This window comes from Paenibacillus sp. W2I17 (assembly GCF_030815985.1).
Lineage (GTDB): Bacteria > Bacillota > Bacilli > Paenibacillales > Paenibacillaceae > Paenibacillus.
Window position 1 is genome coordinate 4,150,182 of the sequence record NZ_JAUSXM010000001.1, and the last position, 115,343, is coordinate 4,265,524.

At 47.5% G+C, this 115,343-nt stretch carries 98 protein-coding genes, 17 tRNA genes, 3 rRNA genes and 1 pseudogene (2 of these 119 cut by a window edge); 37 read left to right on the forward strand and 82 right to left on the reverse strand.

Annotation, left to right across the window (positions count from 1 at the left end; translation table 11 throughout):
* The 4 genes from QF041_RS18510 to QF041_RS18525 all read right to left on the reverse strand — a co-directional run.
* Positions 1–9, reverse strand: partial view of a hypothetical protein gene (locus QF041_RS18510; RefSeq protein ID WP_307415264.1) — the 5' portion only. Its footprint begins 264 nt before the window's first position; only the first 9 of its 273 coding nucleotides appear in the window; its start codon is at positions 7–9; its stop codon lies off the left edge, out of view.
* A gap of 51 nt (positions 10–60) precedes the next feature.
* Positions 61–1,401, reverse strand: coding sequence for a Tle-like phospholipase domain-containing protein (locus tag QF041_RS18515; RefSeq protein ID WP_307415265.1), 1,341 nt, complete (start codon positions 1,399–1,401; stop codon positions 61–63).
* Positions 1,402–1,416: 15 nt separating this feature from the next.
* Entirely contained in the window at positions 1,417–1,698 is a 282-nt protein-coding gene (locus QF041_RS18520) for a hypothetical protein (protein ID WP_100527832.1), read from the reverse strand.
* Between the two features lie 353 nt (positions 1,699–2,051).
* Positions 2,052–3,308, reverse strand: a complete 1,257-nt coding sequence (locus QF041_RS18525; RefSeq protein WP_307415266.1) for a DUF445 domain-containing protein — start codon at positions 3,306–3,308, stop codon at positions 2,052–2,054.
* Between the two features lie 333 nt (positions 3,309–3,641).
* On the opposite strand from QF041_RS18525, the gene QF041_RS18530 reads away from it, so the two are divergent.
* The 3 genes from QF041_RS18530 (at position 3,642) to QF041_RS18540 (ending at position 6,111) form a co-directional block, all read left to right on the forward strand.
* Positions 3,642–4,469, forward strand: coding sequence for an aldo/keto reductase (locus QF041_RS18530; protein WP_307415267.1), 828 nt, complete (start codon positions 3,642–3,644; stop codon positions 4,467–4,469).
* A 275-nt stretch (positions 4,470–4,744) separates the two neighbouring features.
* The gene (locus QF041_RS18535) at positions 4,745–5,263 is read left to right on the forward strand and encodes a sigma-70 family RNA polymerase sigma factor (RefSeq protein WP_307415268.1); all 519 of its coding nucleotides are present in this window, start codon (positions 4,745–4,747) and stop codon (positions 5,261–5,263) included.
* The gene (locus QF041_RS18540) at positions 5,260–6,111 is read left to right on the forward strand and encodes a hypothetical protein (protein ID WP_307415269.1); all 852 of its coding nucleotides are present in this window, start codon (positions 5,260–5,262) and stop codon (positions 6,109–6,111) included. The genes QF041_RS18535 and QF041_RS18540 overlap by 4 nt, the downstream gene beginning before the upstream one ends.
* A gap of 151 nt (positions 6,112–6,262) precedes the next feature.
* Here the strand turns inward: QF041_RS18540 and QF041_RS18545 are convergent, their stop codons facing one another.
* Positions 6,263–6,724 (reverse strand): cupin domain-containing protein, encoded by a 462-nt coding sequence (locus QF041_RS18545; RefSeq protein ID WP_062837177.1) that lies wholly within the window; start codon positions 6,722–6,724, stop codon positions 6,263–6,265.
* A 257-nt stretch (positions 6,725–6,981) separates the two neighbouring features.
* On the opposite strand from QF041_RS18545, the gene QF041_RS18550 reads away from it, so the two are divergent.
* Entirely contained in the window at positions 6,982–7,833 is an 852-nt protein-coding gene (locus tag QF041_RS18550) for a helix-turn-helix transcriptional regulator (protein WP_253505188.1), read from the forward strand.
* A gap of 152 nt (positions 7,834–7,985) precedes the next feature.
* Here QF041_RS18550 and QF041_RS18555 read toward each other — a convergent pair whose 3' ends face one another.
* Together QF041_RS18555 and QF041_RS18560 are read right to left on the reverse strand one after the other, a co-directional pair.
* Positions 7,986–8,792, reverse strand: coding sequence for a glycoside hydrolase family 28 protein (locus QF041_RS18555; protein WP_307415270.1), 807 nt, complete (start codon positions 8,790–8,792; stop codon positions 7,986–7,988).
* Positions 8,740–9,600, reverse strand: coding sequence for a glycoside hydrolase family 28 protein (locus QF041_RS18560; RefSeq protein ID WP_307415271.1), 861 nt, complete (start codon positions 9,598–9,600; stop codon positions 8,740–8,742). Before QF041_RS18560 ends, QF041_RS18555 begins: the two co-directional genes overlap by 53 nt.
* 480 nt (positions 9,601–10,080) lie before the next feature.
* On the opposite strand from QF041_RS18560, the gene QF041_RS18565 reads away from it, so the two are divergent.
* From QF041_RS18565 to QF041_RS18580, 4 genes are all read left to right on the forward strand, one after another.
* Positions 10,081–10,809 (forward strand): amino acid ABC transporter ATP-binding protein, encoded by a 729-nt coding sequence (locus QF041_RS18565; RefSeq protein ID WP_307415273.1) that lies wholly within the window; start codon positions 10,081–10,083, stop codon positions 10,807–10,809.
* Between the two features lie 39 nt (positions 10,810–10,848).
* A complete protein-coding gene (locus tag QF041_RS18570) occupies positions 10,849–11,682 on the forward strand; it encodes a transporter substrate-binding domain-containing protein (RefSeq protein WP_307415275.1) in 834 nt (277 codons plus the stop codon).
* Positions 11,683–11,783: 101 nt separating this feature from the next.
* A complete protein-coding gene (locus tag QF041_RS18575) occupies positions 11,784–12,506 on the forward strand; it encodes an amino acid ABC transporter permease (protein ID WP_307415276.1) in 723 nt (240 codons plus the stop codon).
* 94 nt (positions 12,507–12,600) lie between these two features.
* Complete coding sequence (locus tag QF041_RS18580; protein WP_307415277.1) at positions 12,601–13,251, forward strand: amino acid ABC transporter permease; 651 nt, start codon at positions 12,601–12,603, stop codon at positions 13,249–13,251.
* A 469-nt stretch (positions 13,252–13,720) separates the two neighbouring features.
* Here QF041_RS18580 and QF041_RS18585 read toward each other — a convergent pair whose 3' ends face one another.
* The 10 genes from QF041_RS18585 to QF041_RS18630 form a co-directional block, all read right to left on the reverse strand.
* Positions 13,721–15,058, reverse strand: coding sequence for an FAD-dependent oxidoreductase (locus QF041_RS18585; protein WP_307417003.1), 1,338 nt, complete (start codon positions 15,056–15,058; stop codon positions 13,721–13,723).
* Between the two features lie 58 nt (positions 15,059–15,116).
* Positions 15,117–15,971 (reverse strand): carbohydrate ABC transporter permease, encoded by an 855-nt coding sequence (locus tag QF041_RS18590; protein ID WP_307415278.1) that lies wholly within the window; start codon positions 15,969–15,971, stop codon positions 15,117–15,119.
* Positions 15,955–16,869 carry a carbohydrate ABC transporter permease gene (locus QF041_RS18595; RefSeq protein WP_307415279.1) on the reverse strand — a complete coding sequence of 305 codons (915 nt, stop codon included), beginning with the start codon at positions 16,867–16,869 and terminating at the stop codon, positions 15,955–15,957. Before QF041_RS18595 ends, QF041_RS18590 begins: the two co-directional genes overlap by 17 nt.
* A 277-nt stretch (positions 16,870–17,146) precedes the next feature.
* On the reverse strand, positions 17,147–17,857 hold the full coding sequence (locus QF041_RS18600) for a beta/alpha barrel domain-containing protein (RefSeq protein WP_307415280.1): 711 nt from the start codon (positions 17,855–17,857) through the stop codon (positions 17,147–17,149).
* A gap of 30 nt (positions 17,858–17,887) precedes the next feature.
* Entirely contained in the window at positions 17,888–19,183 is a 1,296-nt protein-coding gene (locus QF041_RS18605) for an ABC transporter substrate-binding protein (protein ID WP_307415281.1), read from the reverse strand.
* A 103-nt stretch (positions 19,184–19,286) separates the two neighbouring features.
* Complete coding sequence (locus QF041_RS18610; protein WP_307415282.1) at positions 19,287–20,054, reverse strand: response regulator transcription factor; 768 nt, start codon at positions 20,052–20,054, stop codon at positions 19,287–19,289.
* A gap of 5 nt (positions 20,055–20,059) precedes the next feature.
* Positions 20,060–21,883 carry a sensor histidine kinase gene (locus QF041_RS18615; protein ID WP_307415283.1) on the reverse strand — a complete coding sequence of 608 codons (1,824 nt, stop codon included), beginning with the start codon at positions 21,881–21,883 and terminating at the stop codon, positions 20,060–20,062.
* 242 nt (positions 21,884–22,125) lie between these two features.
* Positions 22,126–22,314, reverse strand: coding sequence for an aspartyl-phosphate phosphatase Spo0E family protein (locus QF041_RS18620; RefSeq protein ID WP_223868875.1), 189 nt, complete (start codon positions 22,312–22,314; stop codon positions 22,126–22,128).
* Positions 22,315–22,623: 309 nt separating this feature from the next.
* The gene (locus QF041_RS18625) at positions 22,624–23,148 is read right to left on the reverse strand and encodes a pyruvate kinase (RefSeq protein WP_307415284.1); all 525 of its coding nucleotides are present in this window, start codon (positions 23,146–23,148) and stop codon (positions 22,624–22,626) included.
* A 209-nt stretch (positions 23,149–23,357) separates the two neighbouring features.
* Positions 23,358–24,743, reverse strand: a complete 1,386-nt coding sequence (locus tag QF041_RS18630) for a transcriptional regulator (protein ID WP_307415285.1) — start codon at positions 24,741–24,743, stop codon at positions 23,358–23,360.
* 264 nt (positions 24,744–25,007) lie between these two features.
* Between QF041_RS18630 and QF041_RS18635 the strand changes: the two genes are divergently transcribed.
* Positions 25,008–26,132: an LLM class flavin-dependent oxidoreductase gene (locus QF041_RS18635; protein WP_307415286.1), complete on the forward strand. Its 1,125-nt coding sequence runs from the start codon at positions 25,008–25,010 to the stop codon at positions 26,130–26,132.
* Positions 26,133–26,230: 98 nt separating this feature from the next.
* Here the strand turns inward: QF041_RS18635 and QF041_RS18640 are convergent, their stop codons facing one another.
* A complete protein-coding gene (locus QF041_RS18640; protein WP_221823956.1) occupies positions 26,231–26,806 on the reverse strand; it encodes a TetR/AcrR family transcriptional regulator in 576 nt (191 codons plus the stop codon).
* A gap of 306 nt (positions 26,807–27,112) precedes the next feature.
* On the opposite strand from QF041_RS18640, the gene QF041_RS18645 reads away from it, so the two are divergent.
* Positions 27,113–28,321, forward strand: coding sequence for an MFS transporter (locus QF041_RS18645; RefSeq protein WP_221823821.1), 1,209 nt, complete (start codon positions 27,113–27,115; stop codon positions 28,319–28,321).
* A 111-nt stretch (positions 28,322–28,432) separates the two neighbouring features.
* On the opposite strand, the gene QF041_RS18650 is transcribed toward QF041_RS18645, so the two are convergent.
* Together QF041_RS18650 and QF041_RS18655 are read right to left on the reverse strand one after the other, a co-directional pair.
* A complete protein-coding gene (locus QF041_RS18650; RefSeq protein WP_047840412.1) occupies positions 28,433–28,843 on the reverse strand; it encodes a DUF2000 family protein in 411 nt (136 codons plus the stop codon).
* Positions 28,840–29,403 carry a type 2 periplasmic-binding domain-containing protein gene (locus QF041_RS18655; RefSeq protein WP_307415287.1) on the reverse strand — a complete coding sequence of 188 codons (564 nt, stop codon included), beginning with the start codon at positions 29,401–29,403 and terminating at the stop codon, positions 28,840–28,842. The genes QF041_RS18650 and QF041_RS18655 overlap by 4 nt, the downstream gene beginning before the upstream one ends.
* A 217-nt stretch (positions 29,404–29,620) precedes the next feature.
* On the opposite strand from QF041_RS18655, the gene QF041_RS18660 reads away from it, so the two are divergent.
* Positions 29,621–30,862 (forward strand): ATP-grasp domain-containing protein, encoded by a 1,242-nt coding sequence (locus QF041_RS18660; RefSeq protein WP_307415288.1) that lies wholly within the window; start codon positions 29,621–29,623, stop codon positions 30,860–30,862.
* 66 nt (positions 30,863–30,928) lie between these two features.
* On the forward strand, positions 30,929–32,212 hold the full coding sequence (locus QF041_RS18665; RefSeq protein WP_307415290.1) for an MFS transporter: 1,284 nt from the start codon (positions 30,929–30,931) through the stop codon (positions 32,210–32,212).
* Between the two features lie 45 nt (positions 32,213–32,257).
* Here the strand turns inward: QF041_RS18665 and QF041_RS18670 are convergent, their stop codons facing one another.
* Positions 32,258–33,319, reverse strand: coding sequence for an oxidoreductase (locus QF041_RS18670; protein ID WP_307415291.1), 1,062 nt, complete (start codon positions 33,317–33,319; stop codon positions 32,258–32,260).
* A 156-nt stretch (positions 33,320–33,475) separates the two neighbouring features.
* On the opposite strand from QF041_RS18670, the gene QF041_RS18675 reads away from it, so the two are divergent.
* Positions 33,476–34,339: a LysR family transcriptional regulator gene (locus QF041_RS18675; protein WP_307415292.1), complete on the forward strand. Its 864-nt coding sequence runs from the start codon at positions 33,476–33,478 to the stop codon at positions 34,337–34,339.
* 154 nt (positions 34,340–34,493) lie between these two features.
* On the opposite strand, the gene QF041_RS18680 is transcribed toward QF041_RS18675, so the two are convergent.
* From QF041_RS18680 to QF041_RS18695, 4 genes are all read right to left on the reverse strand, one after another.
* Positions 34,494–36,560 carry a methyl-accepting chemotaxis protein gene (locus QF041_RS18680; RefSeq protein WP_307415293.1) on the reverse strand — a complete coding sequence of 689 codons (2,067 nt, stop codon included), beginning with the start codon at positions 36,558–36,560 and terminating at the stop codon, positions 34,494–34,496.
* Positions 36,561–36,789: 229 nt separating this feature from the next.
* On the reverse strand, positions 36,790–37,896 hold the full coding sequence (locus QF041_RS18685; protein WP_074093168.1) for a Glu/Leu/Phe/Val family dehydrogenase: 1,107 nt from the start codon (positions 37,894–37,896) through the stop codon (positions 36,790–36,792).
* Between the two features lie 287 nt (positions 37,897–38,183).
* Positions 38,184–38,813 carry a sporulation-specific diadenylate cyclase CdaS gene (cdaS, locus tag QF041_RS18690; RefSeq protein WP_083657381.1) on the reverse strand — a complete coding sequence of 210 codons (630 nt, stop codon included), beginning with the start codon at positions 38,811–38,813 and terminating at the stop codon, positions 38,184–38,186.
* Positions 38,814–39,020: 207 nt separating this feature from the next.
* The gene (locus QF041_RS18695) at positions 39,021–40,535 is read right to left on the reverse strand and encodes a DUF6359 domain-containing protein (RefSeq protein WP_307417004.1); all 1,515 of its coding nucleotides are present in this window, start codon (positions 40,533–40,535) and stop codon (positions 39,021–39,023) included.
* A 224-nt stretch (positions 40,536–40,759) separates the two neighbouring features.
* Between QF041_RS18695 and QF041_RS18700 the strand changes: the two genes are divergently transcribed.
* The 3 genes from QF041_RS18700 to QF041_RS18710 all read left to right on the forward strand — a co-directional run bounded on the left by QF041_RS18700 (position 40,760) and on the right by QF041_RS18710 (position 42,198).
* A complete protein-coding gene (locus QF041_RS18700) occupies positions 40,760–41,053 on the forward strand; it encodes a hypothetical protein (protein ID WP_307415295.1) in 294 nt (97 codons plus the stop codon).
* Positions 41,054–41,205: 152 nt separating this feature from the next.
* Positions 41,206–41,361: a hypothetical protein gene (locus tag QF041_RS18705; protein WP_017691064.1), complete on the forward strand. Its 156-nt coding sequence runs from the start codon at positions 41,206–41,208 to the stop codon at positions 41,359–41,361.
* Between the two features lie 279 nt (positions 41,362–41,640).
* A complete protein-coding gene (locus QF041_RS18710) occupies positions 41,641–42,198 on the forward strand; it encodes a GNAT family N-acetyltransferase (protein ID WP_307415296.1) in 558 nt (185 codons plus the stop codon).
* Between the two features lie 181 nt (positions 42,199–42,379).
* Here the strand turns inward: QF041_RS18710 and QF041_RS18715 are convergent, their stop codons facing one another.
* Positions 42,380–43,156: a Crp/Fnr family transcriptional regulator gene (locus tag QF041_RS18715; protein WP_307415297.1), complete on the reverse strand. Its 777-nt coding sequence runs from the start codon at positions 43,154–43,156 to the stop codon at positions 42,380–42,382.
* Positions 43,157–43,529: 373 nt separating this feature from the next.
* Here QF041_RS18715 and QF041_RS18720 point away from each other — a divergent pair, with 373 nt between their 5' ends.
* From QF041_RS18720 to chrA, 6 genes are all read left to right on the forward strand, one after another.
* Complete coding sequence (locus QF041_RS18720; RefSeq protein ID WP_307415298.1) at positions 43,530–43,961, forward strand: GAF domain-containing protein; 432 nt, start codon at positions 43,530–43,532, stop codon at positions 43,959–43,961.
* 109 nt (positions 43,962–44,070) lie between these two features.
* Complete coding sequence (locus QF041_RS18725; RefSeq protein WP_017691068.1) at positions 44,071–44,721, forward strand: response regulator; 651 nt, start codon at positions 44,071–44,073, stop codon at positions 44,719–44,721.
* Complete coding sequence (locus QF041_RS18730; RefSeq protein WP_307415299.1) at positions 44,714–45,829, forward strand: PAS domain-containing sensor histidine kinase; 1,116 nt, start codon at positions 44,714–44,716, stop codon at positions 45,827–45,829. Before QF041_RS18725 ends, QF041_RS18730 begins: the two co-directional genes overlap by 8 nt.
* A gap of 270 nt (positions 45,830–46,099) precedes the next feature.
* The gene (chrS, locus tag QF041_RS18735) at positions 46,100–46,594 is read left to right on the forward strand and encodes a chromate efflux transcriptional regulator ChrS (protein WP_036616550.1); all 495 of its coding nucleotides are present in this window, start codon (positions 46,100–46,102) and stop codon (positions 46,592–46,594) included.
* Between the two features lie 12 nt (positions 46,595–46,606).
* Positions 46,607–47,194 (forward strand): chromate efflux transporter ChrB, encoded by a 588-nt coding sequence (chrB, locus tag QF041_RS18740; RefSeq protein WP_017691071.1) that lies wholly within the window; start codon positions 46,607–46,609, stop codon positions 47,192–47,194.
* A 2-nt stretch (positions 47,195–47,196) separates the two neighbouring features.
* Positions 47,197–47,742 (forward strand): chromate efflux transporter ChrA, encoded by a 546-nt coding sequence (gene chrA, locus QF041_RS18745; RefSeq protein ID WP_076329890.1) that lies wholly within the window; start codon positions 47,197–47,199, stop codon positions 47,740–47,742.
* Positions 47,743–48,163: 421 nt separating this feature from the next.
* On the opposite strand, the gene QF041_RS18750 is transcribed toward chrA, so the two are convergent.
* A complete protein-coding gene (locus QF041_RS18750; protein WP_307415300.1) occupies positions 48,164–48,754 on the reverse strand; it encodes a hypothetical protein in 591 nt (196 codons plus the stop codon).
* Complete coding sequence (locus QF041_RS18755) at positions 48,741–50,540, reverse strand: Ig-like domain-containing protein (RefSeq protein WP_307415301.1); 1,800 nt, start codon at positions 50,538–50,540, stop codon at positions 48,741–48,743. Before QF041_RS18755 ends, QF041_RS18750 begins: the two co-directional genes overlap by 14 nt.
* A gap of 208 nt (positions 50,541–50,748) precedes the next feature.
* On the opposite strand from QF041_RS18755, the gene QF041_RS18760 reads away from it, so the two are divergent.
* Complete coding sequence (locus QF041_RS18760; RefSeq protein WP_091019980.1) at positions 50,749–51,354, forward strand: methyltransferase domain-containing protein; 606 nt, start codon at positions 50,749–50,751, stop codon at positions 51,352–51,354.
* A 323-nt stretch (positions 51,355–51,677) separates the two neighbouring features.
* Here the strand turns inward: QF041_RS18760 and QF041_RS18765 are convergent.
* From QF041_RS18765 to QF041_RS18795, 7 genes and pseudogenes are all read right to left on the reverse strand, one after another.
* Positions 51,678–52,815, reverse strand: a pseudogene (locus tag QF041_RS18765) (glycoside hydrolase family 88 protein).
* Between the two features lie 86 nt (positions 52,816–52,901).
* Positions 52,902–54,866 carry a glycosyl hydrolase gene (locus tag QF041_RS18770; RefSeq protein ID WP_307415302.1) on the reverse strand — a complete coding sequence of 655 codons (1,965 nt, stop codon included), beginning with the start codon at positions 54,864–54,866 and terminating at the stop codon, positions 52,902–52,904.
* Entirely contained in the window at positions 54,859–56,850 is a 1,992-nt protein-coding gene (locus QF041_RS18775; protein WP_307415303.1) for a heparinase II/III domain-containing protein, read from the reverse strand. Before QF041_RS18775 ends, QF041_RS18770 begins: the two co-directional genes overlap by 8 nt.
* 298 nt (positions 56,851–57,148) lie before the next feature.
* Positions 57,149–57,805 carry an SGNH/GDSL hydrolase family protein gene (locus QF041_RS18780; RefSeq protein WP_017691078.1) on the reverse strand — a complete coding sequence of 219 codons (657 nt, stop codon included), beginning with the start codon at positions 57,803–57,805 and terminating at the stop codon, positions 57,149–57,151.
* Positions 57,806–57,920: 115 nt separating this feature from the next.
* Positions 57,921–58,718, reverse strand: a complete 798-nt coding sequence (locus QF041_RS18785; protein ID WP_307417005.1) for an NAD-dependent epimerase/dehydratase family protein — start codon at positions 58,716–58,718, stop codon at positions 57,921–57,923.
* 328 nt (positions 58,719–59,046) lie between these two features.
* Positions 59,047–59,376 carry an AzlD domain-containing protein gene (locus QF041_RS18790; RefSeq protein WP_047840428.1) on the reverse strand — a complete coding sequence of 110 codons (330 nt, stop codon included), beginning with the start codon at positions 59,374–59,376 and terminating at the stop codon, positions 59,047–59,049.
* Complete coding sequence (locus tag QF041_RS18795) at positions 59,367–60,071, reverse strand: AzlC family ABC transporter permease (RefSeq protein WP_307417006.1); 705 nt, start codon at positions 60,069–60,071, stop codon at positions 59,367–59,369. The genes QF041_RS18790 and QF041_RS18795 overlap by 10 nt, the downstream gene beginning before the upstream one ends.
* 446 nt (positions 60,072–60,517) lie before the next feature.
* Here QF041_RS18795 and QF041_RS18800 point away from each other — a divergent pair, with 446 nt between their 5' ends.
* On the forward strand, positions 60,518–62,518 hold the full coding sequence (locus QF041_RS18800) for a methyl-accepting chemotaxis protein (RefSeq protein WP_307415304.1): 2,001 nt from the start codon (positions 60,518–60,520) through the stop codon (positions 62,516–62,518).
* Positions 62,519–62,710: 192 nt separating this feature from the next.
* Here the strand turns inward: QF041_RS18800 and QF041_RS18805 are convergent, their stop codons facing one another.
* Both QF041_RS18805 and QF041_RS18810 read right to left on the reverse strand, forming a co-directional pair.
* Entirely contained in the window at positions 62,711–63,907 is a 1,197-nt protein-coding gene (locus QF041_RS18805) for a DUF2087 domain-containing protein (RefSeq protein ID WP_307415305.1), read from the reverse strand.
* A gap of 218 nt (positions 63,908–64,125) precedes the next feature.
* The gene (locus tag QF041_RS18810) at positions 64,126–66,099 is read right to left on the reverse strand and encodes a methyl-accepting chemotaxis protein (RefSeq protein WP_307415306.1); all 1,974 of its coding nucleotides are present in this window, start codon (positions 66,097–66,099) and stop codon (positions 64,126–64,128) included.
* 267 nt (positions 66,100–66,366) lie between these two features.
* Here QF041_RS18810 and QF041_RS18815 point away from each other — a divergent pair, with 267 nt between their 5' ends.
* Positions 66,367–67,767: a serine hydrolase domain-containing protein gene (locus QF041_RS18815; protein WP_307415307.1), complete on the forward strand. Its 1,401-nt coding sequence runs from the start codon at positions 66,367–66,369 to the stop codon at positions 67,765–67,767.
* Positions 67,768–67,935: 168 nt separating this feature from the next.
* Here QF041_RS18815 and nagZ read toward each other — a convergent pair whose 3' ends face one another.
* The 7 genes from nagZ to QF041_RS18850 all read right to left on the reverse strand — a co-directional run bounded on the left by nagZ (position 67,936) and on the right by QF041_RS18850 (position 75,993).
* A complete protein-coding gene (gene nagZ / locus QF041_RS18820) occupies positions 67,936–69,624 on the reverse strand; it encodes a beta-N-acetylhexosaminidase (protein ID WP_307415308.1) in 1,689 nt (562 codons plus the stop codon).
* A gap of 31 nt (positions 69,625–69,655) precedes the next feature.
* Positions 69,656–70,852, reverse strand: a complete 1,197-nt coding sequence (locus QF041_RS18825; protein ID WP_307415309.1) for an exo-beta-N-acetylmuramidase NamZ family protein — start codon at positions 70,850–70,852, stop codon at positions 69,656–69,658.
* Positions 70,852–71,562 carry a hypothetical protein gene (locus QF041_RS18830; RefSeq protein ID WP_307415310.1) on the reverse strand — a complete coding sequence of 237 codons (711 nt, stop codon included), beginning with the start codon at positions 71,560–71,562 and terminating at the stop codon, positions 70,852–70,854. The genes QF041_RS18825 and QF041_RS18830 overlap by 1 nt, the downstream gene beginning before the upstream one ends.
* A gap of 48 nt (positions 71,563–71,610) precedes the next feature.
* A complete protein-coding gene (locus QF041_RS18835; protein WP_307415312.1) occupies positions 71,611–72,720 on the reverse strand; it encodes an ABC transporter ATP-binding protein in 1,110 nt (369 codons plus the stop codon).
* Positions 72,721–72,763: 43 nt separating this feature from the next.
* Positions 72,764–73,597: a carbohydrate ABC transporter permease gene (locus QF041_RS18840; protein ID WP_017691096.1), complete on the reverse strand. Its 834-nt coding sequence runs from the start codon at positions 73,595–73,597 to the stop codon at positions 72,764–72,766.
* Positions 73,598–73,661: 64 nt separating this feature from the next.
* Positions 73,662–74,585 (reverse strand): carbohydrate ABC transporter permease, encoded by a 924-nt coding sequence (locus QF041_RS18845; protein WP_017691097.1) that lies wholly within the window; start codon positions 74,583–74,585, stop codon positions 73,662–73,664.
* A gap of 55 nt (positions 74,586–74,640) precedes the next feature.
* Positions 74,641–75,993, reverse strand: a complete 1,353-nt coding sequence (locus QF041_RS18850; RefSeq protein WP_307415313.1) for an ABC transporter substrate-binding protein — start codon at positions 75,991–75,993, stop codon at positions 74,641–74,643.
* 362 nt (positions 75,994–76,355) lie between these two features.
* Here QF041_RS18850 and QF041_RS18855 point away from each other — a divergent pair, with 362 nt between their 5' ends.
* Complete coding sequence (locus QF041_RS18855) at positions 76,356–77,312, forward strand: N-acetylglucosamine kinase (protein ID WP_307417007.1); 957 nt, start codon at positions 76,356–76,358, stop codon at positions 77,310–77,312.
* A gap of 22 nt (positions 77,313–77,334) precedes the next feature.
* The gene (gene murQ, locus QF041_RS18860; RefSeq protein ID WP_307415314.1) at positions 77,335–78,240 is read left to right on the forward strand and encodes an N-acetylmuramic acid 6-phosphate etherase; all 906 of its coding nucleotides are present in this window, start codon (positions 77,335–77,337) and stop codon (positions 78,238–78,240) included.
* A gap of 147 nt (positions 78,241–78,387) precedes the next feature.
* Here the strand turns inward: murQ and QF041_RS18865 are convergent, their stop codons facing one another.
* Positions 78,388–79,227 carry a MurR/RpiR family transcriptional regulator gene (locus QF041_RS18865; RefSeq protein ID WP_307417009.1) on the reverse strand — a complete coding sequence of 280 codons (840 nt, stop codon included), beginning with the start codon at positions 79,225–79,227 and terminating at the stop codon, positions 78,388–78,390.
* A 125-nt stretch (positions 79,228–79,352) separates the two neighbouring features.
* Complete coding sequence (locus QF041_RS18870) at positions 79,353–80,582, reverse strand: anhydro-N-acetylmuramic acid kinase (RefSeq protein WP_307415315.1); 1,230 nt, start codon at positions 80,580–80,582, stop codon at positions 79,353–79,355.
* Positions 80,583–80,864: 282 nt separating this feature from the next.
* Between QF041_RS18870 and QF041_RS18875 the strand changes: the two genes are divergently transcribed.
* Positions 80,865–82,277 carry an N-acetylmuramoyl-L-alanine amidase family protein gene (locus QF041_RS18875; protein ID WP_307415316.1) on the forward strand — a complete coding sequence of 471 codons (1,413 nt, stop codon included), beginning with the start codon at positions 80,865–80,867 and terminating at the stop codon, positions 82,275–82,277.
* Positions 82,278–82,311: 34 nt separating this feature from the next.
* On the forward strand, positions 82,312–82,872 hold the full coding sequence (locus QF041_RS18880; RefSeq protein ID WP_307415317.1) for a GerMN domain-containing protein: 561 nt from the start codon (positions 82,312–82,314) through the stop codon (positions 82,870–82,872).
* A 75-nt stretch (positions 82,873–82,947) separates the two neighbouring features.
* Here QF041_RS18880 and QF041_RS18885 read toward each other — a convergent pair whose 3' ends face one another.
* From QF041_RS18885 to QF041_RS18900, 4 genes are all read right to left on the reverse strand, one after another.
* On the reverse strand, positions 82,948–84,537 hold the full coding sequence (locus QF041_RS18885) for an MBL fold metallo-hydrolase (protein ID WP_307415318.1): 1,590 nt from the start codon (positions 84,535–84,537) through the stop codon (positions 82,948–82,950).
* Positions 84,534–86,204: an ABC transporter permease gene (locus tag QF041_RS18890; protein WP_076319625.1), complete on the reverse strand. Its 1,671-nt coding sequence runs from the start codon at positions 86,202–86,204 to the stop codon at positions 84,534–84,536. The genes QF041_RS18885 and QF041_RS18890 overlap by 4 nt, the downstream gene beginning before the upstream one ends.
* An 88-nt stretch (positions 86,205–86,292) precedes the next feature.
* Positions 86,293–87,366 (reverse strand): ABC transporter substrate-binding protein, encoded by a 1,074-nt coding sequence (locus tag QF041_RS18895; RefSeq protein ID WP_145325754.1) that lies wholly within the window; start codon positions 87,364–87,366, stop codon positions 86,293–86,295.
* A gap of 41 nt (positions 87,367–87,407) precedes the next feature.
* Entirely contained in the window at positions 87,408–88,424 is a 1,017-nt protein-coding gene (locus tag QF041_RS18900; RefSeq protein WP_307415319.1) for an ABC transporter ATP-binding protein, read from the reverse strand.
* Positions 88,425–88,792: 368 nt separating this feature from the next.
* On the opposite strand from QF041_RS18900, the gene QF041_RS18905 reads away from it, so the two are divergent.
* The 4 genes from QF041_RS18905 to QF041_RS18920 all read left to right on the forward strand — a co-directional run bounded on the left by QF041_RS18905 (position 88,793) and on the right by QF041_RS18920 (position 94,358).
* Positions 88,793–89,701: a LysR family transcriptional regulator gene (locus tag QF041_RS18905; protein ID WP_307415320.1), complete on the forward strand. Its 909-nt coding sequence runs from the start codon at positions 88,793–88,795 to the stop codon at positions 89,699–89,701.
* A 146-nt stretch (positions 89,702–89,847) separates the two neighbouring features.
* Positions 89,848–90,708, forward strand: coding sequence for a CYTH domain-containing protein (locus tag QF041_RS18910; RefSeq protein WP_307415321.1), 861 nt, complete (start codon positions 89,848–89,850; stop codon positions 90,706–90,708).
* 1,162 nt (positions 90,709–91,870) lie between these two features.
* Positions 91,871–93,214 (forward strand): helix-turn-helix domain-containing protein, encoded by a 1,344-nt coding sequence (locus QF041_RS18915; RefSeq protein ID WP_307415322.1) that lies wholly within the window; start codon positions 91,871–91,873, stop codon positions 93,212–93,214.
* 94 nt (positions 93,215–93,308) lie between these two features.
* Positions 93,309–94,358, forward strand: coding sequence for an ABC transporter substrate-binding protein (locus QF041_RS18920; protein WP_307415323.1), 1,050 nt, complete (start codon positions 93,309–93,311; stop codon positions 94,356–94,358).
* Between the two features lie 142 nt (positions 94,359–94,500).
* On the opposite strand, the gene QF041_RS18925 is transcribed toward QF041_RS18920, so the two are convergent.
* The 25 genes from QF041_RS18925 to QF041_RS19045 all read right to left on the reverse strand — a co-directional run bounded on the left by QF041_RS18925 (position 94,501) and on the right by QF041_RS19045 (position 106,362).
* Positions 94,501–95,106, reverse strand: a complete 606-nt coding sequence (locus QF041_RS18925) for a short chain dehydrogenase (protein WP_307415324.1) — start codon at positions 95,104–95,106, stop codon at positions 94,501–94,503.
* Between the two features lie 185 nt (positions 95,107–95,291).
* Positions 95,292–95,362: transfer RNA gene (locus QF041_RS18930), tRNA-Gly, on the reverse strand.
* Between the two features lie 11 nt (positions 95,363–95,373).
* Positions 95,374–95,447: transfer RNA gene (locus tag QF041_RS18935), tRNA-Pro, on the reverse strand.
* Between the two features lie 16 nt (positions 95,448–95,463).
* Positions 95,464–95,540: transfer RNA gene (locus QF041_RS18940), tRNA-Arg, on the reverse strand.
* A 6-nt stretch (positions 95,541–95,546) separates the two neighbouring features.
* Positions 95,547–95,621: transfer RNA gene (locus QF041_RS18945), tRNA-Gly, on the reverse strand.
* Positions 95,622–95,629: 8 nt separating this feature from the next.
* Positions 95,630–95,717: transfer RNA gene (locus tag QF041_RS18950), tRNA-Leu, on the reverse strand.
* Positions 95,718–95,726: 9 nt separating this feature from the next.
* Positions 95,727–95,802: transfer RNA gene (locus tag QF041_RS18955), tRNA-Lys, on the reverse strand.
* 9 nt (positions 95,803–95,811) lie between these two features.
* Positions 95,812–95,886, reverse strand: a tRNA-Gln gene (locus tag QF041_RS18960).
* An 11-nt stretch (positions 95,887–95,897) separates the two neighbouring features.
* Positions 95,898–95,973: transfer RNA gene (locus QF041_RS18965), tRNA-His, on the reverse strand.
* A gap of 97 nt (positions 95,974–96,070) precedes the next feature.
* Positions 96,071–96,146: transfer RNA gene (locus QF041_RS18970), tRNA-Thr, on the reverse strand.
* A gap of 23 nt (positions 96,147–96,169) precedes the next feature.
* A tRNA-Asp gene (locus tag QF041_RS18975) sits at positions 96,170–96,247 on the reverse strand.
* Positions 96,248–96,274: 27 nt separating this feature from the next.
* Positions 96,275–96,348: transfer RNA gene (locus QF041_RS18980), tRNA-Met, on the reverse strand.
* A gap of 17 nt (positions 96,349–96,365) precedes the next feature.
* Positions 96,366–96,441: transfer RNA gene (locus tag QF041_RS18985), tRNA-Val, on the reverse strand.
* A 6-nt stretch (positions 96,442–96,447) separates the two neighbouring features.
* Positions 96,448–96,519, reverse strand: a tRNA-Glu gene (locus QF041_RS18990).
* A gap of 16 nt (positions 96,520–96,535) precedes the next feature.
* A tRNA-Ser gene (locus tag QF041_RS18995) sits at positions 96,536–96,627 on the reverse strand.
* Between the two features lie 3 nt (positions 96,628–96,630).
* A tRNA-Asn gene (locus QF041_RS19000) sits at positions 96,631–96,706 on the reverse strand.
* Position 96,707: 1 nt separating this feature from the next.
* Positions 96,708–96,783 (reverse strand) — tRNA-Ala (locus tag QF041_RS19005).
* A gap of 33 nt (positions 96,784–96,816) precedes the next feature.
* Positions 96,817–96,890 (reverse strand) — tRNA-Ile (locus tag QF041_RS19010).
* 59 nt (positions 96,891–96,949) lie between these two features.
* Positions 96,950–97,066, reverse strand: a 5S ribosomal RNA gene (gene rrf / locus QF041_RS19015).
* 74 nt (positions 97,067–97,140) lie between these two features.
* Positions 97,141–100,069, reverse strand: a 23S ribosomal RNA gene (locus tag QF041_RS19020).
* A 306-nt stretch (positions 100,070–100,375) separates the two neighbouring features.
* Positions 100,376–101,928, reverse strand: a 16S ribosomal RNA gene (locus QF041_RS19025).
* The 16S, 23S and 5S rRNA genes sit together here with 17 tRNA genes alongside, the layout of an rRNA operon.
* A 615-nt stretch (positions 101,929–102,543) precedes the next feature.
* A complete protein-coding gene (gene rocF / locus QF041_RS19030) occupies positions 102,544–103,509 on the reverse strand; it encodes an arginase (RefSeq protein ID WP_307415325.1) in 966 nt (321 codons plus the stop codon).
* On the reverse strand, positions 103,499–104,719 hold the full coding sequence (locus tag QF041_RS19035; RefSeq protein ID WP_307415326.1) for an ornithine--oxo-acid transaminase: 1,221 nt from the start codon (positions 104,717–104,719) through the stop codon (positions 103,499–103,501). Before QF041_RS19035 ends, rocF begins: the two co-directional genes overlap by 11 nt.
* Before the next feature lie 141 nt (positions 104,720–104,860).
* The gene (locus tag QF041_RS19040; RefSeq protein WP_307415327.1) at positions 104,861–105,517 is read right to left on the reverse strand and encodes an amino acid ABC transporter permease; all 657 of its coding nucleotides are present in this window, start codon (positions 105,515–105,517) and stop codon (positions 104,861–104,863) included.
* Between the two features lie 23 nt (positions 105,518–105,540).
* Positions 105,541–106,362 carry a transporter substrate-binding domain-containing protein gene (locus QF041_RS19045; RefSeq protein WP_307415328.1) on the reverse strand — a complete coding sequence of 274 codons (822 nt, stop codon included), beginning with the start codon at positions 106,360–106,362 and terminating at the stop codon, positions 105,541–105,543.
* A 322-nt stretch (positions 106,363–106,684) separates the two neighbouring features.
* Between QF041_RS19045 and QF041_RS19050 the strand changes: the two genes are divergently transcribed.
* Positions 106,685–107,329: a GntR family transcriptional regulator gene (locus QF041_RS19050; protein WP_307415329.1), complete on the forward strand. Its 645-nt coding sequence runs from the start codon at positions 106,685–106,687 to the stop codon at positions 107,327–107,329.
* Positions 107,330–107,387: 58 nt separating this feature from the next.
* Here the strand turns inward: QF041_RS19050 and QF041_RS19055 are convergent, their stop codons facing one another.
* Positions 107,388–108,122 carry a class I SAM-dependent methyltransferase gene (locus tag QF041_RS19055; protein WP_307415330.1) on the reverse strand — a complete coding sequence of 245 codons (735 nt, stop codon included), beginning with the start codon at positions 108,120–108,122 and terminating at the stop codon, positions 107,388–107,390.
* Between the two features lie 165 nt (positions 108,123–108,287).
* On the opposite strand from QF041_RS19055, the gene QF041_RS19060 reads away from it, so the two are divergent.
* Entirely contained in the window at positions 108,288–108,635 is a 348-nt protein-coding gene (locus QF041_RS19060) for a hypothetical protein (RefSeq protein ID WP_307415331.1), read from the forward strand.
* A gap of 246 nt (positions 108,636–108,881) precedes the next feature.
* Here the strand turns inward: QF041_RS19060 and QF041_RS19065 are convergent, their stop codons facing one another.
* The 4 genes from QF041_RS19065 to QF041_RS19080 all read right to left on the reverse strand — a co-directional run bounded on the left by QF041_RS19065 (position 108,882) and on the right by QF041_RS19080 (position 111,059).
* A complete protein-coding gene (locus tag QF041_RS19065; protein ID WP_017691121.1) occupies positions 108,882–109,109 on the reverse strand; it encodes a cold-shock protein in 228 nt (75 codons plus the stop codon).
* A 188-nt stretch (positions 109,110–109,297) separates the two neighbouring features.
* Positions 109,298–109,498 (reverse strand): cold-shock protein, encoded by a 201-nt coding sequence (locus QF041_RS19070; RefSeq protein WP_024633772.1) that lies wholly within the window; start codon positions 109,496–109,498, stop codon positions 109,298–109,300.
* 395 nt (positions 109,499–109,893) lie between these two features.
* The gene (locus QF041_RS19075) at positions 109,894–110,130 is read right to left on the reverse strand and encodes a DUF6953 family protein (RefSeq protein WP_036607962.1); all 237 of its coding nucleotides are present in this window, start codon (positions 110,128–110,130) and stop codon (positions 109,894–109,896) included.
* Between the two features lie 140 nt (positions 110,131–110,270).
* Entirely contained in the window at positions 110,271–111,059 is a 789-nt protein-coding gene (locus QF041_RS19080) for a CPBP family intramembrane glutamic endopeptidase (RefSeq protein WP_307415332.1), read from the reverse strand.
* A 305-nt stretch (positions 111,060–111,364) separates the two neighbouring features.
* Here QF041_RS19080 and QF041_RS19085 point away from each other — a divergent pair, with 305 nt between their 5' ends.
* On the forward strand, positions 111,365–112,036 hold the full coding sequence (locus tag QF041_RS19085) for a phosphatase PAP2 family protein (protein ID WP_076329982.1): 672 nt from the start codon (positions 111,365–111,367) through the stop codon (positions 112,034–112,036).
* 136 nt (positions 112,037–112,172) lie between these two features.
* Here the strand turns inward: QF041_RS19085 and QF041_RS19090 are convergent, their stop codons facing one another.
* A complete protein-coding gene (locus tag QF041_RS19090; protein ID WP_307415333.1) occupies positions 112,173–112,952 on the reverse strand; it encodes a helix-turn-helix transcriptional regulator in 780 nt (259 codons plus the stop codon).
* 112 nt (positions 112,953–113,064) lie between these two features.
* On the opposite strand from QF041_RS19090, the gene pyk reads away from it, so the two are divergent.
* Positions 113,065–114,480, forward strand: a complete 1,416-nt coding sequence (pyk, locus tag QF041_RS19095; RefSeq protein WP_036607968.1) for a pyruvate kinase — start codon at positions 113,065–113,067, stop codon at positions 114,478–114,480.
* Positions 114,481–114,622: 142 nt separating this feature from the next.
* Here the strand turns inward: pyk and QF041_RS19100 are convergent, their stop codons facing one another.
* A protein-coding gene (locus QF041_RS19100; protein WP_307415334.1) for a methyl-accepting chemotaxis protein crosses the window boundary here: on the reverse strand, positions 114,623–115,343 show its end. It continues 809 nt past the right edge of the window; the window shows 721 of its 1,530 coding nt (coding positions 810–1,530); its start codon lies off the right edge, out of view — the gene reads right to left on this strand; its stop codon occupies positions 114,623–114,625.

The window sequence follows — 115,343 nt, forward strand, 5'->3', positions numbered from 1 at the left end:
TCCACCCACTTGCGTTCCCCTCCCCCATGTACGTGATATCGACATTAACCAACCTGGTTCCTAATTAAAATGAACCGGACTCTCGTCCGCCTGCCGGAAGGCATCTGCTTTCTCATCAATAAAGTTCAGGAACTGGCTGGTATGTTTCATATGCCATGTGCTAAGTTCTTGAATCGACGCGTCCAGTTGGGTGACAATCGGCTCCAGCCTGCGACTGCGGCTTGTATGCAGGTATTGAGCCATGCGGCTTCGTACCTGGTTTAGCTCAGCATTGCATTGTTGTGCATTTTGCTTCCACCGCGAAGCGACACTTTTCAGTTCTTCCGGCGTTACCTGAATCAGACCTGAAGCCGCAGCAGCCGAAGCCATACCTCCACCGCCGCCAGACTTGGAACGTAACGGACCGAAGTTCTTGCTGAACGGTCCCATGTGATCCATAAGGCGTGGTGAATAGCGGATTCTCTCTCCAGTAATCGGATCGTACAGGTCATTGGATATGTAACCATTTTTGAAATCATATTGATCCAGACTGTGATAGTTTTCCCCGCCAAATGAGTTCTTGGCTTTATCGATAATACTCACGCCGTCATTCGCCGAGTCATAATCGGAGTTGATGTAATAGGTCGATCCCACATGCCGGTCATATCCTCCCAACGTTCCGCTGGCTACCAGATCACTGGGATTGGCATAGTTCACAACCTGTCCGTCAAATGCACCCGCTTCAGCCCGGCGCCGCATTTCTGGCGTCAAATTACCCATTACAGATGGTGCACTAAACGTCACGGCTGGAATTCCTGTATAAGCAGACGCATATTGTGCATTTCCCCCGCCCAAGGAATGTCCGGTCATCGAGAAGTTCAGATCCTTATGCTTGTTCTGCATGTGATTTGCGTAGTCTTCGGATTGATACATCTGATTGGCCCAGCCTGTAGGGGAAACGGTTTTTTCAATATCCTTTACGCGATCACCCGTCCAGTTCTCCACGTCTCTTACCCTGTCACCAGCCCAATCCTCCACTTTGGATATTCCCGTGAAGTCCTTGACACCTTCGACACCTTTGTCGAGCCAATCCGGCGTAAGATTATTGACAAAATTCCCGGCCTCCTGCTGGCCCTTACGAATCAATTCTCCGCCCCCAATGCGGCCATCCATGACAAAGTCAGGTACAGAGCGATCCAAGGACGCACTTCCTTCTGTACCACGATAAGCAATGACAGCTTCCTTGGTCTCGGGATTATAAAATGTTACAGCATCAAAACCGGAAAATTTATTGCTTTCCGTCCCCTCAAGGACCTCCCATCCCGGAAGTTCCGTTAATTTGTCTCCAGCCTTTTGATCCTGGTAGGCTAGATCAGACATCGTTTTATATGTTTCATCATCAATATTGGACCCGTTACTCAATAACTACACCTCCCTTTATTTGTCGTATGGATTATGTCCCTTGGCCATCATCACTTCCTCAATCTCAGGGCTAATGACCAAGTTCTTGGTTACCTTCTTTTTGTAGTCGTACGAAATGCCAAAGCTCTGATCTTCATGATCTTTCACATGCCCTTTCAGCCCAATCTGGGACACTGCCATTTCCGGCAACAACTCTTTGCTTGTAATCACAACATCCAGTTCAAACTTCTGCTTGAAGTGCTGAATTACGGTTGCTTCAGCTTCTTGGTATAGAGCTTCCTTCTCACTTGCGTTCATGTTCTGACAACCTCCCAAAAATATAGTAAACACCATCATTAGTGTGAATAAACCCTTCAACCATCCTGCACGTTTAATACGGATCCCCCCTCATGGTAGAATCGAGGCATTCACTATATGTGAAGTACACCCTATTCATCTGTTACCTGCATCATAGTACAAAATCAACATGAGCCATATCGGCTAACAGGATCGTTTTCATGTAACTTTCTTCCTATATGATTCAAATAGGACACTTTGGTGTACATTACCCACTTTCCTAATTCTTGCATCAAGTACATGATAATTTTCCCATCCACGACAAAAAGAGCCTGCTCCTCGTAGGAGCGGCCCTCCTTTTACATACATTACTCTTATGCCAATGCCATCTGCAGCGCAGTCAGCGCAATCCCGATAACAAATCCGGTAACGGCTCCGTTGATCCGAATCCATTGCAGATCCTGTCCAACCTTATCCTCAATCATCGAAACCAAAGTGGCATTGTCCATTTTGTCCACATTTTCGCGTACCAGTTTACCGATTTTGGAATGGTTTTTCTCCAGCAGTGTTGTGACACCATTTATGATCTTGGCATTCATGCCTGTCATCAACTCGTCATCTGCCCGCAGATCAACCAATACCCGCTCAATGGCAGGCAGTGCATACGTATCTACATACTGTCCATCTTCCATCGCAGCGAGCGCCTTGTCTCTCAGTTCGGTGAGTTTGTTCAGCACCGTTTCCTCTGCGTTCCAGCCCTCCAGCATATTGTTCTTCCAACTGTTGATTCCATCTTGCATAGCCTCGCTCATTGCCAGACGCACCGTCTGGGTACGTACCATATCAAGCACCTTGTACCTTAGAGCGCTGCCTTCACGTTTCATATCCTCTACCCGATCGAAGAGATATCCTTGTAAAATGCCACCCAGACGCTCCTCGTTCATATAACCAAGGAACGCATTCATCGCAAACTGCATCAATCCGTTCATCTGAATGCCGCTGATGGCTTTCATGCCGCTTTCACCCAAAAACATGATCGTCTCGGGTTTAACCAGCCACTCCTCGGCTTGCTTTAATCCGTAGTCCAGCGCTTTGGCGTCGTAACCCCGCTCTGTCATCTGGTGGGCAGCCCGTTCCAGAATCGGACCCAGATCAAAGGCGCCCGCTTGTGACTTGATCTCACGTGCCACGAGCGGAGCAATCTGCTCTAACGGCAGACCCGCCAGAATTCGCTTGCAGAGCGTATCAATCATGATCTTGATCCCGTCACTGTGAAGCTCACGGGTCAACGTATCGAGCACCGTCTCTGCTGCTTTGAAATCTGCAATTTTCTCGGTAATGCTGTCTTTGTTGAGCAAGTTATTCTCTACTGCCGAGACCAGACCTTCCGTCATTTTATCGCGATTTTTCGGCAGCAATGCCGTGTGTGGAATGGGAATGCCGAGCGGGTGACGGAATAATGCGGTAACGGCGAACCAGTCCGCAAGTCCACCCACGAGTCCCGCTTCAAATGATCCTACCAGCAACTTGCCCACAGGAGCGCCCTGGAACGGCAAGGATGCAGCAAATCCCGCTCCCATTACTACGAGAGACCAGGCAGCTGCTTTTTTGGTTTGTTTAGGTTTAGCCATTGTATTCTTGCTCCTTTATCGTTAATCGTACGGTCCGGTCTGTACCCGATTCCGTACTTCGTCTGTTCTTATGTAAACTCTCCAATTACAAAGTCTTGACTTCCATGTTTCGTATACTTCATCTTATCACCCACAAGCGTCAAAACCAAACCTCTGGTTGAAGAAAAAGGATAATAGCGGCGTTTACTTCGTAAAATGGATCGCTCCCTTTTCCAAGACCAGGCAGATTTTAGTATAATCAATCAAGACGGCCCTTCGATATCGATTGGCTGCTGAACAGCAGGGTAATTACATAGTGGAACAATGAATCAATAAGAGGAGGAATTTCGGACCATGAAACACGTGCAGGACACAACCACGCTCTATAACGGAGTCAAAATGCCATGGCTGGGTTTTGGGGTATTCAAAGTTAAAGACGGAGACGAAGTCGTTCATGCTGTCAAAACAGCCATTCAAGCTGGTTATCGCAGCATCGACACTGCCAAAGCGTATAACAACGAAACAGGTGTCGCTCAGGGTATTCGTGAATCTGGAGTAGCTCGTGAGGATCTGTTCATTACCACGAAAGTATGGAATAGTGATCAGGGATATGAATCCACGCTGGCTGCCTTCGAAGCAAGCATGGAACGACTCGAACTGGAGTACCTGGATCTCTATCTTATCCACTGGCCGGTTAAGGGCAAGTACAAAGACACATGGCGAGCGCTGGAGAAACTCCATAAAGAAGGACGCATCCGCGCGATCGGTGTGAGCAACTTCCAGATTCACCATCTGGAAGACTTGATGATCGATGCCACGATCAAACCAGCGGTTAATCAGGTGGAGCTTCACCCACTATTGATTCAGTCAGAGCTTCGTGAGTACTGCAACAAACATCAGATTCAGATCGAAGCCTGGTCTCCGCTCGGACAAGGTCATCTGATGGATCATCCGTTGCTGAAGGATATCGCCGCCAAATACAGCAAGTCCCCCGCACAAGTAATTCTGCGCTGGGATCTGCAGAACGGCATCGTGACGATACCGAAATCCGTCACCCCTGAGCGTATTCGCGCGAACGCCGACCTCTACGATTTTGAGTTAACTTCGGAAGAAATAGAGCAGATTAACAGCCTGAACGAGAATAAACGCTTTGGTTCTGATCCAGACAACTTTAACTTCTAATATAAGCAGATGAATTCGATTACACCCGCCTTCGATCTTGGAAGAGCGGGTGTTTTGGTATGTGATGTTATAGGCAAACTATTCGTTGTTAAGAATGGAGGCGAGGCTCATTATCCTATTCAGGGCCGAAAGAAAAAAGTTTTTTTGACCGTTTAGAACTATTTTGCCTCCTCATCAGTCTAACGAGTGTCAAAGCGAACTCAAGCACTTATATAGAATCCAGGCCTGGAACGAGCGGTGACTTGAATATATAGGTTGATCAGGGGGGATCAGGAGTGATTAGACTGAACCATAGAAAGACAAAAGAAGAACAGTTCAGCGAGAAAATAACAGAGATTCAAAATAAATTATATCGACTGGCATACTGCTATGTTAAAAATGAACAAGAAGCGCTGGATATCGTATCCGAAGCGGTCTACAAAGGGTTCATCGCTTATGGAAAGATAGAGTCCATGACTTATTTTGATTCCTGGATGTCACGAATTGTGATTAACACAGCGATAGATCATATTCGACGTAACCAGCGAGTGACCTATATGGAGGATCATGCGCAGGAGTTTGTGGCTCCAGAGCGAGGGGCGTCGCTGGAAGAAAAAATGGATCTATATGATGCACTGGACCGGCTTATCCCCGAGGAAAAAGCCTATATTATATTAAAATTCTTTGTGAATCTGCCTTTTCGAGAGATGGCTGAAGTGCTCTCCATACCGGAAAATACAGTTAAGTCCAAATTCTATCGTATTATCAAAAAATTAAAAATTTATTTGATTGAAGGAGAGGTTGAGAACGTATGACAGGAAAAGATCGTTACGAAAATATTGAAATCCCTGCTCAACTTACTGACGTTATTCATCATGCACAGAAAAGAGCCGCTGCTCGCAAGAGTTCATCTCGAATGATTCGTTATGCCTCAGTTATAGCGGCATGTGCTGCTTTTCTCTTCATAGTCAACATTCCTACTGTCGCAAACGCCATGGTCAAAATACCTGTGGTCGGAACGATTGTTCAGGTGTTGCAATTTGGCGATGGCGGCAAGATTACCGATGGAGTAACTGTGGGATCGGAAGCAACCGAAAATACGCTTAAAATCAATTTTAGCACCGACGAGCAAGATCAGACTAATGATGCACCCCATTATAATGTGGTACACAAAGAAGCACCGAATCGTATCCTCTTCACTTTTAGCGGTGCACGTTACATGGATATAGAGAAAGTCAAAGCCGACTTCATGACCCAGCCTTTAGTGAAAGATGTTTATGGTTCCATGATTTTAGACGACTCTTCCGTCGGATTCGTAGTTGTACTAAAAGAAGGGGTACAGTATGCCGTAACGGAATTCAAGAACCCTGGATACCTGGAAGTGAAACTGACTTCCGACGGCAAACCGGTCACACCTCGGAAGGTATACTCTCTCCGTACAGAATCAATGCCTTTTGGAGAATCGATGGGTATAATTAAAGAATCCTATCCGGATGAGGACATCTCTTTCCTCAAAACGTCCACTGGTGAGTTTACAGCAGTTATTGGAGAATATCTTACCGCTGAAGAAGCTGAACAGAAGCTCAAAGAACTCGCCCAGCAACCGGATTATCATGAGGAGTTTTATGTGGACAGCTGGATGAGTAACGAGAATCCAAAGTGATCAGTTATTGCCAAAAGTGATGCTTATTCAAAAGGGAATGATCTATCCCTGAATTGGGTATAGACCTTAGCATACTTAATACGCTCAATCCAAAAAAATCCCGATTCGGATGCCCTGAGCATCTCCGATCGGGATTTTCACATATCAAAACCTATTCGCCTTTGGATACCAGCTTGAAATCATCAAAGTGGAAACCTGGCGCTACTACGCAAGTTACCAGTACAGGTTCATCGCCCAGCGGGCGCGCTGTCTGCCATACGCCGGCAGGAACGAGCACCTGTGGTGATTGCCCCGCAGCAATATCCATCCCCAGAACAAGAACTTCCTCGTTCTCCGGGTTCTCCCCGTTGCCGCCCAGCTTCAGTTCAACCGGACTGCCGCTGTGCCACAGCCAAAGTTCATCGGACAGAACCGTATGCCACTCGGAGATTTCATGTGCGTGCAGCAGGAAATACGTGGAACTTGCCGAGAATCTTGGGCCGGAGTATGTATCCGGCAGAACGGACTGTGGAATCTGATAAGATGCCTTCCATTCTTCCTTATACCAACCGCCTTCAACGTGAGGCTGCATATTGAGCGCAGCAACCAATGGCGATAATTCATGTGTCGTCATAACCTGTTTCCTTCCTTCCAAATCATATTGGAGACACTCCTTAACCAGAGTTTCGCCTCTCTCCCCCTACTCTAAAACATCATTCAAGTTTTGTCACCTTGACAGCACATATGGGTCATGCCAGATTCGTTCTCTCGGTATTTAACGATAGGATTAAAGAAATATTTCATTTCCAATGATAGCGTTTACAAAAAGATGGATGTTCCGTTATGATATGGATATCGTTGTTAATCCGTGAAGCAGAGGGGAGCTGTACCATGAGTCTCATAGAGGATCGGATTGGACCCAAATATCGAATCGGTGAACATTCATTTACCATTGAACATATGCGAAGACATGATGGGAACGGTATGCCACAACCTCACGCTCATCCATTCTACGAACTGTATTACTTACTTGAAGGCGAACGAGTGTATTCCATGAATGGTCAGATTCTGTCCGCCCGCAAGGGTGATTTCATTCTGATTAATCCACACGATGTACATACCACCTCCAAAGGAAGTATCCCTGGCTTCGAACGAATTCTAATCGGTTTTTCGCCTGCTTTTGCAACAGGGATGGAACTTGGCATATGTGGTCTGCTGCCTTTTAATTGTTCAAGACTCCTTCGCCTGCCTGAAGCGGAACAGCCCGAGATGGAACGTATATTGTGGCAGATGCTGCAAGAATGCAAAGAGCGACGCCCTCACTATGAGATCGCCGTAAGAAGTCTCCTTGCCCAACTTTTGATCCGTATTCATCGGGTAGAGGAGGACATCCGGCAGTCATGCCCCAGTCCCTTGCATCCGATGCAGGACAAAATCAGTGAAATTGTCACTTATGTGAATAAAAACTATACCGAACCACTTACGCTGGAGGGTGCAGCCAATCGTTTTTATATCAGTCCATCCTATCTGAGCCGAATGTTCAGCCGGTTTACCGGGTTTCGGTTTAGCGAATATCTGCGTGTTGTTCGTGTCCGAGAGGCACAACGAAGATTGCTGTCCACACAAGAGCGTGTCCAGATGATCGCAGAGAAGGTAGGATTTGAGCATACGGCTCATTTTAACAAAACATTCAAACAGGTTACCGGTACAACACCGCTGCGCTATCGCAAGGAACACCGGTAGATCATCAGATAACTTCATATAAAAGCCGAGTGGGTAGCCTCGCTCCAGAGATTACGTACTCCTTATATCAAAAGGCATCGCGATTACTGGATCTATGGCTACGCCACTACGGCTGAATTGGACCAACTTGTATAAACCCTACTACATACTTTTTATCTGCGAATGATCACGCCACTTCGCACCTCGGGACCCACAGAGATCTGACGACCGTCTGTGTCAGCATCGACTTCACGACATACAATGCCTGCCGACTCGTGTCCGGTCACCATCAGAAGTCGGCCATCTGCGCCTTTGCCCTGAATGCTCTCTAACTCTGCCCCTTTGCACTGGTGCAAATGAACCAGCGGACCTTCGGTGATCTGCGCCTGCAATTCAGCGATATGCAGATGTTTTGCATGAGCACATTGGATACCACTGCGAGCTTGCACGCTGTAACGCTGGATGATCACCCCATCCAAAGGCAGTTCCGGCAATCCACTCACAAGCAACGCAGTGTCGGCACCGGCACAGACTACATCCGATATTCGAATATCCCGGAACACTGGCGTCTCTTCGCTAATCTCCTGAGATAGATCACTGCCTCGGGCAGACCCTTCCTGATTTGCATAGAAAAAGGAAAACGAGATGGCTTCCATAATGATATCTTTCATATATATGCGCTCAATCTGAATGTCCTCAACCACTCCGCCGCGCCCACGTGCGCTTTTGAAGCGAAGTCCAATGTCTGTGCCGATAAACGTACAATCCGACACACGCACATGCCGCACACCACCGGACATTTCACTGCCAATGACAAACCCGCCATGACCGTGATACACCGTGCAATCCCGAATGGTGATGTACTCCGATGGCAGACCCAGTTCACGACCTTCGGCATCCTTGCCTGATTTCAGACAGATCGCATCATCACCGACATCGAATACACTCTTCTCCACCACCCACATGACGACAGGATTCAATGTCCAGCCCATCTCCATTCTGAGAAAACCACGGATTCCGCACACTCACGTTACGAATGGTGACATGCTCAGATGCCCAGGGATGAAGATTCCATGCAGGTGAGTTCTGGAACGTTGGACCGTCCATCAATACCCGTTTGCATCTGCGCAAGCTGACCATGTTGGGGCGTAAAAAGTCTCTGACTTCTTCATAGGCAGCGGTATCACTTACCTGCTCCTGATGCAATCGATTCGCAATAGTGCCGCCTTCAAGTGCAGCTGTGGTAGGCCACCAGATTTCTTCATCTCCACCGGATTGCTCTACAACACCACCAGAAGCGACCAATCGGTTCCATTGTGAAGTGGTCATTTTGGAGCGTTTCACCGGACGCCATGCCTCCCCGCCCCCATCCCATATCCCCTCACCAGTAATCGCAATATCCTCCAGTTGATCACCATCGATCGGGGATTGGCAACGTACCACCTGCCAGCCTTCGAAGCTTGATGCAATTAATGGGTATTGATCAAAATCTCGGCTAAATGTAACCAGTGCCCCTGCTTCCACATGTAGCTCGATCCGGCTGCGCATTACAATCGGACCTGTGAGCCATACCCCGGCAGGAATAACGATTCTCCCACCTCCTGCTTCAGCACATGAAGCGATGGCAAGTCGGAACATCTCCGTATTATCTGTTACGCCGTCTCCAACAGCTCCATAGTCTGTAAGCTGAAAATCCTGAGCAGGAATGACAGGCAAATTGGCTTCATAAGCTCGAACATCGGACTGGGCACTTGCTCCAGTCGACATTGGGGAGTGATATGTATTCATCGTGCAGAATCATCCTCTCTACATGTAATGGAATCGTTATGGGATCAATACATCGCTTTTACTTTCCTTACTTACGTTCAAACGGGTGTTCTCTCACTCCATCATATCAACGGCATGACGTATAGGGTTGAGCTTTCTTGCCATGTACACGTGGAACTTGATGCTATTTGTTTTGTTAATCAGAGTCATAAATCAAACATCACTTCCAGTATACTCTATACAACTATTACAAAGGTTGGAAAACAACTAGGAGAATAGATTCATTTTTCTGTCAGGATTCGTCACAAGGGATTTAATAACATGACAGATATATAACACATTTTCTGGCTATAGCCCTAGGAAACCCATTACTTATGTCATGTTTTATCACAAACCAATTGCCATAAGCAGGATGACTATGTATGATTAAATAACTAGTTTCAATTTATTCCTTATTATCCCTTTTACACACAGACGTTGCAGAAAGGATGGGGTGTACTCTTGATTGAATTTAGGGGTGTCCAGAAGCATTTCGGTCATTTTCATGTCCTCAAGGATATCCATCTTCACATTGAAGAAGGAGAGGTCGTCGTCATTATCGGACCTTCCGGCTCCGGCAAAAGCACATTACTCCGCTGTATTAACCGCCTGGAGACCATTACCGAAGGTGAACTTGTCGTCAGTGGGATTCCTCTACATCAGAAAAAGGTGGACATTAACCTCTTCCGCCGTGACATCGGCATGGTATTTCAACACTTCAATCTTTATCCTCACAAAAAAGTCATCGATAACATTACCCTTGCACCCATGAAAGTGCGCAAACAACCCAAAGAACAGGCAGCCGCAACAGCAATGAAGTATCTGACCCGGGTGGGCATTGCCGACAAAGCAGACAGTTATCCCTCCCAGTTGTCAGGTGGACAACAACAACGGGTAGCCATCGCCAGAGGACTCGCCATGGAGCCCAAAATCATGCTTTTTGACGAACCTACCTCTGCTCTCGATCCCGAGATGATCGGGGAAGTCCTCGATGTTATGCGTTCCCTTGCCCATAATGGCATGACCATGGTCGTTGTTACCCATGAGATGGGATTCGCCCGCGAAGTTGCGGACCGGGTCATCTTCATGGACGAAGGCCGAATTGTAGAAGAGGCCAACGCTGCCAAATTTTTTGACAACCCCAGAGAAGAACGAGCACAGCAATTCCTGAGCCGTCTGATTCATCATTGAGAATAATCCAATATTCCATTTTGAAAGGGGTCTTTATTCATGAAGAAATTATTGAAATGGCCATCATTTATGCTTGTCCTCATTCTCTCCCTTGTATTGTCAGGTTGTAGTACAGGTACAGATACACCTTCGACGAGCGGTGGTGGTGGTGACGCCGAGGCGAAAGGCACAATTGAGCGGATTAAGGAACGCGGCAAGCTCATCGCCGGTGTGAAATACGATACGAAGCTGTTTGGCTTGAAAGATCCCGCAAGTGGCAACGTTGAAGGATTCGATATTGATATCGCCAAGGCACTCGCCAAACAGATCCTTGGAGATGAGACAAAGGTCGAACTGAAAGAGGTCACTTCCAAGACACGTGTTCCCATGCTGCAAAATGGAGACATCGACATCATCATCGCCACGATGACAATTACGGATGAGCGTAAGGAACAGGTCGATTTCAGTGATGTTTATTTCGAGGCAGGCCAATCCCTGCTGGTGAAAAACGACAGTGCGATTACCGGCCTGGAAAGCCTCAGCGGGGTGAAAGTACTCGCGGTGAAAGGCTCCACATCCGCTCAGAACATTCGCGAGAAAGCCCCGGATGCTGAGGTGCTTGAATTCGATAACTATCAGGATGCATTCACTGCTCTCAAAGCAGGTAAAGGCGAAGCGCTGACCACAGATAACATCATCCTCATCGGTATGCAACAGACGGATAACAGCTTCCAATTGGTTGGTGGCAATTTCACAAGCGAACCTTATGGTATGGCCATTCGCAAAGGCGACACTGCCTTCGTGGAGGAAGTCAACACGCTGCTCAAAAGCATGAAAGACAGCGGGGAATATGACACATTACATGAGAAATGGCTGGGCTCCAAGCCCGAGTAACCCGAATTAAGATAGGTAAGCGGCGAATTCGTCTGTTGGATGCGAAGCATGAGCAGACGTAATCGCCGTTTCTACATCTGGAGAACGGAGGCTTCGCCTATATGGGCACATTGGATTTCAGCGTACTAACGCGACACTCGGATCGTTTTCTGGAAGGGTTCCTGAATACGATTCAAGTGAGCATTATGGCTCTCATTGGCAGCTTTATCCTTGGCGCGATCCTGGCTATCTTTCGGATATCCCCTGTGAAACCGCTGAACTGGATTGGCACGGCTTTTGTGGAATTTATTCGAAATATCCCATTGCTGTTGGTTGTGTTTTTCTTCTATCTTGGACTGCCTGCACTAGGCATCTCGCTGGATGGATTTGTCTCCGGCACTCTGGGTCTGACCATCTACACCGCCGCTTTCATTGCCGAAGCGATCCGAGCGGGCATTCAGACCGTGCCGCGTGGACAACTGGAAGCAGCAAGGTCTTCAGGCTTGTCCTATGTACAGGCCATGAACCTGATCATTCTGCCCCAGGCCATCAAGATTGTACTGCCGTCCATTGGCAACCAGTTCATCAATTTGGTCAAAAACTCATCCATTCTTGCCGTTGTCGCCGGTATGGATCTTATGTATTTTGCCGACCTGGTTAACTCAGATACGTTCCAACCGCTAAGTGTGTACACCATTGTTGCGCTGTTCTATCTGGTAATGACACTACCACTTAGCTTCTTGGTGCATTATATGGAGCGCAGGTTTGGACAGAGCGATGCAGAGGCGCGCAGCACCAAGGGCAAACCGAAAAAGAACAAACCGGCAGGTCAGGTCACCATGTAATGCTGCGGTGCTTGAATTGCTCTATACACAGTCCATGCCCCATCTATTGATCTTCAATATTCCATTCCTGCATACAGAAGGAGGCTAATAAAATATGGACTTTAGCGGGGCCTATGCGTGGCCCAACCTTCGTTTCCTGCTTCAAGGATTCCTGATTACCCTGCAGGTAGCAGGGCTATCCATTATATTCAGCTTTGTGCTTGGCACTGTGCTGGGTACGATCCGGTATACCCGTATCCCTGTTCTGTCACAGATCGTGGCAGTGATCGTGGATACGATCCGGAATCTGCCGCTGCTGCTCATCATTTTCTTCATTCACATGGTACTTCCACAGCTCGGGATTAAAATGTCCGTCTTCTGGTCCACAGTTGTTGGACTGAGTCTGTTTGAAGGCGCGATGATCGCCGAGATCGTCCGTAGCGGTCTGAAGTCCGTTGAGCGCGGTCAGGTGGAAGCTGCCCGCTCCTCGGGCTTGAGCTACATGCAGACCCTCGGTGGCATCATCATGCCACAGGCGCTACGCCGCATGTCCCCGCCGATGGTCAGCCAGTTCATCTCACTCCTGAAGGATACTTCACTGGCGATCATCATCTCTCTGCCGGAACTGATGCACAACGTGCAGATCCTTGGCGGTCAAAGTTTCGATTATATTATCCCGGCCCTGCTGCTCGCAGCCGTATTGTATTTTGTGATCAACTACGCGCTGTCCATTGTCGCAAGGCGACTTGAGGCACGGATGAATTGATAATCGGAGGGAATAAGGCAACCGAAACCCCGTGATTGATCAGATATGATTAGGCATGAAGGAAAGAACCTAATAGATGAAAAGAATGAAAGCGCCCCAAAGACTCTAAACCCACCTATGTAGTAGATTTGGAGTCTTTGGGGCTACAGTTATGCTCATCAATTCACAAGCTTCCCACCAATTTCTAACGAACTGAGGGAAGCTTATTTAGCTATTTTGGGGATAGTTTCTAATCTAACGAATCGTAGACGCTCTATTCTTCCGATTCATCCCGCTTTTACCCCCTATTTAAGCGTTTGGAGTAAAATAGCTTCACTGAGATTCGTTACATTTTTCATTTCAGCTTATATCCCGGAATTAGACGTCTCAGGTTCGTTAAAACTTACGCCACCGCGAATTAAATAAACACCCAATCCCACTATTAATGATTCACCCGATTCGCCCAATTCGTCCACAATCAGCTCATCCGCTAGATCGCTGCTCCGTTGCGACGTAATTCCGCCTGTAACAGCTCGATCGGCAGTTCCACCGGGTCCAGCTTCATCTTCACTGTTAGTGCAGCCGCTGTTCCCGCGGCCTCCCCGGTAGCCATACAGCTTGGAGTCAACCTTGTCGTTGCATGCGCCTCATGTGTGGTGGAGATGCAGCGTCCTGCCGCCAGCAGATTGCGGATATTGCGAGAGATCAGACAGCGATACGGAATATCGTACGCCCCATCTCCCTCTATAAAGGCAGCCACAACGCCTTGACCCGAAGGGTCATGAATATCAATCGGGTAACCGCTTCTAGCGATCACATCGTCAAACTTTTGTCCTACAACTACATCCGCCTGGGTCAATTCATACTGCCCAATAATCCGTCTCGATTCACGAATACCAATCTGCGGCGCTACTGCCGAGATCGAAGCCCGTTCGAATCCAGGCACATCACGCTGCAAAAACTCAGCGATCATCAGCACCTGCTTCCGCCCTTCCTGTTCCGCAGAGGTCAGATCCTCGGCATCCGTCGCATCAAGTCCCTGCACCCGCGTACAATTAATCAGCACTTCATCCTCTGCCGGTCCGGTAAAAAATAATACCTGGTCGCGATTAATCGGCACACCTGCTTTTTTCCACTGGGAGTAGAAGCCGCTCACCCCGGTTAACGGAATGCTGTCCAGCTCCGAGAAGGGGGTCTTGGCATAGAAATCCTCCGGGTGCTCCAGCATGTATTGTTTCACTTGTCCAAGATCCACACCACGCATACGGAATTTCATGGTCATTGGCTGTGACTGATGGTCGCCGTCTCGTCCCTTTGCCACTGAAGCACCCGCAAGATAAGCCAGATCCGCATCACCGCTTGCATCCACGAATACGTTCGCATGGAACTCCGTTCTTCCAGACTTGTTGGTCACTCGCACCGCTTCCACCCGATCCTCTACAACGACCACCTCGTCCACAAAGCTGTGCAATAACAGCCGGACACCAGCCTCCTGCAACATCTCTGCTGCAACCACCTGAAAGATGGCTGGATGGTACGGCGTGACGGTATGCACAAATCCAACCGTATCGCGCAAATGCCCCGGGGAGCCGCCACATGCCTGCAAACGATCCACAATCTCCTGCGCAATGCCTTTAATGACCTGCTCACCGCGCTCTGTGTGGAAAGTCATCCAAGGATAAACCATAGCAGCGGTTGACATCCCGCCCACGAATCCATATCGCTCCACCAGCACTGTTCGTATACCCTGCCGTCCAGCCGCAATGGCTGCCGCTATACCCGCAGGGCCCCCTCCCACAATAACGACATCTGCTTCTTCTTTTTTCATGCTCATCCGTTCACGCAAATGTTGTCCCTCCTTCCGTTCTATACACGTATTACACGGCTTACTCTTTCAGTCCCGTCATGGCAACCCCCTCAATGAAGCGCCGCTGTGCCAGAAAAAAAACAATTAACAGTGGCAAGGTCGCCATGACGGTGGCGCTCATCAGATATTGCCAGGCTGTACCCACTTCATCTGTAAACAGGGATAATCCAAGCGGCAGCGTCATTAGATCACGCGAGTTAATGAAGATCAACGGATCAAAAAACTCATTCCAGATCGTCAAAAACGTAAAGATCGTCAGCGTAGCCATACCCGGCTTGGCAATGGGCAGCATAATTCGCGCATATATCCGGAATCGGTTGCAGCCGTCCATCATCGCCGCTTCCTCCAGCTCAGTTGGCACCGTAATGAAGAACTGCCGCATCACAAAGATGCCAAATACACCACCCGCGCCAAAGATCGGCAGCAAAATTAAAGGAAGATGGGTATCAATCCACCCCAGCTGCCGCATGAACAGAAACATCGGTATCGCCGTCACCTCATGGGGAATCATCATCGCACTCAGCAGGATGAGAAATACCACATTACGTCCTTTAAACGGAATTTTGGCAAATGCGTAACCAGCGAGGGAAGCAAAAAATACTGTTCCTAGCACAACCAACGCAGAAATGTAGATACTGTTCCAATAAAAACGGTGAAACGGAATCAATCGAAAGACATCGATGTAGTTCTGAAATCGGAATGGTTCCGGTATCCACTGCGGTGGATAGGTGAATATGCTCTGGGGTTCCTTGAATGATGTCGATATCATCCAGATAAATGGCACAATCATAATGAGGGAAATCAGGGTCAGCAACAAATACGTCCCCAGAGTACTTCCTATCTTCCGCCCCGAAGGACTAGGCATCGCCTTCATTGAATACCCACCTCTTTCGGAGCTGCCATTGCAGCAGCGTCAGAATTAGCACGATAAAGAACAGTACATATGCGAGAGCAGAAGCATAGCCAAACTGAAATAATTTGAATGCTTTTTCCCAGATATAATAAACCAATACCTTTGTGCTGTTGCTCGGCCCGCCCTGTGTCATCACATAGATCTGCCCGAATACTTTGAGTGAACCAATCACGGTCATAACTACGGTCAAAAATACGGTTGGCGTGATCATGGGCAGCGTGACGTGAAAGAAGGTTCCCCTTTTGCCCGCCCCATCTAATGTTGCTGCTTCGTACAGTGAACGCGGTACCTGCTGAATCGCTGCAATGAACAGCACCATATTCAGACCGACATTTTTCAGCACACTTGTCACGATAACCGCTGGCATTGCCAAATCCGGATTGTAAAGCCAGGCCGGACCCTTGATGCCCAGCATCAACAGAAGCTGATTAATCAATCCAGACTCTGTCGCATACATCAGCTTCCACACGATGGCCCATACGATCAGCGAGGTCATGACCGGAACAAAGATCGCTGTTCGGAAAATTCCGATGCCCCGCAGATTTCTGGATAGCAGCAACGCTAGCAGCAGGGCGAGCACAATATTAAGCGGCACCAGCCCCGTTGTGAAATAAACCGTATTGGCGAGCACTTTCCAGAACATCGCGTCTGTCATAATATTCCGGTAATTCTCCAATCCAATAAAATGAAGGTCCCCCAGCAGCGGCCAATCGGTCAGGCTCATGTATAACGCGAGACCCATGGGAAATAACAGCAGCAGGGTAAACCCAAGCACCATCGGCGATACAAACAGCCAACCTGCGATCTGGGCCTCTCTGGCGAGCGGCCCCCCTCTTTTGCGCTTGCGTGAATGGGTCACAATCAGGCCTCCCCCTTTTAATCCAATTTCCTCCGAAGCTGAACTCTGCGACGATTCTATATAAGGTGAACTATACATTTACACAAGAACGTAGAGGACAGAAAAAACCTGAAGAAGCGAAGTGGTCGCCTAAAAGCTTTCTGGAAGAAAGCTGCATCGGAAGCATATGCTTATCCCCGGATTTTCCCTTTATATAGGGATTCAAAAAAAATCTGGGGATAACAGCGATCGGAAGGTTGTTCTGGCATCGGAGTGGCAAGTGTAAATATTCTTTAGTTCAACTTATATAGTTCGGACGGTTCAGACTGTCCACCGCATTGCGGAACCCGTTCACAGCCCTTCGTAGCTGTTCCTCCGTGTTGCCTGTCACGACTGCCCCAAGCATGATCGCCTTCACCCCGGTATCGCGCAGCACCCGAACATCCTCCGGCACCAGCTTTCGCTGGGAAGGAACCAATACCGGTACCTGGGCTTGCAAGACCAGCCGGCGATACTTAAGCACATCCGCAAAGCTGAGCGGTGTACCATATTCTTTTCCAGGTACAATGGATGCCTCCAGAGCGGTGAAGCCGAAGTGCGCTGCCGATGTTACGAGGGAAGCATCATATTCTTCATTGATCGCAAACGTTGGGTCCAGCCCCAAGTCATTCAACATGAAGGATGGCAAGTGATGTGCATAGATGGAATAGAAATCAAAACCCAGCCCGGAAAGCCCCTCCACATCCTCCCTTTGTGCTCCATCTATACTGCCAGAAGGTACGACCCCAAGCGGACCACCAAACTCACTGCGGATCGCCCGAAATACCTCGGCATACATGTCTAATGGACCAAAATGATTCCCACTGGCGCGATGACCGACATTATAATGCACCTTCAGTGCATCAGCGCCCTCTTCCATAGCTGCCCGAGCCAAAGCAATATCATTCTCAGGTAGACTGACCACCAGCGACAGCGGTTTCTGCTCAAGTAATTCTTTGAATTTGCCCATCGTTCTCACCTCCGGTTTCGATCGAATGATTTAGGGTTGCAACACACTTTGGATCTCTTCCTGCATTTGTTTCAGGTTATCCTCAGCTGTCGCTGTCTTTGCAAACAGTCGGTCAAATCCCTGCAATACCGCATTGTCAATATCCTGCCAACGGATATGACCGGGAATTAAGCGCGCTTTTGGCATTTCATCAATGACGGCCTGCACGATATGCTCTTTGCTCGGGTTATTCGGCTGAAGAATGAATGCATCTGAGTTCAGAACAGAGGTACGCGGAGGTACAAAGTAGGTGGCTGTCGCCTGAATCCCCTGCTCACTGGCAAAATACTTCAACAGTTTCTTCGTTTCCTCTGGATGTTTGCTGTCGTTGAACATGGCATATCCGGCCTGCCCCAGCATCGGCACACTGCCTTGAGAACCGGAAGGCATAGGAGCGATGCTCCATTCAAAATCCGTAATTTCCCTTGCTTTGGAAACATAGCTGTAATTATCAAAGAACATGCCCACATTACCCGCATCAAAGCTGACCTGTTCGCCCGCCTTCGGGTGTGATTCATCGGTGAACATCATGCGTTCCAGTAATTCAAAGGTCTGTACGCCATAGGCATCGTTCCAAGTGAACGTTGTCATGCCTTCGTCGAATGGACCGCTTCCATTGGACCAGGAGTAGGAAGAAAGCACCGCCCAGGTCTTCCAGTCGCGAAAAAAGTTGGCACCATAGACTCGGTTGGTCGCATCCTTGCTGGTAATGGCTTTGGCGGACTCTTCGAACTGTTCCCATGTCCATTTTCCTTGGGTGGCAAGTGAGTTTGGATCAGTCAGACCGGCTTGGTCAAACAGCGTTTTATTGTAAAACATGACCACCGGAGGTGTAGAGAAAGGTAGCCCCAGCAGTTGATCGCCATCACGGAACAAATCCAATGTACTTGGAATATAATCATCCAGCTTAAACTGTGCATCATCCTTGAACTCGGATACATCGGCCAGAATATGGTTGGACTTGAATTGTGGCACCATTCGCTCCGATACCCAGGCGAGATCGGGAAGGGAGCCTCCGGCGGCAAGCACCGAAATTTTTTGCTGGTATTCTGCGAAAGGTACGGATTCCATCGTTACTTTGATGCCTGGATTTTCCTTTGTGAAGTCATCGATCAACTTGTTGTATACATCCATATGCGCCTGATTGCCCCACATCATGAACTTCAGCTCGACCTCTCCATTCTCTCCGCTTGCACTGCCAGATTCACTGTTAGAATTGGAGCTTGCGCACGCGATTGAAGCCATCATCATGAGTACAAACACCAGTATCAGTCCTGCTTTTTTCATGTAAATCCCCCTTATGGACGTCGTGGTATACATGTGCAACCAAAGTATAACGAAAGCATCGTTCCCCCTTAAATCACGTCAACTACAGAAATGGTATGGTTTTTCAAGAGATACTGAATCGGTCTCGATATTCTCCTGCGGTCCATCCCACCTGCTGCTTGAACACCAACATGAAGTGTTTGGGGCTCTGATGCCCGGATAACCGTGCCACATCATAGATTTTGAGACCCGTGTTGATCAGCAGCCACTTGGCTCGCTCCATACGCGCCTCAGTGATGTATTCGGAATAATTGATGCCTATTTCGTTCTTAAACAACTGGCTCAAATAAGTAGGGTTCAAGTTAACAAGATCTGCTATCGTCTGAAGTCGCAGATCTCCATCAGGATGTTGCTTGATGTGCTCCTTCACATCTCGGATAATCTTCCGTGTATCTCCACCAGCGTGTTCTGCTTTCCCAGATGGCTCAGGGATAGAAAGAGTTGTAATACCGTATCTGCGATCCAGCAGCAATTGAATCTTTTGTATGCATAATGCCAGTTCATAACGATCGATTGGCTTCAACAGGTAGTTCAACACCCCAAACTCCATCGCTCTGCGTGCATATTCAAATTCACCGTAGCCGCTAATGATGAGCATTAGCAATTCAGGGTACATGTCTCTGGCTTTGCTTAACAAAGCTAGTCCGTCCATTTCACGCATACGGATATCCGTAATTAACACATCCGGCACCTCACATCTCAGAAAATCCAGTGCCTCGGTACCGCTCGACGCTTCGCCCGTTACCTGAAACTGAGAAGACACTTGTACGATCAACTCCCTTAGTCCCTGACGGATGACCGTCTCATCCTCTACAAGCAATACTTTATACATGCGCTTCAATCCCCTTTCGGTAGAAGTTGAATGGATATCGTGACCACCAGGCCCTGCCCGGGACTCCCATCAATGCTTAGGCTGCCGCCTTCTCCATACATGAGGCGAATCCTCTGAGCGATATTGTTAAGCCCCAGACTGTCCCCGGCATGGCAACGTAATGCCTCATTGGAAGGCTGTTTTGATATGGACTCATTTAACTCGTCAATCTTTGCCTGAGTCATACCCTTACCGTTGTCTCGTACACTAATCAGCAGTTCGTGGTCGAATTTCAAGGCAGATACCCAGATTACTCCTCCATTTTCCTGCCCTTCAATGCCGTGGTAGACGGCATTTTCCACCAGCGGTTGCAGTACCAGCTTAGGAATCAAATACTCGGTTATCCCTTCTTCGATGTCATAGATAATCTCCAACTTGCCGTCGTAACGTACCTGTTGAATGCGTACATAGGATTGTACAAAAGCCAGTTCTTCTCCAAGTGGAACCATCCGGTCCACCTTATCAATCGTATAGCGCAGCAGCTTGCCAAGCGCCGTCACCATGTCCGACACCTCAGCATGCTTCTGGCGAATGGCCATCATGTTAATGGACTCCAGCGTGTTGTATATAAAATGGGGATTCATCTGGCTTTGTAACGCTGACAACTCTGCCTCCCGCTCTTGAATGCCCAGCAGAAACACCTCATTGAACAGTCGATGAATCTCTTCCATCATTCGGTTAAAGCCCCGGCTAATCTGTCCGAATTCATCACTGCTGAAGTGTGCTACCCGCTGGCTAAAATCTCCCTGCTCCACCCGAATCATGTGGTGCTTCAGTCGAATCAGCGGCCGGGTGATACGATAGGATAACAGAACCGCCAAAATCGCTATACCCGCCATACATAACACTGCGAACCATATTGTAAAGGTGAGCATCTCACCCGACTCCTTTTGAATCACAGCAATAGGTGTAAGACTGATCACCGAAAGCCCAGAATAGCTGGAATGGTGTTGTACATAGAGATAGGGCTGCCCATCCAGAATAACTTTTTGGTTTCCTGCATAGCTTTGAAGCTGTCCATGCATTAGCAACTGGTCGTACGCAGACATTCCTCCGGTTGAGGTCCGTTCGAACAGCAGACGCTGTTTGCTGTCTACAATCATCAGGCTTGCATCTTGCTCATAATTCAGATTGGATAACAGTTGACCGAAGGCCTCCAGCCGGATATCAATCAGAATGTAACCCAGTCGCTGGAGCGTACCCGGATCTCGAAGCACTCTGCCCACCGATATATACGATTCTTGCTGACCACCCGTGTAATAGCTGGGATGATGCGGAGGAAGCAGGCGCCATGTCCCTTCCGAATCTTCAAGCTCTGCAAACCAATCATCCTGCCTGCTGTCCCATACCGGCTTGACCGCCAGCGAATCGAGATTGGAGAACAAAATGCCGCTGTTGCTGATCAGGTGAATTCCCCGAATCTCGGGCCGGTCATAAGCTTGACCCGATGTGTAAAGCTTCATTTTCAGATAATCCTCAGACCTCGCCCATGTTCCCGACCCCATTGAAGCGTTGTATTTGCCCAGAATACCAAGCACCATCTGATCGTAAAGCGGCAAGAGCGACAACCGCTCATAGTCCTTCAGCAGCCGATTCAGATTAGAGTTAATCTGGCGAACCATATCAATGGTGAACTGCTCGGTCTTGCGATCCATCGTCTTCGAGAAATGCTTGCAGTTCATCAATCCCTGCAAACTTAGCGGCAGCAACGTCAGCGCCAGGAACAACAGGAGCAACTTGGTGCGCAGGTTTACATTTTTTCCGAAAAAAATGCGTACCTTGTCCATCATTTCCGTTCATCCCTCCCTCTCCCGATCATTGTATGAGCCCCCTTCACAGATCAATCTGGATATAACTGGGGTCATCATATCCAGTTTTAATGATCATCCGCTATCCTGCCAATCCTGGAATTGGTACGGAATTTCAAGTTATCCGCATAGGTTTCAGGGTGAACGCCAAAAAGCCGACTGTATCGCTACAGTCGACTACGCTATTTCTATAGAACACTATTTAGACAAAAAAACCGACTGCATTATGCAATCGGTTGTCTGTTCCTGAGATGGCTTTTATATTTGAATCGATTATATTCATTAATAAGCTCGTCCAGTACCATGGACTGTCGGAGGACTTGGTTGTCCTGCATGCCATGATTCTCCGCCAAACGACTCAACTCTTGCCTGTTCCGTTCGATTTTATCTGTGATCTGTACCGGTTCACTCACAGCATGCACCCCCTCTTTGTATAACATTTTAGGATACATTGCCAAAAAATTCATATTATATTCCTTTGCAGAATAAAATATTTATTTACATAGAGATACTTTCAACATCAAGCATTTTGCATAGAGAGTTGACGTCTATTCTTTCCTACAAGATGTGGGCAAAGAAAATTATAACATGTCTACATATCGTATTCGAGAATACGCGAATCCTTTACCGTTAAAGGCGTTATGGATATATTATCCATTTTTCCCTAAGTATCTCTTGCACCTTTCTCTCGCGAGAAGTTAATAATTTTATCGAAAAGTAATCTATTTGTATAGATAATTTTCATCACCGTTCTGCATACCAAAATAACGAAGTCTGTAGCCCTCTCGATAACGAGCACGCAATAGATTAATGAAGGAGTCATTCTCAAACTTAATGTAACCTGTTAAATAGAGTAAGATCAGATATTCCTCAAAACATTGATTGCCAAGAGTCATCTCACTCTCTTCCATCCCATAAAATACATCGATTTCAAGAGTTAATAGAAGAGAAAATCCTCGCACAGTGGAATTGATTATCCATGCAAATTCCAGTGGCTCATGGATATCTTCATCCTTGTTCAGGCTAATTAATTGCTTGGTTCCCCTTTCATCCTTAAATACATAAGCTGCAACCGCCTGATCAAATCCCGCATGAGGGTCGTTGCGCAAGTCGGAAAACTCTTCTAAATCTACCTTCTCAGCGTAGTATTTCTTGGTTAGTCGATCATGAATTTGCTCTAAAGTGAATGGATTAGGGATGTTTAACGTTATATATTTGTCGTAAAGCTTCTGAATATCAATCTGCAATGATAAATCCTCTTTTCGTTATGGATGATCTAATGGATAGTACAAATAAGCGCCCCATCTCCATATCCCGGAAATAAGACGCATGTTAATGAAAGAATTTAATATATCTTAGCTGTTATAGTCTTCCTTCGCCATGCGTTACAGACATTATTTGTGTAATTCCATCACTATTAAAATTAGCTAATTGACTTACATTAATAATCATAATACTAAGCAAAATTATATAGTAGATTTTCTTTTTTTTCATAGGATTTCTGAACCTCCATCATGATAAGTTTGTACTGATGCTCGATTTCAGTGGTACCCATGTTTTTGTACTTCTCATACAAGGAAACACAATGAATGATATCTGTTTGATTGTTAAATCGTACAGACTCTCTCAGACAGTGAATAAGTTGCTTCAAACCCTCTGGATATTCATGACGATTTAAGTGATAAAGAGAACGTTCCAACAAGAATGCAGCATAAATTTCATTTTTCATCTGCTCAGTATATCCTTTTAAACAGTTAATTTCCGAGTTAATTCGATCGCTGAACTTATACAAAATATCATCAATATTTCTATCGAACTTATTAGCTGCCTCCAAAATATTAATGATTGCAGGTAAAATTTCCTCTTCATTTTCTTCAATAAATTCCATATAAGCAGGTAAAACACTCTGGTCACCCATCATCAATTTATATAAATAAGTATTGGCTTCCGCCCAACCAGCGAATTTATCAATAAAAATTTGATCCTCTTCATCCGGTTCAGAGACTTTAGCAAGCTTGGCATAGACTTCTGTATAGAGCAAAGCTTCTTCATAACGTCCCTGCTTCTCACATGCCGATGATTTAAGCAAATTGGAATAAGCTCTATATACGAATAAAGGATAGGCAGTGAGTCTATCGCTTTTATCTATTTTCTTCTTTGTATACGATTGTAAAATTTTTGTTTTCTGATCTAATTCTTCAGCCAGATTAAAAACCTTGTCCCGATATCGAAGTGAAGCATACGTATTCGCCAGGTCTTTTATCGCATCCAGTTGCCGTTCCTCATCCAGCCGATTAATATATGGCTCAAAGTGCACAGCGGCCCGCAGGTTATCATGTTGATTCTGACCAAGCGAGAGGGTGAAGATGCGATACTGGCACAAAGCCAGACGTTCCGAATGTTGGTATTTCTCACACTCTGCCACACATTCGTACAACATCCGTGCAGCCTTCGTCTGTCCACGTTCAAGCATGCCTTCCGCCATCTCGAACAACTCCGAGATATACGAGCGATCATCCGTCACTTCCTGGATAACCTTATGAATACATTCCAGCTTGTCCAATTCAGCACAGCGTTGCAGGAATGGTTCCAGTCTCCTCCAATGAGGTGCCGATTCCACGAAACATTCAGCCCCATAAATCTCGTAGAAATACCCCTCTTCCAGCTTCATGCCTTGGGTAATCAGATCCAGTTGCGCCATAGCGATGGGCCGAGTCCCCTTAATAATTGCACTAAGCGTTCCAGCGTTAACTCCCGATATATCGGCAAAATACTGCAGGGTGTACCCCTGTTTCCTGATGTAGTCCTCAATATATGAGCGTATCGTAGTTGTAGGTTCCATGTATCCCACCTCCACAATGAAAATCCATAATTTTGAATTTATATGATAAGCACAATTTTAATCCTAAATTTTACAGCGGTCAATAAAAATCGTGGCAATTTCCTTCACATTTATGCAAGGAGGCCTCGCTGTTCCTGCTTATAGAAAAAATCCATTAGAAGAATCCGTGAGAACGTGATACATTTAATCCAACTTACATATCCTACTATTTCAATAGGATTATACGACACAGGTACTATCAATTCAGTTCGAGGAGAAGGTCAGATGAAATTTGCCTTGTTTAGTCTCATGATGAATCTGCCTAATGCCGTAACCGGGGAAGCTCTGACAACTCAGCAGAAATTCCACAATATATTAGAGCAGGCAAAGCTGGCTGAACGACTGGGATTCGATGCCTATGGAATCGGTGAACGACACGGTGCGCCGTTTCTGTCCTCATCGCCACCTGTCGTATTAACGGCAATAGCCGCAGTAACCACACGCATTCGGTTACTAACCACCGTCACTGTTCTTAGTATACTTGATCCAGTCCGGGTTGCCGAGGATTATGCCACGTTGGATCAATTATCGGGCGGACGGCTGGAGATGATCATCGGGAAAGGCAATGACCCTCGGCACTATCCGCTGTTCGGCATAAGCGAAGAGGAACAATGGGACTCACTCGATGAACGCTATCATCTGCTAAGACGGCTGTGGTCTGAAGAGAATGTAACCTGGCAGGGAACGTATCGCCCTCCGCTTGAGGGAGTGACCACGTGGCCCAGGCCGCTTCAGCAATCCATCCCAATCTGGCATGGTAGCGCGTCCAGCACGGTCTCGACGGAACTCGCTGCCAAATATGGCGAGCCGATCTTTACGTCGAATTCTTTTCACCCCCAAGCCAAATACAAAGCGTTAATTGATCATTATCGGGAACGACTCGATTATTATGGTCATGATCCGCAGCAAGCAGTGATTGGCTCTGGTGCCGGCAGCCTCTATCTTGCGGATACGGGCGAAGAAGCCATTCGACGTTATAAGCCATATTATGAAGCGTTCCATGCCACCGCCGCCGCACAGCATAACCAGTCGCCCTTCACCGATCTGGAGGATAACATTGCACGAGGCCCTGCTTTAATCGGCAGTCCAGAGCAGGTCATTGAGAAAATTCTGGACTACCATGCCGCTTACGGACATCAGGTGCTGAGTATCAGCGTAGATGGACTGACGCATAGCGAGCAGTTGGAGCAAGTAGAGCGTTTTGCCAAGGAAGTTGCCCCTGTATTACGCCGCGAACTGCCCAGTTCGGTATGGAATGAACCCCCGCTCTTGAACCAGTCTCTTCCCACTTCCACATCGCATTCTCCTGATTCATGGCCCCCAGCCATCTCACCGATCTTCCAGGTGTAGTTCTCAATTCTCCATTCATCCACAAGCCTTTTGCACCCACACCCAGGGCGATACTTGCGAATCGCCCTCTCCCTCCCCCAAGATGTCCTTCTCTATGATCAAGATTTAATACCTTCAAACAAGGAAACCAACGAACGCTGCACGAATTCAGTATCTAACGGTTCGCCAGTTACCAACATGCGATAGAACATCGCTCCATAGACGAGGTCTATGCACAGTCCGATGTCACAATCCTTTTTCAACTCTCCCCGTTCTACACCTTTTTCAAAAATTCCCCACGCTTCACGCCTACGAGGTTGGATGTATCTGGTTCGGTATTCTTCTGCTAGACCTGGATCAGACTGACCCTCTCCAACAATTTGTGTGATCACTTTTCCTTCCCGGCTGATCAAAAAATCAACCAGATTGCTCGCATGAATGCGCACATCCTCAAATACCGATCCTGTATCCGGTACAGGCAATCTTGCCGTTGCCGCAGACATGTACCCATCCATAATGACAGCTCCTTTATTGGGCCACCATTTATATATCGTTGCTTTACTCACCTTAGCACGTTCAGCAATTTTTTCGATCGTAACCGCTCCGAAGCCGTGTTCCAATAATAATTCATAGGAAGCTGCAAGAATTGCATTCTGGGTTTCCACATTACGGGGACGCCCTCTTTTGGCTGTCATCATAAGCCCTCCTTGGTGTAACAAATGCATCTCTAATTCATAAAAACTGTACGTTCATTATACTAAAATACCGATACATTAAACAATTTCGTTCTTACCTTACTTCGACATACAAAAAATTCCTATCGCCTATTTACAATACTAAACGTTTAGTTTATTATATGACTGTAATTAGTAAACGAAGCGTTTAGTAATTAGTGAATCCATAAAAGTACCGCAAAGGTTTGGACGCCTGATCGGTCATGGTTTGAGTGGAACCATTAGGGCACTAAGGATCATTAACATAAAAATTGGAGGATGATAATCATGCATTTGCAAAACGATGTGAAGACAACCCCGGTTCCAAGCTGGTTGATTTTACTTTTGGCCGCGGCATGCGGGCTACTTGCGGCAAACTTGTACTATGCTCAGACGGTTATAGGACCGATCAGCATGACAACAGGGCTTTCCTCTGCTGCTGCCGGACTGATTGTGACGTTAACACAGATCGGTTACGTGATTGGCCTGCTGTTCATCGTACCGCTCAGTGACATTCTGGAGAATAAACGGCTGATCACTTTTTTCCTCATCATTCTGGTCGTTGCATTGATTGCCGCCGCCTTCTCTCCCAATGCCATATTATTTCTGGCTGCTTCCCTCTTCATCGGTATTGGTTCCGTCGTTGCACAGATTCTGGTTCCCTACGCCACCTACCTCACTTCGGAGGAGCAACGCGGACGGGTGGTCGGTAATGTGATGAGTGGCCTGCTGCTGGGCATTATGCTGGCTCGCCCTGTCGCAAGTTTTATTACGAGTCTGCTCGGCTGGCAAGCGGTCTTTGTCTTCTCCGCAATCATTATCGTATTGTTAACCTTGCTCCTGTCACGCGCACTTCCTGCACGTCAGCCCCAACCGGCGATGAAGTATGGACAATTAATCCTGTCATTGGGTTCCCTGTTAAAAACATTTCCCATGCTCCGCCGCCGAGCCCTCTATCAGGCCAGCCTGTTTGGCGCCTTCAGCTTGTTCTGGACTACAGTTCCCATGCAGCTCGCCAATGAGTATGGCATGTCCCAGCAAGGAATTGCATGGTTTGCATTGGCTGGCGTCGGAGGCGCCGTTGCAGCACCGATTGCCGGAAGATGGGCGGATAAAGGCTTTACCCGCATATTAACCGGACTCGCCATGGTTATCGCGGCTGGTTCTTTTGGGCTCGCCTATCTGTTCCAGGGTCACTCTACCGCTACCCTTGTACTTCTTGTGATCGTTGCCATCACGCTCGACATGGCGGTCTCGGGTAATCTGGTGCTGGGGCAGCGTATTATCTATTCATTAAGTGAAGCAAGAGGACGGGTAAACGGGATCTTCATGTCGATCTTTTTTATCGGAGGCGCGATTGGATCATCACTTGGCAGCTGGTCTTATGCGCATGGGGGTTGGAGTCTCACTACTCTGATTGGTCTGGTGATGCCTTTGCTGGCACTCGTATACTACTTAACCGAAAAGAAAGCTGCCGTTATCAGCAATCATCTATAAGTGCGTGTTCAAAAAGGTCGGTTTTCAGTACCTTGAACAATCTCTATAACGATTCTTTCATATGTAAAGAAGGGCAGAGTGATCTCTAAGATCAGCTTCTGCCCTTTTCCCTTATTTCATGACACTGAATTTTTTGGTCGCTGCCCTAACTTGATCATCCTCGCCCCACACGATGACACCTACCACTTTGGTAGCTTCCAATTCCATCGAAGCAATCTCAACTGCATATTGTTCAAAGGCATTGTTGAGCGACTGGCCTGTCTGTGAAAAAACAACATGGCTCAGTCCCCCGCTGTCATCTGAGCAGAGTTTGGCCAGATTGATCAGTTGATTCTCCCCGGCCTTCAGAATAACAGTGCTATATCGGATGCCCGCATGCTGAACGCCGCTATGATCCAGCACAGGTTGATCAGAATATAACCCCGGCTCATTCAGGGCTGCTTGTCCCATTAACAGGGCAGCCACATTAGCGGCGGCGCCAGGTTCCAGATTTTTATCCAGTATAATAGCAATTCTTTTCATATGACTGTATTCACCCTCTGTGTATTTTGTGTAAAACATACCCATGGCATATTGATTCCCTCGCGCAATACTTTGTAGGTCACAAGCCCGTAATGATCAGCGCATAGCTGATTCGTGAGCGCAATGGACTTCTCCGTGTTGTGCATGACCTTCCTGCAAGCTTCAGGGTTGGACGATACGGTGCTGTTCTCTCTATAGGTTGTATCAAGTTCAGATAACAAGTATGTGGTTGCTGGATGATGATAGATAACATCGATCTGATCTGGACATACCGCATGGAAGCCGGATAGAACCAGCGCAGGAATTTTCTCCACAAAGCTCTCAGACACCGCTAGTTCAGAATCCATGATGAAGCTGTTGAGCTTGGGATACGCCCCGGGGACCAGCAAGCAGGATATGATCCCTGATCTCAAGTCTTCCGCAGCCGCTTCAAATTCAGGGTATGGCTTGATACGTTCCGAGTTGCCTAATTTCTTCGCGATATGCATGCTGCAAGTCAGGAATCCTTCATCGTCTCCCAGCGTTCCCAGTATGGCATATTTCTCTTTAACGATCTCCATTTATTTCTATTTCCTCCTTTTTATTTCTAATCCGCTAAAGATCGTATACCAAAAAATTCCTATTGTCAATTAACACTTTAACGCAACATAAATATGTATTTTGGTTCATATTTTTAACCAAAAAGTGTATTCAAAATGGAAAATATTGAGCTATAATGTTATGAAATGAATTTTTACTATTTTTAGTATTTTGTTGAAAGGGGATATACGAGAACGTATGAAAACCATTGTATACATATCTGATTTCAGGCTTCCAACTGGATTAAACTTCGTTAAACCTTTGCAGAAATTGGCGTATCACAAGAAAATTCTGATTATTGAACGGCATAATTTGCATCATGATGAGGTGCTCAGGGACTTCTTTGATGAAATTAGATATGTCGATCATCTGGAGTCCGTAGATGCCATCAGGGAGCATATGATGCAGATCCGAGAATCCCATTCCATCTCTGCCTTGTTAACGCCGGGTGAGAATGCGATTGAGATTGGTGGTCAACTCCGTTCCGAGTTCGGTATCCCCGGTATGCAGCGCAATCAGGCTGAGGCTGTTCGCAACAAATGGATCATGAAACAAATGCTGCATCAACGTGGAATTCGGACATCCCAAATTGCAATTGCTCTACATGAACAGGACTATATTCGTTTCACTGCTGTACACGGCTTCCCGATTATTGTGAAGCCACTCAGCGGATATGGAAGTATCAATACGTTCAAATTGTCCAGCATGGATGAACTGGTACATTATCTTCACCATACAAGACAAGCACAGCAAAAGGATTTGCTGGAGGAATTCATCCACGGTACGGAGTTTCATTGTGATTCCATTGTGTCTAAAGGCAAGGTTGTATTTGCATCTGTTTCCCAATACCTGTATAACTGCCTGGATATTGCGACGAAGCAGAAACCTCCAGCCAGTATTACGTTCCCTGAAGGCACGGTAGCTGATTTTATCCATCACATCAAAGAACTCAATGAACGGGTCATTGCAGCCTTGGGTATCAATCAATCCGTAACACATGCCGAACTTTTTCTGACTCCGGAAGGAGAAGTGGTGTTTGGAGAAATTGGTGCAAGAATCGGGGGATCACATGTTATGCCTCCTTGTATCAAGAACACCCATGGCGTTGATTTCTTCGAAGCCGTCACTGATCTGGAAGTTGGAATATATGAATTTAAGCAACAGGAGACGAGCCATAAATTCACAGGCATGATCTGCTTCCCTTCACGCGCAGGGGTAATTCAACACATATCCGGGATAGAGGATTATGCCGATATCCCTGGCATCATTGAGTTCAATGTATCCTATCAAGTGGGGCAGCGGGCCGGGGACGTCAACGATACCATGACCCGATCAGGCTATGCTATCGTGGAGGGTGATTCGTTCGAGGAATTGCGTCAAACCCTGCTGGATATGTACGATCGCTTCAAGATTGAAGTGACGGTTGCTGAAACCGTATAAGATGTACGGATCATCCTCACTGTTTTTGGTCTGGAGTGACGGTTATCTTGGGGAGGGCTGGAATTATTGTCTTTATTCAAAACCTACGCGGGTCTGAGCCGCGATATCTATTATCTCTGTTTAGCCAGAACGATTAACAGCACGGGAGATTTTGTATTCTCCCTGATTACCTTGGTGCTTACGTTACAGATGGGCATGAATGTGGTCAGTGCAGGGATCTTTGTGTCCATGGCAGCCCTGATTAGCGGACCCGGTGTACTTCTCGGCGGCTATTTAAGCGATGTTATGGGCAAAAAAACAATTATTGTCATCGGGCAACTGTTGTCTGCCATCATGATTATAAGCTGCTCTTTTTGGTCAGGCACCATTACCGTTGGTTATCTTCTGATTGCAGTCATGTTTTTCATCAGTATTACCCGGCCTGCTTATAATGCACTGATTATTCAACTGTGTACAGAGGAGAAAGAGCGAAAGTCCGCCTTTTCCCTCATGTATCTGGGGGCCAATCTGGGTATAGCCATCGGACCACTGATCGCCGGTTTTTTTATCAAGGATCACGTCAACATTGTCTTTATAAGTATCGGCACCGTGTTTCTGATATCTACCTTTATCATCATCAACCAGGTTAAGATCGGCACACGCAAGGAATTGGCATCAACAAGCAGCGAACATGCTGGACAACAAGAACAACAACGATCGAGCCAACCGCCTTCGCCGTTATTCAGACTACTGCTGAAAAATCCACTCGTTGCCTTCTTCATCGTTGTGTCATTTCTTAACTATTTTATCTATATGCAATACTCATTTAGCCTCCCACTCCAGATGAATCACTCGTTTGGCGAGAACGGGGCAGCCTATTACGGCTCTGTCATGACCATCAATGCCATTAGCGTCATTATTCTTACCACCGTGATCCTGTCCGCTACACGCAAATTAACTGCCCTAAACTCCATAGCTACAGGCGCACTCTTCTATGGAATCGGATTTGGAGCCTTGAACCTGCTCGGAACCTTCCCCCATTTTTCCATCGTCGCCTTATCCACGGTGCTGTGGACCATTGGAGAGATTCTCGTACAGACCAATATCAATCTGTATATTGCTTCGCGTGTACCCGATACACATCAGGGGCGGTTTAATGGCTTGCTGTTATTCGTAGGTTGCCTGGGTTATACACTTAGTCCATATTTGACAGGCATTTTCATCAAAAGCATGGACATGGAAAGTGTATGGATCATTATTCTGGCTGTCAGTCTGTTCTATGGGTTGTCTATGATCATTCTCTGGTATATCGAAAAAAGCTCAACAAGAAGAAACAAAATGAAACCGCTGGATCACTCAAAAAGTATCTGAAACTCAGGGCAGGGCAGCCTATTCTGCCCTTTTTTCACTTTATTTTCACACCAAAATAGGCAAATGTGCATTCGCATCATACTCAATCAATTGCTGACCCGTATGCAATCTCTGTACTAGATCTGGATTGGCAATAAACGGTCTGCCGAACGCAGCCAGATCTATGCTTCCCTTACCAATCGCGTGCTCCGCGGTCTGAACATCCAAATCCCCCACACCAATGATGATTCCATCCCACCGACTTCGAATCCGCTCGTGAAAAGTCTGCTCCCCTTCCCATGCTTTCGCATAATGGTCTATTGAGGGATGCAAGATCGTAATTCCCGTCTCGCGGAACAAGTTCAGATATGCATCGATCATTCCAGCTTTGTCTGCCCAAGCATAGGATGCATCATCATCCTTTTTCTCCGAAAATCGTACCGATATGCGATCCACAGGGATCTCTTTTTTCACAGCCACAATAATATCCCGCAGGAACCGCAATCTACCCTCAGTATCTCCTCCATATTCATCTGTTCTGTGGTTGGTCTTCTCATTGATAAACTGGTCGATCAGATACCCATGTGCAGCATGCAGCTCAATCCCGTCGAACCCCGCCAGAACCGCATTGCGGGCAGCCGTCTGAAAATGCTGAATCGTATCCGCTATATCCTGTGTACTCATCGCTTGAGGAACCTGATACGGTTTATGTAGCTTATGCACTCTTCCCTCTGCCGCAAGGCTGGAAGGTGCCACTGGAGTGGTTCCGATCAGATCGGAGTGGGACAGCCTGCCAACATGCCACAGTTGAGCAATAATGGTGCCGCCATGTCTGTGAACAGCATCCGTTACCCTTTTCCAAGAAATCGTCTGTTCATCTGTATATAAGCCAGGGATGCCATAAGTGCCTTTGCCTGCCAGATTCGGGTTAACGCCCTCGGTAATAATCAGCCCCACACCATCTCGCGCACGCTGCTCATAATACGCCACCATCTCATCCGTCACGGTCCCCTCCTGATCATCAGCAAATCCCCGGGTCAACGGTGCCATCACAATTCGGTTCCTTAATTGCCACTGATGAATCGTTACCGGGCTTAATAATGTTGAACGTGTATACATGTTATCCATGTCATATCCCTACTCTCTTTGTCATTAAGGATATTGTACGGCGGCTCCGATATATCGTAAAATGATTGAAATATATAGTTGTATCTCTCAGAGAGATACCTAACATCAGCATCTGCGGAAGTAATTAAAGTTACCCCACGTTCAGGAGGATACAGCATGGAACTTTCCGATATCGATATTGTTCTCGCGGTGGCGCGTTCAGGCAAAATCTCACAGGCCGCCAAAGAACTGAATTACGCGCAATCCAATGTCACTACGCGCATCAAAAAACTGGAGCAGGAATATCAAATCCAGTTGTTCAACCGATTTCCCAAAGGTGTTGTACTGACCTCCAAAGGAGAACAGTTCGTCCAGTACGCCACACGGATTCACAACCTTTTACATGATCTGAAGCAGGATATGACCGATCCCGGTGAGCCTTCCGGCACGCTGAAAATCGGCATTGTAGAAACGGCGGCATCCAGCCGTTTTATGGAGATTCTGAATGAATATCAGATAACCTACCCGAAGGTGTCCATCTCACTCGTCAACGCCACTTCACCCAAAGTACTGCGCAAGAAAATACAGGACGATGAGATTGATGGTGCTTTTATCAGCGGGGCTTGTGTGAAAGAGGGTCTGAAGGTGGAATATGAGATGCAGGACACGGTTCATATCATCTCCAAGAAGATGGATACACCACCTGAAAGTCTGTGCCAAGTATCATGGGTTGTTTTCCCCGAGGGATGTCCTTATCGTGAAATGACCGAAGAATTTTTGCAGGAAGAGGGACTGTCCGCACGTAATATCATCGAAGTGAGTACGATGGAAAACCTGCTTAGCTGTGTGGAGTCTGGAATTGCTTTTACCATTATGCCGTGCAACGTTATTCACAAGAAACCGGATGATTTCTCCGTATTTGATCTGGCAGATCGTTTTACCCATACCACGACAACCTTTGTCCGCGGTGAGGATCGGTATGTCAGTAGTGCGCTGGATCAATTCATGAAGCTGCTGAATCAGAAGTGCATTACGTTTTGATATAGATAACTTAGTACCCCTCTTTCAACCGCTGATCTTCTTGATTACTAAATGGACTAAAGCACATTGATCGAGACCATAAAAAACAAAGCAAAAGGCACTCATACAGAGTGCCTTTTGCCTTCCTTCCCTTTATACCTATTCAATTAACACCTTACTCCACCTTGAATCGCGCAGCCGATTCGGCCAGCTTTTGCGTCAATTGATCGATCGTATCAACCATGTTGGCCAACTGCTGTACTGTTGAAGATTGCTCCATCATGGTTGCTGTTACCTCTTCAACCGAAGCGGATACCTGCTCTCCTGAAGCCGACAAACTATGGGCCGACTCCAGTACATCATCCTTGTTCTGTAACATCTCCTGCATCTGTCCTGCCATCGTAGCGATCTGTTGATTAATGACCGTTACCTTCTCCAAAATTACATCAAATGCCTGACGAGTCTGCAAGACAAGCTCATCCTGTCTGGATGAGATGGTGTGAATTTCGGCAACACTTTGGTTGTTCTCGGCGACATCAGCCAGATTCTGCTCAATAATACTGGAGATTTCCTTGGATTGGCGGGAACTCTGCTCTGCCAGGTTGCGGATCTCCTCAGCTACAACTGCAAATCCTCTGCCATGCTCACCTGCCCGTGATGCTTCAATGGAAGCATTTAATGCAAGCAGATTGGTCTGCTTCGCAATCTGGCTGATGGCTTCCGTGATCTGACTAATACTGCCCGAACTGGTTTGAAGTTTGACGGTAATCTCCGAGATTTTCTCCACTTCCCGTTCGTTCACCTCATTGATACGCATCAGTTCATTCACGACTTCATTCCCGTTGTGGAATACAGATTCGATCTCATCTGCTCTCGCCTTCACATCCTGCGCACTGCTGTTCATGGCAGCCACTTTATCACCGAAGCTGTTGAATTTGCCTGCAATCTGTTCGGTATCTTCGGATTGGGCCTCCATCGCCTTCGCGATCCCCATGGACGTCGCCGATGTCTCATCAATGGATCTTGCCGTCTGTCTGGATGTCTCCTCCAATTCCTGCGTGCTGGCTTGAAGGACATGGATTGAATTATTCATATCGGTAATGAGATTCCTGTTCTGCTCCACCATACCATTAAAGCTCTCCGCCAGATCTTTGAATTCACTGTTATATCTGCCATTGGCCTTAACGGTCAGATTGCCTTGAGCAAGCTGTTGGAAGAGCCCGATCAGACGAATGATAGGTCTTGTAATACTACGAGAAATCAGCAATCCCACACCAATAGCCAGAACAACTCCGATCAAGGTCACGATAACCATCTGACGTTGGATATCCTCTATTGGGCGCTTGATATCGTCATAATCATCAATGATGACCACAGATAGATCTGCACCGGGAATCTGATTAACGCGATAATAGATGTTATCTCGATCCATCGAAGTGATTTTCACTTTGTCAGTGGCTCTGGCCTCGATGATTCCCATCGCTTCCTTGTCTGCTTCCAGCGTTTGTCCCACAATGGAAGGGTCCAATGAATCATACATGATGATGCCGCTCCGGCTCAGCACTTCAACTCTGCCTTCGGCATTGATTTTAATGTCTCCCAGTTGCCCCAGGAAAAAGCTGCTGTCCACCGACATGGCGAACACACCCAGTATATTCCCCTGTTCATCGGTGATAGGCTCCGAGAATACAATAATGAGCTTCTTGCCAGTCTTAGAAACGACCGCGTCACTGATGAAGGATTTCCCCTGTATAGACTCCTTGAAATACTCCCGATCTCCCCGTGACTGCCCAATGACTTCTGGCATGGTTCCCGCCACCATGGTTCCTTCCTTATCAAATACGAACAGGTCCGGCTTGGAGCCTTCCGTATCGGTTATACTGTCAGTGAGAATCGTATTTGCTGTATTGAAGTATGGATTCTCATCTGTGAAAAAGGTATCATCTGTCATTTCGTTGGTATCACGCAACTCCAAGAGTTCCTTGAAGGTATTATGCACCGATATGGCATGACTCAATTGTTGTTGAAGCTGCATCGCTGTCCAAAGCCCTTCCCCAAGGCGGTCAGCCATCACATTCATTTCATCCTTGCTTTTCTTGACCACAACATCAGATGAAATCATATAACTTGTGGTCGTTGCACCAAGCAGAACCAAAACAACCAATACACTGATCATGAAAGGCAGCTTGATTTTAAGCGACATATTTTTGAGCTTATGCCCTGCCCCTTTTCTTTTCCCCATTTCCTTCTCCCCACTTCCCTGAACCATCTGCATCTGAACGATGTACATACTTTATCGGAAAAATCCATAGTGAAATTGATCAATTAGGGAGATATTGCCACTGTTTTTCTTTTTTTTAATTCTGATAGCAACATAAAAAAATGGCCTGTCAGATCGACTATCCATCTTTGGAATGGATGTTGCCGTTACCTAACAGACCGTTTTAAATTTGGTAATGATTCAATTACGTTTACTTACGCAATCTTCGAGAACTTAGCGCGTGGTGGCCATTCTGCAGGAATGTACTGCGCGTATTCTTCATCTGTTCGATCCGTCGCTCAGCCAGTCGATCTGCGGCAACATAGGTTGCGATGCCCTCGGTACGTGAGCTTTCGAATATTTTCTCCAGATTGGAATAGATCTCTCCGATCTTGCTCCATGCTCGATCCGCATTATAACCGTTTAGCTCATCCGCAATGTTAATTACACCACCTGCATTGATAACATAGTCAGGCGCGTAAACGATACCCATATCATACAGCTGATCCCCATGACGGGTCTCCAGCAGCTGATTATTGGCACAGCCCGCTACAACCTTCGCCTTGAGCGTTTTGAGCGTATCGTCATTAATCGTGCCGCCCAGTGCACATGGTGCATAGATATCACACTCCACACTAGTGATGTCTGCGGGATCAACTGCTGTTGCGCCGAAGCGGTCCACAGCCTGTTTCACCGAGTCCTTATGGATATCCGTAACGATCAGATGTGCACCTTCCTCATACAGATATTTGCACAGATGCATCGCCACATTGCCAACACCTTGGACCGCTATCGTTTTACCCTCCAGCAGATCGGTACCAAATGCTTCTTTGGCTGCTGCCTTGATCCCCCGATATACACCCCAAGCCGTTGCAGGCGACGGATTACCGGATGAACCATAACTCGCCGAGATGCCTGTCACATAATCGGTTTCCTGATAGATCAGGTTCATGTCCTCTTCCGTTGTTCCCACATCTTCGGCTGTGATATAACGTCCGTTCAATCCTTGAATATATCGTCCAAACGCCCGAAACATCGCTTCGTTTTTGTCACGCCTTGGATCTCCGATAATAACGGTTTTGCCACCGCCCAGATTCAGTCCGGATACCGCATTTTTATATGTCATACCACGGGCAAGGCGCAGGGCATCTTCAATGGCTGCTTCTTCTGAAGCGTAAGTCCACATCCGTGTGCCTCCCAGCGCAGGGCCGAGTGTTGTGTCGTGTATGGCGATAATTGCTTTTAACCCTGAATTTCGATCCTGGCACAGAACCAGTTCCTCATAATCGTGATGCTCCATTGCTTCAAACCAACTCATGTGCTAACCGTCTCCTCCAACCATTTTTGCGATCCAATCGCATTGTTCTCTATTCATTGACCATCCTCTATTGTACCCATGAATACCCAGTTTGTGCAAAATCACATCGCAATGTCAGAGAAGCATCGATCGATGTTTCTCATATGGCGGGAGCAAAGCTGTCGAATTTCAGATTATAATTTTATCGTCTATCAATAGAAAAACCTCTCTCCCTTACAGGAGAAAGGTACACTTCCCTCAATAGCCTCATCTTAATCGCCCCAAGTAGGCCACTTGATCGTTCACATTTAAGGGAGCGTCTCAACCACATTGATTGGATGCAAATCGCCATCTACAGCAAATGAAGCCTGTCCCGTCTCCTCGGAGACAACCAATACAACCGCATCCGTCAATTCACTGAGTCCCAGTGCTGCCCGATGACGAGTGCCTATTTTTCGTTCATGCACTTCCGCTTGCGACAACGGCAGCACATTACCAGCGGATACAATCTGATTGCCACGAATCAACACAGCCCCGTCATGTAATGGCGCACCAGGAATGAATAGCGATTCCAGCAACGCATGCGTCACTCTTGCATCCACAGTCACGCCTGAGTGAATGATCGACTCCAACGGAATCTCCCGTTCAATCACAATCAACGCCCCATATCTCCGGTCAGATAGATGCTGTACGCTCGATGTTAATTCGGCAAACTTCTCGGTAAAAGGTGACAGATAACAATCCAGATAAAACGAAGAGGCGAGCACCTCGATCTGCTTGATCTCCGCTCGAATCTCTGCAAATTGCCCCAGCAGACAGGCACTGTCATTGTCAAATCGGGATAACGTCAGATTCATACGTTCTGCTACACGATGGAGGTCTGCCTTAAGCTTCTGCCTCATCGAGGAACTGTCACAGTCTGCTTGCCGAGTCATCATTCGCCGCCTCCTCTGGTTGGGTTGGGCTTCACGCCGCATCATTAGTACCCATACCTTCCCCTCCGGAGGATATATTTATACAATGGCAGGGCTGTAGGAGCTAATCATGGGCTTCATTGTAACTGATATAACAAGCAAAAAAGAGCCTGTCCGCAAAACTCCACGGTCAGACCCTACTCGCATTATTTGATGTCCTGTCTATTTCACTTATTGCGCTTTGCCGTATGAACCTGTCTTAAATGTAGTCGGGTCATACCATTTGTACCCTGCCGCAGGTGCAGCCCACGGCTCAAGTTGCGGCTCGGTTGATGCAGCCGGAGCTTCGATCGGAAGCAGGCTTGTGGCTGTATCCAATGTCAGTCCTGGCACTTGTGCCAGACTGGTGTAGCTCTCTTTGACCGCGAGCCATTTCACAGTATTCACAAGGAAAGTTGCATCATCCACTTCTTTGAATCCATCGTAGGTCTTCTTGGTAGCACCCGTCTCTTCACGCAAATATTTCGGAGTAGCGTCTTCCACAGGGGAAGAGTCGCCAATAAATGCGGCTTTGCCCGCACCAACCTTTGCAATGGCAGCATAAGCACCTTCAGCTCGTCCACCACCATTGTATACACCCTGATCCACGGCATTGCCCCACTTGGACACACCACTTGGTACATACACCAAGCCTTTGGCCTTGTTAGGGTCTATAATCGCAATGGTCGATCCCGCATGCATGGCTACAGAATTGACGCCAGCCGTAATGCCGAAGGATTGTGCAGGTGCAACGATATCCGATGCATTTACATCTCCAAGGGCGTTGTAGCGGAAACGGACACCAAAGTTCGTCGCGAGCCAGTCTGAACTCGTCACACTCTGCATCGCTGGTGATTCGGCTTCAGCCGAAGACATGCCTTTGGCTGGATTCAGGAAGGCACCGCGGCGATAACCGTTGAATACTTCGGAAGAATCCCAGCGGTTTTTGTTGCGGTCTGCATTATAGTGGTCGGAGATGAAGAAGATACTTCCTCCGTTCTGCACGTACTGCACCAGCGCAGCCTGCTCAGTCGCTTTGAACGGCACGTTGGCTTCGCCAATGACAAAGACGTCGTAATCTTTCAATTTATTATAGGTGATGGCTTGCTCACCGAATGTATACGGGATACTGCGTTCCAGCTGATCCACGGCAAAGCCTGCGTTTCGCAAACCGTTGGCAAAATCCGAAAATGCCCCATCAATAATCCAGTCGGCAGCACCTGCTGTCTGGGCGTGGGTATTATCGAACAATACTTTCTTGCCGGTACCGTCCGGCAGTGTTGTGCCCGGGTTCGGTTCTGGATCAGGATTGGTTGTTCCGGAGGAAAGTGTGATGGACGTTGGGTTTTTGACTCCTGCATAGCTGTTGTAGGCACCTAAGGTTCCGGTTACGATGATCTTTTTGCCTACAAGACTGGGGTTGGACGCCAATCCATATTGCGAACGGAAAGATGAGGGAATCTGTACATCCAATAATCTGGCGTTGGTCCGCTCTGACGCTGAATCTGCAATCAGAACATTAAAATCATTGGCATAGGGAGATGTAAACTTCGCGGTAAGTGACCCGGTAGCATGTCCAACAATGATTCCTTCAACCGTTGCTGTTCCTCCACCGCTCTGGGCAGCGATGGCCTGAGATACCGTAAGTGGTGCTGCAGCTTGTACCGGACTTTGCGAACCCGGCCCCAGCAGTGCGGTTGCCATCATGATAAAGACCAGGAATGCCCCGATCCAGTGCTGCCATAACGCCTTTTTCATATTCCCTTTCTCCTCCTCTAAATTACCTGATAATGGGTTATCCTCCTTTAATTTAATTGTTCATATGCTGAATTCCTCTTTCTTTTTGTAAAGTTTATGAAAAAGTTTAGAAGTTGAGTCTATTGGCCCATACTGATTATCATTAGATTTCCATTTACCGAAGGAGTACAACGATGATGAAGTTGGTATTTTTGATACTCTTGTTGATTGTTCCGCTGATTATGGCTTATGTTGCTCTTCGTTCCCGAATGATTACCCGAGTGTTCCATATTCTTGCGCTACTCTGTTTCTACAGTGCGGCAACCGTTATCGCTGGTGATGTGTATGCGACGAATGCTCATATGACCACATTCACCACCGAGATTCACCATTTCCTGTTGAATGGCTGGTTCTTGTATCCGTCCGCATATCTCGGTGTATACATTCCCTATGTGCTGTGGATGAGCCTATTTTCAGAAAAAAGTTAAATTCGATGCGACTTGGGATTGCATTTTGCCAGCGTTCATTGCATAATGAATATATAAACGTGATAATGATTATCATTCTTGAACTTGTCTCTTTGTAACTTTCTACTGCATATAATTTTACGATTTTATAGATAAAGGGGAACGAACATCGAATGAATACAACTCTGCAAAAGGCTGATCTGCAGCTTGACGATTATTTGGATCTTCTGAACCTGGCAACCAATCTGGGTGATACGAGATGGCAAAAGGAAATTATCCGTAAGCTGGCTTATACTTATCCCGCAGTTCAATGTAAACAACCACAATAATATGCCTTATACTTACATAGCCCAGTAACCCATTCTTTACACGAATCGGTTACTGGGCTATTTTTGTTTTACTATATAATTGAACTAAACATTTACACGAGAAACGGAGAGGACAGAAATAACCTGAAGAAGCGGAGCGTTCGCCTTTATCCCCGGATTTTCCCCTTTGAAAAAGGGAATCCAAAAAATCTGGGGATAACAGCGATCGGAAGGTTGTTCTGTCATCGGAGTGGCAAGTGTAATATTATTTAGTTCAATATATATAGGAGGGGAATAGCTATGCAATTGGAGACCGAACGACTCATCATCAGGGATATTCTGGAGACAGACTGGAAAAGTATACATAGCTACACATCCATGACAGAAGTTACACAGCATACAGCGTGGGGGCCGAATACCGAAGAAGATACACGAGCTTATGTGGAATTTGTGTTGGACATGCAGCAGACAAAACCACGAGAAGGCTATGAACTGGCGATATGTTTGAAAAGTGATGGAACTCTCCTTGGCGGAGTAGGTATTCACGTGATGGAGAAAACCAATGCAGAGATCGGTTACGTCCTTAATCCCGCCTATCAAGGAAAAGGTTATGCCGCCGAAGCAGCCAGTGCTCTACTAGGCTTTGGCTTCAACGAACTGGGCATTCACCGGATTTACGCCAAATGTCGTCCGCACAACACAGCTTCGGAGAACGTCATGAAGAAGATCGGCATGCAGCGAGAAGGGCTATTACGGGAGCACTGGTTCTACAAAGGCTCCTTTCATGACTCTGTGATCTATTCGATTCTCGCCAGTGAATATGGCACGGCCAATGGAGACCCAATGCTACATATGTGATTTTCCGCATACATCAAAAAAGCTGACACCGATTATACGGATGCCAGCTCTTTTTATTATTCTCCGTAACGACCCCAATCGCCAATGGAGGTGAAGCCTCATTTGGAATCTAAATCAAATTTGTTCCTCGGGGATGCAACCGTTGTTCTTCCCTCAACTCGGAACACCGGAACAAGCTATGTTACAACCGGCACAGCTCTACCGGACAGCTCGGGAATGTAGGACATCCACACATACAGCGCAGGGCTGCAAGATCACGAATCATCAGTTTGCCGTCCATCATATCCAGCGTACCTTGTTCCTTCCATGCCCCCAGCATCCGCGTTACGCTCTCCCGGGTAGCTCCAATCATCTCGGCAAGATCGGTATGGTTCAGCTTCATGTCCAGCACAATGCCATCCGGTGTAACCCTGCCATACGAATTGCTGGCACGGATCAGTGTCGAAGCGAGCGCACCCGCCTTGCCATAGAGCAGCAAATCACGGAATCTCGACTGGGTGATCCGTTGCGACAGTGCCATCCATTGCAAGAATTTCAAGGCAAGGTCGCCATGTTTGCTGAGTATACTTTCCAGATCGCTAAGCGAGATAATGGCCAGTTCCCCTTTTTCCGCCATCTCTGCACTGTAGCTGTGATTCAATCCGCCGACGCCGCCGAATTCACCGATGAGATCGCCGCTTTGCTGAATGGATAAAATAATTTCCTTGCCATCCTCCGTCGACTTGGTCATTTTCACTCGTCCCGAACGAATGTAGTACAGATATCCGGCTTCATCGCCTTCGAGAAAGAGACTATACCCCGACTTCACCCGTTTGGGCTGCATTTTTGCTTCAATCAGGCCCCATTGCTCAGGTGTAACGAACGAAAGGATTCCGCCTGTTTCCCGTGTCATTTTGCCCGCCTCCGTTTGTTTCTGCTCTGTTCTTTGGGTTGTTCTTTCTACAAATACTGTACCCATAACCTTCGTCCTCCTCGGTGATTCCTTATGTATTCATCATACCGCGAAAGTAGCGCGAGGGTTATCGGGGGATTACCTGATCATTAACGAGAAACTCCCTGAATTTGCTGTGAGAAAAGTCACATTTCACCGATATGCCTCATCCTTCGCATTTCTTCAATCCCTTGGTGCACCTGATTCAGGAGTCCTCCACTGCCCATGTTCAGTAAATTATAGAACGGAAATAGGGGTTTTCCCTGAATTACAATGTACGAGAAAGGGTCTACAATAGAATTAACATTGTAATACCCTTACTTTAAGATGATTCTAAAAGGTTAATGATAATAATTCCACGTTACGTACGTTATAATTTCGATAAAGGAAGTGTCCTCTCATGCATGATGAACTGCCATCTGGCATTCAGGAGATGATCGACGGCCTGCGCCTGAACACATCCAGCGACTTCTGTGGACTTGCCTGTCTGAACGGTACGATGCTACGCTGGAAGTATACCTCTGGGGCTAGTAATGAACGGGTGAAACGCATGGAAATGCGCCCCGGACAAGATCTGGTCGGCACAGCCCTTCGGACTGGACGCACAGCTCGATCTGATGCACAATCCACCGGGGAGCATACACCCGGTCGTTGCCCGTTAATGCTTGCTGAGCGGCTGGTAAGTGCCATAGCGGTACCTGTGTTCCAGGAAGGAAGCGTGCCTGGTGCCGTGCTGCTTGTTGGCAGCAGACTGCCTTGCACCTTCTCATCGGACATGATCCGGCAGACGGAGCAAATCGCTCTACATCTTCAGCCGAAGGTGTTTGGATAAAAGTTTGAACTAGAGCGTGAGAGAAGCTATTCGGAGATTAAAGCTCTGAATGGCTTCTTTTTTTGTTATGATATAGATAGAACTAAGGAAGCGGACAGGGGGAAATCATGTGATTCAACTATTAGTTGTAGACGACCATGTTGTCGTGCGTTCCGGGCTGATCGCCTTACTTGAAGGAAAGAATGATATACATATCGTTGGAGATGCCGCAGATGGCGATGAAGCCATTGCCAAGGCTCAAGAGTTGAAACCAGATGTGGTCTTGATGGATTTCAGCATGCCACCAGGCAAAGACGGTCTGACCGCTACCGCTGAATTGAAGAAATTGATGCCAGATGTCTCCATTTTGATACTAACCATGCATGACGATGAAGAATATCTGTTCCGTGCCATCCACGCGGGAGCATCCGGATATATACTCAAAAGTGCGCCGCATGAAGAATTGCTTGCTGCAATTCGTTCCGTAGCAGAGGGTAGCGCCTATCTGTACCCCAGTGCAACCAAGCGGCTGATGAGTGAATACCTGGACAAAGCCAAACAGGAAAACGCCGGACCGTATGACACGTTATCCGAGCGGGAGAAAGAGATTTTGTCCTGGATTGCCAAGGGTTACGCCAACAAGGAAATCGCCGAACATCTGATCATCAGTGTCAAAACGGTTGAATCCCACAAAAGCAATCTGATGGAGAAACTTGGCCTGCGTACACGACCGGAACTGGTGAAATTCGCCATGAAAAAGGGGTTGCTGAACTTTGAGTAGTGCACGCAAGAACAGATTAAGTGGACTCGCAGACCAGCCCGTACGCCTCCTGCTGAACGAAATCGATGATCACATTACCGATAATGAATTTCGCAGCAGGTTGAAGGGTTCCCTGCATCAACTGAGTGATCTGAAATTTGCCTTGGATGAATCCTCCATTGTAGCCCTGACAGACCGCAAGGGGAAAATCCAGTATGTGAATGATAAATTCTGTGAAATCTCGCAGTATGAGCGCGAGGAACTGATCGGTAAGGATCATCGAATCATTAATTCCGGATACCATGGCAAAAGCTTTATGAAAAACCTGTGGGAAACGATATCCTCAGGTAAGGTATGGAACGGGGAAATTCTCAATCGTGCCAGAGATGGCAGTCATTATTGGGTCAACACCACCATCGTGCCTTTCCTTGATAACGACGGGGAGCCATATCAATACCTGGCTGTACGCAGCGAGGTCACCAAGCTGAAATCCGTCGAAGCCGAATTGCAAAAGATGATGTCCCAAGTGATGAACATTCAGGAAGAGGAACGACGCCGGATCTCGCGTGAACTGCATGACGGGATTGGACAGAGTCTCTTCTCTCTGGTGATTCAGATGGATCGCCTGCTGGCAGACCAGCCTCACCCCGGGGTTGAAGCACTTCGTAAGCAGGTCACGGGTATCATGGAAGATGTACGCGGTATGGCATGGGAGCTGAGACCATCCGTTCTGGATGACCTGGGTGTTGTTCCGGCGATTCGTACGTATATCGAGAATTACACCCGTCACTACGGGATCGAAGTTGATCTGGAATGTAATTTGCGCAAACGATTGGAAATGAACCGGGAGATAGCCATCTACCGAATTATTCAGGAAGCCTTAACCAATGTCGCGAAGTATGCCGATGTTGCCGAGGCACGTGTTACTATAGAAGACGCTGAGAACATGACGATGGTTATTATTGAAGACCAGGGTGCTGGATTCAGCGAAGCAACCGCAGGCAATGGCGTTGGATTGTTCAGTATGGAAGAGCGTGCCCGTGGTGCAGGAGGAACGTTGAGAGTTTCTTCCGAGCCTGGCGAAGGGACCACCGTTACCCTTTTACTGCCCAAGACAGCACAGGGATAACCGGACATGCTTTGTATCACACTTTGCGCTTCACTCCAGCTTATCTATTATTTAACGGCTGCTCGCTATTGGACTGTGCGAGTGGTCTTTTTATTTCCGATTGGTCGAAATGACAAAATGAAGGCTCAAAATCGGTTAAATTCAATAATCATGATAAATAGATTGACTCCAGTTACGATTCGTCATTAAACTATGAATGCCACATACACATTGTATGTTTAGTAAAATTTCATTGTTCATTTCATATAGCGAGAGAAAAGGATGGTCAACATGTCAGAGAAACGCTCCTCCAAGGGTGGGGAAATTCCACAAATGTACAATCTGGACGAGATGGATCGCAAAATCATCGCCGCGCTTCACCATAACAGCCGAATATCCTATACGGATCTGGGTACACAGATCGGGTTGTCACGTGTAGCAGTTCAGGCGCGCATCAATGCGTTATCCGAAAAAGGAATCATCGAACGCTTTACCGTTGTGATCAACCCTGGCAAAGTTGGGCTTCAGGTCTCGGCCTTTTTCAATGTCGATGTTGAACCGCCCTTCCTGGATGAAGTCGCTGAGAAACTGGATGAAGAGCCAGCCGTCACCAGCCTTTATCATATGACAGGCCCAAGTACCCTGCACATGCACGGTATTTTTGCGGATATGGAAGAGATGGAGCAGTTCTTGCTGGAGAAGCTCTATAAGATGCCGGGTATCGTCAAAGTGGAATCACAGCTATTATTGAAGCGTTATAAAAGCCGGATGGGCATGAGACTCTAGGAGGAAATCAGCATGGGTTGGAAAGATTACAACGGTCTCGTCATCGGAATGGTACGAACCGGAATTCTCGGATACGGCGGTGGTCCTTCGGTTATTCCGTTGATCCGTTACGAAGCCGTTACGCGTTACAAATGGGTCAGTGATGAGGAGTTCGGCGAGATTTTGGCTATCGCCAATGCCCTGCCGGGTCCCATCGCGACCAAGATGGCTGCATATCTCGGTTATAAAACCAAAGGTGTGCTGGGCGCGATCGTGTCCGTACTCGCTCACATTTTGCCGACAAGCATTGCCATCATTGCTCTGCTCGGTTCCATGTACGCGCTACGCGAGTCGAAAGTAGTAGCCGGCATGGTAGCCGCCGTTCGGCCAGTCATTTTTGTCATGCTGGGCATGATGGCTTATGAATTTGCCATGAAAGCCTGGAAGGGACTCGGTAAAGTTTTTGCCGCCCTATTCGGCGTAATTGCCTTTGTACTATTGCAGCTGCTGGATATCCATCCGGGGATTGTGATCGCGGTTTTCCTGGGATATGGTGTCTTTCATCTGGATCTGGTTCAGCGCTTCAAGTCCAAAGGCGAGTCCGATAAGGGGGTGTCCTAAGGATGCTCCAGACCTGGTGGGAATTATTTTGGGGATTTTTCGTAGCAAACATCTTGGGATATGGGGGCGGTCCAGCTTCCATTCCGCTTATGCAGGAAGAGATTGTGAACCATTACCAATGGATGACCACAGAGCAATTCGGTGATGTACTGGCGATTGGTAACGCCCTTCCCGGGCCGATTGCAACCAAAATTGCTGCATTTGTCGGGTACCACGTAGCAGGCTGGTTTGGGGCATTTATCGCAAGTTTTGCCACAATCGTACCTTCCGCGACCGCACTAATTATATTACTTCGTCTGTTGAACAAACATCGTACTTCACCAAAAGTCAAAGGCATGACCCTACTCGTGCAGCCTGTTATCGCTGTACTCATGATTCTGCTTACATGGGAATTCGGTCAGCTATCCACCAATTCCATCGGCATCTGGCAGACGTTGATCATTGCAGGCATCTCGCTCTGGGTCATGACCAAGACCAAGCTGCATCCGGCCATTCTGATCGTAATCGCTTTTGCCTATGGTGCACTGGTACTGTCTCACACAATGTAGTAGTAGAACATACAGGGAACGTCACAGAATCTCTTGGATACATCTGCAATGGGTGTATGCAGAGGTTCTGGACGTTTCTTTTTTTAACTGTCTTAATACTTAGACAAGCTTTATGAGGAAGGATGTCAGTGTCCAATTATTTGGTCTTTAGGTCCTCTTTATAAATTGTAAGGAACATCAGACACGTTATTTACCACAATCACCTGACACAAGTACTATAAAAGACTGTAATTTCCGATATAACGTGTCTCAGATTCCTTAGATTTCTACAAACGCTCCAAATCCCTGAATAAGACATTTCAGATTCGTTAGCGCTTGGAGACACGCTCTAGTTTATAGACCAAAAAACGGTGATACCAGCTATTAGCTGGCATCACCGTTTTTATTTGCGCGTTTCACACTCACATTTGAAAAATATCGTTTACTTCGCTTCAACCACTACCGTCACTTTGGTTTTCACACCTGCAAATGTCACCGTAATTGTTGCTTTACCTTTGCCGTTCGCCTGGATAATTCCATCTTTCACCGATGCTGTTGCAATACGGGAAGATTTCCAGAGAGCCGGTTTGGATACATTAGCTTCACTGCCATCAGCATACGTTGCAGTAGCCGCCACGGTTACCTTTTCACCAGGTTTCATGGTCAACGTTACTTTATCCGTCTGCAAATATTTCAGTGTATCCACATCTACAGCAATCGTGACAGACTTGCTACCGTATTTTGCTGTGATTTTGGCTTTACCTGAACCTGTAGCTTTGACTTTACCTTTGGTCACTTGAGCTACTTTGTAGCTGTTCGTTTTCCATTCAGCTTTGTCCGTAACATCACGCTCGCTACCGTCGCTCAAGAAGGCAGTTACCGTCAGATCAGCTGTATCGCCTGATTTCAGGGAAAGAGCCAGCTCGGAAGCTTCAATACGTGAGATGACATCCACTTCAACTTGGATCGTCACTTTTTTGGAGCCGTATTCTGCTGTGATGTTGGCTTTACCACTGCTGTTACCTGTGATCACGCCTTTTTTCACATCCCGCTACACGTGAGTTGCTGGATTTCCAGGTTGCTTCGGATGTTACATCCAGCGTGTTGCCATCTTCATCCGTACCTGTCAGAAGAATGGTTTGTGTTTCTTTGGCAGACAGCACAACGAAGTTCACATCTGCTTCCAGTCCACTAGCCATACCTACTTCAACAGGCAGAGTCAGTGTTTTACCTTCAATTTTCGCAGTAATGGTTACTTTACCTGTAGCAACACCTGTGATAACCCCTTTGCTATCTACCTCAGCGATTTTGTCGCTGCTGCTGCTCCAAGTTGCATCTTCAGATACATCTTTGGATGTTTCACCATACAACGCCAGCACTTTGGCCGAAGTCGTTCCACCAACAGCTACCGATGCTTTTTTCTTGTCCATCTCATACTTGTCTGCTACGTCTACATTCACTGTGAATTTAACCGTTTTACCGCCATAAGCTACAGTGATCGTAGCCGTACCGGATTTGTATGCAATCAGATCGCCGTTTGATACATATACGACATCTGGATTGCTTGAAGTCCATGTTGCTTTGGAAGTTACATTTTCTGTACTGGCATCAATATATTCGGCATTGGCTACCAATGTCTTAGACTTGTTATCACCGGTAACACTCATGGCGAGTTTGTCATTTACATCTTTAATATCCAAATATCTTGCCGTATCTACATCCACAGCAACTTCTACGGTTTTGCCACTGTAGGTTGCTTTAATCGTTGTTGAACCTGCACTAATCGCTGTGACCTGTCCCTTGAATACCGTTGCAACCTTCTCGTTGCTGGATGTCCATGTTGCCTGATCGGTTACATTCACATCGCTGCTGTTTGGATAAGAAGCCGTTACAACGACATTAGCCGTTTTGGTTGTATCACTCAAACGGAAGAAAATACTTTGTTTCACCACACTCAGTTTGCTCGTCAGATCCACATCCACGTCAACGGATACTGATTTCGTACCGTATTTGGCTGTGATCTTGGCAGAACCTGCCGAGTATCCTGTAATTTCGCCTTTAAGAACGTCTGCGACCTTCTCATTGCTGGATGTCCACTCCGCCAGATCGGTTACATCTTTGGTTGTGCCATCTGGATAAGTAGCCGTCACTTTTACACTTTCACTTTTGTTCAACAACAGGTTAACCTGCTGTTTATCTACATCTACACGTTTAACCACTTCAACGTTAACATCCACCGTCACGCTTTGGCTGCCAACTTTCGCAGTAATAACTGCCGTACCTGCGCTTTGTCCAGTTACTTTACCATTCACAACGGTAGCAACCTTCTCATCACTGGTGGACCATTCTGCGGTACTTGCTGCTGCACTATTTGTTTCATTGTCACTATACGTTGCTGTCAAAATAATTTCTTTCGTGTCTCCCGTACGCAAGTCCAGACTTTGCACGTTTTTCGAAAGAGCTTTAACCTTCTTCGTCACTTTCACTTGAACGGTCTGACTCTGACCCTGGTAAGCTGCGGTAATCGTCGCTGTACCTTCCTTTTTGGCTGTAATTGCACCATTATATACAGTTGCTATCGAAGTATCACTGGTACTCCAGGATGAACTGATCGTTACGTTTGTCGATGTATTATCAGAATATACACCTGTCACTGTAACGGAACTGGAATCACCAACTTCGAGCGACATCTCATTCTTGGAAACCACAATTTTGGACAGTTCTTTGTCTGCCGCAGCGGCCAAGCCTACGTTGGAAATACTCAGCATCAACACCAGCATCATCACCATGTACTTGGTCAATCTTGGCTTTAACATCATTTCCCCCCGATTATCATCATTTTTTTCCTTATGTTTTATGTCGGCAAGTTCTTTCCAGATGTTTAGACTTTCAGGAAATTTTCAGGGAATTCTATGGAAATTAATTTATCTTCTATTCCTGTTTCAACCGATCATACCTGCGAATATTACGCATACCTATGTATATTGACTGTCTTGAACTTCTTTTAACAGGATTGGAGGAAACATAATGCGTCAGCCTTTTGATTACATCGGGTATTGGGAGGAAACATATCGTTCGGGTGAAACTTCCGGGAGGGGTTCATACGGGGTTTTGGCTGAATTCAAGGCCGAGGTCGTGAACGGACTGATTCAACGTGAAGGGATTCATCGTGTCATTGAGTTTGGATGTGGGGATGGCAACCAGTTGCAATACATGAATTATGAGGATTACCTGGGCGTGGATGTAGCGGCTTCTTCAGTAAAGCGTTGTGCTTCCCAATTTGCCAAGGATTCGTCCAAGAGTTTCATGCTGTATACACCAGGCCTATGGATTAACCGAGGTTTCCTGCAAGCCGATCTGACGGTCTGTCTGGATGTGTTATATCACATCACGGATGAAACAGATTTTCGCAATACCCTCTATGATATTCTGCACTCCTCAACAGCATGGGTGGTGCTTTACACCCGTTTGAAAGAAAACGGCAACCCGGGGATTGATACAATCCAGGACCGTAATCTGTTTGAATATCTCTTCGACTACCCTGATTTCAAAGTTCATGAGATTATTCCGCAGCGCTATCCAGATCAATCTTCTGCCGACTTTGTCATCCTGAGACGCACGCCTTCGAAGTGAAAAGTGATTTTTTCAGTAGAGCATAGCTAAGTCTGCACCCCAACTGGACCCGTAAGAATGAGTATTCATAGGCCAGATATTCTTTTGTCTTCATTCGATTATGTACACCATCCGCCTGTCCGCTCACCTTGATTTTCTATTCAAAGCTCAAGCTTAGGTATACTCCGTCTCCAATAGAAGGGATATCGTTCCTAATACTGGAGACAGCCGCACGCGGACAGGTGATGATGGTTTGCTTATAACTCGAAGGCTCATAACACTACTACCTTACTAATCCGTTCTCAACCTCAGTTCCTCTTGTACATAGTTCTCAATTCTTTTTTTTAAAATAAACCCGCATGTCCACGCAGCTTCGCCAGCGCTTCCATATAGAAATAATCGCCGTATATAATCGGCACATTCAACCCTCGCCCTTCGCGGGTAATGCACCGTTCCCTGCATGATCAGACCTTCTTCCGCTGCCGAGTCGCCGGAGCTATAGTGCTCATGCAACCCGCGGACGATACGCTCTCCCGCGGCAGCATAGGTCTCCCCGCGCGGCGACAGCTTCGCCAGCTCTAGCAACCCGCTCGCGGCAATCGCCGCAGCGGACGAGTCCCACGCCACCTGATGCTCCGCAGGTGCGCGGAAATCCCACACCGGCACGATCTCTTCGCCAAGCATGGCGAGGAAGAAATCGGCCGCACGCTCCGCTGTCTCCAGATATCGGGCTTCGCCCGTATACCGGAAAGACAGCGCAAACCCGTGCAACGCCCAGGCGGTGCCCCGCGCCCAGGCGGAACCTGGAGCATGGCCCTGTCCGCCATGCTCTCGCAGCTTCTGCCCCGTGTGTGGATCGAACTCCACCACGTGGCAGATGGACCCGTCAGCGCGGATGAATTCGCGCGCCACGGTGTCCGCATGTGCTTCCGCCAGCCAGCGGAAGCGAGGATCGCCGCTCTGCTCGGATGCCCAGTAGAGCAGCGGCAGGTTCATCATGCTGTCAATGATGGCTACGCCGCGCGTATCCATTGCTGACGAGCTGAAGTTCCAGGCGCGGATGAACTCACCGCGCACGTGGAACCGGGCAGCGAGCAGGTTGGCGGCAAGCATGCCACGCCGCCGTCCATCCATGCTGCCCGTCTGGCGGTAGTTGGCTACGCCACTAAGCAGCCAGATGAACCCCAGATCGTGATCCACCGATTCGGGATCACGCAGACAACCCTCCAGTTGCCGCTCACAGCTTTCGGCAATGCGATGTAGCGAAGCCGCCGCTTCACTTTCCGGAGCATCCTCATAGACCAGCCATAACAATCCAGGCCAGAAACCTGCTGTCCACCATTCCGGATCATTCCGGTCATACGTCCCTTGTGGGGCAATGTGTGGAAATGTATCCTTAATCCGCTTTGCATTCCGAATGGTTTTGGCAGCTCCCTGTTGCCACGCTTCCTCGAGCCATTTTACCGACGTTGATGTGTTCATGAACATAATCCCTCCTCGATTCAATACCAGACATCTAACACTTTTAACTATGCTTCGAGATGTTTCGAGATCTAATGATCCTCGACCTAAACGCCTTCATGTGTAACCTCACCCAATCGTATCGTAAACGTGAGACTTCGTGCTCCGTTCACTTCAATCCGCGCTTCCTTCAGCAACCCATTACGTGAAGCCACGGCTTGCTCCTCCAGATGAATAACTGCTCCCTGATCCAGCGCTGTAGATTCTACACAGGCCCCCCGATACTCCGTTCGTACGCTATGATCCGTGTGGGTAATCACCGCCTGTTCACGGCCATCATGGAACATCAATGGAATGAGTGCACCTGCCGCCGCAATCTCACCTTCGAATTCATACGTTATAGTCAGCACATCCGCCTGTTGCACATAATGAGTACGCAATGTTTCAATTCCGGGTAATGGACCGACCCACGTCACGGCAAAAGAATTCTCCAAGGCATTCACACCATCTTCTGCCGCTTTTTCCGCCAGATGCTGCTCCACTTGATTCCGGGTATCATGGTCCACCTTCTCGTACACAATGGAGCCTCCTCCCTGTGCAGGGTCCAATCCAACGTCACGATCATATGCACCACCGGATGGAATCCCCTCTGCAAGACTGTGCCATACCCCATCTGGTGTCTTCCAGGCAGGACAGTAGCTGAGCGGACGGACCGCCCCTTTGGCAAATTCCGTGAATCCGGCCTGCATATGGCTGGCAGCGGACGGACCAATCAGACCAGGTAACCCCGTCTGCTGAATCCTTACCAGACCAGGGATCGTATACGGATCATTCATCGCCGTGTGTAATACCAGTTGCTGGCCAGGTATGGAAGCAATCACAGTTTCAAACCACCCATCGGTCTGCAAAACCCTACTGCCCACCTCGGAAGGAAGATACACTTCGCCCACATCGTCTCCCGGATCACTGAGACAAGCGTGGGCCAGCGCTGCTGCCGTCCACAGGTTGTAACAGGTGTGGTTGGTATAGATTTCATACCCATGCCTATCTTCTGGCGCGTATTCATTGCGCACGATTTTCAAGCGTCCATCATCCATCTTCCAGCGCTCAACAGCAGCAAAACACCGATTGGCCGCACGTGCAAAAGCACCCGCCATCACCGGATCTCCCGCATGTAACGCTAGTGTTGCATGTGTGGAGCATACATAAGCCGCCGCTGCTTCATTCCACTGGTGCTGGGAGCTGCGACCACGCGGTGGAATCTCACCTAACGGCGAGAGCGTCAGTAGCGAGCTGAAGGCACCATGGCGCAGCTGCTCACGTAACGTATCGGCAGTGGTTCCCTCGTAACCTGCTTCGAGCATCACCCCAAGGTGATAACGGGTGGCAATATCATAGGAAAATGGACAATTCGGACGGTCCAGCGGTCCATCCTGATACAACCCAAGGGCCGTAAACCGGGGCACATGATAGGCTTCCAGATAACGATCCATCCACGTTGTATCCTCACTCGCCAGCTGTTCATGCCACCGCAGATATTCGCCAGAGATCATAATGGCGTTCCAGTTAATCATACGATTGGGATTGTTCATCTTGCTCATCGTAAATACATAGTCTTGTTCAGGACTGATCGTCTTAAGTGCCTCAGCCCAGATCTGTGCTTGTTCAGGCAGATGTGACTTCAACAACATATAAGCTCTCATCATGAGCACTGGATAAAAATCAGGGTGGTTGTCAGGTGCGCTACCATTGACTATGGCATCAATGCTCTGTGATAGTGCTGCCGCTGCGGATTGAAGCAGATCTGTACGCCCTGCATCAACCAGAACTGCCGCAGCCATCGCATAGGCCGGTGTAGAATAATACCTCTCCACACCCGAGAACGGATCGATAATTGCGCCTTGGCTGTCCTGATATGGTGTGTAAGCGCGAACAACACTCTCAACAAGTGCCAACTTGCGCTCCCTATTCCAGCCGTCTGCTGGAGGGGGGCCCGCTTGTTCTGCCAATGTACGGTAATGTTCGAGTTCGTCTTTCCATGGATACGTGGACGCAGATGTATATTTACTCACGCATGCTCACCTCGGTTTCTCCCATTTTCGATTCAATGATGAAGCGTACCTCACATACCGTTTCAAGCGGATTAGGACGTTCTGTCCGAACATCCGTCTCATCGATCACACCTGTCCATGATAGTGACGTCCGATAGAATGTGACTGGGACATTGTCATGATCAACTGTGTTCATAACCTCCGTAAAAACCTGCCACTGGTTCGCATCATACGTCATATGGACCGTTCCATGTATGCCTTGCCAGCGAAGATTACCGCTCTTCACCACCTCAGGCTGTACTCTGCTCATCCATCGCTCCACTACGCTCGAACATCCTGCATCTGAAACATCCACCGAAGAGAATCGTTCTGCCGAAGACACCATCCTGCTCTTCCATTGAAAACGGTCAATGAGACGCAATTCCGCTCCATTCCAGCTCCTGTCAGAAGCCATCTTCCAATGAAATTGGCGCGTATAACGAGCCAGTGAAGCAGCTCCAGAGTAAGCGGATGTCAGATCCAATGTTGTATTCAGCTCACCGCCACCCTCTGCCAGCTTTGCCTCTGAAACATGGGCTTGCGCTTGTCGGCCCGAACTTTGCTCCTGGCCTTCAATGAGCGGAACGTTATGCCCGGATGAGGAGATGTGTAACAACTGCTCTCTGCCTGGTGCAAAATACGCTTGGGTATACAACCCTGCTCCTGGATCACACAGAATATTCTCACCACCGCAATGGATAATGAACTGCCCCAGATCATTATGGTTGTGAGGTTCATCGTTATGCCCGCCTTTAATGGAAATAGCCACATGAAGGGGGCCGCCATTCGCATGTTTTGTATCCGGAGAATCAAGTGAGCCTTTTGCAATCATCCAGCCCAGATTTTGAAAAATAAATCCCCGTTCAGCCTGCGCAGAGGCACCTTCATCACCGTATACTGCCGGATCGCTCCACATCACGTTCCGCAATAGATGAGCCCAGCGATGACAGGGATCATCTGTAAGCAGTGGAATATGAAGCGGCAGATCCACCTGCAACCCGACCCGGGATGCGAGCAGGGAGAGTAATCCGGAAGGGATCTCTTCCTGCTCGGCACTGTCCGAATAATTCACGAATGTGCCACCCGACAGATGAACTCGCAACGGGAAGGTTGCGATGTCTGCGATTTTGGGACCCGCCAGCAGATCTAGTTCGCCCTCACTATACTCACGAAGCATCTCGGCATAATAGGTGAAATAACCAAAGCCATATACCCAATATCCAATGCCTTCGGCACAGCCGCCATCCTCGCCATATCCGCTCAGGAATGCGTTCATACAGCTGACCGTATGGGAGATCGATTCCCGTAGCGTGGACTCATCCTCGAGCAGCAACAATGCGGCCATGCCACAGCAGCCACCACAGACTGCCGACCAATTGTGATCCGCTGTCTGCCAGTGGAACTTCCGTTGCTCCTGGTAAAGCGGGATGAAGATTCGCCGTTCTGCTTCAGACCTGATCCGTTCTATGACAAGGCGATCCAGCCGCTCGGCGTGAATGGTCACAATCTCAGCCAGCATATGTACCGTCTCTGCGGCGAACAGATCGATGTTTCCATTCACCTGGTTGACCTCTCCCGTACCCAGATGCGCGGGCAAACACCACGTATACTCACCACACACTTCCCACAACATTTCTTCCAGCGCCTGCAGTGCATCCGGCCTAGCTGTGTCTAATGCGAGCATCACCACAGCAGCAAGCCTGCCCCTACGATCGAAATAAACCTCTTCATAGGCTTTCCGCTCACCCATATCGCTGAACTGTCGATATAAACGGAACGACAAGGAAGGCATGGGTTCTTTCAAGGCGCGTTCACCGTAAGCCTTCAAGTCTGTGTATAACGTGGCCAATTCAGGCCGGGATAACTTATCCAAGAGTCTGTTGGCACTTAAGGAACTCAATGCTTTGCTCTCAGTTCCTCGTTGGTTTATATTTTCATTTTCGACTTCGTGAATGGAATCTTCCACTGGATTCACCACTCTTCGTTTATGGATTGTCATGCCCATATTATAATGTAATCGATTTCATTTTACCGGATATGATAGCACTTTTGAAGAATTATCCATTACAACCCTTTCCACGATGTTACGTCCTTCTCCTTCCCAACACAAAAAAAACGAAGAACCTTCGTCAGGTCCTCCGTTGCATTCTGCCTGTCACCACAGGCTTTTATGGCTATCTCATATTCTTAACTTTTCTATATCCTCAACTGATCCTGAATACCTTTAACGCTGCTGCCCATATCGCAACTGTCCGCTGTTGTTATTACACAATCGCAAGCGGAGAATTCTGTACAACAGACAACCATTGGCGTGCAATCAGCTCATGACCTGCTGCGGTTGGATGTACGCCATCCCATAACCAGTACGCTGCATCCGCCTGCTTCAGAGCGTCATTAAACGTCTGCTGCAATGGTACCCACACAGCTCCAAATTCTTCAGCAAGACCTTGGGCCAGCTTCTGATATTGACCGATGTACTCTTCCCAGGCTTCCCATTTCTCCGCGGTCGCTCCGGTTCTCAGAATAAACGGCTCCATCAAAATCAGTCCCGTATCTGGCATCACTTCCCGAGTTTCTTCGAGCAAATGGCGATACGCCCGTCCGAAACGATCCGTTACCCCGCTAGGTTCACCATTCATCGTGCGCCAGGCATCATTAACCCCAATCAGGATGCTGATCAGGTCCGGTTTTAGACTAATGGTATCCTCATTCCAGCGTGCGTACAGATCCGATGCCCGATCCCCGCTGATGCCTCTGTTATAGAAGGTCTTTTGCTTGCCCGCCAGTTCCATACCCAGTTTGCTGGAGATCAGATACGCATATCCGTGTCCGAGAAAATGATTCGGATCATCATTGCGTGATCTTCCCCCATCTGTAATCGAGTCTCCCTGAAACAATATAACGGATGGACTAGTACTCATGATTGAAATCGTTCCTTCCTCTTGTGCAAAATAGAAACACTGAACACCTCAGTCTCCATTTTATCCCTTTCGGCCACAATAGAAAATAGCGTTTTCATCACTGAGTGTCGCCATCTTATGAATCTTTTGGTTCTTTCTCCACATGGCCTCCGCCCTGATAGGCTGTCTCATCCTGTTTGTCAGGTATGCCTCTAAGCTTTGCCTCTTCCCACAACTCGGCTGCATCATCCTGTGGGCGGTATCCAATCTTCTGCGCCAGATAGCCAATATCATAGTAATTATCTGTATTCGCTGAAGTCCCGTACAGATTCAGATACTTCATATCTGAATCAGCTTCAATACAGCACTCAGCGAGCTGGACCATGTCCCTTGGTGATATCCAAATATGAGCCGATCGCTCCGAGTGCGGATATGTATCACCCGAGAAGTTTCCAATCCGAATGTTGAATGAGGACAGGTCATATTTGTCAACGTAATAACGTCCCAGCAGTTCAATATAACATTTGCTAAGTCCATAGAAGCTGTCCGGCCGGTACGGGTCATCCACTTCAATATCTTCACCTGTAGGATAGAAGCCTGTTGCATGATTGGAACTTGCGAAGATCACCCGCTGAACACCATTCAACCGTGCTGCTTCATACACATTGTAGGCTCCAGTTACGTTGATCGGCAGAACTTTGCCTAGAAAATCTTCCTTATCCTTGGCCCAGGCAATGTGCAGAACGGTGTGAACCCCCTGCATTAGTTCCATCAGGCGTTCCCCATCTGTCACATCCATGGCTACAATGCCAGCTTCCTCGTCTTCACGCAGATCCGCTGCAATGATGTCATACGTACCCTTGGCTCTCAGCCCCTCCAGCAGACTGCGACCAATGACTCCAGCAGCTCCCGTAATTAACAGTTTTCGCTTCAGTTCACTCATGAATCCAGCTCCCTTCGCTCAAATTGGCTATCTATCCTCTATAGAACAGTATTAACCGATCAGGCGAAGGAATTACCGGATTTTACAATACAACCTATATAAGTTGAACTAGCCATTTACACGAGAACGTAGAGGACAGAAAGAACCTGAAGAAGCGGAACGTTCGCCTAAAAGCTTTCTGAAAGAAAGCTGCATCGGAAGCATACGCTTATCCCAAAATTTTCACCTTTATAAAAGTGAATTTAAAAATCTGGGGATAACAGTGATCGGAAGGTTGTTCTTTCATCGAAGTGGTTAGTGTAAATATTCTTTAGTTCAACTATCCGATCCAATATCGCAAAATCATCATAGCTACAATACCGACCAATACGGTTCCCAGCAGACTGCGCGTCCAGATCGCTACTGCAATCGTAGGCAGGGATGCCCACAGAGCTGCATTATGCGTAATCGGCACTAACTGGTTGCCTGACATGAACAGTTCCTGACCAATCAGCGCTGCCATAACCGCTACGGGTACATACTCCAGCCAGCGTAACAACCACATTGGAATCTGTATCTTGCTGAACAGCATCAGTGGCAGTACACGCGGGATAAATGTTAACAGTGCCGAACCCATAATAATCCAGAATACATCCCATCTTACTTCCATCGTTCCATGAACACTCCCATCGTTGCCGCAATGACCGCAGCCACAATGACACTCATGCTGCCAAGTGAAGCCATGCTGGCGAAGATTACACAGACCACGGCGATAATAGCCACATTAATGTGTATTTTTTTGTTTTTGCGATGCACCAACTGGAGTACAACCAGTCCAATAAACATTGCTGGCAGGGCATAATCCAGACCCAGTCGTTCCGGGTTAGTGATCCAGCGTCCAAAGTACGCTCCCGCCATATTAGCCACGAACCAGTTCAGATATGCGGTAATATTCAGACCGTGCATCCAGCGTTCACTAAGCCTTTCCCTACCAATCGCACGTGTCATCGCCACGCCGAAAGACTCATCGGTAAGCAGTGAACCAATCCACATATTTTTAAGCGGGTTCAGATGCCGAAAATACGGTGATACAGCTGCACTGAGCAGCAAATGACGAAGATTCACAAAAAATATGGTGAACATGATGGCTACTGCTGATCCATTCGATGCAAGCATGCCTGCTGCAATGAACTGAGCCGATCCTGCATATAAAATCAGGCTGAGCAGTGCCGTTTCCGCCAGACTCAGACCTGCGGTCATTTCAATGACACCCGCCGCAAAGCCAATACTTAAATAACCAAGCAGGGTTGGGATACAATCTTTGACCCCTTGCATGAATGTAGCTTGATCCTGGACCTCTTCCATGTTCTCCTGTCCAGATATCTGTAGTGTACTTTGGTCCAACTGCCGTACAACCCCTCTCCAATTTCGGTCCCCATAAACCGATATATATGGATGTAGATCCATCCAGGTCCATTCTTCATGAAAACAACTTCTTTGTGTATTCAACATGACCAGTTACATGCCTTATGGATTTCACATTTTGCAAAATTCACTTCACATTAATTCAGAAATATACCACAAGATGTGCACTAAGGGAGAGACAGATTAATTTTTATAGAACAGATGTAATCCTAAATACCTATAAAATCAAAAAATATTTTCACAAAACGCATAAATTATGTTGAATAAACGCGAAATTTGTCATACGATAGCACCAGAAACTTCTGGAAAGGATGGAATGAAATATCTTTTACCAGTTGGGCTTGTCCACTAGATATGGGGATGGGTTACACAGAGGGGGAATGTGTATGAAAAAAATTCGTAAACAAGGGATCAAAAGAACAATGCAGATGAGAGAGAAACTAATTTTGTCATTTGCCATTGTATTGCTCATTCCAACCATTAGTCTGGGCATTATCTCGTTCCAAACAGCTGATGCCAAGGTTGAAGAGAAAATGTATGAGAACGCGATCAGCAGTGTTACTGTGCTCAACCAGACCATTGACCAGATCATTGGTGCAACACGCAAAAATGTTGATTTCCTTGCAAGTCAGCTGGATGCAGGCAATGTCGGACCCAATCAGGGTGACGAAACAGATACCATCCGTACCTTGCTCGACGCTTATAAGGAAACGCATGATGACGTGGAACTTGCCTCCCTCGGTACCGATCAGGGCGTGTATATTAACTCCCCTGTAACTGCGGTGAACAAAGAAGGATATGACCCGCGCGAACGCCCGTGGTATCAGGCTGCTACGCAGAACAAAGATGTCCCTACCGTAATCACCCCCTACTTATCAAGCAATACCGGCAATGTTGTTGCTTCGGTAGCTCAGACCTCAGCGGATGGCCATGGTGTCGTCTCTGTCAGCCTGTCGCTTGAAGCCCTCTCGAAGACGGTTAACTCCACGAAGATTGGCGAGAAGGGTTATATCTATATCATTGATAATGCCAATAAAATCATTGTACATCCTACCGAAAAACCGGGGACCGAAGGAACCATGGCACCCTATAAAGATATTTTCGCACAGAAAAACGGAAGTCTGACCTATACACTAAATGGAAACCAGGAACACGCCTTTTTCTCCACCAATGAAACGACGGGCTGGACCGTGGTTGGTGTCATCGACAGTGGGGAAGTGACGGCATCTGTCCGTCCGATTTTATACACCACACTTATTGTTGTAGCGATTGCAATTGCGGTAAGCTCCATCATTATTTTCTGGATTGTGCAATCAATCACCAAACCACTGAACCGCTTGGTGAAGGCATCTGACGAAATTAGTAATGGTAATCTGACCATCGAAGTTGCTGTATTGGGACAGGATGAATTCGGCAAGCTGAGCACCAGCTTCAATAAGATGAGCGAATCCCTGCGAACCGTTATTCAGGACGTGCGACACACGGCTGACGAGTTAACCGCCTCATCCACACAATTGGCAGTCAACTCATCGGAGACAACCAAAGCAACAGAGCAAGTCGCCCTGATCACGGAAGAATCCGCAGCTGGACTTGAGAAACAAGCAAGTAACCTGAAACATACGGCACTACAGATGAATGAACTTGCTGAAGGTGTGGGACAGGTAACGAACAGCACACAGCAAGTATCCGAAGCTGCCATGCAAGCAAGTGAGCTCGCAGATAAAGGGAATGCGACCATGCAAACGGCCGTATCCGAGATGAGTTCCGTCAGTCGCTTTGTGCAAGGTATGGCAGACACCGCTGGACGACTTGAACAGCATTCCACATCCATTGGTGAGATGGTATCTGTCATTACAGATATCGCTGCACAGACCAATTTGCTTGCTCTCAATGCTTCTATAGAAGCGGCACGTGCAGGTGAGCATGGACGTGGCTTCTCCGTTGTTGCCAGCGAAGTCCGCAAGCTCGCGGAACAATCCAGCCTGTCCGGCCAGAAGATTGTAGAGATGGTCGGAGCGATTCAACAGGAGATTTCAATGGCCAATCACAGTGTACAGATCGGGCAACAGGATGTAAGCAACGGCATTCGTGCCGTTCAGTTTGCAGATGAAGCTTTTGCCCAGATTAGTGAGGCTGTCGGGGTCGTCAATCATCAGCTTGAGAACATTGCAGCCGCCTCACAACAGATGTCTGCAAGTACAGCTGAAGTGGTGCAATCCATTGATCAGATCCATGCCATATCGGAAACCAATGCCGACGGAACGGAGAACATCTCTGCTGCTACGGAGGAGCAAGTGGCTTCCATGCAGGAGATATCATCCTCTGCTGATTCCCTTGCCCATCTGGCTCACAAGCTGCAGAAGCTGGTAGAACAATTCAAGCTGTAGCCGTTGAACTAAAGATTATTTACACCGACACTACGATGACAGAGCAACCTTCCAATGGCTGTTATCGTGTAAAAGATTAGTTCAACTTATATAACAAGTAGTCTGTAATACCAAAAGCCCCTTTGCCATCATATTGGCAAAGGGGCTTTTGGGTTATGAAGGGCCATGAAATTTAGAAAGGAAATGACTCTCCTATTCAGCAGATTGCTTTTTATCTCCGTGATATCCTTGATCTCCGTAGGGCTCTAACTGTTCAAACCAGCGATTCAGACATTTGGCGAGTGCATCTTTGGGATCGTTATACGGGTTATCGTCTTGTTTCAATGTCTCCAGCACCTCGATCACAAAAGCATTCTCTCCATATTCATTCCATTCAGCCTGCAATCTTCGATTCAGATGGCTACCCATCTGTAACATAAACCGTTGTCCGTTAATGGTTTTCAGGTTAAGTGTGCTGTCGATATAAACTTTGCCGTTACGTTCATTCCGAATCTGGTAGACGCCCGCTTCCGTTTTAACTTCTTTGGCCTGTTCCTGTAATTCTTTGCGACGATCCATCTTCTCCTGCTCCCCCTTTGCTTTGCGCTCCGGTTTTCCAACTTCGGCGCTCTGTTGATCTGCGTGGCTTCCCAGCCAATACTGACTGCCGTCTGGCTCACGTTCCAGCAAACCATAGTCGACGAGATACCTCCGTATTTCCACGTAATCATCATAAACTTCCTTCAGCAGCTCATTGACCTGTTTCTCGGAATATTTGCGCTCTGTCTCGAATCGTTTGGCAATTTCGATGAGCACAATATATTTATGCTTTTGCTGCATATGAAACGTCGTCAGTGGACCGCCAGTACCCTCTGGAAAATACTTGTTTAGCACCTTCTCCCGATCCTGTTCTGTAATATCAAATGAGTTCGGATGGATCGTATGTCCATGCCTTGTCACAGGTGACACCCATTCGGCTGGACCCTGGGTATCCTTACTTTTGAGAAGTTCCATTAATGCCAGGAATATTTTAGCCTGCCGTTCCTTCTCCTTCAATACAAAACGATGATTCCGAATCGTGGAAGCACTCCCGATGCCAAGGGTCTTCTGTACTTCAGCATCCTTCTTGCCTTCATAGAATTGTGCCAGCAATCCACGCTGGACATCAGACAATCCGGTTACGCTTTTATCCAGCTCCAGCAAATATTCAAATACCGATCCATGAACTTTCTCAATATGCACTCGCATATAACGGGCTGCCTCATAGAGCACTCCTTCTTCAGGGTATATAATCCCCGCTTCCGTCCTGTATCCGCAGCAGACACATATATAGGCGGGACCCTCCTCCATATAACCACGCTTGATCTCTTCCAATGAAGCTGTTTGCAACCAGGATTCCGATGATTTCATGTAAAAGCTCCTTTTTATCATTGTTATGGTTAGTTCAACCGTATAATAATCAAATATTTTATAATTTTGTTTGTTTATTTATAGACATAATATAGTTTTGTTTTTTATATGTCAATATAACGGAAAAGGATGCTGTGTTTAAAGACATAATGGATGCCTCTTGTTCAACAGAAAAAAGACCGCAGGGTCGCAACCCTGCAGTCTCATTTCAATCCCTGTTACAACTTAAACCGTTCAATCATACTTTGCAGATCTTCAGCCATACGTGACAATGCTGCCGAAGAAGCTGCAACCTCTTCCATTGTAGCCAACTGCTCTTGAGCCGCCGCTGATCCATCTTCCGTTCCAGAGGCAATTCTGTCCGACAGAACCATTGTATCACTTACTGCCTTGTTGATATGACTCATGCCCCCATCAATCTGACGGGAAGCCGCGGATACTTCTCCAGCTTGTGCAGCCACCAACTGAACCGCAGTACGAATGTTATTGAATGCTTCGCCCGCTTCTGTAACCATCTGCGAACTCTTCACCATACCTTCTCCCGTACGGGCAAAAGTGGATTGCACCGCATTGGTTTTCTCCTGCATTTCATGCATAAGCTCATTAATCCGCTCGGCTGAAGCGCCTGAACTGTGAGCCAGTGTCTTCACTTCGTTGGCTACGACCGCGAATCCGCGCCCTTGCTCGCCAGCTCTTGAAGCTTCAATGGATGCATTCAATGCAAGAATGTTCGTCTGCTTGGCAATGGCCGTAATCTCGGCCACAATCACAAGAATCTCTTCGTTTTTCGCGCGCAGATCCTCAATGACCACAGACATGGCTTTGCTCTCGTCATTCACCTGCTGAATATGGTTAACCGCTTCTTCTACTGTAACCATACCCGCTTCCGACTTGGTGGATGCATCCAGAGCGATACGAGCGGTGTCTTCAGCACTTGAAGAGATCTCTTTGACTCCAATGGACATTTCGCCCACAAGTTGACCTGTAGCAGCAAGACTATTGTTCTGCAAAGTCGTTCCCGCAGCTGCATCCTGCATCAGTTCGGCCACCTGTTCTGTGGCTTTGGATGTCTGCTCGGAACTTGCCATCAGTTCTTCAGAAGACGCCGCCAGCTGGCTGGACGTATCATGTACTTCTCCAAGCACACTACGGAGTGAGGTCGTCATCATATCGAAGCTTTCCCCGAGCTGTCCGAACTCGTCCCGGCGCTGTAAACCTACCCGAACGGTGAGATCCCCGGCGCTTACTTTGGATGCTGCCTGCGTTAATTGCAGCAATGGCCGGTGAATGCTGCGGATAATGAATATAAGCAGAATCAACCCGATAACCAATGCAGATGCCACAATTGTAATTGAACGGATCAAAATAGGCATTACGGCCTCACTTGCTTCGGAAGGAACCATCTCACCAACAATTTTCCAACCTGTCACCGGATTGGTGAAATACACAGCTTCCACTTCGTGACCATCATATGTATACTTCACCGTTCCACTTTCCTTCGTATACATCTCATTAATGTAGCTTTCATCCGACTGTGTACCGGATTCGATATTGTAGTGGAACAGGAATTTGCCCCCGTTATCCAGCATGTACAGTTTTCCTTCTTTACCAATACGTATCTGATCAACGGATTCTTTCAGATGATTTAGACTGACATTGGCTCCGAATACCCCTTTGCCGTCAGCCAGCTTGACCGCTGCGGTCACAACCCATTCGCCCGTCGAAGCCGACTGGAACGTATCCGAGATTACCGGTTCATCCTGGGACATACCCATCGTATACCATGAACGTTCTCGAGGATCATAATTCTGTTCCTCGGATTCAGGGGACTTCATCCAGCTACCATCTTCGGCACCTGCGGTAAGTACACCCAGTTCCTTATGATTCTGAGACATCCGATCCATCTGCCTTTGCAGTGCAGGGGATTTAGTAATAATATCGTTTGAAGTAATACCCGCCGCCATCTGAGCTGCGTTATCCTTCTCCATATCGAGCATTTGATTTATCTGCAGACTAAGCATTTCTGTTTTTGCCTGTGCGGAACGGATAATCTCCATTTTAACCTGGTCAGCAGCTTTTTGATAAGACAACCATCCCACGGTAATGCTCGGTACTATCAGGAACAGGAGCAATGCAGCAATCAGGCGTTTTTTTACGGTTAAAGTAAACCAATTTCGAATCCTTTTCTTCATTTAACTATCCCCCATCATAATCTTCACCCATCCTTTTATCGGACAATCGCTGTAAAAATATTATGTATAGATACTAAATTAGTACAAATTTAATTTAAATGATCTGATCTGATTATATGGATTATATCCGCTTATTCGTTTTGACCCTCTACGCGAGATCGTTTACAATGCTCATAAGCTGGCTATTCATGAAACGATTGGAAGGAGAGGATTCAAATCTTACGTAAGTCAAATGAAAGACAACGTATTTCCCCGGTATATTCATCCATGTTCCGCATTCTGTTAGCGCTCATCCTGTGTGCAGGCCCGATTCTGGGACAAGCTGGTATTATGGCATCCGCAGCGCAGGCGACGCAAGCAGTTCACATTGAAGTGAATGGTGAGCAACAATCCTGGAAGAACGCACCACTTATAATCAAAGGTTCAACGTTTGTTCCACTGCGGGATGTGGTCACATCGGTCAAAGGCACGTTGAAATGGGATAATCGCACCAAGACGGCTACCATTACCGTTGGCAGAGACAAGCTGATACATCAGGCTGGCAGCAATTCCATTAAAGTAAATAAGGTCGATCTGGCTACAGGTGTGAATTCACGTACCGTTAACGGTACGTTGATGGTACCTGTCCGGGCAATGGCTAATGCAATCAAGGCAGACATCAAGGTCCAACGCACAGCCACGGGGCAGATGAGTGTAAATATGGTCACTGATCAAGTCAGCTTGCTGAATAGCGAGGTTGCCAGCGTGGATACATATCTGCGCGAGATCAACTATCCAGGTATGGCTCTGATCGCCCGCGATGGTGAAGTACTTCTAAAGCAAGGCTACGGACTTGCCGATGAACAGACGCTGAATCGCCCGGATCAGAAGACCCGAATCGCATCGCTGAGCAAATCCTTCACGGCCGCGTCCATTCTGAGTCTCGTGGAGGATGGTAAGATTAATGTGCAAGATCCAATCTCCAAGTATATCTCTGGTATACCAAAGGGAGATCAGATCACGCTGCATATGCTGTTATCCCAGACTTCAGGTCTGCCATCCGCATTTGGTCGGGGTGAAGGAACTTCTATGGAAGAGACTGTAGAAGAGATTCGTCACAAAACGCTGAAGTTTGAACCGGGGAGTGCCTATCTATACAGCAACAGCGGTTATGTTTTGCTTGCATACGTCGTTGAACAGGTATCTGGCATGAGTTATGCCGACTACGTGCAGCAGACGATACTGAAACCACTTGGTATGAAGAATTCGGGAGAGGCCTCCCGTAAAGTGCACACGATTAGTGGTTTTGTTCAAGAAGATAACGCATGGGTAACTGCGCCTTACTATGTGTCTCAATCCGGATCAGGAACCATCTATTCCACGGTGGACGATATGCTGAAATGGGATCGTGCGTTGTATACAGACAAGATTCTAAGCCAGGATACGATTGAACAGATGTATGAGCCTTACTCCGATAAAAACTATGGCTACGCCTGGATTCTCAAAGAAAACGGCATGAATCGTACCGTCTTCCACAACGGTAGTGGTGGCGGGTTTGCTACAGCCTTTTCACGTAATCTGTCCGATGATATCACGATTATCCTGCTCGGCAACCACGCAGGTATGGACATGACTTCACTTTTGGATGAAGTTGAGGCACAGACAGCCAAAGCACTGCAATTGCAATAATCCATAATCAATCGTTTATACAGAGCAAAGAGACGGTCCTTTAAAGGATCGTCTCTTTGCTCTATATATGTTTTCATTTTAACGACTGACACTTCCGTTTCGCTGAACCTACAATTCATCTCTTCTCCATCCTGCAAAAGGCAGATTTACTCATATTCTTATCACTGCCTAGGAGACATCTGCTCTTTCATCATCTGTCTGCTTTAACGTTACAGGAAGTTTCCCCGCAAAAGGAATGCGCCCCATCAGCGCCTGAGCGACGCTATCCATGGCAAGTGGCCGGCTCTCGTAAGCCGCTACATAGACCTCGGCATCCGGAAGCGCCAGCAGATCATAGGGGCTTCGCAATGCCACAACAGCCAGTGGTTTACCCAATTGCTGTATCCAACCAATCAGCCTACACTGTGGATCGCCGGAGGGACTTCCCGCATTGTAGGTTCCCACCACAATCTGCCGAATGTCATCTGCTTCCGCTGCCTGAAGCAGACGTGCGGAACGAATGGCAACTTCCTCGGGCGTGACCGTCAGATCGACAACATCCAGACCATACATGGATAAGGCTGAGCCCAAGGTGAACGTCTGAGTCAACTGTTCGTCGGCAATTGTCGTCACGGACGTGGCAACCGTTATGACCAGCGTGCGTTCCGGCTTCAAAGGCAGCATATTCAACTGATCGCGCACCAGTGTGATACTGTTCTCGCTAATACGGCGGGCAACCTCTTGGTGTAAAGAACTGTTGCGCTCCGACCAACTGGATAGAGCAGGAGCATTTGATACTAAAATATTCACTTCATCAACACCACCCGTTTCACTCTCCAACAAACCACGCTTCGCCTTGTACATCAGCAAGCGAATCACCGACTCATCAATACGTCTCTCGCTAATCCGCCCACTCCTCACAGCTGCTAACAATGCTTCAAATGCCTCTGCCTGAAGCTTAGCCGTATGGCTAATTAACACCAGATCTGCCCCGGCCTCTACCGCCATTACGGCTGCATCGACAGTGCCATAATTCACGGCAATAGCATCCATCTCCATGCAATCTGTCACGATCATGCCCTGATAACCCAGTTCCTGGCGAAGCAGACCGCTTAATACGGTTTGCGATAGCGTTACGGGCAGACGCTCTGGCTCCAGTGCAGGGAAATAAATATGCGCCGACATCATGGCATCGACACCTTCGGCGATAGCGGCTCGGAATGGAATCAACTCCAGGCGCTCTACCCGTTCACGATCATGAGTGATGATCGGGAGGTCCAGATGGGAATCGGTATCCGTATCCCCATGCCCCGGGAAATGCTTGGCTGTCGCTGCAATCCCAGCATCCTGTATTCCCGCAATGGTTCTGGCCCCATATTCTGCAACGGATTGTGGAGATTCGCCGAATGATCGTACACCGATGACCGGATTGGCCGCGTTATTGTTCACATCCAATACCGGAGCAAAGTTCATGTTAATGCCCATGGACTTCAGCTCCAACCCACTGATATATGCCGCCTGATACGCATCGTCAATGGAACCGGCAGCGGCAATGGCCATTGGTCCGGGCATCAAGGTTATCCCTTCGGTAATTCGAGCAACCATGCCGCCCTCCTGATCAATGGATATCCAGAGCGGCACATTACCGCTGCTTTTGGCAATCTGCTGTAGCCCTGACGATAACTGCTCTACCTGCTCTGGCGACTCAACGTTGCGCGCAAAATAGATCACGCCACCGATGGGATACTTTCGGAGAAAGGGTTCCACATCGCCAGCAGCTTCGGTGCCATGAAAACCACAAAGCAGCATTTGCCCGATTTTCTCACGCAAGGTCATCTGTTTCAGCTTCGACTGGTATAACTCTTTTGGCCCACTCATTTCTTACCTCCCTCCGATAACAAACATCCGTTCATTCATATAACAAAAACGGCTTTCGCCGCTCCTTCCATTCCGCTGCCTGTACATTCCACGCTTCGATTAAACGAACGAAGCCCGCGCGGTCATGAATGGTTTCCCTGACTACCTTCCCCCCTGCCAGCAGGTCGATAAAGTACCTTGAACCTGGCTCTGGCGGCTCCAGCCAGCAGAATTGCTCCGGATAAAGTGAAACCAGTTCATGCAAAAGCACTAACCCTGTCTCTACCGCCCGAAATTTCCTGCTGTCCGTTACAAAAATCCTTACACCACCACACAGTTCACCTGCATGTTTGGAGAATGTTGGCGACATGTACACTGGATGCACATGCACACCTTCCAGCTTGTATTCCCGAAATCGTTCCGCCAAACGCTCACCCTCAACCCAGGGTGCCCCAATCCACTCGAATGGGCGGGTCGTGCCCCTGCCCTCCGATACATTAGTGCCTTCGAACAGGCACGTACCCGCATATACCCGCACACTGTCCAGCGTGGGCATATTGGGAGAGGGTAACATCCAGGGAAGACCACAATCCGCAAACTCCATGGAGCGCTGCCATCCTTCCATGGTAACCACGTCCAATTCGCAAGGTACATCCATCTCGCTGTTGACCATCAGGGCGAGTTCACCTATCGTCAATCCGGTACGTACAGGTACACGCCAAGCGCCAACGAGTGATTCATACCCCGCGTTCAGCACACCGCCTTCCACAACGTTTCCACCCAGCGGATTGGGACGGTCCAGAATCAACATGCGTTTGCCTGCTCCAGCACAGGCATCCATCATATGGAACAAGGTTGAGGCATACGTGTAATAACGGATGCCCACATCCTGAATGTCGAACAGCACCGTATCCACTCCAGCCAGCATTGCAGGCGTAGGTTTCTTGTAATCTCCATACAGGCTGAACACCGGAATGTCCAGACGTGGATGAAGCATGTCTCCGAATCTGACACCCGCCTGAAGCTCTCCACACAGTCCGTGCTCACAGGCATAAAGCGCTGTAAGCATGGCATTAGCCAGTCTGGCGCACACATCTATTGTCGATACAAAGTCCGGTGTAATACCAGTCGGGTTTGTAATTAGACCGATTCGATTACCCGTTATCCATGGATGCGATAACCCTCTGGACAGAAGGTCAACTCCCGTTTTTACAGCCGGGATCTGCTCGGTCCCATTCAACTGACCCATCACACATTCCCCTGGCTGATCCAGCCTGTATGCTGGTGATCATTACCGCCTGTTACGACAGGCTCTTCTTCAGGCTCCAGCACATTAAGAGCAACCTTATGCTGATAGATGGCAAACATACCTCCAAACAGCGCTCCGAAACCAACGACAGTCAGCATTAGCAAAGCAGTTAAGCACATGGCCTGAAAACAAGCGCCCATCGTGTACCCCGGGTGACGGAAGAACAGCTTTACACTTTCCCCCATCGCCTGAACGATCCCCATGTTTTTTTGTAAAACAAGCTGCCAAGTATAGAACTGTGACATCAGCGCCATGAGAACAAAGAAAGTCTGGAATACACCCACTGCTGTACCTGTAATTCCACCCTGTCCACCGTAATACCACCAGGTTGACAATAGAATGAAGCCAAGCACCGCGAAAAGCACACCCACCGATCCTCCCGGGACTATTCCCTTCAACGTTCCGATCCAAATATCCTTAAGTCCATTGCGCCGTTCCTTACGTTCCAATCTGTGATGCACGGCATAACAAACACCGAACAGGATGGGCATATATATCAAGGCCAGTAGCAGCACCGCGATCGGCAGCGGAGCAAACATCAGAATGGGAACCAATACGATGGAGCTAACGACACTGTACAAGGCCACCGGAATAATATCCCGATAGATTTCCGCGCCCGACTTAATCAATACTTCACTCAGCTTACGCATTTTTATTTTCCCCTTTCTCACCGTTCCTTCTTCACCAGGCATCGTCTCTTACTCACGTCCAATCGCAAGCTCCGTCTCTGGATCGAAAAAGTGCGCCTTACGCAGGTCCAGCACAAAATTTTTCTCCATACCTACATAAGCATGTGTTTCCGGATGAACCTTGGCCGTAACAGTACGGGCACCGGAATGGAAATACACCAAATTCTCGGAGCCCAGATGTTCTACAACCTGAACTCGCGCCTGCAGCATATGGTCTGTCGGGATATTCGGAGCGACATCATCACCAAAAATATGCTCTGGACGCAGACCCATAATCACCGGCTTGCCTTGATGACTCTGAAGACGAGCGAGTACACCCTCTGACAAGGTGAATGATGCACCGTCCACGACAACCTGCGTGCCTTCAATCCGGGCATCAATGAAGTTCATCGCCGGGGAACCGATAAATCCGGCAACAAACATATTCCGCGGACTCGCATACAGTTCCTTCGGTGAAGCCACCTGCTGAATATCTCCATGATTCATGACCACGATGCGTTCCCCAAGTGTCATGGCCTCTACCTGATCATGCGTCACGTACACAATCGTGGCACCGAGACGTTTATGCAGCTCACCCAACTCCACCCGCATCTGTACCCGCAACTTGGCATCCAGATTGGACAGTGGTTCGTCGAATAAAAACACCTGCGGATCCCGGACGATCGCCCGTCCTACCGCAACACGCTGGCGCTGACCACCAGACAGCTCGCGTGGTTTGCGCTCCAGCATCGCTTCCAGTCCCAGAATGGAGGCCGCATTCTGCACCTGTTCATCAATATAGGACTTTGGCTTTTTCAGATTTTTCAGGCCAAAGGAAAGATTCTCACGGATGGTCATATGCGGATAGAGTGCATAATCCTGAAACACCATCGCGATATCGCGATCCTTCGGATGCAGATCGTTAACAAGCCGGTCACCGATCACAATATCACCGCTTGTTTGCTTTTCAAGTCCGGCAATCATCCGAAGTGACGTTGTCTTGCCACAGCCCGAAGGACCCACAAACACTACGAATTCCTTATCTTCTATAACAAAGTCCGAGCCGGCCACAGCCGTGAACGTTCCTTTATGATCGTCTTTGAATTCTTTGCGCACTTGGCGAAACTCCACGCGTGCCATAGGTAGATCCCCCTTTACGTTGTCGCTTGTCCTGAACTAACAGCTAACCTTTTACTGCACCTATCGTAATGCCTTGTAGGAAATAACGTTGCAGTGAGAAAAACAGAATGATCATGGGTAGCGCACCTATTGTAGCCCCGGCCATCATTGCGCCGAAATCCGTTGATTCGGCAAATACGAACGAAGCCAGCCCTACCTGGATGGTACGCATCTCGTTGGAATTGGTAATCAGAAACGGCCAGAAAAATTCATTCCACGAAGCTACAAACGTGAAAATTGCCAGCACCGCGATTCCCGGCTTTGCCATCGGCAGAATGACTTTCCAGAAGATACCGAACTCACTGCATGCATCTATACGTGCCGCATGTATCAGCGATGTGGGCAGCGTAGACATAAACTGTTTCATCAAGAAAATGTTGCCCACACTAACGGCAGCAGGCAGAATAATGGCCGTATACGTATCCCCTAGGTCAAACACGTTGACCATCAGAATGTACAAGGGAATCAGCGTCACCTGTGCCGGAATCATCATTGTCCCAAGCAAAGTCCAGAATACCGCCTGACTACCCGGAAACTTTAGTTTGGCAAATGCATATCCCGCCAGGGAGGCGAAGAATACATTTGTTACGGTCAGAATGATCGAGATGAGCAGCGAATTGTATAACCAGCGCCAGGCATCGGTTTTGGCAAAAAAGCGCTCATATGGTGATAACGACAATTGCTCCGGAATCATCTGTGGTTTAAACGAAGCCGACATCGCACTATCCTGCACCGAACCAACGAGCATCCAATACATCGGAATGACCGTCACCAGCGCCCAGACCACCAGCAGAATGGATGCAACAACGAGCAGTATCTTTTTCTGTGTTGATTTCATGGATTTCATTCACCCCCGGATGCTTAATGCAACGTGCTCTAATAGTGCGTGTTTTGAAATACCTCTAATACTCAATATCGCTGGAGAAATATTTGAACTGAATGACGGAGATGACAATGATGATAATCGCCAGTACAAACGACTGAGCCGAAGCCAATCCGAACTCATAGAACTTAAATGCCGTCTCGTAGATCAGATAAGCGATTGTTGTTGTCGCAAAGTTTGGTCCACCCTGTGTCATCAGATATACCGAGATGAACACCTGGAAGGATGTAATAACACCTGTGACGAGCAGATACAGCGTCGTTGGTTTGAGGAGTGGCCATGTAATCTTGCTGAACTGGGTCCAGCCGCTGGCATGATCAATATCCGCCGCTTCGTATAGTGATTTCGGAATACCACCCATGGCTGCCAGATACAGAATAATGCCCGCTCCGTGCGATCCAAGCCAGTTCATCAGAATGAGGGAAAAGAGTGCCGTTCCCGACTGGCCCAGCCAGATTACTGGGTCAAGGCCGAACAAGCCGAGAAAACGGTTGAGCAGCCCCGAATCCGTCGGATCAAAGATCGCCAGCCATACAATGGATATGGTCACCCCGGAGGCTACCGCAGGCAGATACATGGTAGCTTTGAAAAATGTCTGCCATTTGCTTTTCATTTGATAGATGAAATAGGACAGTACAAATGTAATGAGAATATTGACCGGGACTGTGCCTACGGTGAAGATGACTGTATTTTTAATCGACTTCCAGAACGTCTCATCCTTCACCAGTCGCTCGTAGTTATCCAATCCAACCCACGTCGAGTTCATAATATTGTATTTCTGGAAGCTCATCACAAGAGCCGTCAGAACAGGATACAGTGTGAAAATGAGAAACAGCAGGACAGGCGCCAAAATAAACAAATACGCCCACCCGTAGTCTCGCCAAAACCGGGCAACCCGGGAAGTCCGGGGCACGGACGGTTTTGGCGCAAGGGCGGTCTGCATGGCGAATCCTCCTCTCCTAATCAGTGTGGTTTTACGTTATGTTTGATTGTCCGAGTTATTGTCCAAACATCTGCTGGCCCTTGCTCTTGAAGTCTTCTGCGATCTGCTCTGGTGATTTTTCACCCGAAAACAGCGCCTGAATATTAGGCTTCACAACCTGTTCCTTGAATTGTTTTTGCTGGGAAGCTTTGTCGATATCCAGTTCCAGTACAACCGGCATCGCGATACTCTCTGCCATGACTTTTGCAGCAGCCAGATTATCCGGCTGACCAAGCTCTTTTCCTTTAAACAGTTCCACTTGGGACTGTCTTACGAATGGAAGCGCAAGTTCATTGGCCGAGTTCCCTGCTTTGGCACCACTAAGCGCCTCCATCACCAGGAACGTATTTTTGGCATGCTGTTCGCCTTTGTCCTTCTTCTGTTTGAAGGCTACATACCCTTCGCCGCCCATCGTTGTGGCCGCAGGTTGATCATCATTATGTGGTACAGGCAACAAGACAAAATCAATCTTCTCTCCTTGCACTTTGCCATCATCGATGTCCTTGTTGCGGTTCTGAATCATCACATCATAATAAGGAATCGCTTTGGAGATAATCGCCGTTTCCCCCGCGTAGAACATATCCGTCCGTTTCGCTGGAGCGAGAGCCGCCGTTTCCTTCGGCATATACCCTTGATCCATCAGGTTTTTGATAAAAGAGAGGGTATCCAGAATGCGACCATCATTCCATTGGAACGTGCCGTCTTTATCAAGAACATCGATCATCCCGTTGTTACGAGACAGCATTTCAATGAAGTCAAGCGAGGTTCCGTCGGTAACCAGTGCATATTGCTTGGTCCCGCCATCCAGCGTTTTGGTCAGCTTGGCAGCAGCATCGTTGAATTCGGACCAGGTCCAGCCATTTTGCTGAATGGACTTCCAATCAATGCCTGCTTCCTCCAGAGTGCGTTTGTTCCCACCCCAAGCCCATTGGAATTGATACAACGGCAGTCCATACTGTTTCCCCTGAATCTGGCCTAAATCAAGCGTACCCGGCAGGTAGTCGTCCTTGATCTCAGGTGTCAGGTAGCTGTCCAGCTCAAGTGCCAATCCCGTATTCACATATGTGCCGTCTACACTATGAAAGTAAAGATCCGGCGGGTTGCCCGCGTTCAGAGCGACATCGAATTTTTTGGGCCCTTCCGCCCAGGAGAGCATTTCCGTCTTCACGGTAATGTTCGGGTGTTCTTTATTGAAATCAGAGATTAGATCCTTCAGTTCATCTTCATATGTGCCATGTACAGGATAGGTCCATACCGTTACCGTATCGTCAGCATTTGGGTCATCTGAAGCAGCACCCCCGCTATTCCCACAGGCAGTAACCAAGACCATCATCAACAACATCGTCCATACCAGACCCTTCTTTTTCATCCCTTCATCTCCTTTGCATGTCATCATCCGATTCTTTCATTGCCTACCATGCTACCCCTTTTGTGATCGTTCAGCCTTCAAACGCCATCCACCTATACACGCGGCAGTAAGGAAAAGCACCTCCCCTGTAGATTGGGCCTGCCAGTCGCAGGCTAAATCTCTTAAATGCAATGTTAACGTCAACTTAATTGACATTAACAGTATTAATTCCTTCCAAAATTGTAGATTGAATTCATTATATGAGTTGTAAAATAAAAATTCAACATTATTTTTTATTATAAAATTTAATTTTACTTTTTCTTTTCATGCAACTATACTATGTAAAAAGAAAACCCAAGCAAGCGAGGTGAGCCACTTTGCGAGTGTATGTAGGCGTAGATGGAGGCGGTACCAACACTGATGCAGCAATCATTTCTGAATCTGGTGAAATTCTCGCCCGACTCAGCGGCGGTCCCACGAATCCTCACAGCGTATCCACTGAACAGGCCATTTCCGAACTGCAACGAGTGCTGGAACAGCTATTTAATCTAATAAGTGATTTATCGACAAATTGTGAGGGTATATGCCTCGGTATGTCAGGTGTAGATACGATCCAAGAACGGCAACTTATAGCCGAAGCAGTAAATAACTATATGAAGAGTCTTAATCGACAGGCATCAGAAGGTTGTCAAGTCTGGGTTGTATCCGAAGGAGAGATTGCTCTGATGGCCTCTCTCGGACATACGCACGGTGTATTGTGTATCTCTGGAACAGGGTCCATCGTGTACGGATTTACGCTGGAAGGAGAGCGATACCGTGCAGGAGGCTGGGGTCATCTGCTTGGAGATGAGGGGAGCGGCTATCGTATTGGGCAGCGTGCACTCCAAGTGGTTATGCAGAGTTATGACGGTGTTCTTCATCCAACCCGCTTAACCCCTCTTCTTCTAAAGAATCTGAACCTTCGGGATATATCAGAGCTAAAGACGCGGGTGTATCAGACGGATTGGGGCAAAACCGAGACCGCATCCATCGCCCGTTTAGCTATAGAAGCAGCTGAACTCGGAGATGAGGCCGCCCGGGCACTGATCATCGACGAAGCCTCACAATTGGCGGATACCGCCAAGGCGCTGGTTGCCCGTCATCCCGAATTTGTATCCACTCCGGTTGTCCTGTCCGGATCAATGTTTCGATACGCTGCACTTTTCCGAAATACATTTATTCAGAAGTTATCAGGATATTATGGAGAGTTGGACTTTGTATATCGTGAAGATGCCCCCGCTCCAGCGGTTGGCGCAGCACAACTGGCAAGAAAACGCCGTTCCCTGAATGAATCATTTTAAAAGAGAGAAGGAGGCCATACGAATGAATCACATGCTGAATTCACTAATAACAGAACAACCCAATCCACTAACGGATCATATAGATGAATTGCCTTCGGCAGAAATTATGGAGCTAATTAATAAGGAAGATCAACGCATTGCGGAGCTCATTCAGCTCCTGATTCCGGTCATTGCTCAGGCTGCGGATCGGATCTTGGAGGCATTTCAGTCTGGCGGCAGGCTTTTTTATGTAGGCGCAGGTACCAGTGGAAGATTAGGAATACTTGACGCCTCGGAATGCCCGCCTACCTACGGAACCCCGCCCTCCATGGTGCAGGGTATTATTGCAGGGGGATTCCGGGCAGTAAAGGACCCGGTTGAAGGTGCTGAAGATAGTGAGGAGTTGGGAGCTGCGGACCTTGATGAACATGGCTTAGACAAAAACGATGTTGTGGTTGGCATTGCAGCCAGTGGACGAACGCCGTATGTGCTGGGTGCGATGAGACATGCCAAGGAGATTGGGGCTACGGTGATCAGCCTGAGTAATAATGCAGGCACGCCGATGACCCTGTTGGCTGATGTGAGCATTGAGGCTGTTGTCGGCCCAGAGGTTGTCATGGGTTCAACACGTATGAAGGCAGGCAGCGCCCAGAAAATGATTCTGAACATGCTCACGACTACCGCCATGATTCGTCTGGGCAAGGTTTACCGTAATTTCATGGTTGATCTGAACCCTTCGAACGAGAAGCTTGTCCATCGGGCCAAACGCATGATACATCTGGCAACCGGAGCGAATGAAGCCGATATTGAAGAGGCTTTTACCGGTGCAGACGGTCATGTAAAAACGGCAATCGTCATGCTGATGGCAGGCGTGGACGCAACGGAAGCCCAGCACAGGCTTCATCTGGCTGACGGATTTGTCCGTAGCGCCATTGCGGGGCCTTCCTGAGCCGTACAGGGGTATCATTAGAGGTGGTAAGAGAGGAGCCCAACATTAGTCTGGGCTCTTTTTTTTATTTTTTTATTGTAAAAGCGGATATAATCCGTCAAAAAATCCCCTCCTGCATAAACAGAAAGGGATTCATATGGTTTTACTTCACTTGTGCTCCAGAATAGCCTGTCGGCTCTTCTCCAAATACTCCACCGACTGGTTGTAATCCCGACTGGCAATCGCTAGATACAAAATATCGATCACGTTCAGCTGTGCAATCCGTGACGAAGTTGCTCCGCTCCGAATATCGCTTTCGGTGGAAGTAATCATCAGGGGTACATCCGCCATACTACTGAGTGTATTACTGCCCCACTTGGTAATGCTGATTGTCGCTGCACCGCCATCATGAGCATGCTTGAGACAGGAGATTACGTTCGAAGTCTCCCCTGAATACGAGATACATACCACCGCATCATCTTCACGAAGCGTCGTTGCGGACGAAATCTGCATATGCGGATCGGCGAACGAAAAGCTTGTGCGATTGATTCGCATGAACTTGTAATGTGCATCCAGCGCAATCAGGTTGGAGGCCCCTACTCCATAGAAAAAGATCCGGTTCGCCTGATGAAGCACGTCCACGGCTTTTTCTACCAGACGTGGGTCCAGAATATGAACCGTATCCTTCACCGACTGAATATTGTTTGTGGACACATGTTGAATAATGCTCTCCATGGAGTCCTGGGGACGAATCTCTGTATATTGATATGGCTCACTCGTCTGCAAATCTCCGGCAATCTTCAGCTTCAGCTCCTGAAAACCCGTTACACCCAGTGATTTGCAGAGACGGATAATGGCAGCTGGGCTGCCTCCACTCCGTTCAGACAACTGGGCCACCGAGGATTGAACAGTTTCTTGCGGGTGATCGAGAATATAAGCTCCGATCTTCCGTTCGGACGGGGTCAAGTCATCCATTAATGCACGTAAACGTACAAGTCCACCTTTCATGCCTTCCATTCGCTCCTCCTTTCCGTACTTCATTCATGTACAAGCATTTTATCTTATAATTCCACTCGCGTCTAATCGAATTCCTCGCCCTTCCATAACTGAACTCCAATTAAAGTCAGGCCTCACTAGAGTGTGAGATCGCCTGAGATTACGGCGTGTTTCGCGCCGGTTACGGCCGGGAGTGTATTAGTTCTTCCCATAAGTGCCTCATGGCCAAGTAAAGCAAATCCAATGGCTTCCCGAGCATCATCGGGTATACCATAATCTGTTGTTCGTTCCAAACGGATATCCTCAGGTAGTCTCTGACGGATCATCTCCATTAACGTGGCATTGGAAGTGCCACCACCGCACGCGAGCATGGCCGATATTTGCACCTTGGTCAGAATAAAATCCTTCACTCCACGCACGATGGTCTCCGCGGTCAGACAGGTGGCAGTAGCCAGCGTGTCTTCCAGCGTTAAGGAACGTGATGCGGCCATCTCCATCAGTCTCACTGCATACGCTGTTCCATATACTTCTCGCCCGGTACTTTTCGGTGGAAGTCTTTTGAAATACTCATCCTCCAAACACAGGTCTACCAGACCCTGATCGACCTTCCCCTGTGCGGCAATACTTCCATTCGGATCATAATGCTGCCGCCCATCCGTTGCCTGCCGCACAATGGCGTCCATCACCATATTCCCTGGTCCCGTATCAAATGCCGAAATACCTTCGCTAGAAGACTCGGAGGGAAGCACCGTCACATTTCCAATGCCGCCGATATTCTGCACCAGCCGTCCTTCCGTCGGGCTGCGGAACATCAGAGCATCCGCATAAGGCGTAAGCGGGGCACCTTCCCCACCAGCCGCCATATCCCTTGCCCGCAGGTTGCCAATCACTGGCAGTCCAGTCCGTTCTCGAACAACAGCACATTCACCGATCTGCAATGTCGATACCACATCAATACTTGCTCCCGTTGGCCCTGGAAATGCAGATGCTACAGGAGCATGCCATACTGTCTGTCCATGCATGCTGATCACATCCACCTGCTGCGTTGAAATACCGGCAGACTGCATCAGTTCCGTAACACTATGCGCATACCACTCCGATACACCAAAATGCGCGGCCGTCAGCTCGTCGACACGCGCCGTCTCCGGTGAACATAACCGGATCAGTACGTCTCTCAATCCATTCGAATACGGCACACAGACGAAATCAACCAGCTCGATCTGCTGTAATGCCCCGCTCATATCGGTTTGAATACGCACCAATGCCGCGTCAGTTCCATCAAGTGACGTTCCTGACATTAGTCCGATGACCAGATGCTCCTGCTTCAAACGATACTTCTCCCACATCGGATAGCTGCCTGTATCCATCCACTTCCAACCTCCTGCAAGACCCGATGAACACGTCATCCTGCCATAATTTCACCCAGTATATGATATTAAATTTCACAAGTCAAACATTATATGAAATTTAATTACATCATTGAAAATAAAAAGAGAGATATTCATCCCATTTGCGATCACACATCATGTTTTCTTCCATCAATTGATAATTAGATATCAGAAGAGAAACATTTTTACATTTTTACCGTTTATATTATGTAGGGATATTTTGGAATCAAGAAAATGATCTAATATTAGTCGAGGTGTATAATGAAGAAAACCATTTTACTACTGTTTTTGAGTCTGTTCTTACTCTTTTTGCTCCCTAATCAGGGAAATGCCGCTGCAAGCACGTCGAAAATCTTTATGGATGGAGAGGAATTAGTCCTCCCAAGTGATGTACAGGTGACGATCATCAATAAAAACGTGATGATCCCGATTCGTGTCGTTGCCGAAAATTTGAAATTCAAAGTCGATTGGAACCAACAAGCACGCACTGTAAAAATTCAGCAAGATCAACAGACGATTTCCCTAACCGTGGATCAAAAGCAAGCCATGGTTACTGACAAACAAGTCACTTTGAACACAGCCCCGCAAATTTTGAACAAAACGCTGGTGGTGCCCATTCGATTTGTCAGTGAACAAATGGGGCTTAAGGTAAGATGGAACAATCAAGACAAGATCGTATACTTAACAAACACCAGTAAGGGACCTGCTATCGACCCAGGCAACAGTTCTGGAAAAGGGGATTCAACGTCTAACGCCCAGGTTACCGATATCCAATTTGCCAATAATCAGCTCGTGTTATCCACGGATGGGGCCGTTCAGCCGGTAGTAACGACCCTCAAGTACCCTGATCGTTTGGTTGTGGACTTGCCCGGAGCCACATTTGGTGATATCTCCCAACCGCTGGATCAAGGATTCAATGGCAAGCTGGATGTGAGCGGTTATCCCAATGTGACGGAAGTGAGATATTCGCTGTTCAAACGAGATCCGGCGCAAGTTCGCATTGTCGTAGAATTGAATAATGTCAAGGATGTCCAGTACATCCAGAATGTGATTGCCGATAAACTGATTATTGATCTGAATGTAGCGGGAGACAATGTCACACCTGCTCCAGTCACTCCAGTAGGCGATTCAGGACGCAAGGTCGTGGTCATCGATCCAGGACACGGTGGCAGTGATCCAGGGACGATCAGCATCACGAATAAACCCGAAAAGGAATACAATCTGGCATTGGCTCACAAAGTACAAGCCCTGCTGCTCAATGAACCCAATATCGAATTGGTGATGACTCGTGAAGGTGATACCTATCCGACCCGCCCTGAGCGTGTTCAACTCGCCAATCAATTAAATGCAGATGTATTTGTATCTATCCATGGCAATAGTGTGAAGTCCGCCCCCCAAGCGACAGGTACGGAGACATATTATTATCAACGCAGTAACAGCAAGGAATTAGCCAATATCATTCATCAACGTTTGGTGAAAGCCATGGGTCTCAGAGATCGTGGTGTGAAAAATGGCAACTTGGAAGTAATCCGAGACACGACCATGCCTGCAGTACTTTTGGAAGTGGGATTCTTGAGTAATGTACTCGATGAAGAACTGATGTCGTCCGAAGTTGTTCAGATGAAAGCCGCTCAAGCGATAGCCGATGGAATCAAGGAGTATTTGGGCCTATAAATCATCAAATAAATCAGATGAAGGAAGTGATTCTTTGAATAAGAAGCTAGGTTGTGCACTTATATTATCATGCTTGATCCTTATCGGAGTTGGATGCGCTCAGAAGCCAGTGAGCCAATCCGGTTCGAATGAACCTGCTGTTCAGGGAGGACAGGTGCAGGCACCAAACCCATCTGAAACGGAGGTGGATCTGGGCACAATGAATACACAAGTCGTCGATGTATATTTGGCAGATTCTCAGGTATTGGATCTGGAGAAAACAGAGCAGGAAATTGAATACAAGGATGATTCCGAAAAATATGAAAAAACATTTGCAGCGTTGCAAACGAACACTGATTCGGAGCTTGTTTCCCTCTGGGAGCAGGTGGAATTGCTCTCTGTCCAATATGCTGAGGGTACGGTGACTTTGGATGTTCATATACCCGCTGAAGCCAATCTTGGTACCAGTGGAGAACTGCTCGCATTGGAAGCTTTAACAACAACGATGTTTCAATTTGATGAAGTGAACAGCCTGGATATACTGGTGGATGGTGAAGCCGTTGATAGTTTGATGGGTCATGCCGAACTGGAGCACCCCATTCATCGCGAACCCTAAAGATCACACAACAATGGAAAAAGAACGTCCCCAGGGACGTTCCAATCTGACGCATCAATTCGATTCATGCACAATTCACACATATAGCTCGTCACCAGCAGACAGTGAATGTATAACTGTTCCCGGTGACGGGCTATTTCTGAGCAAACCTTCTTTTAATCTGTCCGTCTCTGCCCGGTCAGCATGCACAAGGACCGTATGCCTTGCTGGAACCTGATGCAGCATCCGTTCAACATCCTTCCAGCCCTGATGCACTTTATAACGTATTTTCCGCACATCACACACTCCATACTTGTCAGGAACCCGTAGCAACTTATCAGCAAATGTACCATGAGCAACATGCCCGGTAAGCAGAATCAGATTCTCCTCCCTGTCCGATAATTGACTATAATACCAACGGGCAAGCGAGGACTGCATCATGCCGTCCGGAATAAACCATAGCGAAGCAGCATGATGTTCCAACAGTTGTTCCCGCTCTTGGGTGGTCGTAGGCAGATACCATCCTCGTCCGGTCAGAAAGCCATCAATTTCGTCTTTCAACGAACCTCCGATGACATGCTCTCCCTTCTCCCTCAACCAATACGGAACATGCATAAGCTGCTTCATGCCGTCTACAAGTCCTTGTTCCGCTACGATTGGAATAGCCGGAAATTGTTGCTGTGCCCACAGTATGATCTCCTGTCCACGCCCTACGACAGGCATGGGTAAGAGCACCTTTCCACCTTGAGCAATCGTGTGGCGAATGGCTTGTTCCAGCTGTTCCAGTTTGTCAGCCTGTGTATCTTGGTCCGTACCGTAGGCAGCATCAACGATCGCCAGATCCACCAACCCGACGGAAGATATTGCTGCTACGTCTGCTATGTTTGCTCTGTTTGCTCTGCCTGCTCCATCTGCTCCGTTCGATATGAAATTTCCCTGCTTCATAGGTATCTCCATGGATACGAGTGTGCTTGACGATGTCTCTGATGCAACAGATGTCTGATCTTGTGACGTTATGAATTCTCCAGCCTTTTGCCCACTGTTTATAGCGATTAGTTCCTCCATACCCCACCGCTCGCTGCTCGGAGCATCGGACACAGGATTCTCACGAAGCATGCTTTTCTGCCAGAACGACTCCGCTGGACAATCCTCCTGTAAAAGCATTGATTCGGACGTGTAGTCCCCGGAATAGAAAATCCGCTTGCCTTCCATTTCAACCCCAAACCATACCGATCCAGCCAGATGTCCACTCCGGCCCCACATCACTTTTACTTCGGGAATGGGTTCGAACCAGTTTTGGGATACGACCTCATCTTCCAGATACCGATAACGAATAGCTTGCTCATCTGCTTCATCGTAAGGGAGTTTCTCTCCGACACGTTCTGCAAACCTTCGCCAGTTGGCAAAATACGTACGCAGCTGCGCCCTCGTCTCTCTCGTCGTCCACACTTCACCCTGGTAGCCCATCTTATACAGCAAAGGGATGGCGACCGAATGATCCTCATGGGCGTGGGACAACAGGACCGCGTCCAGTTGCGGGACAATCTCCGGTTCAATCAGCGGATACTCGCCCGTACCTTCTTTTTTCACACCACAATCCAGCAAAAGCCGAAACTGGCTCCCGCTCAGGAGATAGGCGGAACGTCCATGTTCCCCTGCACCGCCCCATATGTTCAGTTTGATCATGATGCATTCCACTTTCTCTTTGAATTCAGCAGTTCGATTCCAAGCAGCATCAGCACCGTCATACCTACAGTTACAACGGCCATCGCCATGCCAAGTGATACCTGACCTTGTTCAAACTGGGCAAAAATATACGTAGCCGACGTCTGCATCGACGGCGGAAGAATCAACAACGAACCTACCAGCTCCCGGGTAGCAATCGTAAAGGTCATCATCCAGCCGGCCAACATGCCGGGCAGGATCAGCGGGATCAGGATTCGCCGCAGAATATACAGCGGCTTCCCGCCAAACACTTGCCCAGCCTGGAACAACGTTCCGTCAATCTGGGTAAAGCTCGATTTTACATACTGCACGGTGTAAGGCAAGAAGAGCACAACGTACGTGAGCACAACCATGCCGTAGGTGTTATACAACGTGACTGGCATCCAGGGTGAGTTCCAGAAAAGAATCAGACCTACGACCATCACGATACCCGGCACCGTATTAGGCAACAGACTGAACAAGTCAATCACACGCTGCATGAATGAAGATGATCTGCCGATCGCGAGCGCAAATCCAGTTCCGATAATAACAGCGACCGTTGAAGCCGCGAGGGATAATCCCAGACTGTTCCCGATGGCCTTCATACTCACCGATCCCCAAGATAACAGCTCTTTGTAATGATCCAAGGTCAGATTATCAAAAGCAATTCCCGATCCCCGTAACTTCATGGTCGAAGCGGCGATGATGGAGAAATACGGAATACCTATCGACAGGATCAACAGGATGGCAAGATACACCCCGCACAACCATCCTGCTCCGCCACGAAGAGAATATCGCTTTGAACGTTGCCCTTTGCCACCGACCAGACGATACGTGAACTTTCTACTCATCGCAGACTGCATATACCACATCACCAGACAGACGGACAGCAGCACCGATGCCAGCGAAGTCGCCTTACCGAAGTCAATCGGCCAACTGGAGATGTACTTATGGATTTCGGAGGTCATGACATAATAGCCAATCTTGCGCCCGAAGGTTGCCGGTGTTCCGAATTCCGCAATCGTTTTGACAAAGACCAGCATGATCCCCATGCCGTAAGACGACAACAATAAGGGTAAAATAATACGTCTAAAACGGTACCCTGCACGTGCACCGTGCACAGCTCCCGCTTCTTCCAGATTGCCACCGATGCGGATCAATGCATCTCGAAGCAGCAGATACAGGAACGGGAACAGGTGCAAGCTCATAATGAGCACCATGCCCCAGAAGCTGAAGAACAGCTCACTCCAGCCTGCAGATGAGGGCACCCATTGCTGGAGATATCCCCCTTTTTGCATAAACAGAATCCAGCCCATCGAGCCGATATACGGCGGAGTCATGAACGGGATCATCAGGATTACATCGACCCAGCGATGCTCGCCCATCCGAGTCTTCGCCATCATCCAGGCTAGCGGCAGCGCCAGCAGCGTGGTTACTGCTACAACGCAGATACCAAGCCAGACGGAATTCAGCAATACACCTGATAGATGATGACCTGTAATCGTGCGAATTGGAGCCATCCAATCCCACTGCCCGTCCGGATATACACTTTGCCAGAAGATCAGCAAGAGCGGCACGCCAATGCTTATGGTCAGCAGAAAGAGGGCCAGAATCACGCCCACTCTCCGAAAAATTCGGTTGTTGTCCATTCCAACAGGTTTCACTACGTTCACCTCACATGACTTTCCACAGACAGCAGGTATTCCTTTTGCCTAATTGTCTTTTTCGTACTATGTCTTATTTAAAAGTCTCGGAGAAACGAGCCGCAGTCTCTTCGCCATGCTCACTCATCCAGTTCCAATCCACTTTAAGTTGTGGAATATCCTTCACATTGGCACGGTTAGTCGCTTCAATGTCTTCGCGGCCCGGAATCAGATAGGCATCTGCAACGAGCTTCTGAGCTTCATCGGACAACAAGTAGTCAATGAACGCTTTGGCATTCTCTACATTCGGACTGGATTTCAGTATCGCTGCCGGTCTTGGGCTGATTACTGTGCCTTCCTCAGGATATACGATATCCAGTGGTTCACCTTTTGCTTTGGAGGAATACGCCATGTAATCCACACCTGCCGCTACGATGCTTTTGGCACCTGTAATGACCGGATCAAGTGCTTCCTGATTGGCGCCTGCCATCGCTACACCATTGGCTTTATAGGCACTCAGCAGATCCCAACCTTTTTCACCGTTCGCGCTCAGGTATCCTGTGATGAAGTCGAGTGCTGAACCTGATAATGTAGGGTCTGGAATGTTCACTGCATCTTTCCACGCAGGCGTTGCCAGCTCGGCCCAACTTGTTGGTGGTGTAGATACCAGTTTGGTGTTATACACAATACCCAGTGCGGAAGCACTGCTGCTGAAATAGTTGCCCTCTGCATCCGACCAATCCTTGTTCAGCTTGTCTGCATTGGCTGCGTCCGGGTAAGGCATAGTCAGTCCATCGGCTTTCAGAGCCTGTGCTGAAGGTAAAGAGGCCAGGATCACAACGTCTGCAACCGGATTGGATTTCTCAGCTTCCATACGAGCCAGAATTTTGCCTGTTGTTCCCTGGAACATCTCGACTTCGATACCTGTTTTGTCCGTAAATCCGCTCACGATGTTATCTGCCAACTTCTGTGGGCCAGCACTGTACAATACCAACTTGCCGCCAGCCGGTTTCGTTGTTTCCGCCGCCGCTGCAGTGTTTCCTTCACCCGCGGGTTGTGCCGCATTGCCTGTGGTTGTGTTCCCTGTACTACATCCGAACAAACTGATACTCATTACCGCAGTTAATAACAGCATTGCGCTCTTTTTCCGTGTGTTCATCCCTAACATATCATTCCATCTCCCTTGATTTCTGTTTGATTTTCACTACTTTAATTGGCCGCTGCTACAACTTCTCTGTGCTTCACACTCGGGTGGTCATAACCGTCCATTCGGCATATCCGCTCAGGGGTTACATAGAGCTGCACCCGCTCCCCTACGCGCAATCTTTGGTTCATATAGGCTGTCCATACGCCCAGCCCTTCCATCTGCACTCGTACTTCATAACGCTCACCTACATAGCTGACACTAAGTACCATCCCTGGATAACACAGATCATCATGACCTGTTTTGTTCCAGGTGACATGCTCTGGTCGCACCATCGATTGATTAGGCGTGAGCCAGTTGGACTTTCCGATAAACGAAGCGACATACGGATCACTTGGCGCCGAGTAGATCGTTTCCGGGTTTCCCTTTTGCAATATCCGTCCCTTCTGCATCACCACTATCTCATCCGACATCGACATCGCTTCAATCTGATCATGTGTGACGTACAGCGCAGTCAGTCCCATGTCCCGAACCAGCGACATCATCTCAATCCGCATCTCTTCCCGGAGTACAGCATCCAGTGCACTCAGTGGCTCATCGAACAGGATCACACCAGGTCTGACAGCTACCGCTCTGGCAAAAGCAACCCGTTGCTGCTGTCCACCAGACAGCTGATGAGGATATCGATCTTCCATGCCTTGCAGGCGAACCATGCCAAGCGCTTCGTTCACCTTTTGCCGCAGATCGGATTTCTGTTTTCCAGCCATCAGGCCAAACGCTACATTTTCGTATACGGTCATATGCGGCCATAATGCAAAATCCTGAAACACCATGCCCAGATTACGCTTGTGTGTTGGTATATCAATCCGCTTCGCCGCAGAGTAGATACACTGACCATCTGCACGAATCTCCCCCGCGTCCGGCTGTTCCAGCCCGGCCAACATGCGGAGCAGTGTTGTTTTGCCACAGCCCGATGGGCCGAGCAGGGTCGTGAACTTTCCATGTTCAAGCGTTAGATCTGTCGGCAGCAGTGCGGGTGTTTGATTAAATGATTTTTGAATTCCTGTCATCTCTAATTTCATAAGCATCCCTGCCTGTCTTCTGTTACTTGATCTCTTGCACTGTTCTCAGTCTAACGTCCGCTTTCGCGAGTTGTATGTCTTGTATGTAAAATTGGAATTAACTTTTTAGATGAATTCTGTTGATGTTCATAGATTAAATCTATAGTAGGTGAACTAAATTAATTTTCATGTTGTCGCTTCGATTACAGCACCATCTTCCGATCGCTGTTATCCCCAGATTTCTTATATTCCCTTTATGAAGGGAGAAATCCGGGGATAAAGGCGAACGCTTCGCTTCTTCAGATTGGTTCTGTACTCTCCGTCTTTATGAAAAACATTAGATCATCTTATATATTGGGGCTAGTAGAAGTGAGAGGAGTGTTAGGGTATTGAATCTGATCAAATTACAAATTGTTGAGCTGATCGACAAGCATCATCACATGACAAGCGTGGCCGAGTTACTGGGGATCAAACAACCTACCGTTACATTTCATATGAAGTCATTAGAGGAAGAGATGGGCGTTCGATTATTTGAATCGCGCAGTGGGAAGACCTTTCTAACCGAGGCAGGACAAGCTCTGCTCCATTATTCCGTCAAAATCAATGCCTTGACCCAAGAGGCAAGGCGGGTAGTGAAAGAATATGACAGCCTCTATCGGGGCACCCTGCACATTGGGGCAAGCTATGTACCAGCTACATATCTGCTGCCCGCCATGCTCAACACCTTTTCTCAGGAATTTCCGGGCATTCGAATCGTCTTATCCGTCAAACCATCACCTGTTATTCGCGAGATGTTAATTCGACATCAGATTGATCTAGGAGTGATCTCTTCCGAGCCATTTGTTGGACCCGCCCTGCAAGCTGAGACGCTGTGTGAAGACGACTTAGTATTGATCTGTTCTCCACAACATGGGTTGGCCCAGAAGGATGCATTAACACCTGATCATATCGCGCAAATTCCTTTTGCCTTACATGGCAATGAATCCAGTACTCGTCGGTTAACCAATCAATGGCTTGCGCAACATGATATTCGTTTGCAGAGTACGGTGGAGATGGATTCTCTAGAAGCGATCAAACAGCTGGTGTTAATCGGGGGGCATGTCTCATTCATGTCTCGGATGGCGGTACAGTGGGAGGAACAGCACGGGCTCATTCAAGTTCTTCCCATTCCGGGAGAGCAGGCACCGCGCCATATCTATACGGTACATAACAAGGATCGCCACCCTTCCGTTCAGGTAAACCGCTTCAAAGAAGTGCTACGAGAGGTGAGTCACGGCTTCCCCATTTTCCATGGCTGATTGCCCTGATCCGCTATAAACTATCGTTTGCCATTCATCAAATCTATGCAGGGTTAACGCAATGTGCACTTCCCTTTAATCGCTTTCATATATTCGGGCGATAAAGTGAGTCTGTACGTTAATCCAGATTAGGAGAGTGATTGGTTTTGAAAAAGTGGAAAAAGGTAACCGCCTCATTGATGCTGAGCATCGTAACATTGGGAAGTGGAATGACATTTCTGGGAGCACCCCAGGCTTCAGCTGCTGCCAATGCCGTTCCTGCATATGAAGTAAAGTTTCTGGCCAAGCCGGAACTTGTATTGAATACAGATGGGACACCACGCAGTGAAGTGATTCAGACACTCGGCCTGAATTCCACGCCAAGAAACATTAACGCAGAGTACTTCGATACGAATTCTCTCGGACTGGATCAACAAGGATGGAACGTCCGTTTTCGTAAAAAAGATGACAAAAACAATTACGAGTTGACCTACAAAAAGCGTTACCCTGTGATCAATGGCGACATCAATGCAGCACTAACTTTGGCTAATCAAGAAGGTTTTGATCAATCGGATGATAATTACGAGGCTGAGATTGATTGGGGATATGGCAAACAAACCCTGAGCTTCTCCAACACCAAAAAAGTCGATACCAATACAACAGGTGTCCAACTTCCTTCGCAGCAAGAAGCCTTGAACATGTTACTGGACAAGCTTCCGGGCAAATTGAAAAACTGGTCTGCCTCCAACTGGGGCAAGCAGCAATTGACTCAATCCCGTGCATATGGTCCAATCACATTCCAACGTTATGAAGGTACATGGAATGGTCAAGAGCTTACACTCGAAGTATGGCCGATCCGTGACGCGGCAGGTACAGGTATTGAGAATATCGTAGAGGTTTCTTTCAAAACCGATGATACTGTAGCCGTATCTGGACTGCGTACCCAACTGCTGCAGTTGTTGGAGAACAACGACTGGCTGATTCCTGCCGATGGCTTGAAAACACAGACGATTCTGGAAAGATATTAATCGCAAGCTCTAATTAAAAAGACAAGTTCCTCTTCCTGCGTTCATCGTAGGAGAGGAGCTTGTCCTTTTTTTTGCGTAGTGACTTAAATGATCTGTTATTTAAGTAATTCTACGATTAACATCGGTTGAGATTTTACTGGTTATTCGCTCAACAGTTTGGATGATGGGAAATATGTATTATTTTCCAAATCGACAACCTATATCAATTCAATTTATAGTGGAGAATTACGCGGTTAAATGATTAGAATTTCTACAGTCTTATAATTCCATCACTTGAGTTTCGCGTGAATAGATGACCCTCGATTTCCCATAGAAATGCTTTAGCGTGCGCAGGCTTCATAAATCTTAATACTATCGGACGTACCCTACCATTCATCTCGTAGTGTATTACGAGATAATTTCTCGAATTTGAGCTGCCTGTTCTTTTTGGATATCCTGCACTCCCGATTTTTCTTAATAAGAGTTCAAACGTTTGCTGACCACTTTGAATATATAAGTTCCCATTACCTATCAGCACATCCACCCGCCTGCCTTCCGCAACTTGTGGAAGCCCTGACTGATGAATCCCTACTGCATGTAACCTTGATCCGAACTGCTGTTTTAGTTTATTGGATCGACTCGTCGTTCGAATACCAAATATCGAAACTAAGATAATAAAACCAAGTATAAACCACATTCTATGTACCCCCTTCGCTTTCTCTTCTGTATATCATTTCATATTATCATATGGATTTCTTATTTGTATGACAATATGCGATAATTGATAATTATTCTCAAATACATCATATGTAATGTTACTATCGTAAGTTAAGGAGGGATTCTGGTGACTTTACAAGTATTTCCACTGATATCTAACGGTGATCATACCCGTGACCTATATGCAAGATTCAAGACATCCGAAGTTCTCGATCAAGCGTCTTTTTTTTCCCCATTCGTATTAACAGACTCACATCTTCTGCTCATCTGTACTGGCGGTGAAGCCGATATCCGTATTGGGCATAGGCAAATCATGCCACAATCGGCAAGATGTATCTGATCCTGCCAGGAACAGCGATAGAATATACCGCCGGATGAGGTACATCCTTTACAGGGCATCGCGATATATTTTGATATGTTGAAGCCTCTCTCAGAAATCAACAAAACCACTTCCGGATCTACTGTAATGGAGGTATACCAAAAAGGGTTACTTCATTCGTCTTATGCTGATGAGTTACCGCATGAACTTTTTCAGGAATGTACCAAAATTGCCTCGCAGCTCCATGAATGCATCTCTGTACCTCAAGAAAATCGTCCATTTCGTATTCAGACTTTGATGCATGAGTTGTTAACCCAGGTGTATGCCCCGCCCAAAGAGAGTACATTAGGGGATTCGGAGCATATCTCTGCTTTGGATCAAACGCTTGAACTTATTGAGCTTGGATATGCGGAGTATCTTTCTCGTGAAGTTCTTGCCGGAGTGGCAGGCATGAGTGTATGGCACTATTCGCGGGTATTCAAAAACCGCACTGGCATCAGTCCCATGGAATACGTGAATAGCATCCGCATGGACCGGGCCAAAGAGATGCTGCTCGTCCCCGGCCAAACCATCAAACATATCGCCTCACAGGTTGGTTTTCAGGACGAGTTTTACTTTAGTCGCAAATTCAAAAAATATGTTGGCGTGTCTCCCTCTACCTATCAACGGCAGAAACGCAGTAAAATTGCTGCTCTCTCCTTCGGAACCACTGGCCATCTGCTGGCATTACAGATCATCCCCCATGCGGCATTGATCGATAACCGACGTGATCAACACAGGAATCTGTTTTTCTCGAATATCCCTTATCATCTGGGACGTAGCAAACGCATGAATCCTCATATCTGGCAAACCAACGTTGAGTTGTTGATGCAAGCGAGCCCGGACCTCATACTCTGTAATGAGTACGAAGCCTATACGTTAAAAAGAACACTGCAGCGAATTGCTCCTACCATCGTTATCCCATGGAAAGGATTGAGCTGGCGGGAACACTTCGTACAAGTTGCCTCCATTGTGGGACAGCAACAAGATGCTCAGCTGTGGTTGGAGCAGTATGATGACAAAGTAGCCCATGCCAAAGAGCAGCTTAGTCATCTAATGGGTAAGGATACGGTCTCCATCATTCATATCATGATGGGTCATCTGTTAATCTACGGGCGACGCAATGGGGGCGCTGTTCTATATAACGACCTGGGCTTGTCCCCTTCACACGATTTGCTTCCAGGGCAAGTCTATCGTGCATTGGATGAACAGGAGTTGCCTCAAATGGTTGGAGATCGCATGTTACTGATTGTGGACCAGGACTCAGAATCCCAGCAACGTTGGCATAAACTACAACATACTCAGCTATGGCAACAATTGATGCCCGTGCAGAACAAGCATGTATATCTGCTAGATGAAATGCCTTGGTTGGATTATTCACCATATGCTCATGATCAAATTATTGATGAAACCATCAAACTTTTTCGTGGCACTCAGCACATTAATCCATGACTGGATAGCACAGAAGGCTATGTCTCCCCCAACATGAGACCGCTACAATATAAAGTGTACTGAGAATCAATATCATTAGAAACACAGGGGGATTATGATGTACAAACAGCATTATGTCAAAATAACGGGGATCCTGTTCATACTCGCCATGTTACTTGTTGCGTGTGGGCAGACACCTGCAAGCACTTCGCAGCAATCTGCAGATGGCGTAAAATCAGCTGCGGGGACAGATGGGGACTCATCCACTGAATCAGCTACTAAGACCGTGGAGAGCGCCAATGGCAGCAAAGAAATCCCGGCACATCCCGAACGGATTGTGTCCATTAATATGGAGGACATTCTCCTCTCCTTGGAGGTACCACTGGTACTTGCTACACCTATTGGCCGGCAAGATTACCTGAATGAGCAACTTGAAGCCCAAGGCGTGGGTGTCGAACCCATTAATGAAAGTGTCAATTTTGAAGCTGTAGTCAGCGCCAATCCGGACCTTATTATTGCCAATGCCAGTTTGGATGCCAAAATTCTCGAACAACTCGAGAAAATCGCGCCTACGATCACTTATGATCGCCGTAATTGGCAGGAATCTATCGTACAGGTAGCTACTGCACTGGATATTGAAGAGCGGGCTGAACAGCTTTTACAAAAAAATAAAGATCAGGTAACTGAAGCTCAGAAGCTCGCAGCCGATATCACCAAGACCAAACCTACAGCTGCATTCCTGCGCCTGGAAGAGAAAGATATGCGTTTGTTCTTCTCGTCCATTCCATCCACGCCATTCCCAGCTTCTAGTTATGTAGGAGCGGGTTATGAAATTGGATTCACTCCCGATGCTCTCGTTACCAAACTCGAGGCGGAGAATCCGGATCGGATGAATGCCAGTATCTCGGTTGAGCTTTTGCCTGAAATCAAAGCAGACTATCTGTTTATCGTGTCTATTAGTTCAGATGGGTCAGCTGAAGCGTTGCAAAAAACAAAAGATGAACTCAACGAAATCCAGCAACTCCAAGTATGGAAAGGCCTACCCGCTGTCCAGAATGGTCATGTCTATGTCCTCAATGCTAAGAAATGGCTCATTGATGGCCCCATTGCCGAATCGCTCAAACGTAATGAAATACTCGAAGTTCTTGGAGTATCTGCTCCATAATAGTAAACATACCTTCTGTTTCATCCACAACAAACAAAAGGAGATTCACCAAATTTTCGGTGGATCTCCTTTATATTTAATATTCCATATGGTCTCATTCAGCACTTCTTCATTCCAGTAATTCTTCATTCACATCAGGCTTCTAATATATTTTAAAGTTTTGGGCTGTTTCGATCCCAAGCGCACTCTGGATAAACGTATTAGCCACTTTCTCTACAGGTACAGGATTAAATCCAATAAAGAAATCCTTATATTTTTCCGCCGACTCTACAAACAGATTAGGACTAACCGAATTCAAACGAATGCCTCTTGGCAACTCATACGCTGCCGCTTTGGCAAACGAATCAATAGCCCCATTGACCATAGCGCTTGATGCGCCTTTCTCAATAGGGTGGTCTTGTATAATGCCACTGACCAGCGTGAAACTCCCCTTGTCGTTAATATAATGCTGACCAATCAATACGATATTAACCTGCCCAAGCAGTTTTCCCTGCACGCTAATCATATTGCTCTCAGGTGTAAGTTCTTCGAGTTTCGCATAATGGGTCTGGCCGGCCGACACAATGACGTAATCAATATTTCTCACCGTTTCAAAGAGAGTAGTAATACTCTCTGTCGAAGTCATATCCACCTGAACATCCCCGGATTGTCTACCTGCTGTAATAACCTCAACGGAATAATCTCTCAGTTTCGCAACAACAGCTTTACCTAACGTTCCGTTTCCGCCAATGACCAGAGCTCTTTTCATTACTGTTTGTCCTCCTTTATAAATAAATGCCGTTAATCAGATACGAATTGTTCTATTTATTAAAACAAAGATTTCATCCTTAATCAAATGACAATTGACCCTATTTTAAATAGATTACACTTATTCTTTTTAACACAAAAAAAAGCCCTTGCTATAAGCAAAGACTCTTCTATATGTTACTAGGAAGCGGGTGATGGGAATCGAACCCACGCTATTAGCTTGGAAGGCTAAAGTTCTACCATTGAACTACACCCGCAAATAAAAAAATCGGGATGACACGATTTGAACATGCGACCCCCTGGTCCCAAACCAGGTGCTCTACCAAGCTGAGCTACATCCCGATATATATGAAAATAATGGCGCGCCCTGAGAGATTCGAACTCCCGGCCTTTTGATTCGTAGTCAAACGCTCTATCCAGCTGAGCTAAGGGCGCAAATATTGGAGCGGAAGACGGGAATCGAACCCGCGACCCTCGCCTTGGCAAGGCGATGCTCTACCGCTGAGCCACTTCCGCAAAACATATGGTGCGGTCGAGAGGACTCGAACCTCCACGGGGGGTTAGCCCACACGGACCTGAACCGTGCGCGTCTGCCAATTCCGCCACGACCGCAAAATATAATGGTGAGTCATGAAGGGCTCGAACCTTCGACACCCTGATTAAAAGTCAGGTGCTCTACCAACTGAGCTAATGACTCGTAATGAAATGGCTGGGGATATAGGATTTGAACCTATGCATGACGGAGTCAAAGTCCGTTGCCTTACCGCTTGGCTAATCCCCATTAAAAAATCATGGGGCGATCGAGGGGAATTGAACCCCCGAATGCCGGATCCACAAACCGGTGCGTTAACCACTTCGCCACGATCGCCATAGAGTAAGCCATTCATCCACTAAGAGAATCTTAGTATTAACAATTTTACTTGTAATATACATTCTATCACAAATTCAGATGTAAATACTAAAAATGGTGCCGGCGAGAGGACTTGAACCCCCAACCTACTGATTACAAGTCAGTTGCTCTACCAGTTGAGCTACACCGGCACGGTGTATATTTAATTAAAAAATGGCGGAACCGACGGGATTCGAACCCGCGATCTCCTGCGTGACAGGCAGGCATGTTAGGCCAACTACACCACGGTTCCAGATCACTTTCTCAAAGGAAAGTATAATTGCGGGGGCAGGATTTGAACCTGCGGCCTTCGGGTTATGAGCCCGACGAGCTACCGGGCTGCTCCACCCCGCGTCGTTATAAAGTTTATATGGTGGAGGCTGAGGGGATCGAACCCCCGACCCTCTGCTTGTAAGGCAGATGCTCTCCCAGCTGAGCTAAGCCTCCATATTATGACCCGTAGGGGATTCGAACCCCTGTTACCTCCGTGAAAGGGAGGTGTCTTAACCCCTTGACCAACGGGCCTTGCTAAAAAATTATCTGGCGGAGAGAGAGGGATTCGAACCCTCGAGACGCTTGTGACGCCTACACGATTTCCAATCGTGCTCCTTCGGCCAGCTCGGACACCTCTCCATATGGCTCCCCGAACAGGGCTCGAACCTGTGACAACTCGATTAACAGTCGAGTGCTCTACCAACTGAGCTATCAGGGAATGGTGGAGCCAAGCGGGATCGAACCGCTGACCTCCTGCTTGCAAGGCAGGCGCTCTCCCAGCTGAGCTATGGCCCCATACACTGTGTATTTCTTGTTGTGGTCTTGCTATGGGCCCTGGTGGACTCGAACCACCGGCCTCACCCTTATCAGAGGTGCGCTCTAACCAACTGAGCTAAGGGCCCTAATATATATCCCTTATTCCTTGGCAAGGGGGGCAAAAAAAATACCCCAAAGGGAAATCGCTTGGCGGCATCCTACTCTCCCAGGACCCTGCGGTCCAAGTACCATCGGCGCTAGAGGGCTTAACGGTCGTGTTCGGGATGGGTACGTGTGGAACCCCTCCGCCATCGCCACCAAACGCATAGCTTACATTTCAGAGATCGTTCTCTGAAAACTAGATTCGAAACGAAACATGCGAATTATCACTTGCTATTGGATAAGCCCTCGACCGATTAGTACTGGTCAGCTCCATGCATTGCTGCACTTCCACCCCCAGCCTATCTACCTCGTCGTCTTCAAGGGGTCTTACATACTGGGAAATCTCATCTTGAGGGGGGCTTCACGCTTAGATGCTTTCAGCGTTTATCCCGTCCGTACATAGCTACCCAGCGGTGCTCCTGGCGGAACAACTGGTACACCAGCGGTACGTCCATCCCGGTCCTCTCGTACTAAGGACAGCTCCTCTCAAATTTCCTACGCCCACGACAGATAGGGACCGAACTGTCTCACGACGTTCTGAACCCAGCTCGCGTACCGCTTTAATGGGCGAACAGCCCAACCCTTGGGACCTACTTCAGCCCCAGGATGCGATGAGCCGACATCGAGGTGCCAAACCTCCCCGTCGATGTGGACTCTTGGGGGAGATAAGCCTGTTATCCCCAGGGTAGCTTTTATCCGTTGAGCGATGGCCCTTCCATGCGGTACCACCGGATCACTAAGCCCGACTTTCGTCCCTGCTCGACTTGTAGGTCTCGCAGTCAAGCTCCCTTATGCCTTTGCACTCTTCGAATGATTTCCAACCATTCTGAGGGAACCTTTGGGCGCCTCCGTTACTCTTTAGGAGGCGACCGCCCCAGTCAAACTGCCCACCTGACACTGTCCCCGCACCGGATTACGGTACCAGGTTAGAACCTAGATACGATCAGGGTGGTATCCCAACGTTGCCTCCACGCAAGCTGGCGCTCACGTTTCAAAGGCTCCCACCTATCCTGTACAGATCGTACCCAAATTCAATATCAAGCTGCAGTAAAGCTCCATGGGGTCTTTCCGTCTTGTCGCGGGTAACCTGCATCTTCACAGGTATTAAAATTTCACCGGATCTCTCGTTGAGACAGCGCCCAAGTCGTTACGCCATTCGTGCGGGTCAGAATTTACCTGACAAGGAATTTCGCTACCTTAGGACCGTTATAGTTACGGCCGCCGTTTACTGGGGCTTCGGTTCACAGCTTCGGGATTGCTCCCTAACCACTCCCCTTAACCTTCCAGCACCGGGCAGGCGTCAGCCCGTATACTTCGCCTTACGGCTTCGCACAGACCTGTGTTTTTGCTAAACAGTCGCTTGGGCCTTTTTCACTGCGGCCCCCTCGTGCTATTCACACTACCGGGGCACCCCTTCTCCCGAAGTTACGGGGTCATTTTGCCGAGTTCCTTAACGAGAGTTCTTCCGCGCGCCTTAGAATACTCTTCTCGCCTACCTGTGTCGGTTTGCGGTACGGGCACCATCACCTGGCTAGAGGCTTTTCTTGGCAGTGTGAGATCATGACCTTCGCTACTATAATTTTCGCTCCCCATCACAGCTCAGCCTTACGATGTGCGGATTTGCCTACACATCAGCCTCACTGCTTAGACGGACATCCATCAGTCCGCGTCACTACCCTACTGCGTCCCCCCATTGCTCATAACGGCTTAAGGTGGTACAGGAATTTCGACCTGTTGTCCTTCGACTACGCCTTTCGGCCTCGCCTTAGGTCCCGACTTACCCTGAGCGGACGAGCCTTCCTCAGGAACCCTTAGGCTTTCGGCGGATCAGATTCTCACTGATCTTTTCGTTACTCATACCGGCATTCTCACTTGTATAATGTCCAGCGCTCCTTACGGTACACCTTCAACCCTTATACAACGCTCCCCTACCCCTGATGCAAAGCATCAAGCCATAGCTTCGGTGGTGTGTTTAGCCCCGTTACATTTTCGGCGCAGAGTCACTCGACCAGTGAGCTATTACGCACTCTTTCAATGGTGGCTGCTTCTAAGCCAACATCCTGGTTGTCTGTGCAACTCCACATCCTTTCCCACTTAACACACACTTGGGGACCTTAGCTGATGGTCTGGGCTGTTTCCCTTTTGACAATGGATCTTAGCACTCACTGTCTGACTCCCGGAAGTAAGTCTATGGCATTCGGAGTTTGACTGAGCTTGGTAACCCTTGCGGGCCCCGCACCCAATCAGTGCTCTACCTCCACGACTCTGTTTTCCGAGGCTAGCCCTAAAGCTATTTCGGGGAGAACCAGCTATCTCCGAGTTCGATTGGAATTTCTCCGCTACCCCCACCTCATCCCCGCATTTTTCAACATGCGTGGGTTCGGGCCTCCAGTGCGTGTTACCGCACCTTCACCCTGGACAGGGGTAGATCACCCGGTTTCGGGTCTACGTCCACGTACTATATCGCCCTATTCAGACTCGCTTTCGCTGCGGCTCCGGCTCTTCACCTTAACCTTGCACGGGAACGTAACTCGCCGGTTCATTCTACAAAAGGCACGCCATCACCCCTAAAACGGGCTCTGACTTTTTGTAAGCACACGGTTTCAGGTTCTATTTCACTCCCCTTCCGGGGTGCTTTTCACCTTTCCCTCACGGTACTGCTTCACTATCGGTCGCTAGGAAGTATTTAGCCTTGGCAGATGGTCCTGCCGGATTCATACGGGGTTTCACGTGCCCCGCACTACTCGGGATCCGTCTCGGAGGGAACAGACTTTCAACTACAGGGCTTTTACCTTCTTTGGCGGGCCTTTCCAGACCTCTTCGCTTAACCGGTTCCTTTGTAACTCCATGTGAGACGTCCCACAACCCCAAAGAGCAAGCTCTTTGGTTTGGGCTTCTCCGCGTTCGCTCGCCGCTACTGACGGAATCACTATTGTTTTCTCTTCCTCAGGGTACTTAGATGTTTCAGTTCCCCTGGTATGCCTCTGCACAACCTATGTATTCAGTTGTGAGTAACTGGAAATTACCCCAGCTGGGTTTCCCCATTCGGACACCCCCGGATCAAAGCTTGCTTACAGCTCCCCGAGGCAGTTTCGTTGTTCGCCACGTCCTTCATCGGCTCCTAGCGCCTAGGCATCCTCCGTGTGCTCTTAGTAGCTTAACCTCGTTCTCCGGTTTCGACTGCTCGCTTCCCTTGTTTTGCTTGCGCAAAGCCAAAAGTCGCTCCCATTCGATACCATCGTACGTGCAATCTACCGTTTTTATTGAAACTTGTTTAACACAAGTTCAGCTAAAAAGGAATGTTCTAATTCGCGTTTGTTTCGTTTCGATATCTAGTTTTCAAAGAACAAGCTCCATGCAAAAGCAAGCTGTTTGAGAGTTTGAGCTCTCAAAACCGAACAACGAGTGAGTGTTTTGCAGCTAAGCTGCATATTTGAATGTTTCCGTTGCAGGAAACGATTCTCCATAGAAAGGAGGTGATCCAGCCGCACCTTCCGATACGGCTACCTTGTTACGACTTCACCCCAATCATCTATCCCACCTTCGGCGGCTGGCTCCTTGCGGTTACCCCACCGACTTCGGGTGTTATAAACTCTCGTGGTGTGACGGGCGGTGTGTACAAGACCCGGGAACGTATTCACCGCGGCATGCTGATCCGCGATTACTAGCAATTCCGACTTCATGCAGGCGAGTTGCAGCCTGCAATCCGAACTGAGACCGGCTTTGTTGGGATTGGCTCCATCTCGCGATTTCGCAGCCCGTTGTACCGGCCATTGTAGTACGTGTGTAGCCCAGGTCATAAGGGGCATGATGATTTGACGTCATCCCCACCTTCCTCCGGTTTGTCACCGGCAGTCTATCTAGAGTGCCCACCCGAAGTGCTGGCAACTAAATATAAGGGTTGCGCTCGTTGCGGGACTTAACCCAACATCTCACGACACGAGCTGACGACAACCATGCACCACCTGTCTCCTCTGTCCCGAAGGAAAGATACATCTCTGCATCGATCAGAGGGATGTCAAGACCTGGTAAGGTTCTTCGCGTTGCTTCGAATTAAACCACATACTCCACTGCTTGTGCGGGTCCCCGTCAATTCCTTTGAGTTTCAGTCTTGCGACCGTACTCCCCAGGCGGAGTGCTTAATGTGTTAACTTCGGCACCAAGGGTATCGAAACCCCTAACACCTAGCACTCATCGTTTACGGCGTGGACTACCAGGGTATCTAATCCTGTTTGCTCCCCACGCTTTCGCGCCTCAGCGTCAGTTACAGCCCAGAGAGTCGCCTTCGCCACTGGTGTTCCTCCACATATCTACGCATTTCACCGCTACACGTGGAATTCCACTCTCCTCTTCTGCACTCAAGTCACCCAGTTTCCAGTGCGATCCGGGGTTGAGCCCCGGGATTAAACACCAGACTTAAATGACCGCCTGCGCGCGCTTTACGCCCAATAATTCCGGACAACGCTTGCCCCCTACGTATTACCGCGGCTGCTGGCACGTAGTTAGCCGGGGCTTTCTTCTCAGGTACCGTCACCTTGAGAGCAGTTACTCTCCCAAGCGTTCTTCCCTGGCAACAGAGCTTTACGATCCGAAAACCTTCATCACTCACGCGGCATTGCTCCGTCAGGCTTTCGCCCATTGCGGAAGATTCCCTACTGCTGCCTCCCGTAGGAGTCTGGGCCGTGTCTCAGTCCCAGTGTGGCCGATCACCCTCTCAGGTCGGCTACGCATCGTCGCCTTGGTGAGCCGTTACCTCACCAACTAGCTAATGCGCCGCAGGCCCATCCCCAAGTGACAGATTGCTCCGTCTTTCCAGTTTCCTTCAGGCGAAGAAAACAACTATTCGGTATTAGCTACCGTTTCCGGTAGTTGTCCCAAACTTGAGGGCAGGTTGCCTACGTGTTACTCACCCGTCCGCCGCTAAGTATCAAGGAAGCAAGCTTCCTATCAACTCCGCTCGACTTGCATGTATTAGGCATGCCGCCAGCGTTCGTCCTGAGCCAGGATCAAACTCTCCAATAAAGTATTGAAAAGAGCGATAAGCTCATTTTGAATCTGACGAGATTAAAAATCTCATTTGTGCTCCAGCCGATTCAAGCCAAGGCTTGTCTCCAACTTTCGCGTTCATTCTGCAAGCAGAATGTTTACTCACTCGTTGTTCAGTTTTCAAAGATCAAACTTGTTTTGTTACCGAATGTTGTTCTCTTCAGCAACTCTTATATAATATCATGTCCGAACCAACTTTGCAAGCTCTTTTTTTTAAGTTTCTTTCGAAGCTTATTTCATTTGCTTGCCGCACCGTGTAAACCGTGTTTTCTTGGCCGGAATTAGAATATATCATGTACAGATTTCAATTGCAAGTCTTTTTTTTAAAATGATAATCACCCCACATCATCAGCACGATATGTAATCTGACGCTCCTGTACTATAGAAATAACTCTCAGCATCCTCATTACGGCACTTCTAATATACTTATCCATTAAACATAACCAGGGAAGCCACTTCCACTACGATTGCAGTGAACAATTGATTGTGTACTAGCCCCGGTTTTCAGAGATCACATTTTTCTTTCCTTCTATAATAAATAAAGTACACTTCTCAGGCACAGCTTACACACTCCGCTTCACTTCTCAGTGCTTACAATATGCGCTTACCAAGTAACGAAGCAATCAGTTCCACACCAAGTCGTGCCGTGTGTCTATTGCGATCCAACAACGGATTCACCTCAACCAGTTCCATGGACGTAACTTGATTTGTGGAAGCAAGCATCTCCAATGCATAATGTGCTTCTCGGTAATTCAAACCACCCGGTACTGGTGTGCCTACACCTGGAGCTTCACGTGGATCCAGACAATCCAGGTCAAAGCTGACATGAATACCATCTGTCCCTTTTCCAGCTATAGCTATTGCCTGCTCAATAACTTGCTGTATTCCCATCCGGTCAATATCATGCATCGTAAATGCTCGGATTCCCAGTCCCTTAATCTGCTCTCTCTCATACTCATCCAGATCACGCAGACCAATATAGACCAAGTTGGACGGATCAATAAACGCGCCTGCTCCAGCAATGTGTGACAGATTGAATGCAGTATGCCCCAAGGATGCAGCCACACTCATCCCATGCATATTACCGGTCAAGCTGCGTTCTTCCGTATTCAAGTCTGCATGCGCATCAAACCAGATCACACCCAAATTCGAATAGTGCGCTGTTAGCCCGGCAAAAGTACCAATTGCTACACTATGATCTCCCCCAAGTACAAGTGGAAAAGCTCCCTCCTCTACTGCACATGATACTTCACTACACACCTTCTCACTGACCTGACGTACCTCATTTAAGTGTTTTACACGATTTCGCTCAATAGGGGCAGCGGGTTCAGAAGGACAATCTACCCGCACTTCTTTGGAAAGCACTAGCCCAAGACTCGCAATCTCCCGCTTCAGTCCAGCTGTAATCAATTCATCCGGCCCCAACTCTGCTCCACCTCTTGCTCCACCGAGTCCAAAAGGAACCTTAATGATAGCAATATTACGTCGCACAGATGTTTGACTTGTATCAATAGAAGTATCTTTTATTCCACCATGGACATCATCATCATTTTTCATGTAGGTCAGCTCCCTCATTGTTGATCAATACCTGCTCAATTCTCTCCAGTGCCCAATCAATCTCGGACTCTTTAATCGTCAGTGGTGGAGCAAATCGAATGGTTGTCTCATGGGTTTCTTTACACAGCAGTCCAGTAGACATCAACCGCTCACAATAAGGACGGGCTGGCTCATGCAATTCAACACCTATAAATAAGCCTTTCCCCCGAATATCCCGTATGGCTGAACTACGAATATCTCGAAGTCTTTTCATAAAATAGTTCCCCAGACGCTCCGATCGCTCGGCAAGCTTCTCATCTTCAAGAACTTTCAGAGCTGCTATAGCCACGGCGCAAGCGAGTGGGTTACCCCCAAACGTAGAACCATGAGACCCCGGCTCAAACAAATCAAGTATCTCCGCATCAGCAGCGATAGCCGAGATGGGCATGACTCCTCCCCCCAGCGCTTTGCCCATAATCCAGATGTCTGGTTCAACACCTTCCCAGTCGGAGGCAAAACGGCGACCTGTTCTTCCAAATCCGGTCTGGATCTCATCAGATACAGTCAAAACCTGCTGGCTCTTACACAGAGCAAAAGCTTCAGCCAAATATCCAGCAGGCGGGATAACGATTCCAGCTTCGCCCTGAATAGGCTCTACAAGAAAACCAGCCGTATTTGGCGTAATGGCCTTTTTCAGCGCTTCTATATCTCCATAGGGAATAATCCGGAATCCAGGTGTGAACGGTCCAAAATCTTTTTTATACTCCGCTGAAGAAGAAAAGGATGTAACCGTCAGAGTTCTTCCGTGAAAGTTACCAGAGCATACGATGATTTCGGCTTGATTCTCCGGTACACCTTTGCAACGATAGGCCCATCTACGTACCGCCTTCACCGCAGTCTCTACCGCTTCCGCTCCTGTATTCATGGCGAGAATCTTCGATTTCCCCGTGAATTGTGAGAGTTTCTGATAAAAAAGAGAAGCTGAGCTGCTGTGGAATGCCCGAGATGTCAGCGTAACCTGATCTGCCTGATCCTTGAGCGCTTGTATGATCACAGGATGTCTGTGACCATGATTCAATGCAGAGTATGCACTTAACATATCCATATAACGGCAGCCTTCAGGGTCTTCCACCCATACCCCTTCCGCCTGTTCAATAACAATAGGGAGTGGATGATAATTAGGTGCAGCATAACGCTCCGACCAATCAATTAACATTTTGGAATCTGACATACACACCCAACACCTTTCCAAAATATTGTATACAAAATACAATAACAATGTATGCGATGCCATCCCCATTTACGACTACATCTCTCTTTTTCCACTCCAGCCTACTCCAAGCCTTTCTCGAATCCAATCCTTTATCAATAGTTAGCGAGAAGTAGACAGTCTACGTTCCAACCACGAGAGTAAATTAGCCAGTGTAAATGTGATTATAAAATAGAGGCCGGCGGCAACAAGCAGCGGAGCAAGCGGCTGGAACGTAACACCCTGAATCGTTCTGGCCGTGTATATAATCTCGGCTATGCCGATCATGGAGACAAGCGAAGAATCTTTAATGATAATAATGAATTCATTGCCGATAGCTGGAAGCATGTTACGAAAAGCCTGCGGCAGTATAATATAGCGAAGTGTCATACCATGTGTCATACCAAGGGAGCGCGAAGCCTCGGTCTGTCCTTTATCAATCGCCTGAATCCCGGCCCTGAACACCTCTGCCATATAAGCCGAGCTATTCATCGTCAGAGCTACCACCCCCGACATAAATGCCGGCAAGTTCACACCTACAACCGTCAGACCATAATGAATAATAAGAATCTGTACCAGCATTGGTGTTCCTCGAATGAGTTCAATATACGCCGAAGCCACAAATTTAAATGGCCATATTCGGGATATTCGCATTAATGCCATGATCACACCAAGTAACGTACCAAACAATACACCGAAGAAGGAAAGTTCAAGCGTGACCCACGCACTTCGTGCATAATCCTGCCAATGTTCTAATAGAAAGGAAAAATCTAAATTCACGGCATATCCCTCACTCGTCCGGTTTATTCGCCGAGCATCTCATTCGCTTCAACGACGAACCGTTCAATATCTCCGTTTGTTTTGAGCTTTTCCAATGTAGTGTTGATCTGATCCAGCAGCTTCTGATTGCCTTTCTTCACCGCGATGGCCGAACCACCCTCGTCTTCAGCCTGTTCAATCTCCACACCTGCAACAACAATCCCCTCTTGGTTCTTCACATACTGTTCAGCCACCGGCTTCTCCAGGATGAGTGCGTCTACACGCCCCGTCTGCAATTCCAGAATCAGTTCAGGTATTTTGGCCAGAGAAGTGAGCTTTGCTCCCTCTATTTCCTGAGCAATCCCTTCCTGAATGGAACTCTTTTGTACACCAACCTGCTTGCCTGATAGATCATCTATGGACTTCAATGCCGCATCTTCACCTTCTCTAACAAGTACAGCCTGCTCTGCATAATAGTAGATATCCGTAAAATCAACATTCTTCTTTCGTTCTTCGGTAGGGGTTAAGCCTGATATTACAAAATCAACCTTATCTGTACCGAGGGCCATAAGAAGGCCATCAAAGTCCATGTCCTCAATCTTCAGCTCGGCTCCCAGATCAGCCGCAATTGCTTTGGCAATCTCGATGTCAAAACCTACAATGGTATCTTTACCATCGATTTTCTTATGAAATTCATAGGGTGCATAGTCTGCACTGGTTCCAAGTACAATTACTTCCTTTTCTGTCGAGCTCTTTCCCGAGGATGAATCTGGCTCCGATCCGGTTCCTGTCGTTTTTTCCTGCCCGCAAGCGGACATGATCACAACCACTAACAACAGCATCATTGGCAACAGCACTTTTTTCACACATCATACCCCTATTCTTTTTTTGAATGAGAAACATAATGATTTGTATACAATATACATAAGACAATATATGGACTTATATGTAAGTTATACTAACAAACAATCCGGTTTATCACAATGATTATTTAAACATTTATACGCTTTAATTCCATAAAATGTACTATATATGACACAGCATTTACATCGCCTGAAACATGAAGTTTGCTTGCCCAACTTCCCCCTCGGTGTTAAGATGATAAAAACTTGAAACTCCTGAACGGCGCGTACAGTACGGCCTCACACCCATCTATTTATTCACTATACATAGAAAGGAGGATTCGGTATGGAGGTACCCAAATACCGGTCCTTGAAAGATCACGTATACGATTACATTGCCCAAAAGATTCAGGACGGGACGTTACTTCCCAACCAGAAGATCAACGAGGCCGAAATATGCAAAAAGCTGGACATCAGTCGCACACCTACCCGGGAGGCACTTTTTCAGCTGGCTTCGGACAATCTGCTGCAATACATCCCACGCAGGGGATTTATTGTCACTCCTTTTGATGCAGGCAAAAAACTGGAGTTCTCCCAAGCGATCGGTGTGCTGGAGGCACTTGCTGCCACACTTGCAGCAGATCATCTCAGACCATCTGAACTTATGGAGATGGAAACTCTGGTTGTCCGAATGGACGAAGATATCAGCCAACTTGATCTTACTGCCTACAACAAAAACCAATATCAGTTCCATAATCTGTACATTCAGCGATGTGGTAACGCCACAGTCATTGAGATGTTAAACACATTGAAGAACAGTTTCATCCGGCAGTCGTATGTTAGTGATAATAAACCAAAGCTATCTGAGGTACTGCTCGAAGTTAATGAAGAGCACCGGCAAATTTTAAGTGCTTTTCGAGCCAAAGATAAGAACCAACTGGAAGCCTTGCTCAAACACCACTGGCGGATTATCGACAACGATATGTTGTAGTACGTTCTGTCAAAACAAACTAAAGGCAACCCACACGATTGTGTGAGTTGTCTTTTTCCTATTTTTCCTTTTTGACCTCCAACGGTGCCCTAGCCGCAAAAACAGCATATCCCAACTTTTTGCCGTATTTCGCGAGCAAACGATCATTGGTTTGACTCATTCGCTGCATACGTTCATCCTCAAACCAATTCATATCGATCTCGCGATGCGGATCATGATCAACGCCCCACTTTCCCATGGATCGCGAATGTTCTTTGACATCTACCTTGGTGAAACCACACTGTTTGAGGCGTTTTCTCCATGCTGTGGCCGTTACCAGGGTTCGTATACCGTAAAATTGCTTTAACCTGCGACACATCAATTCGGTCTTCTGGCCTGATAGAACCATCTCCCGATCCACCAAAAGTCCACCGGGCTTCAACACCCTTCTATACTGAGCAAGTGCACTCCGCCATGGAGTGAAGATCGTGACCGACTCCACGAATACCACATCAAAATGATTTTCCGGAAAAGGTAACGATGCTACATCAGCCTGAACAAATCGAACATCCACCCGCTCTCGTCTCGCTCTCCGAACTGCCTTATCCAGCATATTGCGATGAAGATCAATCGCCGTTACTTGATATCCATTTTTAGCTAGATAACATGCAGTCCTCCCAGTGCCGCACCCTATCTCAAGAATATGACTACCCACAGGCAGAGATAAGTTATCCAGCAACTTCAGTGTTGCCAAAAATCCTCCAGGATGGGCACTTCCCTCCCCTAACCGAGCCAGCATGTCATGATAATCCACGCGACATCCCCTCCTCACTCCTCCCAGTGTATGGAGCAGATTCAAAAACGGCTCCTCCCTATTCGATTTTCCGGGTACTCGTCCATACCAATTGCTCTTCTTTTTACTATGATATACAAACCGTTGAATTCAAGCGGCAACCGCATCTAATGAGGAGGATTTTGCATGTACAGAATTAATCCGGTATGTGAAGAAACGGTTTCTCCGCACGTTGGACGTTCCGTTTGTCTCGTTATGAACGACGGTAAGCATATGTATGGTACGCTTAGTCAATGTCGTGATGGCAAAGTTTATTTGAACGGATGTTTCGAGGGACCACGGTTGTGTTCAGTCAAATCCAAACAGCAACTGGTAAGAAGCAGCAAGAAAAACGCTGTTGCAAAAAAGAAAGTTAAATCTTCGGCCTATGGTCCATATGGTTACGGAGGATACGGTGGGGGTTACGGCTATGGAGCGGGAATCGATCTGGCTCTGGTAGCAACATTGTTTCTGCTGCCATTCCTGTTCATCTAAATTCCAATCTGATCGTGGTAAAATTGTAGTCATAATAAAGACCCTTTTTGCTTACAGCAAAAGGGGTCTTTATCTTTTTCATACGATTTCACGTCAATCACACTATATTTTCTGTTAAAAAATGATACAAAAAAAGGCATTCGCTAAAACGAATGCCGGGAACTTCATATTTAATACCCTTACCTTCGCACAGGGTGTCTATTTGATCTTAAAAAAAAACACCTCGTTAGAGGCGGGTAAGCTATGTTAAATCCGATTTCCTTTAGGCATCGTTTTAAGATTACTATTCGAATTCTCAAGCAATGGTAGCATCCTAGTCGTGCTGACCATCTCAGAAGCACATATCGGACAAGTAGGTACGTTATCAAACGCAAAATTGTCCCGCATCCATCCTTTGCACGTATCACTCGTACATTCCCAGATTGCCGCATCAGCTTGTGGAATCTCTTCCAACGGTTTTTTGCGATTATACATGACTTCTACCCCCTTTGTTATGGAAAAACATCTAACCGACGTTATTTCACAGAAGCCTACACTTAGCGGAAGTTTCACGTCCCACCGAACTCCTGCCTCGACAACTAATGGGCCGACTTTTATATAACTGATCAAAAAAAAGAAGCTGCCTTTACCATTATAACATGTTAAAGGCAGCTATGCTTTAATTACAGTTTTACAACTTCTTCTGCTTGAGGACCACGGTTTCCTTGTACAATTTTAAATTGCACGCGTTGACCTTCGTCCAGCGTTTTGAAGCCTTCGCCTGTAATAGCGCTGAAGTGTACGAATACATCTTCTCCGCCTTCAACTTCGATGAAACCGAAGCCTTTATCAGCGTTGAACCATTTTACTGTTCCGTTTTGCATGTGAATTACACCTCCAAATAAAGATTAACATGTTCCTTTGTTCTTTGCAGCAAGCAAATAAAAATTCACACATTGAAAAAGGTACCAGTCATAAACCTATAAGTGATCGCCCTTTACAATATATGAATTAGGTTTTCCACTCTCTACAACTTGTTTTTATTATAACTCCATTTCAGCCAAAAAGCAAATCTTTGTATTTTCTTTTCAAACAGCTTTGGAAATACATGTTATTAACACGCGTGGGGCCAGGGTTTATCAAGCTTATGTGACTGATCACTTGTGTACGGTCTTATGAAAGGATATGCAGATCTAATCCATCTTATACATTTTTTATATAATATTCTGACATGCATATCCAACACAACCAATGAATCATCTTACTCCAGTATAACACACTATGTCCATGCCCACATAAATGCATCCCGATCCCAGGCGATCTGCCCACGATGAAGCTTTCGGAAAGCCTTCTTCACTTCCTTGGACAATGATGTATTGCCGTTTTCGTTCACAAAAACAAACTCTTCACCAAAATGGGTCTTCACATATTCTATGGCAGCTTCCTGATGAAGTGTTCCTGTGAATTTAATCTCCTGTACCATCCATTCTGCTACACCTTGTGCTGTCTTCTCCACTATATCACCTACTGTCTAAACCTAATGTACGGATAGGCAGACCTCGTATCATGAACATATCTGTCTTCCCGCCAGACTGAAGTATACCATGATCCAACTGCTGACGGGAAACTGTATGATAACTACTTCCAAGAATACCCTTAATGAACAACCGTATTGGCTTGCTCACTCCCTTTGGATGGAATGGACGAATTTGTTCGAATGCTCCACACTAACCATGCACAGTAAGCAATCAGTATTGCCAGTATAAACAGATCATAAGGAAGTGTACCTGTGTCCTCCAGATCATTCCCTAGAAATTGAATCAGATTATGTATGAAATGAAACAATATAAGCGGTACGATATTTCCGTTCTTCAGCATCAAAAACGCCAGTACAACTCCCAGGAGCAGCGCATAGATCAATTGTATGATCGTATCCGTCATATCCTGACCAGACAATGCGTTCAGCAGATGTGTAATCGAAAACAAGATGCTGGAGGTCACAACTGCGGCCACTGCACTTTTTTGAAGCAAGGTCTTGAAAATAAGCCCACGATAGATCGTTTCCTCAACAAAAGCTACGAGCAAGGTAAAAAAGATGAAAAAGGCTGTCCGTGACAAGCTCAACTCCCCAAATCCTTTCAGGGCAATTGTACCCAGTACAAGGAGTAGTGGAATATAATACTTTGCGTGGCCAGCTGGGATACTTCGCAAAGATCGGAATCCAGTCTCTCCCCACTTGCCCCTTAACGTCAGATAGATCATCAGAACAATGGCGATGGGTGTAAAGGAAATGAGTACAGGGGAAGTGTAGTCAAATTGCTTTATCGTTGCAATGGCCCCTGCAGCAAATACGGCTAACAGGAGAAGCAGCTCAATAATCACAACGGTGAGCACAGGTTTGCGCTCGGAAAAGGAATGTTTTGGCTTGGATTGCGAATTAATCATACATTTGCTCACCTCGTTTCATTTATGTTTTCCGTTGTCATAAGAACTTATATACCAATATAGTTGTATCACATCATCCGTCTATTGAATATTCCTATTATGGATAAAACTATAAAAGTAACAAAAAAGAGACTTATCCTGACTTCTTTTCCCCTAAAATCAGGTATGGCTTATACCTTTATCTGTCCATTATAGTATTACAAGAGTTCAAAGCTGCAGGGGTGTCACGACTCTTCAGCGTCATATATCTATGAAGTACCCATTAACGATAGTTTCACAATGCATAATGAAATCAGGGGGATACTATGAAAGCATTCTTTCAGCGCTGGGGGCATTTACTGGCTATTCTGTGCATACCGCTCCAAGGCTCCATTTACGTATTTCTAGGCAGCAACACCGGAAGTGATGTATTCTACAATTATGCTTGGATTGACACACAGATTCCTTTTCTCAAAGAATTTATTTATCCGTACATTAGCTGGATGCCCATTCTGTATCTTGGATTTCTCTATTTGGGTCTGACGAACAAGTCGCTATTCTGGCGTACGTTGATTACCTATAATGTTGGTGTCATGGCTGCCAATGTCTGTTTTGCGGTGTTCCCTACCCATGTCCCGCGCCCGGAGATCGGCGGAACTGATCTGAGCAGCGTGTTAGTACAGTTTATCTATACAAATGATGCGCCATTCAACTGTTTCCCAAGTGTTCACGTTCTGACCAGCTACTTGCTGTTTATTGTGATCAACAGACACTTGAACTTTAAGCCTTTGGCAAGGATTTCTTGGTCGGTATGGCTGTGGTTGATTATTGCTTCAACGGTGTTTGTAAAACAGCACTCCTTGCTGGACATCGCCGGAGGCATTTTGTTTGCTGAGGCCGCGTATTGGACTGTACATGTCTTTGCTCTTCGTCTTGGGCAGGCACGAAAAAAAGGCAAGCAGCCACTCACAGCTTCTAACCCAAGCAGTCATGTATAACGACATTTATAGATGTAACAGGCGGGATGATGATCCTGCTATACAGCAAAAAAGAGGGCATAGGCCCTCTTTTTTTGTACTCATTTAATTAAACCTACTTATATAGAAGAACTTTATTTGGGTTGGAATACGCGTTTCATACTATAGGTGGACGTTCATGAAGAAGGTCAGACGGTGGACTTCCGGTTATACGTTTGAATATGCGGTAAAAATAAGACAGATCCCGGTAGCCGAGAAATTCGGCAATTTCCTGGATGGAGAGTTGTGACTCGGTGAGCAGATATATGGCTCGTTTCATCCGTTGATCATGGACATATTGACTGATGGTCTGATTTGTCATGCTTTTGAATAATGCGGCAGCATAATTGGGAGTTTTATTAATCTCGTCCCCGAGTTCTTCCTTCGTCACTTTCTCCCGATAATGCCGCTCAATATATCGCTTCATCCGTTCAACATGATTATGCCTCTCCGGCGGGATAACTCCACGATCAAGCTCCCTGTTCATATAAATCAACACTTCCATCAATAAGGCTTGGCTCATCATGACATAATAAGACGGACGCTCCTGCCATTGTTGATAAATAGCGCTCATGCGTTGATGGATCAGCTCATAACATCCAGGTTTATGCCGCAAAGCCTCATACCGTTCCAGTGCAGGCAGAGTTTCCGTATGGTCGCGTTGCAGTTGAATTACAATCTGTGTGTGCGTTACTGTAGGAATACTCTTGCCGTAATATGGGGTACCACCTGGAATGAGGAGCAATTCCCCCTTTTCCATGATCTGTTTATCACCGTTCACCCAATATACACATTTTCCATAAGTAACCAAGCTAAGCCGCCAAGTTTCTTGAGATTGCACAGCTTCTTCGTACCAACCGACACCATTAATATGTCGTACTTCAAGTGGAGTGACCATAACACACCTCATTATCGGACTATACTCTAATCATTGTACTATAGTTCATACCCTGATTCGACAGAAAACGCTACAATACACATATAAGCTTAAATATGAGGAGGAAATTAGCATGTTAAAAACAAAAATTATTTGTACCATGGGACCTGCTTGTGACTCAATCGAATTGTTAAAAGTAATGATTCAGGAAGGTATGACCGTTGCCCGTCTGAACATGGCTCATGGCGAACTGGAAGATCACGTTACACGGATTAACAATATCCGCAAAGCAGCTTCCGAACTGAACACCTATATACCGATCATGATGGACATCAAAGGGCCGGAAGTACGTATCGGTAAACTGAAAGAAGCATCATGCCATCTGCAAGCTGGTAAAGAGCTGATCCTGACTACTGAAGAAATTCTCGGTGACGCTGAGCGTATCTCGGTAAACTATCCAGAACTGAACCTCGTTGTGAAACCTGGCGATCGTATCCTCATCGATGATGGCCTTGTGGATCTGACTGTACTGTCTGTGGAAGGATCCGATATCCATTGTAAAATCATCAGTGGCGGCATTCTGAAACCACGCAAAGGGGTTAACTTGCCAGGAATCAAAACGACATTGCCAGGTGTAACCGAGCGTGACGTTATGCACATCGGATTTGGGATCGAAAACGATATCGAAATTATCGCAGCATCCTTTGTTCGTAAAGGCGATGACATCCGTGAAATCCGCAGCATTTTGAAAGAACGCGGTGTAGACCACGTTCAGATTATCTCCAAAATCGAAAACCAGGAAGGTATGACCAACCTGGACGATATTATTGAAGCATCTGACGGCATCATGGTAGCTCGTGGAGATCTCGGTGTTGAGGTGCCAATCGAAGACGTACCAATGATGCAAAAAGAAATGATCGATAAATGTAACCGCGCGGGTAAACCAGTTATCGTAGCTACACACATGCTGGAGTCCATGCAAGTGAACCCACGCCCTACTCGTTCCGAAGTTAGTGACGTGGCCAATGCTGTACTTCAAGGTGCTGACGTTGTGATGTTGTCCGGTGAATCAGCTGCTGGTAAATATCCGGTACAATCCGTGCGCACGATGGCTGCTGTTGCTCGCCGTGCCGAAACAATGATCGATTACAAAGAGCAATTCGCACAAAAATCGGCTCAACAGATCGCTGATATTACTGAAGTTATCAGTCAGGGCGCTGTAAGTTCTTCCCTCGTACTGAATGCAAAAGCAATCATCACTTCGACTGAGAGTGGATTCACAGCACGTATGATCTCCAAGTATCGTCCAAAAGCACCAATCATCGCAGTTACACAACATGAAGAAGTATTGGCGAAAATCTGCCTGCTCTCAGGTGTCATTCCGGTTATGGGCGACAAAGTAACAACAACGGATGAAATGTTCGAATCGGCTACGCGTAACGCAATCAAAACAGGTTACATTGAAAAAGGTGACATCATTGTGTTGTCCGCTGGTGTTCCAATCGGTCAATCCGGTAATACAAACCTGATCAAAGTTCAACAAGTCTAATTCAATAGCTGAAACTGAAGCTATACATCTTAGCTGTATATCAAAATACAAAAAATCCACCGAGAGCAGAAATGCATCCCGGTGGATTTTTTGTTGATGATGTGTGCTAATGATTCTGATGTTACAACAAATGAATTACAAATTATAGATTCCGCGAGTAATCAACCAGATCCTGTGACATGGTGTTGATCTCATCCATTGAAGCATTTACCTGCTGTGTCAGGGCAGCCTGATTTTGCGTTAACGTGGACATATTACCAATGTGCTCAAGAATCTGATCAATTAATGTTTTCATCTTCTGCATGCTATCTTCGATATTTACTGTGGCCTCCGAACTGTGATCAGCCAATTTCCGCACTTCACCTGCAACGACGCCAAATCCCAGTCCCAGCTCTCCCGCTCGTGCAGCTTCAATTGCTGCATTCAACCCCAGCAGATTGGTCTGACTGGCTATCTCTCGAATAAACACGGTGATATTCTTCGTATCATCTGCACTGCTTTTCACTTGAATAGCTGCATCGGCAGATAACTCCTGAGCAGTAACCAGATCCTGTGCCTGATCTGTAATCGAGTTGATTCCACGTACCATCTCGCCAATGGACTCCGACAATTGTTTTGTTTTGAGATTCATGGCTTCCACGATCTGTTCCTTATTCTTCTCATGGGTGACATCTCGAATGGTTCCAGCTACACGGAGTGGTACTCCATCCTGATCCCTAATGGTCTCCCCACCCGCGTGATACCACCGATACTCCCCGTCTTTGCGCTGCAAACGATAATCCAGATCGTACGGTGTACGACCACTGTAATCGTTCATATGTCTGGCAAATTCGTTGATCGTCCGATCATGGTCTTCCGGATGA

Excerpts from the sequence above, each read along its gene's own strand:
- QF041_RS19070 (WP_024633772.1), bottom strand. The coding sequence starts at position 109,498 with ATGCAAAACGGAACAGTAAAATGGTTCAACGCTGATAAAGGCTTCGGT.
- QF041_RS18630 (WP_307415285.1), bottom strand. The coding sequence starts at position 24,743 with ATGGAACCTACAACTACGATACGCTCATATATTGAGGACTACATCAGG.
- QF041_RS18530 (WP_307415267.1), top strand. The coding sequence starts at position 3,642 with ATGAAACACGTGCAGGACACAACCACGCTCTATAACGGAGTCAAAATG.
- QF041_RS18835 (WP_307415312.1), bottom strand. The coding sequence starts at position 72,720 with ATGGCACGCGTGGAGTTTCGCCAAGTGCGCAAAGAATTCAAAGACGAT.
- QF041_RS18550 (WP_253505188.1), top strand. The coding sequence starts at position 6,982 with ATGAGTCTCATAGAGGATCGGATTGGACCCAAATATCGAATCGGTGAA.
- QF041_RS18645 (WP_221823821.1), top strand. The coding sequence starts at position 27,113 with ATGCATTTGCAAAACGATGTGAAGACAACCCCGGTTCCAAGCTGGTTG.
- QF041_RS19090 (WP_307415333.1), bottom strand. The coding sequence starts at position 112,952 with ATGGTCACTCCACTTGAAGTACGACATATTAATGGTGTCGGTTGGTAC.
- QF041_RS18715 (WP_307415297.1), bottom strand. The coding sequence starts at position 43,156 with ATGGGTACAGTATTTGTAGAAAGAACAACCCAAAGAACAGAGCAGAAA.
- QF041_RS18610 (WP_307415282.1), bottom strand. The coding sequence starts at position 20,054 with ATGTATAAAGTATTGCTTGTAGAGGATGAGACGGTCATCCGTCAGGGA.
- QF041_RS18760 (WP_091019980.1), top strand. The coding sequence starts at position 50,749 with ATGCGTCAGCCTTTTGATTACATCGGGTATTGGGAGGAAACATATCGT.
- QF041_RS19050 (WP_307415329.1), top strand. The coding sequence starts at position 106,685 with ATGGAGGTACCCAAATACCGGTCCTTGAAAGATCACGTATACGATTAC.
- QF041_RS18600 (WP_307415280.1), bottom strand. The coding sequence starts at position 17,857 with ATGGGCAAATTCAAAGAATTACTTGAGCAGAAACCGCTGTCGCTGGTG.
- QF041_RS18885 (WP_307415318.1), bottom strand. The coding sequence starts at position 84,537 with ATGATCAAACTGAACATATGGGGCGGTGCAGGGGAACATGGACGTTCC.
- QF041_RS18525 (WP_307415266.1), bottom strand. The coding sequence starts at position 3,308 with ATGGCTAAACCTAAACAAACCAAAAAAGCAGCTGCCTGGTCTCTCGTA.
- QF041_RS18755 (WP_307415301.1), bottom strand. The coding sequence starts at position 50,540 with ATGATGTTAAAGCCAAGATTGACCAAGTACATGGTGATGATGCTGGTG.
- rocF (WP_307415325.1), bottom strand. The coding sequence starts at position 103,509 with ATGAAAAATGATGATGATGTCCATGGTGGAATAAAAGATACTTCTATT.
- cdaS (WP_083657381.1), bottom strand. The coding sequence starts at position 38,813 with ATGATGACTCGGCAAGCAGACTGTGACAGTTCCTCGATGAGGCAGAAG.
- QF041_RS18670 (WP_307415291.1), bottom strand. The coding sequence starts at position 33,319 with ATGGATAACATGTATACACGTTCAACATTATTAAGCCCGGTAACGATT.
- QF041_RS19085 (WP_076329982.1), top strand. The coding sequence starts at position 111,365 with ATGAAAGCATTCTTTCAGCGCTGGGGGCATTTACTGGCTATTCTGTGC.
- QF041_RS18815 (WP_307415307.1), top strand. The coding sequence starts at position 66,367 with ATGTTCCGCATTCTGTTAGCGCTCATCCTGTGTGCAGGCCCGATTCTG.
- QF041_RS18570 (WP_307415275.1), top strand. The coding sequence starts at position 10,849 with ATGAAGAAATTATTGAAATGGCCATCATTTATGCTTGTCCTCATTCTC.
- QF041_RS18805 (WP_307415305.1), bottom strand. The coding sequence starts at position 63,907 with ATGAAATCATCGGAATCCTGGTTGCAAACAGCTTCATTGGAAGAGATC.
- QF041_RS18685 (WP_074093168.1), bottom strand. The coding sequence starts at position 37,896 with ATGAGTTGGTTTGAAGCAATGGAGCATCACGATTATGAGGAACTGGTT.
- QF041_RS18925 (WP_307415324.1), bottom strand. The coding sequence starts at position 95,106 with ATGAAAAGAGCTCTGGTCATTGGCGGAAACGGAACGTTAGGTAAAGCT.
- chrA (WP_076329890.1), top strand. The coding sequence starts at position 47,197 with ATGCTCCAGACCTGGTGGGAATTATTTTGGGGATTTTTCGTAGCAAAC.
- QF041_RS19080 (WP_307415332.1), bottom strand. The coding sequence starts at position 111,059 with ATGATTAATTCGCAATCCAAGCCAAAACATTCCTTTTCCGAGCGCAAA.
- QF041_RS18520 (WP_100527832.1), bottom strand. The coding sequence starts at position 1,698 with ATGAACGCAAGTGAGAAGGAAGCTCTATACCAAGAAGCTGAAGCAACC.
- QF041_RS19065 (WP_017691121.1), bottom strand. The coding sequence starts at position 109,109 with ATGTATAATCGCAAAAAACCGTTGGAAGAGATTCCACAAGCTGATGCG.
- QF041_RS18615 (WP_307415283.1), bottom strand. The coding sequence starts at position 21,883 with ATGATGGACAAGGTACGCATTTTTTTCGGAAAAAATGTAAACCTGCGC.
- murQ (WP_307415314.1), top strand. The coding sequence starts at position 77,335 with ATGAATCACATGCTGAATTCACTAATAACAGAACAACCCAATCCACTA.
- QF041_RS18895 (WP_145325754.1), bottom strand. The coding sequence starts at position 87,366 with ATGTTAGGGATGAACACACGGAAAAAGAGCGCAATGCTGTTATTAACT.
- QF041_RS18640 (WP_221823956.1), bottom strand. The coding sequence starts at position 26,806 with ATGACAGCCAAAAGAGGGCGTCCCCGTAATGTGGAAACCCAGAATGCA.
- chrS (WP_036616550.1), top strand. The coding sequence starts at position 46,100 with ATGTCAGAGAAACGCTCCTCCAAGGGTGGGGAAATTCCACAAATGTAC.
- QF041_RS18795 (WP_307417006.1), bottom strand. The coding sequence starts at position 60,071 with ATGGAAGAGGTCCAGGATCAAGCTACATTCATGCAAGGGGTCAAAGAT.
- QF041_RS18875 (WP_307415316.1), top strand. The coding sequence starts at position 80,865 with ATGAAGAAAACCATTTTACTACTGTTTTTGAGTCTGTTCTTACTCTTT.
- QF041_RS18865 (WP_307417009.1), bottom strand. The coding sequence starts at position 79,227 with ATGAAAGGTGGACTTGTACGTTTACGTGCATTAATGGATGACTTGACC.
- QF041_RS18825 (WP_307415309.1), bottom strand. The coding sequence starts at position 70,852 with ATGGGTCAGTTGAATGGGACCGAGCAGATCCCGGCTGTAAAAACGGGA.
- QF041_RS18585 (WP_307417003.1), bottom strand. The coding sequence starts at position 15,058 with ATGAAAAAAGAAGAAGCAGATGTCGTTATTGTGGGAGGGGGCCCTGCG.
- QF041_RS18720 (WP_307415298.1), top strand. The coding sequence starts at position 43,530 with ATGCATGATGAACTGCCATCTGGCATTCAGGAGATGATCGACGGCCTG.
- QF041_RS19060 (WP_307415331.1), top strand. The coding sequence starts at position 108,288 with ATGTACAGAATTAATCCGGTATGTGAAGAAACGGTTTCTCCGCACGTT.
- QF041_RS18830 (WP_307415310.1), bottom strand. The coding sequence starts at position 71,562 with ATGCGTAAGCTGAGTGAAGTATTGATTAAGTCGGGCGCGGAAATCTAT.
- QF041_RS18580 (WP_307415277.1), top strand. The coding sequence starts at position 12,601 with ATGGACTTTAGCGGGGCCTATGCGTGGCCCAACCTTCGTTTCCTGCTT.
- QF041_RS18540 (WP_307415269.1), top strand. The coding sequence starts at position 5,260 with ATGACAGGAAAAGATCGTTACGAAAATATTGAAATCCCTGCTCAACTT.
- QF041_RS18845 (WP_017691097.1), bottom strand. The coding sequence starts at position 74,585 with ATGCAGACCGCCCTTGCGCCAAAACCGTCCGTGCCCCGGACTTCCCGG.
- QF041_RS18680 (WP_307415293.1), bottom strand. The coding sequence starts at position 36,560 with ATGGGGAAAAGAAAAGGGGCAGGGCATAAGCTCAAAAATATGTCGCTT.
- QF041_RS18675 (WP_307415292.1), top strand. The coding sequence starts at position 33,476 with ATGGAACTTTCCGATATCGATATTGTTCTCGCGGTGGCGCGTTCAGGC.
- QF041_RS18780 (WP_017691078.1), bottom strand. The coding sequence starts at position 57,805 with ATGAGTACTAGTCCATCCGTTATATTGTTTCAGGGAGACTCGATTACA.
- QF041_RS18870 (WP_307415315.1), bottom strand. The coding sequence starts at position 80,582 with ATGGATACAGGCAGCTATCCGATGTGGGAGAAGTATCGTTTGAAGCAG.
- QF041_RS18655 (WP_307415287.1), bottom strand. The coding sequence starts at position 29,403 with ATGGAGATCGTTAAAGAGAAATATGCCATACTGGGAACGCTGGGAGAC.
- QF041_RS18705 (WP_017691064.1), top strand. The coding sequence starts at position 41,206 with ATGAATACAACTCTGCAAAAGGCTGATCTGCAGCTTGACGATTATTTG.
- QF041_RS18900 (WP_307415319.1), bottom strand. The coding sequence starts at position 88,424 with ATGAAATTAGAGATGACAGGAATTCAAAAATCATTTAATCAAACACCC.
- QF041_RS18590 (WP_307415278.1), bottom strand. The coding sequence starts at position 15,971 with ATGAAGGCGATGCCTAGTCCTTCGGGGCGGAAGATAGGAAGTACTCTG.
- QF041_RS18560 (WP_307415271.1), bottom strand. The coding sequence starts at position 9,600 with ATGAATACATATCACTCCCCAATGTCGACTGGAGCAAGTGCCCAGTCC.
- nagZ (WP_307415308.1), bottom strand. The coding sequence starts at position 69,624 with ATGAGTGGGCCAAAAGAGTTATACCAGTCGAAGCTGAAACAGATGACC.
- QF041_RS18545 (WP_062837177.1), bottom strand. The coding sequence starts at position 6,724 with ATGACGACACATGAATTATCGCCATTGGTTGCTGCGCTCAATATGCAG.
- QF041_RS18695 (WP_307417004.1), bottom strand. The coding sequence starts at position 40,535 with ATGATGGCAACCGCACTGCTGGGGCCGGGTTCGCAAAGTCCGGTACAA.
- QF041_RS18660 (WP_307415288.1), top strand. The coding sequence starts at position 29,621 with ATGAAAACCATTGTATACATATCTGATTTCAGGCTTCCAACTGGATTA.
- QF041_RS18575 (WP_307415276.1), top strand. The coding sequence starts at position 11,784 with ATGGGCACATTGGATTTCAGCGTACTAACGCGACACTCGGATCGTTTT.
- QF041_RS18710 (WP_307415296.1), top strand. The coding sequence starts at position 41,641 with ATGCAATTGGAGACCGAACGACTCATCATCAGGGATATTCTGGAGACA.
- pyk (WP_036607968.1), top strand. The coding sequence starts at position 113,065 with ATGTTAAAAACAAAAATTATTTGTACCATGGGACCTGCTTGTGACTCA.
- QF041_RS18810 (WP_307415306.1), bottom strand. The coding sequence starts at position 66,099 with ATGAAGAAAAGGATTCGAAATTGGTTTACTTTAACCGTAAAAAAACGC.
- QF041_RS18850 (WP_307415313.1), bottom strand. The coding sequence starts at position 75,993 with ATGAAAAAGAAGGGTCTGGTATGGACGATGTTGTTGATGATGGTCTTG.
- chrB (WP_017691071.1), top strand. The coding sequence starts at position 46,607 with ATGGGTTGGAAAGATTACAACGGTCTCGTCATCGGAATGGTACGAACC.
- QF041_RS19035 (WP_307415326.1), bottom strand. The coding sequence starts at position 104,719 with ATGTCAGATTCCAAAATGTTAATTGATTGGTCGGAGCGTTATGCTGCA.
- QF041_RS18790 (WP_047840428.1), bottom strand. The coding sequence starts at position 59,376 with ATGGAAGTAAGATGGGATGTATTCTGGATTATTATGGGTTCGGCACTG.
- QF041_RS18890 (WP_076319625.1), bottom strand. The coding sequence starts at position 86,204 with ATGGACAACAACCGAATTTTTCGGAGAGTGGGCGTGATTCTGGCCCTC.
- QF041_RS18700 (WP_307415295.1), top strand. The coding sequence starts at position 40,760 with ATGATGAAGTTGGTATTTTTGATACTCTTGTTGATTGTTCCGCTGATT.
- QF041_RS18650 (WP_047840412.1), bottom strand. The coding sequence starts at position 28,843 with ATGAAAAGAATTGCTATTATACTGGATAAAAATCTGGAACCTGGCGCC.
- QF041_RS18605 (WP_307415281.1), bottom strand. The coding sequence starts at position 19,183 with ATGAAAAAAGCAGGACTGATACTGGTGTTTGTACTCATGATGATGGCT.
- QF041_RS18800 (WP_307415304.1), top strand. The coding sequence starts at position 60,518 with ATGAAAAAAATTCGTAAACAAGGGATCAAAAGAACAATGCAGATGAGA.
- QF041_RS18920 (WP_307415323.1), top strand. The coding sequence starts at position 93,309 with ATGATGTACAAACAGCATTATGTCAAAATAACGGGGATCCTGTTCATA.
- QF041_RS18840 (WP_017691096.1), bottom strand. The coding sequence starts at position 73,597 with ATGAAATCAACACAGAAAAAGATACTGCTCGTTGTTGCATCCATTCTG.
- QF041_RS18915 (WP_307415322.1), top strand. The coding sequence starts at position 91,871 with ATGGAGGTATACCAAAAAGGGTTACTTCATTCGTCTTATGCTGATGAG.
- QF041_RS18635 (WP_307415286.1), top strand. The coding sequence starts at position 25,008 with ATGAAATTTGCCTTGTTTAGTCTCATGATGAATCTGCCTAATGCCGTA.